The following is a 111,346-nucleotide window of genomic DNA, read 5'->3' on the forward strand; positions in this document are numbered from 1 at the left end:
AAGATGACCGTCGGATTGCGCCTCGACCGCGAAGAGGAGTTCAACGGCGCGGACCTCGCGATCCATCGCATCTCGTCCACGCCGGATCGCGAAATGGCGGGTTGAGGCGACGCCCGAGCCGGCGGTGCGGACTTTGCTGTAACGTAGCGAAGTTCTCAAGCAAAGCGAGCATTCACAATGTCTAACGACCACGCCTCCCGCCAGCCCGGCATCATCGAAGAACTGAAGGTCCCCACAGTCTTCGATCTGGACGCGGAACGCGAACGCCGCATCGCGTTCCTCGCGGATTATCTGGAAGCGCAGAAGCTCAAAACCTACGTGCTCGGCATCAGCGGCGGCGTGGATTCGTCGACTGCCGGGAGGCTCGCGCAACTCGCCGTCGAACGCCTGCGCGCGCGCAATGTCGACGCCCGTTTCATCGCGATGCGTCTGCCGTACGGCGAGCAGCGCGACGAAGCCGACGCCCAGCGGGCGCTGGCCTTCATACAGCCGGACGAAACGCTCACCGTCAACGTGAAGCCCGCCGCCGACGCGATGCGCGGATCGCTCGCCACGTCCGGCCTGTACTACCGCGACGAGGCGCACGAGGACTTCGTGGTCGGCAACATCAAGGCGCGCCAGCGGATGATCGCGCAATATGCGGTGGCGGCGGCGCACGCGGGCGTGGTGATCGGCACGGATCATGCGGCCGAATCGCTGATGGGCTTCTTCACCAAGTTCGGCGACGGCGGCGCGGACGTGCTGCCGCTCTACGGTCTCAACAAGCGCCGCGTGCGCGCGCTGGCCGAAGCGCTCGGCGCGAGCATCGAGATTTCGAAGAAGGTGCCGACCGCCGACCTCGAAACCCTCACGCCGATGAAGCCCGACGAGGACAGCTACGGCATCAGCTACGAGGACATCGACGATTTCCTCGAAGGCAAGCACGTCTCCGACGCGGTTTATACGACCGTCTACCGTTTTTACGACGCGACGCATCACAAGCGCGTGCTGCCCATCACGCCATATGACGACTGGCGCAGGCACGCGCGTAGCTGACGGTCAGCGAGGCGCCCCGCATTGACGCGCGTTTAGCGATAAAAGACAATGCGGGCCCGGTCACGCACGGGGCTCGACATGCTGCTCCGAGCGCGCGCCGGTTACGATATACCGGTCGAATTCCTCGGAGGCGCACTAGTTGGACTCCACAGAGACCGCGACTTTCGATCTGCCGCTGCCCGCGCGCAATTTCGCGTCGATGCGAAGGGTGCTGCTGCTCGTGCTGGGCGCGTCGATCCTGATTCCGCTCGCGTGCCTTTGCATCTATGGCTACTACGATCATCAGCGACGCTTCGCGGACGCGCAGGAGCTCACCGAGCGCCTGACGCGTGTCGCGGACGAGCACGCGCTCAAGGTGATCGACCTGAACGAGCAACTGGAGACGCGCATCGCCGATCAGCTCGGCGACAGCAACGACGCACTCGTCAAGAGCCGTGAGGAGGCGCTGCATCGCACGCTCGACGACATGAGCGGCACGCTCGCGCAGGTCGCCGCGATCTCCGTGTTCGGCGAGAACGGCGCACTGCTCGTGAACAGCCGCTGGTATCCTGCGCCGGCCGTGTCGATTGCGAAGCGCGACGATTTCGAGTCCGCGCGCGCGGTCGCGCCGGTCACGTATTTCTCGCTGCCGTTGCGCGGCAAGGTGGAACAGTCGGACGTGTTCACCACGACCATGGGCCGCATCGGCCGTAACGGGCAGTTTCTGGGCGTCGTGTCGATCGCGCTGAAGCGCAGTTATTTCACCGACTTCTACCGTGAACTCGCGGCGGGGGACCGCGCGGTCGTGATCGGTCTGTATCGCCGCGACGGCAGCATTCTCGCGCGCTTTCCGGCGAGCGACGACAGCACGCAGCCGGCGACCAACACGCCATTTACCGACGCGTTCCGCAACAACGAGCTGTACGGCAGCATGCGGATGCGCTCGAGCGTCGATCATGTCGAGCGCATGCTGGCCTTCCGGCGTGTGGGCGACTATCCGCTGTATGTTTCGACGGGCTACGCGGCTTCGGCCGTCGAGCAGCGCTGGCGTGGCAATCTCGCGTTGGTCGCGGGCATCGCGCTGCTGCCGTGCATCGCGGTGTGGCTCCTGATCGCGTTCTCGATCCGCCGTCTCAACGCCGAGCAGGCCGCCTGGGAGCGCTGGCAGGCGGAGGTCGCGACGCGCCTGTCGATAGAAGCGTCGAGCCGGCAATTGCGGCGCATGGGCGCGCTCGGCAATCTCGTCGCGAACGTCGCGCACGACTTCAACAATCTGCTGATGGTGGTCGCGTCGAACATGGAGCTGGCGCGGCGCAAGCACTTCAACGATGTCGAGAGCGAAGTGCTCGCGGTGGAGCGCGCCACCGCAGGCGCGGAATCGCTCGCGCGCCGCCTGATGAGCGTGGCGCGCAAGCAGCCGCTCAAGCATGAATCGATCGACCCGGCCGTGTGGCTGCGCAACGTGCTGGACCTCGTCAAGACGTCGGTGCATCCGTCGGTCACGGTGACGCTGGAATTGTCGCCCGATCTGTGGACCATCATGGCCGATCACGTCGAGCTGGAGCTCGCGCTCGTGAACATCGCGGTGAATGCGAGCGAGGCGATGCCGCATGGCGGGCGCATCGTGATCCGCTGCCAGAATGCGCGCGTGCGCGGCGCGGAAACGGATATCCCCGATGGCGAATACGTGCTCGTGTCCGTCACCGATAACGGCGAAGGCATGAGTGAGCAGACGCGCCGGCGGGCCTTCGAGCCGCTCTTCACGACCAAGCAGCGCGGCGCGGGCACGGGTCTCGGCCTGGTGCAGGTGCTCGCCGCGTGCGAGCAGGCGGGCGGCACGGCGCGCATCACGAGCGTGGCGGGCGCGGGCACGACGGTGCGGCTCTATCTGCCGCGTCATCATGGCACGGCGGCGCCGGCCGAGCCGGAGCCTTCGCCTGTGGCGAGCGTTTCGACGAGTTCGGCCGTCAGCGGCGAAGAGCATCCGTTGCGCGGCATGTCGGTGCTGCTGGTCGAGGATAACGAGGATGTCGCGGCGGGCGTGATGGCCGTGCTCGAAGTATTCGGTTGCACCGTGCATCACGAAGTCAGCGCGGATGCCGCCTTCGAGTTGCTGGGCGAGGGCTATGCCTTCGACTTGGTGTTGTCGGACGTGCAGATGCCGGGGAGCATGAACGGCATCGATCTGGCCGAGCAGATCATGCAGCGTCTGCCATCGCAGAAGCTCGTGCTGATGACCGGTTATGCCGACGAGCTCGAACGCGCGAAGCACCTCAACGTGCCGGTCCTCGCGAAGCCCTTCGACATGGACGATCTGCTCGATCTGATCGCGCCTCGCGTGCCGCATTGATGCCGCACTAATGACCGTCAGCGCTTGTTGTGCGCGGGCACCGCACGGGCGCCCACGAGCGGATTGAAAGCGGCGCGCTTCGGTTCATCGGCTGTTTTAGCGGGTTTTTTAGCGGCGGGCGTCGTCTTGCGGGATGCGTTGCCGCCCAGCTGACTCAGCAAGTCTTCGTCGTCCTGCGCTTCGTCCTCGTTCGCAGCAGCCGCAGCGGATCCCCCGCTCGCCAGATGCGAGACGACCGACAGAAAATCCTTTTTGGCGCTCTTCAGGCCGCGCCCCGGCATCATGACGAGCACGGCCACTTCCCGCACGTCATGGCCATCGACCGTTTGCAGCGTGCCATCTTCGTTCCAGTCGATGCCGCTGTCCGCATACGGCGCGATCACATGATGCAGCACGGCGGGCGACAGCACGCCCGCATCGTAGAGCGCGACGATCTGGCGCTCCGCGAGCGCGAACAGGCTCGGCGGGCCGCGCTTCGGCTTGCGCGCGGCCATTCACTTCGCGGCGGGCGCGACCCGCCACACGGTGTTGCCGACATCGTCGGCGACGAGCAGCGCGCCACGGCCGTCCACCGCGACGCCGACGGGCCGCCCGAGCGCATGGCCATCGGACGAGATGAAGCCGGTCAGAATGTCTTCGGGCGGCCCCGCCGGCTTGCCGTCGCTGAACGGCACGAAGATGACCTTGTAGCCGCTGCGCGGCTTGCGGTTCCACGAGCCATGCTGTCCGATGAACGCGCCATCGCGATAACGCGCGGGAAACGCCTGGCCGTCGTAGAACGCGAGGCCGAGCGAGGCGGTATGCGCGCCGATCGCATAGTCGGGGACGATCGCGCTCTGTACGAGATCCGCGCGCTGCGGCTTCACGCGTTCGTCCACATGCTGACCGAAGTAGCTGTACGGCCAGCCGTAGAACGCGCCATCTCTGACTGAAGTCAGATAATCCGGAACGAGATCCGTGCCGAGCTCGTCGCGCTCGTTCACGACGGTCCACAACGCGCCGCTTTGCGGCTGCCAGGCCATGCCATTCGGATTGCGCAGACCGGTGGCGAAAAGGCGCGCCTGCTTCGATTCGATATCCACTTCCATGATCGCGGCGCGGCCGTTCTCCGCATCGATGCCGTTCTCCGCCGCGTTGCTGTTCGAGCCGATGGTCACATACAGCTTCCTGCCGTCACGGCTCGCGATCAGGTTTTTGGTCCAGTGATGATTGATGTCGCCGGCGGGCAGGTCGATGAGCTTCTCGCCTGGCGTATCGATGCGTGTCGCGCCGGTTTCGTACTTGAAGCGCAGAATCGCATCGGTATTCGCGACATAGAGCTGGTCGCCGACGAGCGCCATGCCGAACGGCGAATGCAGCTTGTCGATGAACACGCTGCGCGTCTCGGCGATGCCGTCGCCATCGGCGTCGCGCAGCAGGATGATGCGGTCCGGGCTCGGCATCGCGGCGCCCGCGCGCTTCATCATCTTCTTCACGACGAAGCCCTTGAGTCCGGCATTTTCGTCGTGCTGCGCGGGCGCATTGCTTTCGGCGACGAGCACATCGCCATTGGGCAGCGTTGCGAGCCAGCGCGGGTGATCGAGGCCGGTAGCGAAGGCGGTCACCTCGAAACCCGGGGCGGCGTTGGGCTTTTGTCCCTGTTGCCAGGGCTTCGCCGGCGCGATGTTCACCGTCGGCATCAACGATCTGCGCTGCGGCGCGGGCAATGCCGGATCGGGGCCGAAGCCAGGCGCGTAATCACCGGAGATGGCAGCGCTGCTCGCGAGCATCAAGGCAACTGCAACGCCGCGCGCGATTGCTTTTGTCCGTGTTTTCAAGTATCGGCTCCTGAGTGGCGAAAGCGGGCGAAAGCGCGCTTCAGCCGCCGCCGATGCCTTGAATCACCTTGCCCGTGCCGCCGCACGTCTTGCATTCGGCGCCGTCCTGCTTGCCGGAGCCGTTGCAGTCCGGACATAGATCCTCGCCGCTGCCGGGCACGCCGGGTTCGGCTTCATCGCCGGGATTGAGCGGAGGTTGTTGAGCCATCGCGCGCTCCTTGTGAACAGGGTTGCATGGTTGACACGCGTAGCAAGAGATGTTCCTCGGGCGCGTGCAAGGCTTGCCGGTGCTTGCATTTTTTGCATGGAGGCGATGCGCGATACCGCGCCAATGCGGACGTCCGCGCGGGTACGCGTGATGCTCGAATCAATACGCGGCGCGAGCCGCGGCTTTTACCACTGCAAATGTCGTCGTGCGGCCTTTTATGCGCGACGGTCAGCCAGGAGGGATTCATGAGCGGAAACCAGAAGCAAATGGGCAACCAGCCGTCTATGCCTGACAAGTCCGATCAATCGAACCGGCAGCACGGTCAACAAGAAAGGTCACCGGGGCAACCGCAACAAGGTCAGCAGACCGGCCAGCGGCAGCAGAATCAGCCGCTGCCGCAGCATCAGGGCGGTCAGCGTCAGCCTTGATTTCTTGGAGAAGTGGCAGGAAGCAACGCGCGCGGCGCCGCTCAGGCGGGCCGCGCGCGGTCGCATGAGCCGCATGCGTTCAGGGCTTGCGTCCGAACGCTTCGCGCAAGCGCTTTTTTGCGCGCTCCAGCGTGCTTTTGCGTGACTTCGGCAGATTGCGACCCGCGCGATTGATATAGAAGTTCAGCATCGACATGGCCGACTGAAACGGCGAGCCTTTGCGGCGTTTGCTGTGCGTCGATGAACGTTTGAGCGAATCGGCAATCTCCTGCGCATTGCCGGTCTTGAAGATATCGCGCTCGATATCCATCGCGTCGCTGGTCTCCATCACGTGATGCGACCAGCGCTTCGTCGATCGCTCCGGTTTCTTGCGGCTGCTCGCGAGCGAATGCCGCTGCCGTGTGCTGTGGCGCTTGCTGCTGCTCGTCTTGCGTGTGGCGGTCTGCGTAGTCTTGCGGGTGGCTGTCATACCTCTTCCTCAACTAACCTTGCGATGACGCGTGACGAGCCGATGCGCCTCGCGCAAGGCCTCGACGATCGCCTGATAAGCGCGTTCGCGGGTCTCGACGTCGGGCGCGCAACGCGAACGAAGGGCGGTAGGTCGCGACCACCACCTGTCCCTCGTGTTCGATCGCATTTCCCATCGAGGCCTGCAAAGTCGCCTTCGAATCCTGCAGCACGGACCTGAGCGCGGTTGAACCGAGCGCGACGATCACCTTGGGCGCGATCTCGCCGGTCTCGCGCTCCAGCCAGTAGTGGCACGCGTTGACCTCGCGTTGCGCGGGCGTCTTGTGAACGCGCCGCTTGCCGCGCGGCTCCCACTTGAAATGCTTGACCGCGTTGGTTACATACACTTCCTTGCGCGCGACCCCCGCCTCTGCGAGCGCGCGGTCGAGCATCGCGCCGGCCGGGCCGACGAAAGGCAGGCCCTGCAAGTCCTCCTGATCGCCCGGCTGCTCGCCGACGATCATCAGCGGCGCATGACGCGGACCTTTGCCCGGCACCGCTTGCGTCGCCTGCTCCCAGAGCGCGCAGCGCCGGCATTCATCGAGCGACCCGGGCGTCTGCTGCGGCTCGACGCCTGCTTGCTTCGTCGCCATGTACGCGCCTCACTCGCTGGCGATGCGCCGCGCGTCGTCGAGCGTGAGCGGTTCGCGCATCGCTTCGGCGAGACGGCACACGGCGGCGTCGTGCTCGCAGGCGACCACCGCGCCCACGCGGCCATCCTCGATCAGATACGCGATGAAATGCTGTGCATCGAGATCGCCATCGATCTCGATGCTGTCGGGTTCGTCGACATGGCCGAGATAGTCGAAAGTCTTTTCGTAGTGATAGGTCCAGAAATAAGGCACGCCCACGTACTCGCGCGCGCTGCCCGCCATGTTGAACGCGGCCACTCGCCCATGCTGCTGCGCGACGCGCCAGTGCTCGATACGCACTTCGTCATTCGAGCGCGGCAGCGCGAAGCGCGCGATATCGCCTGCGGCATAGAGCGCGGGCGCGGCGCGCATGTTCCGGTCGACGGAAAGGCTTTTATCGTCCTGTAGCGTCACGCCGGAAATGAACGAGGTCGCCGGCGTAACGCCGGTTCCCGCGATCACCACGTCGGCTTCGAGCTTTTCGCCTGAATCGAGAATCACCTCGCTCACCGCGTTGCCGCCTCTGAACGCGCTGACGCGCGCATTCATATGAAAACTGACGCCGTTCCTTTCGTGCAGCCTCTTGAACATTTCACCGATGCGTTCGCCGAACTGCTTCGCGAACGGCACCTTGCCGGGCGCCACGACGGTCACGTCGATTTCGCGCTTTCGCAGGCAAGAAGCCACTTCGAGCCCGATGAAACTCGCGCCGACGATCACCGCGCGCTTGCGTCCTTCGAGCGATGCGAGAATGGCGCGCGCATCATCACGCGTGCGCAGCAGATGGACGTGCTTGAGATTCGCGCCTGGCACATTCAGCGGTTTCGGCGCGCCGCCGGTGCAAACGAGCGCGGCCTCATAGTCGATCTTCCGCGCATCGGCGAGTTCGGCGTGCCGGTTCGCGGCATCGAGGCGCACGACGTTCGATTCAGTACGTTCTATGTCGTACTTCTCGAAGAAATCCGCATCGAGCAAGGACGGAACGTCATCGGGCGGCATGTCGCCCGCGAGCGCGAATTTGCTGAGCGAGGTGCGATCGTAGGGCTCGCGTGCATCTTCGCCCGCAAGCACGATGCGGCCCGTGAAGCCCGCTTCGCGCAACGCCGAGCATGCCGCCGCCCCCGCCGCGCCCGCGCCAACGATAAGCATGGTGCGGTGCGTGTCGTATGGCTGATTGCGCGGCTCGCCACTGTCGACTGGCGGCAGCGACACATACACATCGCCGTCCTTGATCGTCGCTTCATAGCGCGTCAGCGCCTTCAGCGGAGGCGGTTCGACGAGACTGCCGTCGCGCAGCTCGAACGTGCCCTTGTGCCAGGGACACACGATGCGTCCGTTGCAGATCGCGCCTTCGTCGAGGGGACCGCCCGCGTGAGGACATTTGGCGGAGTAGGCGCGCACGGCATCGCCGTCGCGCACGAGCAGTATCGGTGTTTCCTTGGCGTCGCGCTCAGCGCCTTTGATGCACACGCGCTTGCCGCGCGCCGCGGAGAGATCCGCTAAGCGCGCGACTTTATGCTGGGTGGGGGACATCACACTCTCCGGAGGCTATTGCTCATTGCACGAAAGCCATACGGAAAGCGCGAAGCAATAAGCGGACCGCGTAAGCGCGCTGCTTTTATCAGAGCGCTTCAGTCACCGCGCGCAGGAACTGCCGCGTGCGCTCATGCTGCGGCGCGGTGAAGAACTGCTGCGGCGGCGCCTGCTCGATGATCTTGCCTTGCGAGAAGAAGCACACGCGATCGGCGAAGTCCTTCGCGAAGCCCATCTGGTGCGTGACCATCAGCATGGTCAGATTGTGCTCAGCGCCGAGGCGGCGAATCACGTTGAGCACTTCGCCGCAGAGTTCGGGATCGAGCGCGGAGGTCACTTCGTCGAACAGCATGATCTTCGGACGCATCGCGAGCGCGCGCGCGATTGCCACACGCTGCTGCTGCCCGCCTGACAACTGCGACGGATAGTGCTCGCACTTCTCCGCGAGGCCGACCATCGACAGCAACTCGCGCGCGCGCTCCGTCGCTTCCTTCTTCGACAGGCCGAGCACGCTCATCGGCGCTTCGATCGTGTTGGCGAGCGCGGTCATGTGCGGAAACAGATTGAAGCTCTGAAACACCATGCCGATCTTGCTGCGCACCTGCCGCACATGGCGTGGCGACGCAGGCACGAGCTTGCCGCCGCGCATTTCGTGCGTGAGCGGCTCGCCATCCACTTCGATGACGCCATCGGTCAGCGGGTCGAGCGTCATCAGCACGCGCAGAAGGGTGGACTTGCCCGAGCCGCTCGGCCCGATGATCGCCACTTTTTCGTTGGGCGCGACATCGAGATCGAGGCCGTCGAGCACGGTGAGCGCGCCATAGCGCTTGGTGACGTTGCGAAAGCGCACCATTGGCGCGTTCGCGCGCGCATCGGCGGCCGCGCCGAGCGCGGGGTCGAGATCCCGTTTCATCTGCTGCTCCTGAAGGTGTGTGCTGGTCACGGCAGCCTCACGCGTCGTTCGAGATGACGCACGCCCGATGCGAACGTCACGCTGATGATGAGAAAGAAGATCCCGGTCATCGTGATCGGCTCGAGATAGCGAAACGTTTCGGAGCCGATGTTCTTCGCCTGCTGCATCAGTTCGACGACGGTGATCGCGGAGAGCACCGGCGTGTCCTTGAACATCGCGACGAGGTAATTGCCGAGCGCGGGAATCACCGGTCGAATCGCCTGCGGCAGAATCACGCCGGTATAGGTGCGCCACGGATTGAGCGACAGCGCGCACGACGCTTCCCACTGCCCGCGCGCAACGCCGTTCAGACCGGCGCGATACACCTCCGACACATAGCACGCATAGTGCACCGCGATGCCCAGCGTGCCCGCGGTCAATGCCGACATCGTGAAGCCATAAAGCGGCGCGACATAGAACAGCACATAGACCTGAATCAGCAGCGGCGTGCTGCGGATGAACTCGACGAAGAACGCGGTGGTCTTCGCGAGCGGCGCGAAATCGCTGCGCCGCATGATTGCGAGCACAAGGCCGAGCACGAGCGCGATGGCGAAGCCGACGAGCGTGATGCCGATGGTATAGGTCGCCGCGCGCGCGAGCTCGGGCAGGATATGCAGCGCGTATTTGACATCGAAGAGCTGACCCAGCGTCGTCATGATGCTGCCCTCGGAATGGTGCGGGTGCGACGAATCGCGACATGGCTGTTCACGCGCCGCTCGAACATGCGCATCACCGCGACGATGACCTGTGCGAGCACGAAGTAGATGAGCAGCGTGAGCCCGAAGATTTCAGCGGTCTTGAAGGTCGCTTCGTCGAGCTGGCGCGCGCGGAACGTAAGATCCGACAGCGTGATCAGCGAGACGAGCGAAGTGCCCTTCAGCAACTCGATCATCAGGTTGGTCGCGGGCGGCAGCGCGTTGATCATCGCCTGTGGCAGCACGATGCGGCGCAGCCGCGCGGCAGCCGGCATGTTCAGCGCGAGCGCCGCTTCGTACTGACCACCCGGCACCGAGCGCAGCGCGCCGCGCAGAATCTCGGAACCGTACGCGCCGTAGTGCAGCCCCAATCCGACGAACGCCACCGTAAAGGGCGTCAGTTGCAGATTGAACGGCGGCAGCGGCAGCACGAAGAAGAGCCAGAAGAGCTGCACCAGCAACGAGGTGCCGCGAAACACCTCGACATACACGTTGCCGATCCAGCGCACGATCCGGTAGGGCGCTGCGCGCAACGCCGTCGCGACCCCCGCCATGACGATCGCGAGCAGAATGCTGACGACCGCGATCTGGATCGTGACGAGCGTGCCCTTCATCATCAGGGGCATAAGCTCATGGAGGTCACTCATGACGGTTCCTCGAAAATGAACGAACGCTGCGCGTCGCTATACGGAAGTGCTTAACCGGCGCAAAGCTCCGGCGCCTTCTTGGTGGTCAGATTGGACTTGTCGAAGCCGAACGGCGCAACGGTCTTCAGATGATCGTCGGTGCCGAGCCACTGATGCAGTTCCTTGTTCACGGCATCGCGCAGATCGGTGTCCTCCGGACGGAACGCGAGCGCGCCATAGCCGGTGTGTTTCGGGTCGTCGTTGAACTGCTTGATCGCCTCGACCTGCGGGCCGCCCTTTTCGGCGAGACCCTTCATCGTCAGCGCGGTGCCCACGGCCGCATCGGCGCGGCGCGCGCGCACGGCCTGCAGTTGCGCGGTGGTGTCCGGAACCTGAAGAATCTGGTCGTCCTTGATGCCCGCCGCGCGCGCATAGCCCAGTTCGGCCGTACCTGCCATCACAGCAAGTTTCGTGTCCGCTTGTTTCGCGACATCGGCATAGCTGTGCAGGTTCTTCGGGTTGCCCTTCATCGTGAGCAGCGTGTCGGGGATCTGATATTGCGGATCGGCGAACGCGACCTGCTTGCAACGCTCGGGCGTGATATACATGCCCGCTGCGATCACGTCGAAACGGCCTGCCTTGAGGCCCGGAATCAATGCGCCCCATTCGGTCAGCACGGCATCGACCTTCTTCACGCCGAGCTTGGCGAATACCTTCTTCGCGATCTCGGGCGATTCGCCGGTCACGGTGCCATCTGGCGTCGTGTACGCGAAAGGCGTTTCGTTCGCATAGCCGATGCGCACCTCGCCGGTGCGCTGAATGCGCTGCAAGGTGGTTTCCGCGCTCGCGCTCGTGGCACAGGCGGCAAGGCTCGCCGCCGCGACGCACGCCGCTGCCAGCATGCCAGACAGTCGCTTCGTGTTCATATCGTTCCCGTAGTGATGGTTCTTCAAGCGTGGTCGAGTGAGGGCAATCCCGTGGCCGCGACGTATGCGAGATACCGAGAAACCCTTACTCCACAGGGCTTTGAAACGCCTCGGCGTGCAGCCACGAACGCAGAATACAAAGCCATATATTTGTTCCGATTGCTCTAGGACAATTATTTTCGGGCGCTCTTTTGCGCCACTATTGCGCATGGAACTCAAGGCATGCGAGGAGTGGGCAAGTGAACGAACGATGGCGCGACGCCGTGCGCACGGTGCAGGGCGTGCAGTCCAAGTACAAGCGGCTCGTCAAGGCGATGGCCGCCGACATAGAGAGCGGCGCGCTCGCGTCGGGCGAACGTTTGCCGCCGCAGCGCGAAGTGGCGGCGGACCTCGCGATCAGCGTGCAGACCGTGACCAACGCGTACAAGGAACTGGAGAGGCAAGGGCTGATCCGCTGCGAAGTGGGGCGCGGCAGTTTCGTCTCGGCGCGTGTGACGGAGACGATGTCGAACTACATGCTCGATACCGCCGAGCGCTCGGTGGTCGATTTCTCCATCGCGCGCATCGTTCATACGCCCGAACATGATGCGATGTGGCGCAAGGTATGCGCGACGCTTTCGACCATCGACGATCAGCCGTGGATACGCGCGTTTCGCCCGATCGCGGGCTTCGACAGCCATCGGCAAGCGGGCGTCGAATGGCTCGCGTCGCTCAACATGCCCGCGAAGGTGGAGACGCTGCTGGTCACGAATGGCGTCGCGCACAGCATCTTTCTTGCGCTCGCGTGCATCGTCGGTCCGGGCGACACGGTGCTGTGCGAGAGCCTCACGGATCATGGTGTGATCGGTTCGGCGAACGTGCTTGGGTTTACGCTCAAAGGTCTGGAGATAGACGAGCACGGCATCCGTCCCGAGCACTTCGAAGAGGTGTGCGACAGCGAGCGCGTGAGCGCGCTGGTCTGCACGCCGACGCTCAACAATCCGACCGTCGCGCTCATGCCCGATTCGCGCCGCCGCGCGATTGCGCGCATCGCCGAGCGCTATGGCGTCTATGTGATCGAAGACGATGTCTATGGCGCGCTGCCCGCGAAGACACAGACGCCCATCGCGAGCCTGATTCCCGAACTCGCGTTCTACTGCACGAGCATGACGAAGTCGGTCTTGAGCGGTCTGCGCACGGGCTTCATGACCGTGCCGCGACGTCTTGCGTTGCGCGCGGAAAGCGTGTTGCGCGTGAGTTGCTGGATGGCGACATCGCCGATCGCGGAAGTCACTTCGCGCTGGATCATGGACGGCACCGCGCAACGACTCGTGCAGATTCAGCGCGAGCGGCTCGCGGCGCGTCAGAGCGTGGTGCGCGAAGTGCTCGGCAATTATGTGCTGGGCAGTCATCCGAACGCGCTTTCGGTGTGGCTGCGCGTGCCCGACGAATGGGAAGCGGAGCGCATCACGCGTGAGTTGCGCAATCGCAATATCGCGGTGACATCGCCTGATCCGTTTCTCGTGCGCGGCGCGGATCGCCCCAACGCAGTGCGGCTATGCGTAGGCGCGGAAGTAGGCGAGAGCACGTTCCGCTCGGCTATCGAAACGATGCGCGAGGTGTTCGGCCAGTACCCGCATGTGCACGATTTCAATTAGATTCGCGCGATTGAACTAGGACAATCAAAAACGATTTTTTAGGACATTAGACTGGGTTGCATCGATACACGAACACGCAACGCAAGCTCTCATGTCCGCACTTACGCTCGCCGATGTCTACCGCGCCCGCCAGCGCATCGAAGGCCGCGCGCTCGTCACGCCGCTGGTTCATTCGCTGTCGCTTTCGCGAGTCGCCGGCGTGCCGGTGCATCTGAAGCTCGAAACGCTGCAACCCACGGGCAGCTTCAAGTTGCGCGGCGCGACCAATGCGCTCGCGCAGATCGCGGAGCAAGGATGCACGCGTGTCGTCACGGCATCGACGGGCAATCATGGCCGCGCGGTCGCGCATGCGGCGCGTGCGCTCGGCATCGAAGCGGCGGTGTGCATGTCATCGCTGGTGCCGAAGAACAAGGTCGACGCGGTTGCCTCGCTCGGAGCGCGCGTGGTCATCAGCGGCAAGAGCCAGGACGACGCGCAGAGCGAAGCGCAACGCCTCGTGCGCGAGGAAGGTTATGCATTCGTGCCGCCGTTCGACGATCCACGCGTGATCGCGGGACAAGCGACCATCGGTCTCGAGATACTCGAAGCGCTGCCGGATACGGCGAGCATCGTCGTGCCTTTGTCGGGCGGCGGGCTGTTCAGCGGCGTCGCGTTCGCGGCGAAGAGCATCCGGCCCGAAGTGAAGTTGGTTGGCGTATCGATGGAGCGCGGTGCCGCGATGCACGCGAGTCTCGCGGCGGGCAAGCCCGTGTTCGTCGATGAGCTCGAAACGCTCGCGGATTCGCTCGGCGGCGGCATCGGCCTCGAAAACCAGCATACGTTCACCATGACGCGCGATCTGATCGACGATGTCGTGCTGCTCGACGAAGTGTCGATCGCGCGAGGCATCGTGCATGCGTATCGCGAGGAACGGCTCGTCGTGGAAGGCGCGGCTGCGGTCGGCATGGCGGCGGTGCTCGATGGCGCGATTCCCGCGCGAAGCGGACCTATCGTGATCGTCGTGAGCGGCAGCAACATCGATATCGAAACGCATCGTCGCCTGATCGGAGCGGCCTGACACCATGACCAACATCGATAAATCCACCGTGCTGCTCGGGCAGGCCCAACTGCGCCAGCTCGTGCCGCTCGACCTCGACGCGATCGAGCAGATCGAAGCCGCTTTCAACTCGCTCGCGACCGAAGCCGTCGCGATGCCGCCGATTCTGCGTCTCGACATTCCCGAGCACGCCGGCGAAGTCGACGTGAAAACCGCCTATCTGCCGCGCTTTTCCAGCTTCGCGATCAAGGTGAGCCCGGGCTTCTTCAACAATCCGTCGCTCGGACTGCCGAGCCTCAATGGCTTGATGCTGGTGCTCTCCGCGCACACGGGTCTGACCGAAGCCGTGTTGCTCGACAACGGTTATCTGACCGCCGTGCGCACCGCAGCGGCCGGCGCGGTGGCGGCGCGCTGGCTCGCGCGTGACGATGCGAAGCGCGTGGCGATCATCGGCGCGGGCGAACAGGCACGTCTGCAACTGAAGGCCTTGCGCATGGTGCGCCCTATCGAGCACGTGACCGTGTGGGCGCGCGATTCCGCCAGCGCAAAGCGCTTTGCGCGCGACTGCGAAGACTTGCCGTGCGAGGTCGCGGACAGCGTCAGTCAGGCGCTCAGACATGCGGATATCGCCATCACGACGACGCCGAGCCGCGAGCCTTTGATCCACGCGCGCGACCTGCATCCCGGATTGCATATCACCGCGATGGGGTCCGACGCCGAGCACAAGAATGAGATCGCAGCGGATGTGTTTTCCCGGGCGCGCTATGTATGTGACCGCTTGCAACAGGTGCGCGTGCTGGGTGAGCTGCATCATGCGATCGAAGCGGGCGTGATCGATGCTGACGCATCCTTTGCAGAACTGGGCCAGGTCATCGCGCAACAGGCGCCGGGGCGCACGAACGACGACGAAGTCACGCTGTGCGACCTGACCGGAACCGGCGCGCAGGACACGGCGATCGCGACGCTTGCCATTCAGCGTGCGCGCGCGAGCCACGCAGGAACCATTTTCCACAACGATGTGACCGCTTGATAGAGGGGACGATGTCCGAAATCACGCAACAACAGAAGGGCGAGGCGCCCGTGGTACGCCTGCCGTTCGAGCGCAGCGAGTACGATGCGCGCATCGCGAAGACGCGTCGCGCAATGGAAAGGGCGGGCATCGATCTCATGATCGTGACCGACCCGACCAACATGGCGTGGCTCACCGGCTACGACGGCTGGTCGTTCTACGTGCATCAGTGCGTGCTGCTCGCAATGGACGGCGAACCGGTCTGGTATGGGCGCGGGCAGGATGCGAACGGTGCGAAGCGCACGGTGTTCATGGAGCACGGCAATATCGTCGGGTATCCGGATCATTACGTGCAGTCGCAGGTGCGCCATCCGATGGATTACCTGTCCACCGAAGTGATCGTCGCGCATGGCTGGGATAAAAAGCGCATCGGCGTGGAGATGGATAACTACTACTTCAGCGCGAAGGCATATGGTTCGCTGACGCAGCATCTGCCGGACGCGAAGTTCGTCGACGCGACGGCGCTGGTCAACTGGCAGCGCGCGGTGAAGTCGGCGCGCGAGATCGAATACATGCGCGTGGCGGCGCGTATCGTCGAGAAGATGCATGCGCGCATTCTCGACAAGGTCGAGCCGGGCATGAAGAAGAGCGACCTCGTCGCGCAAATCTATGAAGCGGGCATTACCGGCGTCGAAGGTCATGGCGGCGACTATCCGGCGATCGTACCGCTGCTCCCGACCGGTTCCGATGCAGCAGCGCCACATCTCACGTGGGACGACTCGAAGTTCACGGCGAACGCGGGCACGTTCTTCGAGATCGCCGGATGTTTCAAGCGCTATCACTGCCCGCTGTCGCGCACGGTTTATCTGGGCAAGCCGCCGCAGCATTTCATCGAAGGCGAGAAGGCGGTTGTCGAAGGCATCGAAGCGGGTCTTGCAATGGCGAAGCCGGGCAACAAGACGGAGGACATTGCCAATGCCTTCTTCGCTGTGTTGCGCAAGTTCGGCATAGAGAAGGATAGCCGCTGTGGTTATCCGATCGGCGCGAGTTATCCGCCGGACTGGGGCGAGCGCACGATGAGTCTGCGCCCCGGGGACAAGACCGTCCTCGAACCCGGCATGACGTTCCACTTCATGCCGGGCCTGTGGCTCGACGACTGGGGCCTCGAAATCACGGAGAGCATCCTGATTACCGATACCGGCGTCGAGACCTTCTGCAACACGCCTCGCAAATTGTTCGTGAAGGAGTAGCACGATGCGCGCGTCACCGATCAGCCCGACTGTCGATTTCGATGCAGAGGGCGTTCAGCACGGCTTCCTGAAGCTGCCGTACTCGCGCAACGATTCCGCGTGGGGCGCCGTGATGATTCCGATCACCGTGATCAAGCGCGGCGTCGGCCCGACCGCGCTGCTCACGGGCGGCAATCATGGCGACGAATACGAAGGGCCGATCGCGCTGGCGAAGCTCGCATCGACGCTTGAAGCAGAGGACGTGAACGGCCGCGTCATCATCGTGCCATTCATGAACTATCCGGCGTTTCGCGCGGGCACACGCACATCGCCGATCGATGCGGGCAATCTGAACCGCAGCTTTCCTGGCAGGGCGGACGGTACGGTAACGGAAAAGATCGCGGATTATTTTCAGCGTCATCTGTTGCCGCTCGCGGATTACGTGCTCGATATTCACGCGGGTGGCCGCACGCTCGACTTCCTGCCATTCGCCGCCATCCATGTGCTGAACGATGCGACGCAACAGGCGCGTTGCGAAGCGGCGATGCGCGCCTTCGGCGCGCCGTATTCGATGCGCATGCTGGAGCTCGACAGCATCGGTCTATACGACAGCGCGGCGGAGGAAGCGGGCAAGGTATTCGTGTCGACCGAACTCGGCGGAGGAGGTTCATCGACGGCTAAGAGCGTTGCCGTCGCGGAGCGCGGCGTGCATGGCTTTCTCGCTTATGCGGGCATCATCGAGAAGCCGAAGGCGCAGGGCGAAGCGCGCACGACGACCCTGCTCGATATGCCCGATGGTTCGTGCTACACGACGAGCGAGCACTCGGGTTTGCTTGAGATGTGCCGCGATCTCGGCGACATGATAAAGAAAGGCGATGTGCTCGCGCGTGTCCACGATATCGGCCGCACAGGTGGTGCGCCGTTCGAATATCGGGCGAAGCGTGATGGACTGCTCGCGGCGCGGCATTTTCCGGGCCTCGTGCAGACGGGCGATACGGTTGCGGTGGTAGCGGATATCGTCGAACGCAACATTGCTGTGAGCGTGATGTGATCAAGCTCGACCGCTACGATCTGGCCATTCTGCGCATTCTTGCGCGGGACGGCCGCATTACAAAATCGCGTCTCGCGGAAGAGGTCAACCTGTCGATCTCGCCGGCTTGGGAGCGCGTGAAGAAACTCGAAGATTGCGGGCTCATCAAGGGCTATCGCGCGGATGTCGACTGGGCGGCTGCTTTCAAGGGCAGCCGTATCGTCGTTGAGGTGACGCTTTCGCGTCATACCGCGGCGGATATGCGGCGCTTTGAGGAGCGTGTCGCGGCGGCTTCCGAAATCGTGCAGTGTTATGCCACCGGCGGTGGCGTGGATTATGTGCTGCATGTCGTGTCGCGGGATATCGATCACTATCAGCGGTTCATTGATTCGTTGCTCGTCGAGGAATTGGCGATCGAGCGGTACTTCACTTATATCGTGACCAAGGTCGTCAAGAATGTTGAAGGGCCGCCGGAGTGGGTCGATGATTCGGATTAAATTGTTGTCGCCGGGGCGACGAAAATAATCGAACTCCACAGCGAGCCAAACAGAAAAAACACCAAGCACCGCAGTCAATAACAAAAAACTCCAGGACCTCGGTACCTTTAAAGTGAACGGTATCGGATCAACGTAAATCGCCCAGCCCCCAGGGCGAGTCCAATGCGTAAGGAGACATCCATGCTTCTCGGTCATCCCGTTCTGTTCAAATCGCTTTGCTATGTCGACGGCCGCTGGGTTCACAGCGACAGCGCCGCGTCCATCGCGGTAACGAATCCAGCAGATCAGAAAGTTATCGGCCATGTGCCGATGCTCGACAAAGCGCAAATTGCCGGCGCAATCGACGCCGCCGACCGCGCGTTCCAGTCCTGGCGCTGGATGCCGCAGCAAAAGCGCAGCGCACTGCTGCTGCGCTGGCACGAACTCATCATGCGTCACCTGTCCGACCTCGCGGGCATTCTGTCGCTCGAACAAGGCAAGCCGCTCGCCGAATCCAAAGGCGAGATCGCCTATGCCGCAAGCTTCGTCGAATGGTTCGCGAATGAAGCGAAGCGTCTGACAGGACGCACCATTCCTACGCATATCGATGGCGCACATCTCGGTACCGTGATGGAACCCGTGGGCGTCGCCGCGCTCATTACGCCGTGGAATTTTCCGGTCGCGATGATCACGCGCAAAGCCGCGGCCGCAGTCGCCGCCGGGTGCACGGTCGTCGTCAAGCCGGCGCACGAAACGCCATTCTCCGCGATTGCTCTCGCACAACTCGCCGAGGAAGCAGGCTTCCCGCAGGGCGTGTTCAATGTCGTCATTGGTGAACCGCAAATGGCGATGCAAACGCTCGTCAGCGATACGCGCGTACGCGCCGTCAGCTTCACGGGCTCGACGCGCGTCGGCCGCCTGGTCGCGCAAACGGCAGCGCAGGCGGGCATCAAGAAGCTCGCGCTCGAACTCGGCGGCAATGCACCCTTCATCGTCACGGAAGACGCGGATCTGGAACATGCCGTGCGCGTCGCAGTGGGCGCCAAGTTTCAAACGTCGGGACAGGACTGCTGCGCTGCAAACCGCATTCTGGTCGCGCGTCCGCTGTATGAACAATTCGTCGAACGTTATACGGAAGCGGTGAAGGCACTCAAAGTGGGCAACGCTTTCGAAGCGAATGTCGATATCGGTCCGCTCATGCATCAGGCCGCATTCGATTCGACCGTCGCACGCGTGGACGATGCGAAAGCGCAGGGTGCGCGCGTGACCGTAGGCGGAAGGCCGCACGCGCTCGGCGGCTGGTTTTATGAACCGACGGTCGTTGCCGATGCCAAACCCGGCATGCGTATCTACGACGAAGAGAACTTCGCGCCGATCTCCGCGATTTCCCCGTTCGATACGCTCGATGAAGCCGTCACGCGCGCCAACGACACGGAATACGGCCTCGCCGCCTACATCTGCGCGACGCGCATGGACACGATCTTCCAGCTCGTGCGACGCCTCGACTTCGCGATGGTGTCGGTCAACGGCGTGAAATTCACCGGCGCGCCGATTCCGTTCGGCGGCGTGAAAGCCTCGGGTCTCGGCCGCGAGGGCGGCGCGGAAGGCTTCGAGCCCTTCGTCGAAACCAAATACTTTTGCCTAGGCAATCTCGGCCTGCCGCTCACGAGCGCGGCCTGAAAGAATCATCCTCAAAGACACGCACTACCGGATATCAAGGAGAAGCACATGACCCAGCAGAATCAATCGCTCGAGCAACTGTTTGCCGAAGATCGCGCTCACTTCATGCACCCGTCCACGCACGCGCACGATCACGCAAGCGGCGCGCTGCCCGGCAAGATCGTCACGGGCGCGAAGGGCATTCGCATTCAGGATCATCAAGGCAAAAGCTATATCGACGCATTCGCGGGCCTCTATTGCGTGAACATCGGCTATGGCCGCACCGAAGTGGCCGAAGCGATCTATGAGCAGGCGAAGAAGCTCGCGTATTACCACACCTATGTCGGTCACTCGACCGACACGATCATCGAGCTGTCGTCGCGCATCATCGACTGGTCGCCGGAAGGCATGAAGAAGGTGTACTACGGCATGTCAGGTTCGGACGCCAACGAAACGCAGATCAAGATCGTCTGGTACTACAACAACGTGCTGGGCCGTCCGAACAAGAAGAAGATCATCTCGCGCGAACGCGGTTATCACGGCTCGGGCATCGTGACTGGCAGCCTCACGGGACTGCCGAGTTTCCATCAGAACTTCGACCTGCCGATCGAGCGCGTGATGCACACCGTTTGCCCGCACTGGTATCGCAAGGCGCCGGCCGGCATGAGCGAAACGCAGTTCACCGCCTATTGCGTGGAAGAGCTCGAAAAGCTGATCGCGAAGGAAGGCGCCGATACCATCGCCGCATTCATCGCCGAGCCGGTGATGGGCACGGGCGGCATCATCGCGCCGCCGCAAGGCTACTGGGAAGCCATCCAGGACGTGCTGAAGAAGCACGACATCCTGTTGATCTCAGATGAAGTCGTGTGCGGCTTTGGCCGTCTCGGCTCGAAGATGGGCGCGCAGCACTTCGGCATCAAGCCCGACCTCATCACGGTCGCGAAGGGCCTGACGAGCGCGTATGCGCCGCTCTCGGGCGTGATCGTCGGCGAGAAGGTGTGGGACGTCATCGATCGCGGCTCGCAAGAGCACGGCCCGATGGGCCATGGCTGGACCTATTCGGGACACCCGATCTGTGCGGCCGCGGCGCTCGCGAACCTCGACATTCTCGAGCGCGAGAACCTCACGCAGAATGCCGCCGATGTCGGTGCGTACTTGCAGCAGCAGTTGCACACCGCTTTCGATGCGCATCCGCTCGTCGGCGAAGTGCGCGGCGCGGGCATGCTCGCGGCGCTCGAATTCATGGCCGACAAGGACGAGCGCAAGCCGTTCGACGCGGCGCTCAAGGTCGGGCCGAAGGTGTCGGCGGCGGCGCTGGAGCGTGGCGTGATCGCGCGCGCGATGCCGCATGGCGATATCCTCGGTTTCGCACCGCCGCTCGTGACGACGCGCGCCGAAGCCGACGAGATTGTCGGCATCGTGAAACAGGCGGTCGATGCGGTGGCGAACGAAGTTATCGGCTCCGCACTTTCGACGCAAGCCGTCTGATTTTCTCGCGGCAGCAAGCAGCAGCCGAGGCCCGCGCAAATGCGCGGGCCTTTTTAATTTTTCATGTTGGCGACTCACTGGAATGCGAGTTGCTCTTCCATGTTCGATGCACGAACGAAAGGAGACTCAAGATGAGCGACAGCCAGCAGGAAACGGAAAGCACCGACAAGCCACTGGGCGATGCGGGCAGTGGCGCGAGCGGCGGCGGTTCGATAGGCAACACGCCGGGGCCTGGGTCCGCTACGGGCGGCGATCCCAGGCAGGGCGTGCGCAGGCCCAATGCCGCAGAGATAGAGCCCGAGAACAGGCGTCTGGACCAGCATCCGCATCAGACGGCGGAGGTGCCTTATGGCTCGGGAAATGAACCTGCGATTGCCGGCAAGGGCGGACTCGATGCCCAGAACGCGGATCTTCCCGATCCTGCGAAAAAACACACCGACCCACTGCGCCGAGACTGAGATAACTTCTGACGATAACTTCGTCGCTCTGGAAAACAAAACGGCCACTCATCGTGGCCGTTTCGCTCTTACCGTATTGCCGATCAGCGCGTCGCGATATACATGGTGATTTCAAAGCCGAAGCGCATATCGGTGAAACTGGGTGTTTCCCACTTCATAGAGCCTCCTTTGCGATGACTGGCCAGACGGATGTCGGACCGTTGCGCGGTCGATTGCTACCAGGCGCCGTGCAAAGCCGCGCACCCCATTCGACGCATTTCAATGCTACGCGACTTTAAGTGGATCACGATTGGAAATCGCTTGGTCGTCCATTTAATTTATTTATAGCGGACGTGGCCGATTTCCCGAATCGTCAGGCGTCGTACTCGCTTTGTCAGGCTCATTGGCCGGATCGCGTCGCAACCCTTCTCCGGGTCGAGGGATTACCCTGTCTGCATTTCTGTCGCCGACATTGTTCAGATTATTGCCTCCGGGCGCACGGGGTTGATCGCGCGTTTCGGGTGCTCGCGGAGATTCAGCCATTACATTTTCCTCCGTCTGGATTTGGTATCAACGGACGATCGAAAGCGATACGCCGAGCGAATGAATGCCGCATTGCGGAATGCAGTTATTCGGCCCGGGTCGCCTCGCGCAGAACCGCGTCCGCGCTGTCGAAATTGCGGTCGGTCATCTTGTTCAGCACGGCCATGACTTCGCCGTCCGCGCCATTGCTCTTCGCGAGCGCGATAAGCTTTTCCTTGCCCATCGGATAGTCGGCGCCCTTGAGCACTCGCTCGATCTCCTCGGGACGAGGTTCATCCGGATGCCGATGATTTTGCGCGTGCGCGGGATGCTGTGCCATTTCCGCCTCCTTGTTCGACGTGACGATAACGCTTGGGAGTCAGCAACGGCCGTACCCGTCTCGCGCGGCGGGATCGTTTGATGCTGCGCTATCGATGTAGCTCACCAAAAGAGAGAGGCACGGACAACATGGCAATCGCAGCAGACCGCATCTCCGAAACCGAAATCAAGATCGGAGACACCATCTATACCTTCGACGCCAAGGCTAGCGCCGATTCATTCCAACGATGTCTGGGGAACGGCTCCGTCGAAACGTGTGCGAAAAATCACGCGCCGGTTTCCACACGCGCCGCGCATGCAGACATAAGCGGCGCGCCGACGGGCGAACCCGGCAGCATCATTTCGCCATCGCTGGGCGGCCCCCCTTTTTGACGGCCTCAGAGCGCGGCGCTTGCAGTCGTCGCACGTGGCGCGAGTGATGTGCGCGTGAGGGCGTCGAGCGGCAGGGGTTTGTCGAAAAAATAGCCCTGAGCTTGCGCCGCGCCCATATCGCGTAGTACCGCGAGTGTTGCGGCATCCTCGACGCCTTCGGCGACCAGCGTCAGATCGAGCGATTCGGCCATGCGCACGATCGCACGCACGATGGCGCGACTGCGAGGGCTTTCTGTCAGTTCGAGAATGAACGACTTGTCGATCTTCAGTCCCGTGAACTGATACTGGTGCACGTAACTGAGCGACGAAAAGCCCGCGCCGAAGTCGTCGAGGACAACGGACATGCCGTTATCGGCAAGACGTTGCATCGTGCGTCGCGCGAGATCCGGCTCCGCGACGAGCGCGCCTTCCGTCAGTTCGAGACACACGCGGGTTGGCGACACGCGATAGCGCCGTAACAGCGCGAGCACGTCGTCGGCGAATTCGGGGCGCGTCATGCTGTAGCTCGAACAGTTCACGTGCACGGGCGGCCAGTGCGCAAACCGTGCGTTGGAGAGAATAGCGGCGACGCGCTCCAGCATGTACAGATCGAGTCTGCCGATGAGTCTCAATCCCTCTACCGAAGGCAGAAACTCAGCCGGACCGACAATGCGCCCATCGGGCTGACGCCAGCGAATCAGCGCTTCGAGCGCGACCACGTCGCCGCTCTTCACATCGACGATCGGCTGGAAATAGGGCAGCAGTTCATCGTCGCGCTTGATCGCGTTGCGCAACGCGCCTTCGCGTTCCACCTGGTCCGACACTTGACGTCGCAGTTCCTGATTGAACACGACATAGCTGTCACGTCCCGCGTTTTTCACGCGATACATTGCGGTGTCGGCGTCGCGCAGCAGATCAGCGGGCTCGGTGTGGAACTGGCTATCCGCACTCACGATGCCGATGCTGCACGACGAAAACACCACATGCTCTTCGATGTGAAACGGCAGGTCGAATGCGGAGAGAATGCGCTTTGCGATCGACACCGCATCGCGCACATGCGCGTTCGGCGAGAGCACGGCGAATTCGTCGCCGCCCAGACGGGCGAGCAGATCGGTCGAGCGCAGACACTCGCGCAGACGCGCGGCGGCCTGCACGAGCAGCATGTCGCCGAAATGATGACCGAGACTGTCGTTGACGACCTTGAAGCGATCGAGGTCGATGAACATGACCGACAGTTCGTCGCCGCGCGTCTGATAATCCCGCCACGCACAGCGCAGCTTGTGCATCAGATGGCTGCGGTTGGGCAGGCCTGTCAGCGTATCGTGCGAGTTCTCGTAGAGCAGTCGCGCGTTGACGTCGTCGAGTTCACGCGTGCGCGCCTGCACCCGCGCTTCGAGTTCGAGGTTCGCGGCATGGAGCGCTTCGGCGTCGCGGCGGCGCGAGAGCGCGGTATCGATATGCCGCGACACGAAGGTCAGCAATTCCTGATCGCGCAGCGAATAGCGCACGAGCGGCGAATAACTTTGCACGGCGAGCATGCCACGCACGACATCGCCATCGAACAGCGGAATGCCGAGCCACGAGCGGAGCTTTACTTCGCTGTGCTCGATCTCGAACGCACCTTCTTCGATAAGACGCAACGCCTCCGCGTGATCGATGAGGCGCGCACGCCGTTCCCGGATCACGTATTCCGTGAGGCCGCGCTGGCCGCGTCGCGGAGCGGGGCGATCCTGCACGATTTCATCGACGTAATACGGGAACGACACTTCGCGCGTTTCCGTTTCGATGAGCGCGATATAGAAATTGCGCGCATAGAGCAGCTCGCCGACGATGCCGTGCAGGCTGCGAAAAAACTCCATCGTGTCGCCCGGCCGGCTCGACAATTCTGCGATCTGGTATAGCGCAGCCTGCAAATGCTCGGAACGCTCGCGCTCCGCGATGCCGTGACGCAGCGCCGCGTTGAGCTTCGACAACTCGGACGTGCGGCGTGCGACCTGCTCTTCGAGATCGGCGCGGTGCAGGATGCGGTCGAGCGCCATCGCCACGTGCCGCGCGACGACGAGGAACAATGCGCGGTCCTCGGCGGTGTACATGCGCGACACGTCGTAGACCTGCATCGCGAGCATGCCGAATACTTCGTCGGCGGCGTTCTTGAGCGGCGCGCCCATCCAGAACTCGGGACGGTCGCCGATGCAGTAGAAGCGGCCCGCGCGCTCGGCCGCGCAGATGTCGGCGGCGGTGATGAAAAGCGGTTGCGCGCTCGTGAGCACCTGGCCCGTCATCGACAAACGCGCCGGATTCAGGATGTCGTAGTTTTCGGCCGCGACGACATCGGTATCGATCACGTCGACGTAGTACGGATACGTGATCTTGCCGGTCTTGCGGTCGTAGAGTGCGAGATAGAAGTTCTCGGCGTCGATCAGCGTGCCGAGCCGCTCGTGGACGCCGCGCAGAAAGTTCGCGCGCTCGGGCACCGAGCTCGCCAGATAAGAGATCTCATAGAGCACGCGCTGCGTGAGTTGCGCGCGTGCGAGCGTGTCGGCCTGCACACGCTCACCGAGCGTGCGCGCGAGTTCCGCCAGATGCGGATCGTGGCGATGCGCGACGGGCGCGAGCAGCCAGCCGAGCACACTCTCGCCGCGTCCGGTGGGCCAGCAATGCCAGCCATGCGCGAGGCACATCTGTGCAAGCCGTTCTTCGGCGATGCCGTGCGGCCATTCCTGTTCGTTGGGCAAGGGCGTGCCGCCGCGCCGCTCCAGGTGCAATTGCTCGCCCGCGCGATACCACGCCCATTGCTGCGGGCAACCCAGCTCGGCCGCCTCGCGCAACAAGGCCTCGATCGATGGCGCGAGACTCGCGAAGCGCTTCGCATCGGTTGTCGTTACGGTTGCAGGTTCGACCGCGGTTGCGCGAACAACCGGCGCGTCGGACGCGGGAAACACACTCATCGGCGCTCCAGGCCATATTGCCGCCACTGCCGGCGGCTCTCGTTCAGCGACTGCGTGCGCGCGCAAAAGCGCGCGTCTCAAGCAAACGTTCTAAACGGGCTAACGGCAGCGAGCTTACAGGCTTGAGTCCATCGGACAAAAAAGCACGCGCGGTAGATATCGAAGGGCTCACGCGCGGGCGTTCATGCCGCATGTGTCGCGCCGGAGGCGTCATGACCGGTAAATCGTTCGCGATACGCCTGCGGCGACACGCCGAGCGAGCGCAGAAAACCGCGCCGCATCGTTTCCTCGGAGCCGAAGCCGCAGCGCGCCGCGACCCGTTTCACTGGCAGGCCCGTATCGCCCAGCAGACGGCGCGCGGCCTCGAGCCTCATGCGCTCGATGGAGCGCGCCGGCGTGACGCCGGTCTGCGCGCGGTAATGACGTACGAAGCTGCGCTCGCTCATGCCGACGCGCGCCGCCAGCACGCCGATCGACAGATCCGCCGCGAGATTCTCCGCGATCCACGCATGCAGGTCGCCGAAGCGCTCACCGGAATTCTGCAGCGACAACGCCGCGCTGAACTGGGCCTGGCCACCCGGACGCTTCAGAAAGACCACGAGATGACGCGCGACATCGAGGGCGAGCGCGCGGCCCAGATCGTCCTCGACCAGCGCCAGCGAAAGGTCGATCCCCGCCGTGACGCCCGCGGAAGTCCACACGTCGCCGTCGCGGATGAAGATCGGATCGGCTTCGACGTGCACTGTCGGAAAGCGCGTCGCCAGTTCGGCGCAGCGCGTCCAGTGCGTGACGGCGCGGCGCGCATCGAGCAGGCCGGCCGCCGCGAGCAGGAACGCGCCCGTGCAAACCGACGCCGTGCGTCGCGCATGAGCGGCGTGCCCGCGCACCCAGTCGACCAGTTCGCGATTCAGAACCGCTTGATGCACGCCCCAGCCGCCGGCGACGATCAGCGTGTCGCAAGGCTCGGCCGCATCGGGCAGCATCTCGCCGACGAGCCCGAGCCCGGCTGACGCGCTCACGGCGCCGTCCCGCGAAATCACGCGCGGCCGATACGGGCGCGGCCCGCCCGCCGCCACGGCGAGTTCGTTCGCGGAGACGAACACCTGCAAAGGTCCGGCGACATCGAGCAACTGGACGTCGGGGAAGGCGAGCACGTCGATCAGACGCGGGGCATCGGTCTGCATGGCAACCTCGGGAGCGGATTGGCGGAAAACGTGGGTTGTGTGTCAATTTCGCCATAGAGTAGCGGGGTAGCATCGGTTCGTCCATTTCAATGAACCGGCAATCCATTCAACTCAAGGAGATGACGATGACGCTCAACATCGGCCTGCTGCTTTTCCCGCGCGTGCAGCAACTCGACATGACCGGCCCCTACGACGTATTCGCGCACATGGCCGATACCCGCGTGCAGCTCGTCGCGAAGACGCGCGACCCGGTGAAATCGAGCGCCGGCATGATCCTGACGCCAGACGCGAGCTTTGCCGATTGCCCATCGCTCGATGTGCTGTGCGTGCCCGGCGGCTCGGGTGTCGGCGATCTGATGGAGGACGACGAGACGCTCGCGTTCATCCGCGAACAGGCGGCGGGCGCGCGCTACGTGACTTCGGTGTGTACCGGCTCGCTCGTGCTCGGCGCGGCCGGCCTGCTGCGTGGCAAGCGCGCGACGACACACTGGGCCTTTCATTCGCTGCTGGCGGAACTCGGCGCGATCCCGGTGCAGGCGCGCGTAGTGCGCGACGGCAATCTGCTGACCGGCGGCGGCATCACGGCGGGCATCGATTTCGCGCTGACGCTCGCGGCGGAACTCGTGGGCGAACACGAGGCGCAGGCGATTCAACTGCAAATGGAATACGCGCCCGCACCGCCTTTCGATGCCGGCGATCCGACGCGGGCACCGGCCGACGTCGTCAGCGCCGTGCGCGAGCGTTCCGCGCCTTCGCTGGCAGCGCGCGGCGCGATCACGGCGCGGGTCGCGGAGCGCCTGAAACTGAATACGTAATGCAAAATGCGTAATGCCGGATGGATTACGCATATTTAATGCAATAAACCAGACGCGACGTGCTAGAAGCGCTTCTGCAGGAAGAAGCGCGGCTGGCCTGCGTGGAAGTCGGCGAGTTCGCCGAACGGCTCGTATCCGCAGCGCGCGTAAAGCGCGCGCGCCGCCGGATTGACCGTGTCTAGCCACGCGGCGCGGCAGCCGCGTTTCTTCGCTTCCTGCTCCGCTGCGTGCAGCGCGCGCGTGCCGAAGCCCAGGCCGCGCGCATCCTCGCGTATCCAGAGCCATTTGACGAAAAGCCAGTCCCAAGCCGTGTAGCCCGCAAGGCCGCCGATGAAATCGTCGCCCCGATAGACCGACACGGCGAGGTCGCGTTGATGGCTCGGGCCGAGTTGCGCGCGATTGAATGCGGCGAGGCCGCCCGCGACATCGCGCTCGAAAGTCGGGTCGACCCAGTCAGTGACGGAAAGCGAGACGTTCGCTTCCATGCCGTTTCGCTCAGCTCAGCTCAGGTCTGCGTCGCGGGCGCGACGGATGCGCCCTTGACGCCGTGGCGCGCGAGCGCATCCGCGACGAACCCCGAACGCTTCGCGTCTTCCACGAAGGCGCGCAGATAATGCGCGGCTTCGTCGCCACGGCTTTTCGGCAAGCCCATCGCTTGCTGGATGACCATGAAACGCCCGTCGAGCAGACGCAGGCCGGAAGTGCGCGCGGCATCGGCTTCGAGTTGCTGCTTCACGCCCGCGGCGACTTCCACGTCGTCGCGCAGAAAGGTTTCGACGACCGCCTGCGAAGACTCCGCGCGCAGAATCTGCGCATGTTTGATTTCACGCGTGAGGAACAGGTCGTACGCGCTGCCCTTGCCGACCACGATGCGATTGCCTTCGCGATCGACCTCTTCGTTACGCGTGAGCGGCGACGCGTCGCGCACCAGATAGCAGCCTTCGATCAGCACGTACGGCGCGGTGAACGCGATGCCCGCGCCACGCAGCGGATCGATCGCGAAGAAGCCGATGTCGGCGGCTTCGCTGGTCACCGTCTCGACCGACTTCGCCGCCGTGTCGAATGCGCTGAACGCGACCGGCACCCCGAGCCGCGACGCGAGCTCGCGCGCGAGATCGACGGACACGCCGCCTGGCTCGCCGCTCTGCGTTCGATGGGCGAGGATCGGATTGCCGAGATTGATCGACGCGCGCAGCGTGCCGGTCGGAGCGAAGGCGTTGAGCAAGGAAGCGGATATCGTCATGGCGTCGGTCCGTGGTTGGTTGATGCAGAATACGCGAACCATAAAGCGCTTGCCAAAGGAGTGCCATGCAAAGCGAACGCATCGATAGCCGTGCATTGATTCAGCGCCTGAAGCTCGAGCCGCATCCCGAAGGCGGCTTCTTTCGCGAGACGTATCGCGCGAATGGAAACGTCACGCGTGAAGGCGAGGGCGCGTTGCGCTCTGCCTCGACCGCCATCTACTTTCTGCTTTGCGATGGCGCGCATTCGGCGTGGCATCGCATTCGCTCGGATGAAGTCTGGCATTTCTACGCGGGCGATCCGCTCGACGTGCATGTGCTCGATGCGAAGGGCATGCTCGTCACGCATCGGCTCGGCAATGCGCTCGACCACGAGGACGCGGTGTTTCAGGCCGTCGTGAAAGCGGGCGACTGGTTCGCAGCCGTCTGCCGCGATGCGAACGGCGCGGCGCTCGTCGGCTGCACGGTCGCGCCGGGCTTCGAATTCAGCGAGTTCGAACTGGCCGCGCCGGGCGTGCTCGAAGCGCGCTATCCGCAGCATCGTGAACTGATCGCGCGGTTCGGACACAAGACGTGACGATGCCCTCCCGGGAGCGGTTATCATCGCGCGCAACATCCACTATCAACGCAAGGTCAGGCATGAGCGGAGTGCGCCGCGGAATTCAATCGATCGAAGTGGGCGGAGCGCTCTTGCGCGCGCTCGTGGATCACGGTGGCCCCATGTTGCTGGGCGATCTCGCGAAGAAGGCGGGGATGCCTTCGGCGAAGGCGCATCCGTACCTTGTGTCGTACGGCAATCTCGGCCTGATTCAGCAGGACCCCGCGACGGGCCGCTACGAACTCGGCCCGTTCGCGTTGCAGATGGGCCTGATCAGTCTGCAGCGCGTCGATCCGGTGCGCCTGGCGATTGCGGAGGTGGCTGGCATCACGCCGCCCATCGGGCATACGGTCGCGCTCGCGAGCGCGGGCAGCTATGGTCCGACGATCGTCCACATCCAGCAGGCGAGCGTGCCGATTCACGTGACCATGCGTACGGGCACGGCCATGTCGCTGCTGCAGACCGCGACGGGCCGCGCGTTCGCGGCGTATCTCCCGCCGATGACCGTCGATGCGCTCGTCGCGGTAGAGCGCGCGGGCGCGTTGCAGACCGGCGCCGAGCGGCGCGACTACACGCGCGCGCAGATCGACGCGATGCTCGCCGAAGTGCGCGAGCACCGCATCGCGCGCGCGGTGGATGAACCCGTCGCGGGCATCAGCGCGATGAGCGCGCCGGTCTTCGATCACTCGCGCAATATCGTGCTCGCGATCACGGCGATCGGGCCGAGCGGTTCGTTCGATGGCGCGTGGGACGGCGATATCTCAAAGGCGCTGCGCGCGTGCGCCGAACGTGTTTCGAAGCTGCTCGGCTTCGTCGCCGTCTGATTCGGCTTTGATCGGGCGCGGCGCTCATACCGGCCGCCAGTGCCCTGGCACCCACTGCCAGTGGTTGCCTTCCCATCGATAGTGCCCCTTCACCCAGCGATACCCCGGCGCGGGCGGCGGTGGCATGACCTCCGCCACCGGCGCGGGCTGCGGCGGATGCGCGGGTTCCACGACACAACCCGACAGCAGCGCGCCCGCCGTCATCGCGCTGACCAGCATCAGTGAAGCCTTCGCTTTCATACGTTTTCGTCCTCTAATGTTCTCAGGGGGCGGCATCACGCCGTCGTTTGCTTGAACGTTGAGGCAATCCGGAATCCGTCGCGCCAGCTTGTAAGCGGATGTAAGTGCCCCGTCGCGACCGGCGAGGCACGCATGCGCATTCGCCTCGCATTCGGGTAAACGCAAATTCAACAATATAAAACGACTTGTACAATGATGAACAACTAACCGAAAGCGAAGCGATTCGCGCCTGAGGCGAAAGCTTGAAGATGGAGACGATCGAATGTCCGTGAACTACGCCAGTCTGCGTTTCGAATACGAGCGCGCCCCCGATCACGATGCGCCCGCATCCGCGCCTTTTCCCGTCATCGTGGTCGGCGCGGGACCGGTCGGTCTTGCAACCGCGATCGACCTCGCGCAGCAGGGCGTGCGCACCGTTCTGCTCGACAACGACGACACCGTCTCCACCGGATCGCGCGCGATTTGTTTCGCCAAGCGCACGCTGGAAATCTTCGACCGCCTGGGCTGCGGCGATCGAATGATGGAGAAGGGCGTGAGCTGGAACGTCGGCAAGGTGTTTCTGGAGAACGACCTCGTCTACACGTTCAATCTGCTGCCGGAAACGGGCCATGCGCGTCCCGCGTTCATCAACTTGCAGCAGTACTACGTCGAGGGCTATCTTGCCGAGCGCGCGATGCAACTGGAGCATCTGCAATTGCGCTGGAAGAGCAACGTCGTCGGCGTGACGCAGCATGACGATCATGTCGAACTGCAGGTCGAAACGCCCGATGGCGTCTATGCGCTGAAGGCGCAATACGTCGTCGCGGCCGACGGCTCGCGCAGCGCCATGCGAAAAGCTCTCAATCTCGACAGTCACGGCCGCACCTTCAAGGATCGCTTCCTGATTGCCGATGTGAAGATGAAAGCGCCGTTCCCGACAGAGCGATGGTTCTGGTTCGATCCGCCGTTTCATCGCAACCAGTCGGTGCTGCTGCATCGACAGCCGGACGATGTGTGGCGCATCGACTTTCAGCTCGGCTGGGATGCCGACCCGGTCGCGGAGAAAGCGCCCGAACGCGTGATTCCGCGCGTCAAGGCCCTGCTCGGCGAGGACGCCGAATTCGAACTGGAATGGGTGAGCGTGTACACGTTCTCATGTCTGCGCATGGATAGCTTCAGGCATGGCCGCATCATCTTCGCGGGCGATAGTGCGCATGGCGTGTCGCCGTTCGGCGCGCGCGGCGCGAACAGCGGCGTGCAGGACGCGGACAATCTCGCGTGGAAGCTGAAGCTCGTCGTGAATGGCGACGCGCCGCATGCATTGCTCGACACGTATGCATCCGAGCGAGAATACGCGGCGGATGAAAACATCCTCAACTCGACGCGCGCGACCGATTTCATCACGCCGAAGAGCCCGGTATCGCGGCTCTTCCGCGACGCGACCTTGAAGCTCGCGAAGGACTGCGCGTTTGCGCGGCGCATCGCGAACAGCGGGCGTCTTTCGGTGCCCGCCGTGCTGCGCGACTCGCCGCTCAACACACCCGACCGTCCAGAAGACGCATTCAACGAAGCGATGATTCCCGGCGCGCCGTGCGTGGATGCACCCGTGCGCGTAGATGGCGACGACGCGTGGCTGCTGCATCAGACGCATGGCGGCGCATTCACCGGCATCTATTTCTGCGGGCTGGGACATGGTCCCGACGCCTGCGCGCAAAGCCTTGCGGCGCTCGCTAATGCGCCGCTGCCGGTGAGCGCGCTGGTGGTCGTGCCCAAAGGCATGACGGCCACGTTACCGGGCGTGACGGTAGTGGAGGATGTCGAAGGCATGGTCGCGCATCGTTTCGACGCGCGACCCGGCACCTTCTATCTGCTGCGGCCGGATCAACACGTATGCGCGCGCTGGCGCGCCTTCGACGCCAAAGCGGTCGATGCGGCCGTCAAGCGCGCAACCTGCAACGGATGAATCGTATGAAGCTCAATCTCGAACTGAACATTCCCGATCACGACGCGTTCTACGAGCGCCTCATCGACACGCACAACGGCTTGTCAGACGAACAGAGCCAGATGCTCAACGCGAAGCTGATCCTGCTGCTGGCGAATCATATCGGCGACAACGACGTGCTGAAGGAAGCGCTGACGATGGCGCGTCACGGCCTCGTCGCGAACTGATCCTCGAGCGCGATGCCCACGCGCTCGCAGATGAACGCGCCGATGCCCGCGATGTCATCGAGCGCGAGCAGCGGCAGCGCCGTATCGAGCGCGGCGGGTTCGTCGGTTGCGATTGCAATGATCGCCACATCGGTTTTATAGAGCGGATCGCGGCCCGCCGAGGGCCGCACCACTTCCAGCCGCGGTATCGGCTCGCGCGCGAATCCCTCGACGATCACGAGGTCCGCGTGCGAGAGGCGCGCGGCCAATTCGCCAAGCGGCGGCTCGTCCGCACCGTTCAATTCGCGCACGATCGCATAGCGATAAGGCGACGCGATCAGCACTTCTCCCGCGCCCGCGCGACGAAAGCGCGCACTGTCCTTGCCCGGCGGCTCCAGCTCGACCGAATGATGGCTATGTTTGATGACGTTGACGACGAGGCCGTGCGCCCCCAGCCACGGCAGCAGTGCTTCGATCAACGTGGTCTTGCCCTGTCCCGAGCGGCCCGAGATGCCGAAGAGCGGCGGATGACGCGAATTCATGCGAATGGTCGGCTGATTTGTAAGTTTTGGAGCGATGTCCACCGTGAGGCGGAGTCGGTCAAGAGAGTGTAACGGGTCGATGGCGAGCGGCCTGAAATCGCGCTATCGTCGGGCATTGCCTTTGCGGCAGATCACGCTCGCGCGCAGCGGGCTTCCGACCCGCTTTTGACCTCCGTCGCGCGCTGCTTCAGGCGTTCAAAGGACCCGACATGGCCGAAGACAATCCCAGCACTGCTATCGCACCGCAGCAGTTTTCCACCGACGTGATGCTCGAAAAATACGCCAAGGGCGACGAGACGCGCGTCGAAGATATCTATCGACGCGTGGCGCGCGGTGTGGCGCAAGCCGAACCGCAGGAGCTACGCGCGAAGATCGAAGCGGAGTTCGTCGATAACTTCAAACGCGGCGCGCTCGGCGCGGGACGCATCATGAGCGCGGCGGGCGCGGGCATCGACGCGACGCTCATCAACTGCTTCGTGCAACCCGTCGGCGATGCGATACAGGGCGCCGACAGCAACGGTCTGCCGGGCATCTACGTCGCGCTGCTTCAGGCCGCCGAGACGATGCGGCGCGGCGGCGGCGTCGGCTATAACTTTTCCGCGATTCGTCCGCATGGCGCGCGCGTGCATTCCACGGGATCGTCGGCATCGGGTCCGTGCAGTTATATGGACGTGTTCGATGCATCGTGCCGTACGGTGGAAAGCGCGGGCGCGCGGCGCGGAGCGCAGATGGGCATACTCGACTGCACGCATCCCGACCTGCTCGAGTTCATCGCGGCGAAGCACGAGAAAGGACGCTGGAACAACTTCAACGTCTCGGTCGCGGTCACCGACGAATTCATGCAGGCCGTCGCCGACGACGCAGTCTGGCAACTGGTGCACAAGGCAGAGCCATCGCCTTCGCAACGCACGGCCCAAGGCATTCATCAGCGCGAAGACGGTTTATGGGTCTATCGCGAGGTGAACGCGCGCGAAGTGTGGAACACGATCATGCGTTCGACCTACGATGTCGCCGAACCGGGCATCGTGTTCATGTCGCGCATGAACGGCGACAACAATCTGCGCGCGATCGAAGCGATCCGCGCGACCAATCCATGCGGCGAGCAGCCGCTGCCCGCATACGGTTGCTGCAATCTCGGCCCGCTCAATCTCACGCGTTTCGTGCGCGATCCGTTCGCGCAGATGCGCGGTGGCCAGCCGTCATTCGACTGGGACGGCCTCATGCACTCCACACGCACGCAAGTGCGTTTCCTCGACGACGTGCTCGACGTGACCCTCTGGCCGCTCGACGAACAGGCGCGTGAAGCAGAAGCGAAGCGCCGGATCGGCGTGGGCTTCACCGGACTCGGCGACGTACTCGTGATGCTCGGCCTGCGTTATGACGCGCAGGAAGGGCGCGATTTCGCGGCCCGCGTCGCACGCACGATGCGTGACGAGGCGTATCGCGCATCGGTGGAACTCGCGAAGGAACGCGGCAAGTTTCCGCGCTTCGATGCGAAGCGTTATCTGGAAGAGGGCACGTTCGCGTCGCGTCTGCCCGACGACATCAAGAACGCGATTCGCGAGCATGGTATTCGCAACAGCCATTTGCTTTCCATCGCGCCGACCGGCACCGTGAGCCTGGCGTTCGCGGACAACGCATCGAACGGCATCGAGCCCGCGTTCTCGTGGACCTATCAGCGCACCAAGCGCATGGCGGACGGCTCGCGTCAGACCTTCGCCGTCGAGGATCATGCGTACAGGCTTTATCGCGAGATGGGCGGCGATGTGAACGCGCTGCCCGACTACTTCGTGAGCGCGCTGGAAATGTCCGCGCACGATCATATGGAGATGATGGCAGTGGTGCAGCCCTTCGTCGATACATCGATCTCGAAGACCGTGAATGTGCCCGCCGATTATCCGTTCGACAAGTTTCAGGATCTTTACCTCGAAGCGTGGCGGCGCGGCCTGAAAGGGCTGGCCACTTATCGTCCGAACGAAACCCTCGGTGCGGTGCTTTCGGTCACGCCCGCTGAAACACCGAGCGATTCACCCGATCCCGAACTCGATCTCGATCCGTTGCGCATCGCAATCGATCATCGGCCGAAGGGGGAGTTGCCCGCGATCATCGAGAAGGTCGAGTATCTGACGCAGGCGGGCAAGAAGTCGCTTTATCTCGCGGTGTCGTTCATAGAGGTGACGGGACGCATCGGCGGCGAGGACGTGACGATCGAGCGGCCCATCGAGTTCTTCATTCCAACGGGGCAGCGCGACGAATCGCAGCAATGGATCACCGCGACGATGCGTTCCCTGTCACTCGCCGCGCGCGGTGGTTTCGCTGCGCGCACCCTGCAGGATATGCGCAAGGTGTCGTGGGATCGCGGACAGGTGCGGCTCGGCGATGTCGAGCGTCTCGATGGTCATCGCAGTCCGCGCTGGCACGACTCCGAAGTCGCGGCGTTAGCGTATGCGATCCAGCAGATTCTTCATCGCCGCGGTTTTCTCGATGCAGAAGGCGATCAGGTACCGTCGCGCATGCTTGCGCGCCAGCGCGCCGATCGCACGTCGCATCCGGTAGCTGTAGCAGACGAGCCCGATGAAGTATCCGAGGGTGTCGCGCCAGGCGAGTTCGATCCTCATGGCCTTCCCCAGATGCACGGCCGAAAATGCGAGACGTGTGGTGCTAACGCGGTCATCCGCAAGGACGGATGCGACTTCTGCACGTCATGCGGTGAGATCGGCGCGTGCGGTTAAAAGGTTGAACAAAAAAGGCGCGGGCCTTCGTCCGCGCCTTCATCTCATGCGCACTGCGCGCGTTCTTCCATTTCCTGTTTCGTTTCCTCTGCAACGGCTTGCGTACGCTTTGCCTGTTGCACGAACGGACGCCACACGGGCGTGGCCGAAGGGAAATCGTCCAGCAGCGAGAACTGCTCCAGCGAAGTGTTATCGAACATGATGACCTCTCGATTCAATTGCTGACACGCGCATTAACGCGTTACGTTTGTCTGCGTCGCCGAGCCATTGGCGTACTCGACGATCTCACGGTTGCGTGCTTCCGCCTGTGCGGCATCGCGCGTGCGCTGCTCGCTTTGCGCGGCAACTGCATCGCCCCACATGCTGCGCTCCGGATACGTATTGCGATTCAACGCGGGCAGCGAACCGTTCGAATACGCGGCGGCCAGTTCGGCGCGCACCTGAGCGCGCGTCTTCGGCGTATCGCCGGCATTGGTCTGCGTTTGCGTCTGCACCTGATACGTGCCCGCATGGCCGATGCCCTGACCGCTTTCCGCGAACGCGGTGGTCGTGACGACGGCCGAGATGGCGGCGAGTGAGAACCCCGTGATGAGCTGTTTCATGCTTGCGACTCCTTTCATTCGGATGCTTCGTGCGGGCAAATGCGGATTGCATTCGGTGGATCAGCACGCTGCGTTACGAATGAATGTATCCGCGCGGCATCACGCGGATAAATGCCGGATCGGCGAATAGATTTATCGATTTCGGCGAATAATCGCGCCGCGCCTTGACGGGCGGGCGTTTGCGGCGCGATGAAAGAATCGTCAGGCGAGCTGCTTGTGGAAGAAAGTCGTGGCGCAGAAGGCGCCGTCGGGCATGAGCGCATAGTTCGGCACGACGCCGACGCGCTGCCATCCGGCGCGTTCATAGAGACGTTCGGCATCGCCGCCGGTGACGGTATCGAGCACGAGCACGGACTTGCCTGCGGTGCGCGCGGCATCGTCGGCGGCCGTCATAAGACGATGCGCGATACCTTGCCTTCGCGCGCGACGCGCCACCAGCATCTTCGCGATATCCGCGCGATGCGGCTGATTCTCGGGCTGATCGATGACGACCTGCACCGTGCCCACGATGCGCGCTTCGCCATCGACGGCCACGAGCAGGATGCGTTCGTCGCGCGCGACGCCATGCGCCACGCGTGTCCAGAATTCGACTGCCGTGGCGCGCGAGATCGGCAGCATGAAGCTCACGGACGCGCCGCCTTCCACGCAATCGATGAGCACGTCCGCCAGCGCTTCGACGTGGTCGAATACTTCGTTCGCGCCAATGCGGCGCACGGTGATGTTGTCGTTCATTGTTGTTTGCCGTGACGCCTGATGTCAGATGATTCGCTATGCAACGACATCTTCGGTGCCCGCGACTTCCGGCGTGCCGTGACGAATCACGGTCGGCGACGCGGTGCTCGTCGGCAGGCAGCGCTCTTCCGCGTCCTTCTGACCCTGCAGGAGCGGACAACGCTCGAACAACTCGGCTGCCCAATCCACGAACACGCGCACCTTCGGCGACAGATGCCGGTTATGCGGATACACCGCGGAAATAGGCATCGGCAGCGGATTCCATTGCGGCAGCACCTCGATCAGCTCGCCCGCGCGCAAATGCGGCAAGGCCATGAAACGCGGCACCTGAATGATGCCCACACCCTTCAGGCCGCAGCTCAGATACGCTTCGGCATCGTTCACCGCGATCATGCCGCGCATCTTCACTTCAATGGTTTCATCGTCCACGACGAAGTCCATGTCCATCACGCGGCCGGTGCGGCTCGAAAAGTAGTTCACGGCCGTGTGGTTCTGCAAATCCTCGAGCGTCTTCGGCGTGCCGTTGCGTTCGAGATATTGCGGCGCCGCTACGGTCACGCCCTGAAACACGCCGATGCGCCGAGCGACGAGACTCGAATCCTGCAGCGTGCCGACGCGAATCACGCAATCGACGCCTTCCTGAATCAGATCGACCGGCTTGTCGCCGAAGCCCATCATCAGTTCGATATCCGGGTAGCGCGTGTGGAAATCGCATAGCTGCGGCATGACGATGAGCCGCCCGATCGCGCCCGGCATATCCACGCGCAGCTTGCCGTGCGGACCTTTTCCGCTGCCAGAGAACGAGCTTTCCGCTTCCTCGATGTCCGCGAGTATGCGCACGCAGCGCTCGTAATACGCAGCGCCGTCCGGCGTGAGATTGAGTCTGCGCGTGGTGCGCTGAAGCAGGCGCACGTTCAGGTGCGCTTCAAGGTTCTGAATGATTGTCGTGACGGATGCGCGCGGCAGATTGAGTGTGTCCGCTGCGCGCGAAAAACTGTTTGTGTCGACGACGCGGGTGAAGACCTGCATTGCTTGTAGCCGATCCATGTTCTCTCACCTTCTTTGCTTAGCGACGCAAGGAATTAAGCGCGCGCTAAAGAATGCCCGAAACAAAAATCGCGAGGGATAACCACGATTGTTCGGTGCGACCGAATTGTGTTGCCGGATTATAGGCATTTATTAAAAAAGGCGCGGCCTCCAGAATTCGCACCATCGCAACCCATGCGTGTCGGCCTTGCTGCATCGGCCCTGCACCGAAAATAACCATGGCAACACTGTTGGATCTGGAGTCGAGTCCGCGCCTGTGCATCGAGGATGCGCAGATCACCGGACACGTTCAACCAATCACCCTGCGCAGCTATCGTCCCGCCTCGGATGGCACGGTGCTGCCCATTGTTCTTTACTTCCACGGCGGCGGTTTTATTCGCGGCGGACTCGACGACGCCGACATCGCCGCCGCGACCATCGCCCGCGATACGCCCGCGTGGGTCATCTCCGTGGGCTATTCGCTCGCGCCCGCGTTTCCGTTTCCGGCCGCGCCGGAAGACGGTTATCGCGCGGCGCAATGGGCGGTCGCCCATGCTCGCGCACAGCGCGCGGACCCGCAGCGCATCGGCATCGCGGGACATGATGCGGGCGGCAATCTCGCGACATGCGTGGCCGCTATCGCACGGGATCGCGGCGATATTCGCATGTCCGCGCAAGCGCTGCTCGCGCCGCTGCTCGACCCGAGCATGACGCGCCTGGCCGACGAACGCAAAGTGCTGTGTCCCGATTTCGAAGCATGCGAATGCGCGCAGTGGTATCGCGCTTATCTGCCGAATGCATCGCAACGTTTGCATCCGTATGCCGCGCCGCTCGAATCGCGCCGTCTCGCGGGATTGCCGCCCGCGCTCATCGCGAGCGCCGAGCATGACCTGCTGCATATCGAAGCGGAGAAATACGCGGGCGAACTGATTGCCGCCGGTGTGCCGACCGAAGTCACCCGTCATTGCAAGACTTCGCATCAGGCACTTGCCGCGCATCCCGACGCACTCGCCGATGTCGTCGCTTTCTTCAGGAAGCGGCTGATTCGCGGAAAGTGACCGCAAGAAACGGCAGGCCAGTCACGCATCACACAACAACAATCTCAACGCAACCGGAGCCTCTCATCATGTCTTTCACTCGCAAACGCATCTACGCCGCGCTGGGCGCGGTGCTGATCGTCGCCGGCGCGGGCGGATACACCGCCTGGCACGGTCACGGCGATTCAGCCATCAACGAAGCCAAAGCCGCCGCGCACAGCCCGACCGCCACCGAAGTCGATGTGGCGAACGTCGTATCGAAGACCATCACCGACTGGCAAAGCTATTCGGGTCGTCTCGAAGCGGTCGATCACGTGGACATTCGCCCGCTCGTGCCGGGCACGATCGTAGCCGTGCATTTCAAGGACGGCCAGCTCGTGAAGAAGGGCGATCCGCTCTTCACGATCGATCCGCGTCCGTATGAAGCCGAAGTCGATCGCGCGCAGGCGCAACTCGCGGCGGCGCAGGCGCGCAATGGCTACACATCGACCGATGCGGCGCGTGCCGAACGCCTGCTCGCCGATAACGCGATCGCCAAGCGCGATTACGACGAAAAGCAGAACGCCGCGCGCGAGGCCGTCGCCAACCTGAAGGCCGCGCAGGCTGCGCTCGAAGCCGCGAAGATCAATCTCGCGTACACGCATATCACCGCGCCCGTGTCGGGCCGCGTATCGCGCGCCGAACTAACGGTGGGCAACATCGTCTCGACGGGCGGCAACGCGCCCCTGCTGACGACGCTCGTATCCGTCTCGCCGATCTACGCCTCGTTCGATGTCGATGAACAAACGTACTTGCGTTATCTCGGCCGCGATGCGGGCAGCACCGTGCCGGTGTCGCTCGGTCTTGCGAACGAGGACGGCTATTCGCGCGAAGGCGTGGTCGATTCGGTCGATAACCGCCTCGATACGACGTCCGGCACGATCCGCGTGCGCGCGCGCTTCAACAATCCGGACGGCACGCTGGTGCCGGGCCTCTATGCACGCGTGAAGGTGGGCGGCGGTACGCCGCACGCGGCCGTGCTCGTCGACGATGCCGCTATCGGCACAGATCAGGACAAGAAGTACGTCATGGTCGTCGACAAGGACAACCGCGTGCAGTACCGCGAAGTCACGCTCGGCGCCACGCACGAAGGCCTGCGCGTGATTTCGAAGGGACTGGAGCCGGGCGAACGCATCGTTGTGAACGGTTTGCAGCGCGTGCGTCCGAACGATGTGATCAAGGCCAACAACGTCGCGATGAACAACAGCGGCGATGCGCCGGTCGTGAAGACCGCATCCGCACAGTGATGCGCGTCATCCGCAACAGACAGAACCCGTCATGAACATTTCCAAATTCTTCATCGATCGCCCGATCTTCGCGGGCGTGCTATCGGTGGTCGTGTTGCTCGCCGGCATCATCGCGATGTTCAAGCTGCCGATCTCCGAGTATCCGGAAGTCGTGCCGCCTTCGGTCGTCGTGCATGCGCAGTATCCCGGCGCGAACCCGAAGGTGATCGCGGAGACCGTGGCCTCGCCGCTGGAGGAGCAGATCAACGGCGTCGAGGACATGCTCTACATGCAGTCGCAGGCGAACAGCGACGGCAACCTCACGACGACCGTGACGTTCAAGCTCGGCACCGATCCGGACAAGAACACGCAGCTCGTGCAGAACCGCGTGAACCAGGCGTTGCCGCGTCTGCCCCAGGACGTGCAGCGGCTGGGCGTGACGACCATCAAGTCATCGCCCACGCTCACCATGGTCGTTCACCTGAACTCGCCCAACGGCCGCTACGACATGACGTATCTGCGCAACTACGCGCTGATCAACGTGAAGGACCGGCTCGAACGTATCGCGGGCGTGGGTGAAGTGCAGCTGTGGGGCTCGGGCGATTACTCGATGCGCGTGTGGCTCGATCCGCAAAAGGTCGCGCAGCGCGGCTTGACGGCAACCGATGTCGTCAACGCGATCCGCGAACAGAACGTGCAGGTCGCGGCCGGCGTGATCGGCGGCTCGCCGACCTTGCCGAACGTGCCGCTGCAATTGAACGTGAATGCGCGCGGCCGGCTGCAGAACGAGTCGGAGTTTCGCGACATCGTGCTGAAGACGTCACCGGATGGCGCGGTCACGCATCTCGGAGACGTGGCGCGCGTGGAGCTGGCTGCATCGGAATATGGCTTGCGTTCCCTGCTCGACAACAAGAGCGCGGTGGCCATCGCCATCAATCAGCAGCCCGGCGCGAACTCGCTGCAGATCTCCGACGAAGTCCGCAAGACGATGAAGGAGCTGAAGGCCGACATGCCGGCGGGCCTCGAATATCAGATCGTCTATGACCCGACGCAGTTCGTGCGTTCGTCGATCGAAGCGGTGATTCACACGCTCGCGGAAGCCATCGCGCTGGTCGTGCTCGTCGTGATCGTGTTCCTGCAGACGTGGCGCGCATCGATCATTCCGTTGCTTGCGGTGCCGGTGTCGATCGTGGGCACGTTCTCGCTGCTGCTCGCGTTCGGCTTCTCGATCAACGCGTTGTCACTCTTCGGCATGGTGCTCGCGATCGGTATCGTCGTGGACGATGCGATCGTGGTGGTCGAGAACGTGGAACGCAACATCGAGTCGGGCTTGTCAGCGAGAGAAGCTACCTATCAGGCCATGCGCGAGGTGAGCGGGCCGATCATCGCGATCGCGCTGACGCTGGTTGCCGTGTTCGTGCCGCTCGCGTTCATGTCGGGTCTGACGGGCCAGTTCTACAAGCAGTTCGCGATGACCATCGCCATCTCGACGGTGATCTCCGCGTTCAACTCGCTGACCTTGTCGCCCGCGCTCGCAGCGCTTCTGCTGAAGGGGCATGACGAGCCGAAGGACTGGCTCACGCGTGGCATGGACCGCGTGTTCGGCGGCTTCTTCCGCGCGTTCAACAAGGTCTTTCATCGCGGTTCGGATGCGTATGGACGTGGTGTGAAGGGCGTGATCGGCCGCAAGGCGATCATGATGGTGCTCTACGCGGTCCTGCTCGCAGGCGCGGTGCTGATGGGCAAGGTCGTTCCCGGCGGCTTCGTGCCCGCGCAGGACAAGGAGTATCTGATCAGCTTCGCGCAGTTGCCGAACGGCGCGTCGCTCGACCGTACCGAAGGCGTGATCCGTCAGATGTCGGATATCGCGCTCAAGCAGCCGGGCGTGGAAAGCGCGGTGGAATTCCCTGGGCTGTCGGTGAACGGTTTCACCAACTCGTCGAGCGCGGGCATCGTGTTCGTCACGCTCAAGCCGTTCAAGGATCGCGTGGGCAACAAGGCGCTCTCCGCGAATGCGATTGCAGGCGCGCTGAATCAGAAGTACGCGGGCATCAAGGGCTCGTTCATCGCCGTGTTCCCGCCGCCTCCGGTGCTCGGTCTGGGTACGCTGGGCGGCTTCAAGATGCAATTGGAAGATCGCGGTGCGCTCGGTTATGCGGCGCTCTCGGATGCCGCGCAGCAGTTCATCAAGCGTGCTTCGCAAACGCCGGAACTCGGACCGACGTTCTCCAGCTATCAGATCAACGTGCCGCAATTGAACGTGGATCTGGATCGCGTGAAGGCGAAGCAGCTCGGCGTCTCCGTGACCGACGTGTTCGACACGATGCAGGTCTATCTCGGCTCGCTCTACGTGAACGACTTCAATCGCTTCGGACGCGTGTATCAGGTGCGCGTGCAGGCGGATGCGCCATTCCGCGCGAATCCGGAAGACATCGGCCTGCTGAAGACGCGCAACGCGAATGGCGACATGGTGCCCTTGTCGTCGCTCGTGAAGGTGACGCCGACGTATGGTCCGGAAATGGTCGTGCGCTACAACGGCTACACCGCGGCCGACATCAACGGTGGTCCGGCTCCCGGCTATTCGTCGGGCCAGGCGCAGGCGGCGGCGGAGCGCATCGCGGCGGAAGTGCTGCCGCGCGGGATCAAGTTCGAATGGACCGATCTCACGTATCAGCAGATCCTCGCGGGCAACGCGGCGCTGTGGGTGTTCCCGATCAGCGTGTTGCTGGTGTTCCTCGTGCTCGCCGCGCTGTATGAAAGCCTGACGCTGCCGCTCGCGGTGATCCTGATCGTGCCGATGAGCATTCTGTCCGCGCTGCTCGGCGTCTGGCTGACCGATGGCGACAACAACATCTTCACGCAGATCGGCCTGATGGTGCTGGTGGGCTTGTCGGCGAAGAACGCGATTCTGATCGTCGAGTTCGCGCGCGAGCTGGAGATGCAAGGGCGCTCGATCGTGCAGGCCGCGATCGAAGCGAGCCGGCTGCGCCTGCGTCCGATCCTGATGACGTCCATCGCGTTCATCATGGGTGTGGTGCCGCTCGTGCTGTCCACGGGCGCGGGCTCGGAGATGCGCCACGCGATGGGCGTCGCGGTGTTCTTCGGCATGCTCGGCGTGACGCTCTTCGGTCTGATGCTGACCCCGGTCTTCTACGTGATCCTGCGCAAGCTCTCGCGCACCGAGCACGTGACGGACAAGCATGGCTCGCATCCGCAGATGCGCGGTATCGGTGCTTCGGTCGAAGCGCAATGAGGTCCATGATGAACAAGTTGCAAATGAAACGATGGCTGGGCTTGCCCGGTCTGATGGCGGCGTTGCTGGTGGTCGCGGGCTGCTCGCTCGCGCCGACCTACGAGACGCCCGACGCCCACGCGCCGGAAGCCTTCAAGGAAACGCCGCAAAAGACGCTCGATGCATCGGAGGCGGGTACGTGGAAGACCGCGCAGCCATCTGAAGAGATGCTGCGCGGCGAATGGTGGACGATCTTCGACGACGCCACGCTCAACGATCTGGAAAAGCAGGCGCAGGATGCGAACCAGAACCTGCGAGCGGCGGCTGCGCGCGTGAAGGAAGCGCGGGGCATCAACCAGACGGCGCGCGCGGGACTGTTTCCGAAGCTCGATGCGGGCTTCGGTCCGACGCGCGAGAAGCTTTCGCCCGCGTCGCAGTTCCTGCCGCCCGATGGCAACGTGTCCCCGCAGACGCTGTGGCGCGCGCAGGCGAGCGTGTCGTATGAAGTGGATCTGTTCGGCCGCGTATCGGATTCGGTGAAGGCCGCGAACGCCGACACGCAGCAGAGCGAGGCGCTGTTCCGCTCGGTGCAACTGGCCTTGCAGGCCGATGTGGCGCAGAACTACTTCAATCTGCGCGAGCTCGACGCCGAAAGCGATGTCTTCACGCGCACCGTGCAATTGCGCGAGGAAGCGTTGAAGCTCGTGCAGAAGCGCTTCAACGAAGGCGATATCAGTGAGCTCGACGTGGCGCGCGCCAAGTCCGAACTCGCGACGGCGCGCTCGGATGCGATGACGGTGCAGCGTCTGCGCGCGGCATCGGAGCATAGCCTTGCGGTGTTGCTCGGCAAGTCGCCCGCGGAATTTTCGATGGCGGCGAACCCGCTCAAGCCGGTGACGATCCGCGTGCCGCCGGGTCTGCCTTCGGCATTGCTCGAGCGCCGTCCGGACGTCGCGGCGGCGGAGCGGGCGATGGCGGCGGCCAATGCGCGCATAGGCGTGGCGAAGGCGGCGTTCTTCCCGTCGCTCACGCTCACCGGGTCGGGCGGTTTCGAGTCAGCAACGCTCGGCGATCTCTTCAAGTGGTCGAGCCGCACCTTCCTCCTCGGGCCGTTCGCGGGCACGGCGCTGAACATCCCGATCTTCGATGGCGGGCGCCGCAAGGGCAACCTCGCGAATGCGCGCGCGGTGTACGAAGAGGACGTGGCGAACTATCGTCAGCAGGTGCTGGTTGCGTTCCGCGAGGTCGAGGACAATCTTTCCGATCTGCGCATCCTCGAAGATCAGACGGCCACGCAGGACGACGCCGTGAAGGCCTCGGTGCGCGCCGCGCAGCTCTCGCGCACGCAGTACACCGAAGGCGCGGTGAATTATCTCGATGTGATCGATGCCGAGCGCACGGTGCTGCAAACGCAGCGTTCGTCGGTGCAATTGCAGGGCGCGCAGGCGGTGTCCACCGTGAATCTGATCCGCGCTTTGGGCGGCGGCTGGGGCGATGCGAAGCCCACGCCCGTGCCCGAGCCGAGTCTCGCGCAGAAATGACGTGAACATGGCCCTGCTATCTGCAGGGCCATTTTTTATGCGTGTTCGCGAAGGAAGCGTAGGAAGAGACGAAGTCGATTGTTCGTTTTCGGGAACATATGTCTTCGCCAGCGGAGCGTTTATCCGCGCGGCTCCAATCCATACAATTCAACGCATGGGATAAGGAGCCGAAGATGAAAGACTTGATCGCAAGACAACTGTATCAGCCGGCGGTGGTGCTGCCACTGCTGCTGTTGATGCGCCTGATGGTCACGCTCGATTTCAATCTCACGCAGGTCGTGTTCGTGATGGTGCTCAAGGGATCGCAGCACGCGTATCACTTCGCGTTGCGTGTCACGAGCACGCGTCAGCGCAGCGACGAGGGCATGAAGCACTTGCCCTGCAACAACTGCTGCTGACGCATGCACACGAAGCATCCAGGCATCGAACCTCAATACACTTCGGGCACGTACATATCGTCAGACACGGGCTGGCGCAGATAGTCGGGATTGAACACGCGATCGGGCAGCTCGATCGACTGATGTTCCACGTCGTGATAGGGAACCTGGCTCAGCAGGTGATGGATGCAGTTCAGACGCGCGCGCTTTTTGTCGACCGCATGCACGACCCACCACGGCGCTTCGGGAATATGCGTGCGCGCCAGCATGACTTCCTTCGCCGCCGTATACGCTTCCCAGCGACGGCGGCTCTCCAGATCCATCGGGCTCAGCTTCCACTGTTTCAGCGGATCTTCGATGCGCGCCTGGAAGCGCACTTCCTGTTCGTCGTCGGTGATCGAGAACCAGTACTTGACGATCTGGATGCCGCTGCGCACCAGCATCTTCTCGAACTCGGGAACCGAGCGGAAGAATTCTTCATACTCTTCGTCGGTGCAGAAGTTCATCACGCGCTCCACGCCCGCGCGGTTGTACCAGCTACGGTCGAACAGCACGATCTCGCCCGCGGCGGGCAGATGCGACACATAGCGCTGGAAATACCACTGCGTGCGCTCGCGATTGTTCGGCGCGGGCAGCGCGGCCACGCGGCACACGCGCGGATTGAGCCGCTGCGTGATGCGCTTGATCGCGCCGCCCTTGCCGGCGGCGTCGCGCCCTTCGAAAATCACGACGAGCCGGTGACCCGTATGCACGACCCAGTCCTGCAGCTTCACGAGTTCGCCCTGCAGACGGAACAGTTCGCGGAAATAGGTCTTGCGCAACTGACGGTCTTCCTCGGAGAAGGTCGATTCGCCGTCCAGGAAGCGATCGTCGATTTCCATCTCGAACTCTTCGTCGTAGCTGTCGATGATGTCGGCGTGGAATCGGCTGCGCTTGTCCGTCGTGTTCATGAAGGGCTCCGTGGGCGTTCTTGGGCTGCGCCGTCGGGTTGAGGGGGCGGCGCGGGACGGCCGATTATGACCGTCTTCGGTTGCGGTCATATGACAGCAACCGTTTTCCGCAATTGTAGGGAGCGGCGCGGGCGCCCACAAATACGGGGACGCGGCTTTATGACGCCACGCCGCGCGCCGTTAGAATGTTCCGGCACTTCGATGGCATGCCGATGGCACCACAACCTTTACGAGTGAACCCATGACCGCAACTATCCACAGTTTCGACGAAGCCCAGACCGCGCGCCTCGTGCCTTATGACCGGCTCGTGGACACGCTCGCCGCAACCATGCTGGATTACGCGGCGGGCCGCATCGTGAGTCCGGAGCGCATGGTCGTGCCGATCGAAGGCGGCGTGATGCTCTCGATGCCCGCCAGCGCCGCCGATCTCGCGATGCACAAGCTCGTCAACGTGTGCGCCGGCAATGGCGCGCTCGGCCTGCCGACCATCCACGGTCAGGTGACCGCCTACGACGCCGTCACGGGCGTGCCGCAATTCATGCTCGACGGACCGACCGTCACGGGCCGGCGCACCGCGTCGGTGTCGATGCTCGCGATTCGCGCGCTGCACGGCGCCCCGCGCGAGGTGCTCGTGATCGGCACGGGCAAGCAGTCGGCGTATCACATCGAGGCGCTCGCGGCGGTGTATCCGCAGGCGCGTATCGTCGTGAAGGGATCGCGCCCCGAGCGTGCGCGCGAGTTCTGCGCCGCGCATGCGTCGATATCGAACAGGCTGTCCGCATTCGAAGCAGACGCGATCCCCGATTCGATCGATGTCGTGATCGCCGCGACGACGAGCAAGACGCCCGTGTACAGCGAGCCGGCGCGCGCGGGCCGCCTCGTGATCGGCGTGGGCGCCTTCACGGCGGATGCCGCCGAGATCGCCGCCACGACCGTTCACGCGAGCGAGCTTTATGTGGACGATCCGGCGGGCGCGCGTCACGAAGCGGGCGACTTCATTCTCGCGGGCGTCGACTGGAACGCGGTGCGAGCGCTTTCCGGCGCGCTCGCCGCATCGCCGCAGACCGAGAACGCGGCACGCGCGGTCATGTTCAAGTCGGTCGGTTGCGCGGCGTGGGATCTCGCCGCGTGCCGCGTGGCGCGTGCGGTTTTGTCGGAGGAAATGGCCGCCGAGCCGCGTGGTTAATGGCTATCGTCGTGTGGAACGGGACTTGCTGCATGCCTTTTCAATGACGAATGGCGCGAAGGGGCGCCACAGCAATCGAGCCAGCGAACTGACCCATGAAAAGTCGATACGACAGCAAGTGGCACCCGTGGATTCCGGCACACGACGACGGGCATGAAGGCGCAGGAGGCGTATCCGGTGCGCAACGCCAGACGCCCGCGCACGCGAGCGCAGCGCCGCCCGCAGCTTATTTCATCTCGGTTCTGGAGCTCGCGACCGGCGAGAAGCTCGGCAATGACGAGCGTCTGCGCGCGGTGGCGATGCTCGAATCGCAATTCGGCGCTGGCCGTCCGCGCACGCTGAAGGAGGCGGTGCGCATCTGCGCCGCGGCGATGGATTCGTCGACCTTGCAGCGGATGGCGCGCGGCGCGAAGGCCTGAAGAAACCTCGCAAGCGAAGCGCGTTTTTTCACACGTGTGTAAAACGCGCGTGGTCGCGCCAAAGCGCGACCGTTCGCATTTTTCAGTCGAGCGTCTTCACTTGACGGTCTGAATCACCTCGAATCCCTCGAACTCCGGGTGACCGAGATAGAGCCGGCGCGTCTCGCCGCCGGCATTGCGATGCGCGGCGCGAAACGCGTCCGAGCGCGTCCAGTCCTCGAACGCCGCCTGATTCGCCCAGATCGTGTGGCTCGAATAGAGCACGTGATCGTCCTTCGCAGGCCCTTTCAGCAGATGAAACTCGACGAAGCCCGGCACATCTTTCAGATGCGTATCGCGGCTGGTCCACAGGCGTTCGAAATCGGCTTCGGCGCCGGGCACGATCTTGAAGCGATTCATGGCGATATACATGTCGATGCGTTTCCTTTCGCGACAAGCGCGTTCGGTTCAGAGCGTGTGAAGTTCGAAAAATATCAGCCGCGCGACAGTTCGACCATCGACTTGAAGCCGCCGAAGAACATGCGTTGCGGGTCGAACGGCGGCGCGCCGGATTCCATCATCGATTTCAGGCGCGGGTCGTCCATCACTTTCGCGTTGACCGCGTCGCGCTGCTCGCGCGATTCATAGACGATCCACGAGAACGCCACGGTTTCGCCTTCCTTCATCTGCACGCTTTGCGGAAAGGACGTGAGCTTGCCCGGCTTCACGTCGTCGGCGATGGTTTCCACGAATTGCAGCGCACCGTGTTCGATCCAGATCTTGCCGGCGGCTTCCGCCATGGCCCGGTATGCGTCGATCTTGTCGATCGGCACGGGTACGACGAATCCATCCACGTAGTGCGCCATGTGAGTCTCCTGAGGAAGTGTCGAAGGTCGAAGCGGGCTTGCGCATGCACGATGCGCTGCCTGCTTTGAGCATGGCGCGAGCTACGAAGTTCGGTCCGCGGTTTGCGGCAAACCGACCGTCCATGCGCCGGTTTCGGGCTCGACGCTCAGCACGCTCGAGGAGAGCGGCGCGAAGTTCATCGCGTAGACGGAGGAGAGCGGCTTGCCGATTGCGAGCGCCACCAGCACTTTCACGACGATCGCATGCGTGACGACGATGCAGCGATCGCGCGGCACCACGTTCTGAATCCGCACGATTCGCGCGATGCCTTCTGGCACGCGCGCCGCGAGCATCGCGATGCTCTCGCCGCCATGCGGTCGCGCGTGCGGGTCCGTGAGCCACGCGGCCATGTTCTCCTGCTCGCGCTCGCCGACTTCGCGAATGGATTGCCCGCGCCATCGGCCGTAATCGATGTCGTCGAATTCCTGAATGATTTCATACGAGCGCGCGATCCATCCCGCCGTGTCACGCGCGACGCGTGCCGGACCGGAGATCACGCGCGCCGTTTGCGCGCGGACTTGCGCCCGCGCGTCGTACTCGGCGGGTTCGTCGCCGGTCGGGAAACGGCCCGTTTTCATCGCGCGCGTGGCGGCGTGGCACAGCAGGATGATGTCCAAGGGAGGCGTATGGGCGGTGGAATCGTTTCACTTTGCCGCCAATCGTCATAAAATGGCAAGCTTGCAGTGCGAGGAAGCCGGTGCAAACCCGGCACGGTCGCGCCACTGTATGCGGTTACCCAGTCTTTTGCTGCGCCGCGAGTCAGACCCCGCTGCATGCTCTTCATCAATCGGGACGCGCTTTTCCCTGGAGAACCACCATGAATGCTTCCAACGCGCCGGCTTTTTCCGCTCCGGTTTCCCCGTCGCTCGACTCTCCCGTGCCGCTTCCGGTGCGCGAAGTGTTGCCCTGGGCCGTCTTCATCGGCCTCATTCTGCTGATCGCCATTTACTTCGTTGGCGCGGAGCAGGGCGCGACGTCCATCTTTTCGGGCATGTACGTCCACGAATTCGTCCACGACGGCCGGCATCTGCTCGGCTTTCCGTGCCACTGAGGACGCGTCATGATTCGTACCTTGCTGATACGCGGCATGATCGCGGGACTCGTCGCGGGCCTGATCGGCTTCGGATTCGCGCGTGCGTTCGGCGAACCGTCGGTGGCGCGCGCGATTGCGTTCGAGGCTTCGCATGAACATGCCGAACCGGCGCATGAACACGAACATGAACATGCGGATGCAGCGGCGAACGCCGCCCATTCGCACGATCACGGCGATGAAGAACTCGTCTCCCGCGACACGCAAGCCGGCCTCGGCCTGCTGACCGGCGTAGCCGTGTTCGGTACGGCGCTGGGCGGCCTGTTCTCGCTGGTCTTCGCGTTCGCTTATGGGCGGCTCGGCGCGCTGCATGCGCGCGGCACGTCGGCGGTGCTGGCGTTGCTGGGCTTCGTGAGCGTGGCCGTCGTGCCGTTTCTCAAGTACCCGCCGAATCCGCCTGCCGTCGGCAATCCCGAGACGATCGGGCCGCGCACGGCGCTATTTTTCGGCATGGTGGCGATCTCCATCGTCGCGGCGGTGTTCGCCGTGCGCCTGCAACGCACGCTGCAGGCGCGGCATGGCGGCTGGAATGCGTCGCTGATCGCCGGGGCCGCGTATATCGTCGTGATCGCGATCGCGCAGGTCACGCTGCCGCGTGTCGATGAAGTGCCCGCGGACTTTTCGGCGTCGCTGCTGTGGAATTTCCGGCTCGCGGCGATCGGCATTCAGGCGCTGATCTGGACCACGCTCGGTCTCGTGTTCGGTGCGCTGGCCGCGCGTGAGCTCGAACGTCCTGTGGTCAGGAGAATGGCTGCGGCCTGAGTGTTTTTCCGCAGATGAATAAAGAGCCCGCGTTCCGAAAGGAGCGCGGGCTCTTTACTTTGCCGCTGAATTCGCCGCGCGACGCTCGAGCAAGGCATCGAACAGCGCGAGTTTCGCGGCATCGTCCAGAGTGCGGAACGTCTTGATCTCTTCGCGGCTTCTGTAGCAGCCGAGACACAACCCGGTTTCTGAATCGAGCTTGCACACGTCCGTGCACGGCGAGCCGATCGGGTCCTGCGCTTTCGCGCGTTCGATGCTGAAGTCGAGGTTGTCTTGCGTTGTCGTCATAGCGGTTCGCCGCGAAAGAGCGCGGCGGCGGCGGCCGGATTCGACGGCCAGTAAGCGTGCATGTAGGTGGCCGTCACCGGGCCGTGCCGATAAAGCGCTTCGCCTTGCGTGCCCGTGGTCGCGTGCGTGGCGTGGAGCACGGGCTGCATCGGCGTATCGAGCGTGGAGTAGTGGAATGTGTGACCCGTCATCGCGCCGTGCAGCGTGTCGATGCGCTGCATCGCGAGGCGCGACAGCTTGCGCTGCATGGCGGCGTCGCCCGGAAGCATGCCAAGCATCGCATGCCTTTCGCCTTCGATGTCGGTCAGCGTGTTCAACAGATAGAGCATCCCGCCGCATTCCGCGACGATGTGCCCGCCGCGCGCGACATGTTCCGCGATCGACGAACGCGTGCGCGCATTCGATCCGAGCGTTGCCGCATGCAGTTCCGGATAACCGCCGGGAAGATAGAGCGCATCGGCGTCTTCGGGCGCGGGTTCGTCGGCGAGCGGCGAGAACGTGCTGATGCGCGCGCCCATTGCGGTTAGCAGATCGAGGTTCGCCGGATAGACGAACGAGAACGCGGCATCGCGCGCGATTGCGACATGCAGTCCATCGAGCAGACGCGGCGGCGCAGCGAGCGTTGCATCGTCGAAATGAACGGGCGGCGGCAGTTCGGCGAGCGTGGTTTGCGCGATTGCATCGGCGGCGCGGTCGAGGCGGGCATCGAGTCCGGCGATTTCTTCAGGCTGCGTGAGACCGAGATGACGCTCGGGCAACGCGATATCGTCGGCATTCGAAAGATGACCGCAGTAGTGCAGTCCTTCCGGAATGGTCTCGGACAACATCTGCGCATGACGCGCCGACGCGACACGATTCGCGAGCACGCCATGAAACGGCACGTCCGCGCGATAACGCGCGAGCCCGAATGCGATCGCGCCGAAAGTCTGCGCCATGCCATGCGCGCCGATCACCGCGAGCACGGGCACCCTGAACGCGGCGGCGAGATCGGCGCTGCTGGGCGTGCCGTCGAACAGACCCATCACGCCTTCGATGAGGATCAGGTCCGCTTCGCGCGCGGCTTGCGCGAGCAAGGCGCGGCACGCGTCGGGGCCGACCATCGACAGATGCAGCGAATACACGGGCGCGCCGCATGCACGCTCGAGAATCATCGGGTCGAGAAAATCCGGGCCGGTCTTGAAGACGCGCACGCTCAGCCCGCGACGCGCATGATGACGCGCGAGCGCCGCCGTGACCGTGGTCTTGCCTTGATGCGACGCGCTCGCGCCGATGAAGAGTGCGGGGCAGTGCGGCATCGCGTTCAGAATTCGACGCCGCGTTGCGCCTTCACGCCCTGCTCGCGATACGGATGCTTGACAAGCCGCATCTCCGTGACGAGGTCCGCGAGTTCGATGAGCGCGTCGGGCGCGTGGCGTCCGGTGACGACGACATGCAGCATGGCGGGCCGCGCCTTCAGCACGTCGAGCACTTCGTCGAGCGGCAGGTATTCGTACTTGAGCACGGTGTTCAGCTCGTCGAGCACGACCATCTGATACTCGCCGCTTTCGATCATGCGCCGCGCCTCGTTCCAGCCTTTGCGCGCGGTGGCCATGTCGGCTTCGCGATTCTGCGTGTTCCAGGTATAGCCGTCGCCCATCGTGACGAAATCGCAATGGGCGATCGCGCCGAGAAAATCACGTTCGGACGTGTGCAGCGCGCCCTTGATGAACTGAACGACGCCGAGTCTCATGCCGTGGCCGAGCACGCGCACGGCCATGCCGAACGCGGCGGTGGTCTTGCCCTTGCCATTGCCGGTGTTCACGATCAGCAGGCCTTTCTCGTGATCCGCCGCGGCCTGCTTCTTTTCGTGGCCTTCCTTGCGCCGCTGGGTCATGCGCAGGTGCGAGTCGGTATCGGTTTTCACGTGAACTCCGAGAGGGATGGTGGGCGAAAGGCGGGATCGTATCCTACAACAGGACGCGCGTTAATTCTGCGCTAAATGACGGTGTGCATCATGCAATCACGTACTCACCGACCTCAGGAGCGGACAAATGGACGCGTTCTACCTCTATCTCGAACTCGTGGCGCTGGCTGTGCTCGTCTGGCTCTGTCGCGACAAGCTCAGACCGGTCGTCGCGAAGAACGAAGCGCCCAGGGCCGCGCTGGTTACCGTATCGCGCTCGCGAAAGTTCGGCGTGCCGGCGCAATCGCCACGGTTACGTCGCAATCGATCGTCTTGGGCACGATGAGTGGGTGCGCGTTGCCCGCAAGCAGCGCACACGGCTCGCATACGCCATCGACCTGTAAATGCTTCCTCGCGTGCCGCGAAAGCGTGGTGCGCGGCGCGTGCGCGATTTCATCCGCGCTGAAGAAATGCAACGGCAGCCGGTGACGCTCGCAGAACCCGAGCAATCCCGCTTCATTGCGTTTCGTATCGATGCTCGCGACGATCGCGATATCGCCGAATCCATGCGCACCGAGCGCGGCGCGCACCGCGCGTTCGATCGCATCCGCGCTCACGCCACGCCTGCAGCCGATGCCGACCGCGAGCCGGAGCGCCGCCGGCGCATTCATGCGAACGTTGCGCAACGTCGCGCGATGACGGTTTTCATGGCGATCCGAAATTCGATGCAAGATTCAGGGCGGGCCAACGATAGCACAACGAGAACCGGGCCTTTCTTGACGCTCACGCCCGCCGGGCCTAGACTTTCACGCAGTTTTGGTGCTCGCGCGCGGATTCTCTCGCGCGCAGTTAAACGGGAAGCAGGATGCGTTTTCCTTCGCGAGATCGAACGAACGTCAACCTGCGCTGCCCCCGCAACGGTAAACGATACCCCGCGCGCGCGAACATTCGTCGCACGAACGGGAAGCCGGCTTCAAGGCCACTGCGCATGCGCGCGGGAAGGCGAAGCGGCGTCGTCGTCAGCCCGGATACCGGCCAGACTTGAGAGGGTTCGCAGCCGCGGGGAAGCGGCGCGGACCATGATCCATCGAGCCGTGCGTTTCCATCCGGTGCAGCCGCGAAGCCTTCGCGCGCACATGCGCACGTCTCCACAGTTCGGAGCCACGATGCAAACCCGCAAAATCCCCGTCACGGTCGTGACCGGCTTTCTCGGCAGCGGCAAAACCACGCTGATGCGGCATATCCTCACCCACGCTCAAGGAAAGCGCATCGCCGTTATCGTCAACGAGTTCGGCGAACTCGGCATCGACGGAGAAATCCTGAAGGGTTGCGGCATCGGCTGCGACGACGAAGCGGCTTCGAAGGACCGCAATCTCTATGAACTGGCGAACGGCTGTCTGTGCTGCACGGTTCAGGAAGAGTTCTATCCGGTGATGGAGCAGCTCGTCGAACGGCGCGACAGTATCGATCACGTGCTGATCGAAACCTCGGGTCTCGCGCTGCCCAAGCCGCTCGTGCAGGCGTTCAACTGGCCGTCGATCAAGAATGCCTTTACCGTCGACGCCGTCGTCACCGTGGTCGACGGCCCCGCCGCCGCGAGCGGCCAGTTCGCGGCAAATCCCGTCGCGGTCGACGCGCAGCGCCGCGCCGATCCGAATCTCGATCACGAATCGCCGCTGCACGAGTTGTTCGAGGATCAGTTGTCGTCGGCGGATCTCGTGATCGTCAACAAGATGGATCTCATGGACGCGGCCGCGCTGCAAAGAGTCGAGGCGCTCGTGCGTCCCGAGATTCCGCGCGAAGTGAAGATCGTGCCCGCGCAAATGGGCCAGCTCGACGTGCATACGCTGCTCGGACTCGAAGCGGCATCGGAAGAGACGATCCACTTGCGGCACGATCATCACGGCTCGCCGGATGAGGAAGGGCATGCCGATCATCATCATGAAGAGTTCGATTCCGTCGTCGTGCATGGCGCGGTCGAGTCGCGCGAGCAGGCGCTGGCTGCATTGCACGCGCTCGTCGGGCAGCACACGATCTATCGGGTGAAGGGCTTCGCCGCGTTGCCGGGCGCCGCGATGCGCCTGGTCGTGCAAGGCGTGGGGCGCCGCTTCGACAGCTATTTCGACCGCCGCTGGGAAGCAGGCGAAGCGCAGACGGAGAGCCGCTTCGTGCTGATCGGCGAGGACCTCGAACGCGATGCGCTGCAACGCGCGTTCGCCGCCGCGCTCGCGAGCGCGCCGGTTCAGGCATAAACGCCATGCATCTGCTTCGCACGACACCGGGAGGCTTCGTCGACGATGCGCAGGGCGTCATGCGCATCGACCAGACCCGCGCGCCGATCGTCGTGCTCAGTTCCGCCGATACGACGCTCGCGCTTCTGGCAAGCGCGTTCGCGCGGCTGGAGCCGGGCTTTCCCGAAGTGCGGCTCGCGAATCAGTCGTTCCTGCGCCAGCCCGCGTCGGTCGATTTCTATGTCGATGACGTGCTGCGTCACGCGAAGGTCGTGATCGTCGATCATCTCGGCGGCGAATCGTATTGGCCATATGGCATCGAGCGTCTCGTCGCGCTGGCGAAAGAGCAGAAGCAGATGCTCGCCATGTTCTCGGGCGATCTCGCCGAAGACCCGAATCTCACGGCAAAGAGCACGGCCGATGCGGATTTCTGCCGCGAGCTGTCGCGCTATTTGCGTGAAGGCGGCGCGCGCAATGCCGAGGAGTTTTTGCGCACGATCGCTTATCGTGCGTTCGGCTTCGGTCGCGAGCCGCAAGCGCCGAGTCCGTTGCCCGTGGTCGCGATCTATCATCCCGAACGCGAGATCGCCGTTATCGAAGACTGGCAGGCGCGCTGGACCGAAGGCGCGCCGGTCGTCGCGATCCTGTTTTATCGCGCGCATCTGCAGTCCGGCAACACGGCCGTGTTCGATGCGCTGATCGAAGCACTCGAAAAAGAAGGCATGAATCCGCTGCCGATCGCGCTTTCGTCGCTGAAGGAAAGCGTGAGCCGTGAAGTGGTCGAGCGCTTGTGCGCGGAGCATCGCGCATCGCTCGTACTGAACACGACGGCATTCGCGGCGAGCGTGATCGGCGAAAACGATGCGTTCGAAATCGCGGGCGACGCGCCCGTGCTGCAGGTCATTTTGAGCGGCGGCAATCGCGATGACTGGCAGAAGGACAATCATGGTCTGAATTCGCGCGATGTCGCGATGCACGTCGCGCTTCCCGAAGTCGATGGCCGCATCATCACGCGCGCGGTGAGCTTCAAGGGGCTCGCGTATTACTGCAAGCACACGCAGGTGGATGTCGTGCGCTATCAGGCCGACGCCGAACGCGTGCGCTTCGTTGCCGAGCTCAGCCGCCGCTGGTGCCGGCTGCGTCAGACGCCGAATGCGCAGAAGCGCATCGCGCTCGTGCTCGCGAACTATCCGGCGAGCGAAGGGCGCATCGGCAATGGCGTGGGGCTGGACACGCCCGCGTCGGCGCTCGGCATTCTCTCGATGCTCGCGCGCGAAGGCTATCGCACGGGCGCGATTCCGCGCGATGGCGATGCGCTCATCGCCGCGTTGACCGAAGGCGTGACCAACGACCCGGTCGTGCGCGATCTGCGTCCGGCATTGCAAAGCCTGTCGCTCGAAGAATATCTGGATGCGTATCGCACGCTGCCCGCCGATGCGCGCGCCGTGCTGGAAAAGACCTGGGGGACGCCCGAGGACGATCCCACGGTGCGACGCGGCCGCTTCATGATCGCGGGCTATCGCTGTGGCGAAGTCTTCATCGGCATACAGCCTTCGCGTTCGCGTGAACGCAACGATTACGCGAGCTATCACGATGCCGAGCTCGTGCCGCCGCATGCGTATCTCGCGTTCTATTTCTGGCTGCGCCTGCGCTTTCAGGCGGATGCGCTCGTGCATGTCGGCAAGCACGGCAATCTCGAATGGCTGCCGGGCAAGAGCGTGGCGCTGTCGTCGTCGTGCTGGCCCGATGCGATCATGGGTCCGATGCCGCATCTCTATCCGTTCATCGTCAACGATCCGGGCGAAGGGAGTCAGGCGAAGCGGCGCGCGCAGGCTGTCATCATCGATCATCTGATGCCGCCGCTCACGCGGGCGGAAAACTACGGGCCGTTGCAGGACCTCGAACGCCAGGTCGACGAATACTACGAAGCGCTGATGGTCGATACGCGCCGCGCGAAGCTGTTGCGAAAGTCGATCCTCGCGACCATCGTCGAGAACCGGCTGCATGAGGAGCTCGGACTCGATGCGCCGCGTGACGTCGCGGGCGAAGACGCATTGCTCACGCGCGCCGATGCGTACCTCTGCGAACTGAAGGAGGCGCAGATACGCGACGGCCTGCACGTGTTCGGCGTCTCGCCGCAAGGCGTGCAACGCCGCGACACGCTGCTCGCGCTCGGACGCTTTCCGATCGGCGACGGTCAGGGTGCGAACGCCAGCCTCATCGCGGCGCTGGCGCGCGATCTGCATCTTCCCGGCACCTTCGACCCGCTCGATGCCGACTGGTCCGCGCCGTGGACCGGTCCTCGTCCGCAAACGCTTCTCGACGTGATCGATGCACCGTGGCGTCATCATGGCGACACGCGTGAGCGGCTCGAATCGTTAGCGATGCAACTATTGTCGGACGAAGCCGCGACAGCGCCCGGACCGCAAGCCGCGCTCGTGCTCGCACGCCTGCGCGGCGACGTGCTCGCGCGGCTCGACGCGTGCGGACCGCAGGAGCTTCTGCAATTGAAGCGCGGCCTGGAAGGACGTTTCGTGCCGCCGGGACCAAGCGGCTCGCCATCGCGCGGCAGGCCCGACGTCCTGCCTACCGGACGCAACCTCTATTCGGTCGATACCCGCGCGTTGCCGACGCAAGCCGCATGGTCGCTCGGCGTGAAGTCGGCGAATGCGCTGGTCGAGCGGCACGTTCAGGATCATGGCGATTTCCCGCGCGCCATCGGCTTGTCGGTGTGGGGCACGGCGACGATGCGCACCGGCGGCGACGATATCGCGCAGGCCTTCGCGTTGATCGGCGTGCGGCCGAAGTGGGCGGCGGGCAGTCATCGCGTGACGGATTTCGAGATCCTGCCGATATCGATTTTCAACCGGCCGCGCATCGATGTGACGCTACGCGTGTCGGGCTTCTTCCGCGACGCCTTCGCCAACCTCATGCATCTGTTCGACGCAGCGGTGCAGGCCGTCGCCGAACTCGATGACGAACCCGCCGACATCAACCCGATCCGTGCGCGCATTCTCCGCGAACGCGACGAGTTGATGGCGCGCGGCGTGGAAGCGAAGGAAGCGCGGCGTCGCGCGGGCTGGCGCGTGTTCAGCACGAAGCCCGGCGCGTATGGCGCGGGCCTGCAGGAGCTGATCGACGCGCGCCAGTGGCAGACCGATGCGGATCTGTCCGCCGCGTATCAGAGCACCGGCGGCTACGCGTATTCACAGACCGGCGACGGCGTGGAAGCGCGCGCGAGCTTCGGCACGCGCCTCTCGACGCTGGATGTCGTGCTGCAGAATCAGGACAACCGCGAGCACGATCTGCTCGACTCGAACGACTATCACCAGTTTCAGGGCGGCATGGTCGCGGCTGTGCGCTATCTGTCCGGCGTGCAGCCGCAGACGTATAACGCCGATCACAGCAATCCCGCCGCGCCGCGCGTGCGCACGTTGAATGAGGAGATCGCGCGGGTGGTGCGTGCGCGCGTCGTCAATCCGAAGTGGATCGACGGCGTGAAGCGCCATGGCTACAAGGGCGCGTCGGAGCTTGCGGCGACCGTCGATTATCTCTTCGGTTATGACGCGACGGCGCGCGTGGTGTCGGATCATCAGTACGCGCTCGTCACCGATGCCTACGTGAACGATACCGATACGCGCGAGTTCATCGCACAGCACAATCCGCACGCGCTGCAATCGATCTGCGAGCGTCTGCTCGAAGCGATGGAGCGCGGCCTGTGGCAGGAGCCCGCCGCTTATCGCGAGCAGGTCGAACGGCATCTGCTCGATGCCGAACAGCGCATTGAAGGCCGACAGTCTTGAACGAATCCACTTCCTCCATGGTGTTTCCTTTCACCGCGCTGGTCGCGCAAACGCCCTTGCAGCAGGCACTTTTGCTCGCAGCGGTGGATTTATCCATCGGCGGCGTGCTCGTCAGCGGGCCGCGCGGCACGGCGAAATCCACGGCGGCGCGCGCGCTCGCGGAACTGCTGCCCGAGGGGAAGCTCGTGACCTTGCCGCTCGGCGCAAGCGAGGAGCAACTGATCGGCACGCTCGACATTCAAAGCGCGTTGCGCGACGGCGGCGTGAAGTTTTCGCCGGGTCTGCTGGCGAAGGCGCATCTGGGCGTGCTGTATGTCGATGAAGTGAATCTGCTGCCGAACCCGCTCGTCGATCAGTTGCTCGATGTCGCGGCGAGCGGCGTGAACATCGTCGAGCGCGATGGCATTTCGCATCGGCATGACGCGCGCTTCGTGCTCATCGGCACGATGAATCCGGAAGAGGGCGAGCTGCGTCCGCAATTGCTGGATCGCTTCGGTCTCGCGGTGGAGATGCGCAATTGCTTCGATGCGGATGTGCGTCAGCGCATCGTGAAAGCGCGTCTTGCATTCGATCTCGATCCACGCGGATTTCGCGCGCGTCATCAGGATGAACAGGCGAAGTTGATCGAACGCATTCATGCGGCGCGCGCGGCTCTCGCATCGTTCGACTTCGACGATGCCGTGCATGCGCGCGTGAGCGAACTGTGCATCGCGGCCCACGTCGATGGCTTGCGCGCGGATATCGTGATGTTGCGTGCGGCGCGTGCGTTGGCCGCGCTGGAAGGATCCACGGTCGTCACGGTCGCGCACGTCGAACGTGTGGCGGACGCAGTGTTGCAGCATCGGAAACATGAAGGCGCTGCCTCTTCTCCATCGCGGAATGACGCCACGCGGGATGCGGCGAAAGGCGAATCGAACGCGGGCGAATCGGATTGGGGCTACATGCCGCCCGAGCCCGCCGGCACCGCGAAGGTCAAGCAAGTGAGACCGCTCGCCGCAAAAAAAGCCTGAGCCATCGAAGGCGCGACGCGGATGCCGGAGAGCATCGCCTTCGATGGAACGCAGCGCGATCAAAGGGGCGCTACGCATCTCGCGAAGGCGAAGAGAGCGTGCTCATCGACTGGATCGCGACGTTGCGCGCCAAGCGTGCCGCGCGTCTCGATGCACGGCATCTTCGCTATCGCCGCACGCACGGCGAAGGCGCGGTGCTGCATTGCTTCTTGCTCGATTGCTCCGGCTCGATGCTCGCGGGCGAGCGTCTGGCGCGCGCGAAGGGCATGCTCGTCGCGTTGTTCGACCGCGCGTATCGCGAACGGGCGGAAATCGCGCTCGTGTGCTTCGGTGGCGGGCGCGCCGAAGTGCGGCGTCAGCCGGGCGCGGCGCGCTGGTTCAATGAAGGATGGGTCGCGCCGATCGGCGGCGGCGGCGGCACGCCGCTGGCGTTGGGGCTATCGAGCGCGGCGACGGTGCTCGCGCGCGCGGCGCGGCGCAGACCATCGCAGCGTCGCTGGTTGTGGGTGCTGACCGATGGAAGGACGAACGAGCGGCCGCACGTGCCGGCTTCGGTGGATCAAATCGTCGTCGTGGATTTCGAGGATGGCGTGATTCGCGCGGGACGCGGCGAGGCGCTGGCAATCGACTGGAACGCGCAATACGTCACCGCCGACGCATTGGCTCACTCGTACCAGCGCGGCGTATAAACCCAATCCCCGACCACGCGCGTAGTCGATGACCCGACGATCACCATCGTGCGCATGTCGACGAGATCGCTTTTGAGCTCACCGAGCGTAACCACGCGCAACGCTTCAGCCGGTCGCCCGATGTCCCTTCCCAAAACGACAGGCGTCGTCGCATTCCGATACCGCTTGACGATCTCGATCGCGCGATCGAACTGCCACGGCCGCGCCTTCGACAGCGGGTTATAGAAAGCCATCACCAGATCCGCCTCGCCCGCGTGCGCGATGCGCGTCTCGATCACGCTCCAGGGCTTCAGGTTGTCCGACAGCGACAGCACGCAGAAGTCATGGCCCAGCGGCGCACCGGCGCGCGCAGCCGTCGCGAGCGATGCCGACACGCCCGGCACGACCGATAGCTTCACCTGATTCCATTCGGGATGCTCCAACGCCCCTTTGTCGAGCGCTTCGAGCACGGCGGCCGCCATCGCGAAGACGCCCGGATCGCCCGACGACACCACGACCACGCGACGTCCCGTACTCGCGAGTTCGAACGCGTGCGCCGCGCGCTGCAACTCCTCGCGGTTGTCGGTCATGTGCACGCGCTGGTCGTCGCGGAACGGGCCCGCCATGCGCACGTAGGTTTCGTAGCCGAGCACGTCCTGAGCCGCGGTCAGAGCGGATCGCGCGGCGGGCGTCATCAGTTCGGCGCTGCCGGGACCGAGGCCGATCACGCTCAGCCTGCCGCGCGCGCGGCCGATCGATTGCACGTCGACGGGCGCGTCGTCCACGCGCAAAACGACGCCGCGCGCATCGCCGGTATCGAACGGCGGGACATCGCAGAAGCGCAGCGGCACATCGAGCGCGCGCGCCGCGGCTTCGAGCGACGCGCTCGTCATGAAGTGCGCGGGCGCGACCAATGCGGCGAGCGCAAGCGGCGACACACCACGCTCGCGCAACGCGATGCGCACACATTCCGCGACGTCATCATCGCGCGGGACATCGCCGATCCACGCGAGCACGCCACGCGGATGAATCACGAGACTGTGTTCATCGCTTATCGCCTGGGGCGTCACGCGCACGGTGAGACGCGCGTCGGCGGCGCGGGGCAGGGCAGCCTCGTCGAGCCAGGGCGCGCGGCCTTCGATGCGCGTCGCCTGCCCCGCGAGCAGGTCGGAGACGAAGCGCTTGCCGCGCTCGATATCCGCCAGCACGTAGCCTTCCGGCGGCGCGAGCAGGCATTGTCCGAAACGCAATTCTCCGCTCGTCGTGATTGCGGGCGCGACGTCGAGCGCCGCGCCGATCTCGCGCGCCAGCACGTTCACGCCGCGCATGCCGCCTAGCAGCGGCACGACCGCGCTGCCATCCTGCGCGACGGCGAGCACGGGCGGCTCCGCGCTTTTATCGGCAAGACCTGGCGCGAGCGCGCGAATCACGATGCCCGCCGAGCACAGCGCGACGATCGGCGTGCCGCTCGCGTAAAGCGCGCGCAGATGCGCGCCGAAATCGGCGTAAGCAATATCGGCATTGACGCGGTTCGCGAGCCCGTGCACGCGCGCATCCACGAAACGCGCCTGAATGCGCCGCGCGACATCGAGCGCGGCGGGGCCGAGGACGACGATTGCCATCGACCTGAAAGCGCTCAGGCCCGCCATTTCTTCCCCGGCACGACGAGCAGCGAAAAATACGGCGAGGCCATCGGATCGACTTCGTCGAGCGGCACGATGCGCTGATTCGCCATCGTCGCGCGCTCGACGTAGAGCGCGCGTTCATCGAGCCCGAGCTCGCCGAGCACGCGCCGCACTTTCTCGAAGTTGCGCCCGAGCTTCATGATGACCGCGGCGTCGGCGGCTTCGAGCCGGCGCTTCAGATCGTCTTCGGGCAGCACGCCCGACAGCACCGACAGACTCTGATTGCGATACACGAGCGGCACGCCCAGCACCGCGACGCCGCCCAGCATCGAGCACACGCCCGGCACCACATGCGCCTCGAAGCGCGCGGCGAGCCGGTCGTGCAGATACATGTACGAGCCGTAGAAGAACGGATCGCCCTCGCAGATCACGGCGACATCGCGGCCGGCTTCGAGATGCGCGGAGATCTCGAGCGCGGCGCCGTCGTAGAACGCGCTGATGATCGTCTCGTAGCACAACGGCGGCTCGAGCGCCTCGGTCGTCACCGGATAGACGAGCGGCAGGCGCATCTGCGTCTCGTCGAGATGCGCTTCGATGATGCCGAACGCGTTGCCCTTCTTGCCCTTCGCGACGAAGTACGCGACCACCGGCGCGGCCTTCAGAAGCCGCAGCGCTTTCACGGTGATCAGTTCCGGGTCGCCCGGGCCGACGCCGAGACCATACAGACGTCCGCTCATCATTCGGCCTCCGAGGCGAGCGCGTTCACGGCGGCCGCAGCCATCGCGCTGCCGCCGCGCCGGCCCAGCAGCGCGACGAAAGGCACGCCGCGGCTGTCGGCGGCGAGCATCGCCTTCGATTCCGCCGCGCCGATGAAACCCACCGGAAAGCCCAGAATCAGCGCGGGTTTCGGCGCGCCCGCATCGAGCATGTCGAGCAGATGAAACAGCGCGGTCGGCGCATTGCCGATCGCGACGATCGCGCCTTCGAGATCCGGCAGCCACAGTTCGAGCGCGGCGGCCGAGCGCGTGTTGCCGAGCGCGCGGGCGCGTTCGGGCACGGATGCATCGCCGAGCGTGCAGATCACGCGGTTGTCCGCGGGCAGCCGCGCGCGCGTGATGCCTTCGGCGACCATGCGCGCGTCGCAGAGAATCGGCGCACCCGACGCGAGCGCGCGGCGGCCCGCATCGCCCGCGCCTTTCGAGAAGCGCAGATCGCCCGCGATGTCGACCATGCCGCACGCGTGGATCAGGCGCACGGCGAGCTTTTCCAGGTCGGGCGGAATGGCGTGGAGATCGGCTTCGGCGCGGATCGTCGCGAACGACTGGCGATAGATTTCCGCGCCGTCGCGGATGTAGTCAGGCATCGGCATGGCTCCGGGCGAGCCGTTCGGCCGCCTCTTCGATGGTCAGATTGCGCGCGACGATGTGCGCGTCGCGATGCAGGTCGTAGCGTCCCGGCGCGACCGCGTAGAGCGTCACCGGGACGGTATGCGCCGCCGCGCACGAACGCTCGCAGCCGCTCAGATGCACGTGTTCCTGATCGTGCGAAGACAGGAGCGGGGCGAGCCGGTGCGCATCGGCTTTGGTATCGGCATGGCTTTTCGCGCAACCGGTCGAGCCCGCGCATGCGATCAGGCGAGCGAGCGGCTCGCGCGGATCGGTCGCGAGGTTCAGCGCGCGCAGGCGCTGGACGACTGCGGGCGCGGCGTCCGGAGCGATGCCCGGTATCAGCACGCTTTGCCACGGCGTCATCAGCAGACGTCCTTCAGCGTGCGTGTCGGCGAGATCGGCGAGGGCTTCGAGCGATGTCGCGTCGAGACGGCCGAGCGGGGTCTGCGCGCCCGCGTACCATCTCGCGCGATGCGGGTCCTCGTGCGCGCCGAGACGCAGCGTGGCATCGGCGGGAGCGCGCCGCCAGGTCGCGAGGTTTTGGTCGAAATGAAGCGTGTCGAGAAACCGCGCGGCGCCGATGCGCGCCAGCAGATCGCGCATGCGATGTTCTTCGGGCGCGGCCAGCGCGAGGAAGCGGTGCAGCACACGTGTCACGAACGCGACGGCATCGCCGCGCGCAATCGCGCCGAGCGCGGGCGTCATCGTGCCCGCGAAGCCGAACGCGAAGCGCGCGCCGTCGTCGATCGCGGAGAGCCACAAGTCGTGCGGATGATCGAGCATCGCGAGGCGTTCGCCGCCATCGAGCTGCAAGGCGAATTTCGGCGACAGCGTATGCAGCCCGGCATCGGCCTGCATCGCGTCGAGGATTCGCGCGGCCAGCGCGCGCGTGTGATCGCTCGCGAGCGGGCTGAGCATTACGTTGCGGATGTCGTCGCCGCTCGCGGTGGACGGCCCGAGACCCGCATCGAACGCGATTTCGACGAGCGCGGCATGCGTGTCGTCGCGAATGCCGCGCAGTTGCAGGTTCGCGCGATTGGTCACTTCGATCACGCCCGAGCCGCATTCGCGCGCCGCGCGGGCCACGGCGCGCGCGGCTTCCGCACGCAACTCGCCGCCGAACAGACGCAGACGCGCGAGCCCGCCATCGCGCGCGGGCACGATGCGCAGAAGCCCCGGACACGCGGAGGCGCGTGGGGCAATCGCGGACGGCGAATGATCGGATGATGTCAAAAACGTGGCCCAAAGGGCTTCGCGCGTATTGAGCGAACCGGTACACCCCGCCCGGTCGGCGTCGCGCGAATGCGTTGAGTCGGCAGGTCTCTTGGCTGGCAGGTCGACATTCGCGCCGGCCTTCCCGGTAAAAACCAGTGGCAGTGGAGCGCGGACTCGCTGCGTACAATTGCGGGGGCAGCCACAGTTTCGCTGTGTTCCCTCTTAGGCCCTGGGTTTTTGATCGCCCCGGGCACCGACGGACCTGTATTATGCCCGCTTTTATCGACCTTCCGACCCCTTGCGTGCCGCCCGAGGCGCGTCTGGAGCCGCAACGAGGAGATGCCGCATGTCGACCTGGCTGACCGTCGTGGGAATCGGTGAGGACGGCTGGCATGGCCTGTCCCGCGCCGCCCGCCGCGCGCTCGCCGAAGCGCATTCGATCCACGGCGGCGAGCGACATCTCGCCTTCCTGCCGGCGCGCATCGATGCGCGCCGCGTGCCGTGGCCCAAACCCTTTTCGCTCGATGCCGTGCTTGCCGAACGCGGCGACTTCAGCACGCGCGTATGCGTGCTCGCGAGCGGCGATCCCATGTGCTTCGGCGTTGGCGCGACGCTCGCGCGCGAGGTCGCGCACGGCGAAATGCGGGTGATTCCCGCGCCGTCGTCGCTGTCGCTCGCGGCGGCCCGTCTGCGCTGGGCGCTGCAGGAGGCCACGTGCGTGTCGCTGGTCGGCCGGCCGGTCGCGTCGCTGCTCGCGAGCTTGCATCGCGGCGCGCGCCTGATCGTGCTGAGCGCCGATGGCGCGACGCCCGCCGCCGTCGCCGCGCTGCTCACCGCGCATGGCTTTGGCCCGAGCCGCATGACCGTGTTCGAGCATCTCGGCGGCGTGTCCGAGCGCCGTATCGACGAACGCGCCGACGACTGGCGCGAACCGCAGGTCGCGACGCTCAATCTCGTCGCGATCGAGTGCCGCACCCACGCGGGCCACGCCGGACCGCCGCTCACGCCCGGCCTGCCCGACGACGTCTATCGCCACGACGGCCAGCTCACCAAACGCGACGTGCGCGCCGTCACGCTCGCGCGGCTCGCGCCGCAGCCGGGCGAGCTGCTCTGGGACGTGGGCGCGGGCTGCGGCTCGATCGGCATCGAATGGATGCGCGCGCATGGCGCCTGCCGCGCGATCGCGATCGAGGCGAACGAAAGCCGCCAGCGCCTGATCGAGCACAATCGCGACGCGCTCGGCGTGCCCGCGCTGCAACTCGTGAAGGGCGAAGCGCCCGCCGCGCTCGACGGCCTGCCCGCGCCCGATGCGGTGTTCATCGGCGGGGGCGTGACCGCGCCCGGCGTGCTCGATACGTGCTGGGCGCGCTTGCGGCAGGGCGGCCGCCTCGTCGCCAATGCGGTGACGCTGCAAAGCGAAATGGCGCTCGTCGAATGGCGCGCGCGGCACGGCGGCGAACTGGCGCGCGTCGGCATTGCGCACGCGGAGCCGCTCGGCAGCTTCGATACGTGGCGCCCCGCGCTGCCGATCACGCTGCTGCACGCCAGCAAGCCGTGAAGCGTCGTCATGCGTGAGGAAACGCCGGAACAGGCCGCGCCGCTCCGAAGCGGCTACACGACGGGCAGTTGCGCGACCGCGACGAGCCTCGCCGCCGCGCGTCTGCTGCTGCTCGGCGAGACGGCCGAGCGTGCGGAAATCGTGTTGCCGAAGGGGCGTTGCGTGACCATGGCGCTGACGTTCTGCCGCCGTGTTCCCGACGAAACCGATACGGCCGAAGCTGGCGTCATCAAGGACGCCGGCGACGATCCCGACGTGACCCACGGCGCGCTGGTGTTCGCGCGCGTGCGGCTTTCGCCCGTGACGGGCGCGCGCTTTCACGCGGGGCCGGGCGTCGGCACAGTGACGCGCGCGGGACTCGCCCTCGCCATCGGCGAGCCGGCGATCAATCCCGTGCCGCGCCGCATGATGACCGACCATCTCGAAGCGCTGGCCGCGAGCGCGGGTTACAGCGGCGGCTTCGAGGTGAGCATCGGCGTGGAGAACGGCGAGGCGCTCGCCCTCAAGACGATGAATCCGCGCCTCGGCATCCTCGGCGGCTTGTCGATACTCGGCACGACCGGCATCGTCAGGCCGTTTTCATGCTCGGCGTATATCGCGTCGATACATCAGGGAATCGACGTGGCGCGGGCCAATGGGTATCGGCATATCGCCGCTTGCACGGGCAATCAGAGCGAGGACGCCATGCGCGCGCGCTACGGTCTGCCGGACATCGCGCTGATCGAAATGGGCGATTTCGCGGGCGCGGTGCTCAAGCATCTGCGCCGTGCGCCGGTCGAGAGGCTGAGTCTGTGCGGCGGCTTCGGCAAGTTCTCGAAACTCGCCGCGGGGCATATGGATCTGCACAGCCGCAATTCCAGCATCGACCTGCCGCTGCTCGCCGCGTGGGCCGCCGACGCCGGCGCGAGCGACGCGCTGCAGCAGTCGATCCGCGCGGCCAACACGAGTCAGGAAGCGCTCCGGCTGGCGCGCGCGGAAGGCATTGCACTCGGCGACATCGTGTGCCGGCGCGCGCGCGATGTCGCGGCAGACGTGCTGCCGCCGGGCATCGAAGTCGAGACCTTCGCGATCGATCGGCAAGGGAGCATTGTCGGGAGCGCATCATGAAGCGCGTGCTGCTGCTTGGCGGCACCGGCGATGCGCTCGCCATCGCGCGCGGTCTATCCGCCACGCATGTTTACAGTCTCGCGGGCCTCGCTCGCGTGCCGGACGATCTTGCCTGTGCGGTGCGCGTCGGCGGTTTTGGCGGCGTGGACGGGCTGGTCGCGTATCTGGGCGCGGAGCGCATCGGGCTGGTCGTCGACGCGACGCATCCGTATGCCGCGCAGATGAGCCGCCACGCGCGCGAAGCCTGTGCAATTGCGAACGTGCCGCTGTGGGCCGTGCGCCGTCCGGAATGGCAGGCGCAAACCGGCGATGACTGGCGCGAGGCTCGCGACTGGCGCGGCGTCGTCGAGCGGATCGCGGAGTTTCATCGGCCGCTTTTCACGCTCGGGCGCGAACCGCTCGCGCATCTCGACGAGATTCCGGCGTCGCAGCACTGGACGATCCGCTGTCTGGACGCGCATCCCGGCAACGCGCGCGCGACGATCGTCGATGCGCGCGGGCCGTTCACGCCGGAAGGCGAGCGCGCGCTGTTCGACGCCGCGCGCATCGATGTCGTCATCAGCAAGAACAGCGGTGGACGCGCGACGGAGGCGAAGCTGGCCGTCGCGCGCGAGCGCGGAATGCCCGTCGTGATGCTGGCGCGTCCCGAACTTCCCGACGCCGACCGCGCGTTCGACGACGCCTCCAGCGCCCGCGACGCGCTTACCCAACTGAATCACGAAACATGACCGTCTATTTCATCGGCGCCGGACCGGGCGATCCCGAACTCATCACCGTGAAGGGGCAGCGGCTCATTCGTAGCTGTCCCGTGATTCTCTACGCCGGCTCGCTGGTGCCGAAGCAGGTGCTCGAAGGGCATCGGGCGGAACAGGTCGTCGATACGGCCGAACTCGATCTCGACGCCATCGTCGCGCTGTTGCGCGAGGCGCACGGACGCGGGTACGACGTGGCGCGCGTGCACTCCGGCGATCCGTCGCTGTACGGCGCTATCGGCGAGCAGATCCGCAAGCTGGAGGCGCTGGGCATCGATTATGAGATCGTGCCGGGCGTGACGGCGACGGCGGCTTCCGCGGCCGCGCTCAAACGCGAACTGACGCTGCCCGGCATCTCGCAGACCGTGATCCTCACCCGCTACGCGACCAAGACGTCGATGCCCGAAGGCGAAAGCCTCGCCGATCTCGCACGCCATCGCGCGACGCTCGCGATCCATCTCGGCGTGCGCCATATCGAGCGCATCGTCGCCGATCTTGTGCCGCACTACGGCGCGGATTGCCCGGCGGCGGTCGTGTTTCGCGCAAGCTGGCCAGACGAGACGCGCGTGCAAGGGACGCTCGCGGATATCGCGTCGAAGGTGCGGGCGGCGAGCGTCGAGCGCACGGCGATGGTGCTGGTCGGCCGCGTGCTCGACGCACACGGTTTCGCCGATTCGACGCTCTACGCGAAGGACTGATCCCGCCATGCGCGATCTCGACGACGTGTTCGAAGCGCTGGCGAAATCGGCGTTCCGGCGGCGCTTCGCGCTCGGCGTGCGGGAGGGGAAATATCTGCGGGAGAAGGGCGTGGAGACGGTGCTTGCGCAGGCGCGCGAGCTGATCGGCAAGCGCCTCGCGCCCGAGGCGCCGGTCAACGACGGCAAGCAGACGCCGTTTCGCGGACATCCGGTTTTCATCGCCCAGCACGCGACGGCGACGTGCTGCCGCTCGTGCCTCGCCAAATGGCACGGCATCGCGGCGGGCCATGCGCTCGACGAGCCCGAGCGGCGGCAGGTGGTCGCCGCGATCGAGCGCTGGCTGCGCGCGCAACCGTTGCCTGCCGCGGCGTCGGGCGCGCCGGACAATCCGCAGCGCGAGTTGCCTTTTTAGCGCATTCAGCCCGCCTGACCGATGGCCGGATCGGCCGCGATCGTGCCCGCATCGGCCGATTCGAGACGCGCGCGCCGCACCGCCAGAAAAATCAGCGACGCGAAAACCAGCGGACCCGGCCCGATGCCGAAATGGATCGACATCAGATCGGCCATCTGCGGATACATCCACGCGACGACCAGGATGACGCGCTCGCCGCGCAGCCAGCCGTCGCGCAGCGCGCGCGCGGTGATGAGCGCGACCGGCACGCCGAGCCAGACGGCGTCGTAGTTGTAGATATACGGGCTGATCATGAAGGTCGCCGCGACGAGCGCGGTGGCGCGCACTTCGAGTTGCGTCGAGTTGCGCCAGACCCACGCGACGGCGCAGACCGCGAGCGCCGCCTGGCACGCCTGCGCGACATACGCGGGGCCGGCCGCGACGTGCGCCATGCGCAGCGTCGCGAACAGGCTCGCGGTCTGGTCCCACGGCAGCACGCCGGCCGCGATATAGCCGTTGGCGTCGCTCAGGCCGTGCAGAAAGACCGGCACGATGCCGATGCCGAACACCGCGACCGACACGCCGGTGAACAGCAACGCGGTGACGGCGGCGGCGAGGAAGGTCCGCCACATGCCGGCGCACGCGAGCGCGATGGGGAACAGGATCGCGAGATGCGGCTTGATCGACAACAGTCCGATGAACACGCCCGCGAGCACGGGGCGCGCTGGCATCGAAAGCAACGCCGCCAGCACGAGGCTCGCGGTGATGGCCGCGTTCTGGCCTTGCGCGGCGTTCAGCCACAAGCCGGGAAACGCGAGGATCCAGACGAGCATGTGGCGCGCCGGCAGCGCGCGGCGCATCAGCCAGACGAACAGCGCCGAGGACAGCGCCGCGAACAACCCGTACGCCACCCCGCCGGGCATCCACGCGAGCGGGCGCGCGATCAGCAGAAAGTTGGGCGGATAGAACCACGGGCCGGGCATGGGAATGTCCGGCGAAAACTGCGCGGCGATGTGCTTGATCGCCGGCCAGGAATAGGCTTCGAGCGGCGCGCCGGCATCGGTGATGCGCGCGGCGGCCCAGAATGTGAGGAAATCTCCGCCGCCCGGAAAGCCGAACTTTTTCCACGAATGCAGCGCGTTGAACACGACGCCGAAGCACTGCACGGCGAGCAGGAGCGTCGCGCTGTAAGCGCCGATGCGTGAGGCGCGCTGCCACGAGTGACGGGCGGCGCGGGCGAGGGTGGCGGGCTGGGTCGTCATCCGTGCGATATCGGCGGCGGATGACGGAACTTTAGGACCGTTTATTCGCTGCGCTTCACGGCCTGCGACGCGCCCGCGCGCCCCTTCGCCCGCCGCGCCAGCATGTTCAGCCCTTCGACCAGCGCGGAGAACGCCATTGCCGCGTAGATATAGCCCTTCGGCACGTGCGTGCCGAAGCCTTCGGCGACCAGCGTCATGCCGATCACGAGCAGGAAACCGAGCGCCAGCATGACGATCGTCGGATTGCGCTCGATGAAGCGCGACAGCGGCCCGGCCGCGAACAGCATCACGGCCACGGCGGCGATCACCGCGACGAACATGATCGGAATGTGCTCGGTCATGCCGACCGCCGTCACGATGCTGTCGATGGAAAACACGAGGTCGAGCAGCAGAATCTGACCGATGGCCGAGAGCGGCGTCAGGCTGGCGGCCGCCCCGGCGCCGGCGTGCGCGTCGGCGTCGTGCGAGACGTGATGATGGATTTCGGTCGTCGCTTTCCAGACGAGAAATACGCCGCCCGCGATCAGGATCAGGTCGCGCCACGAGAAGCCGTGGCCGAACGCCTCGAAGATCGGCGTCGTGAGCCGAACGATCAGCGCGACCGTGCCGAGCAGCCCGAGGCGCATCACCAGCGCGAGCCCGATGCCGATGCGCTGCGTGCGCTCCCGGTGCGCGACGGGCAGCTTGTTGGTCAGGATCGAAATGAAGATCAGATTGTCGATGCCGAGCACGACCTCCATCACGACGAGCGTTGCGAGGGCGGCCCAGGCGGCCGGATCGGCGAGAAGAGCGGTGAGATAGTCCATGGTCCGAGACAGGCTCCGGCGTAGAGGGCGTGATGTTAGCCCGATCTCTTGAATAAATGTAAGGAACCTGAAAACATCATGGGTGCCCAACGGATGCTTGTCGCGCGGCGCCGCGCATTCGTCAAGTTTGCCGGCGCTTTATGGCAGCCGGGCCACAAATACCGGATTTGAAACGATTATTTGCTCTTATTTCGGTGCTGTGCCGCCGTATTTACGGGTAAACTCCAATGCTTTCGTGCCGCCAGCCGGAAATTGATGCGCGGCCGCCGTCCAACCTCCTGCTCGCCGCAGGATTTCACCGTACGCCGCATGCAGGGAAAATCGCAACGTCTCGTCGAGCTGGACTTCTTTCGGGGACTGGTTCTGCTCATCATCGTCGTCGATCACATCGGCGGCAGCATGCTGTCGCGCTTCACACTGCATGCGTTCGCGCTGAACGACGCGGCCGAAGTCTTCGTGTTCCTCGGCGGCTTTGCCACGGCGACGGCTTACGTCTCGCTCGCGGAACGCCGCTCGGAAAGCGCGGCGCGCGTGCGCTTCTTCAAGCGCGCGTTCGAGCTGTATCGCGCGTTTCTCGTCACCGCCGCGCTGATGCTGGTGGCGTCCTTCCTGCTGCGGCCGTTCTTCGGGCACGCGCCGAATCTCGCGCTTCACGATCTCGACAGCGTGGTGTCGGAGCCGGTGTCGTCGCTCGCGCAGATTCTGACCTTCGAGCGCCAGCCTTATCTTGCCGCCGTGCTGCCGATGTACGCGCTGTTCGCGCTCGCCGTGCCGCTCACGCTGCCGCTCGCGCGCAGCAAGCCGTGGCTGTTGCTGGGCCTGAGCATCGCGCTGTGGGCCTTCGCGCCGCAGATCGGCGAATACATGCCTTCCGTCGATGACAACCTCTGGGACTTCAATCCCGCCGCGTGGCAACTGATGTTCACGCTCGGCGTGCTGGCGCGTTGCCAGCCGGTGTACCAGCGCGTGAGCGCGCACCGCTTCGGCTGGATCGTGAGCGTGGGCGCGGCCGCGCTGATCGCCGGCATGGCGTATTACAAGCTGCTGGTCCTGCCGCCGGTGCTCGACAGCGCGTTCAAGCGCGATCTCGCGGGGCCGCGCATCGTCAACTTCCTCGCGATCGCGTGGCTCGCGGCCAACCTCGCGCGCTACGGCATCGTGAAGCTGGTGGCGCAGCGCCTGCCCTGGGTCGGCGCGCTCGGGCGCGACGGCATGGTTTCTTTCGTCGCGGGCACGGTGATCTCGCTGACCGTCGATTCGATCCTGTTCACGCTGACCGACGGCCTCATCAACGTGCCGGCGGGACTGGCCGCCGATGCCATCGCGATCGGCGCGTTGCTCGCGGTGCCGCGAGTGCATCAGTCGGTCGCGGGCTGGCTCGGCACGCGTCGGCCGCTTCCGGCAGCGGCGCCAGCGACACCGGCTCCCGCGACGGTTCGGGCGAACGACAATCGGGCGCGCGGCATTCGTTGAGCGTTGATCGAAGCGGGCGGTTTCGCCCGCTTTTTTGTGTCTTTGAAAAGCGACTAACGGTCAATTCCGTCGGCAACCATCGGCAAAAATCACCGACAAGGCACGCAGCTTGCACGGGCAAGAACGACTACAACAACATCGGATCTGCTGCCATGCTGAAACTCGCCATTCTCTTCGCGATCATTTCTGTTGTCGCCGGTTTGTTCGGTTTCACGCGCGTGTCGTCGGGCGCGGCGGGCATCGCGAAAATCTGCTTCTTCATCTTCCTGATCCTGTTCGTGATTTTCCTGATCGTGGCGATCTCCGCGGGCTCGCTGGTGCTGTAGCGCTCGCCAGGCAGGGCGCAGCGGCGCGCATCCGCGTGCTTCCTCGAATCGACCCGAGCGCCGCGTCGGTGTTACATTGCCGCGAGGAGACATTCACGCGACGGCGGGGCGGCGCTTGGGCCGAACATCCGGCTGCCGGGAATTCGAAGGAGGAGGCGATGCAGCATGCCATCGGCGCGGCCTTGCAGCCCGCGCAACGCGAGGTCATTCAGCACTCGCACGAGCGCTCGGCCACGTTCGGCCTGTTCGAGACGATGCGGCCGGAGTACGCGGTGCTCTCCGGCACGGAGTTCGCCGTCAGGCTCGATGAAAGCCGCGCGCTGTTCGCGCACGCGCTGCCGGTGATGGAAACGCTGTACGCGCAGATCGCCAACACGCACAGCATGATCGCGCTGACGGACGCGAGCGGCCTCATCCTGCATTCGCTCGGCGACGACGACTTCCTCGCCCGCGCCGAAAAAGTCGCGCTGCGCGCGGGCGCCGTGTGGAGCGAGGAGCATCAGGGCACCAACGCAATCGGCACGACCATCGCCGAGCGCACCGCCGTCACCGTGCATGGCGATCAGCACTATCTGCGCGCCAATCACTTCCTGACCTGCTCCAGCGTGCCGATCCTCGATCCGCACGGCAATCTCTCCGGCGTGCTCGATGTCACCGGTGACCGCCGCGGCTACCACCAGCACACGATGGCGCTCGTGAAGATGTCCGGGCAGATGATCGAGAACCGCCTGATCGCGAGCGCGTTCGGCGACGGACTGCGCATCCGTTTTCATAGCCGGCCCGAGTTTATCGGCACGTTGATGGAGGGCATCGCGGTGTTCGATCTCGACGGGCGTCTGCTCTGCGCCAATCGCAGCGCGCAGTTTCAGCTCGGCCTCGAACTCGGACGTCTGCGTTTGCAGACGCTGGAGGCGCTGTTCGGCGAACGCACCGATGCGCTGATCGCGCGCTCGGGCGATGCGGCCTGCCGGCTCGAACTGCACAGCGGCGTGGTGGTGTTCGCGCAGGTCGATTTTCACGCGCGGGCAGCGTCGAACGTGGCGGTCGCATCGAATGCGCTCGCCGTGCGCGAGGAGGCGGGTTCCGGTCTGACGGAGCTTTGCACTGGCGATGCGCAGATGAACGACATCGTCGCGCGCGTGCGCAAGGTCATCGGCAAGAACATCCCGATTCTGATCGGCGGCGAAACCGGTGCGGGCAAGGAAATGCTCGCGCGCGCGATCCATCGCGATTCGCCGCGCCGCGCGGGGCCGTTCGTCGCGGTGAATTGCGCGTCGCTGCCGGAGACGCTGATCGAATCCGAGTTGTTCGGCTATGCGCAGGGCGCGTTCACCGGCGCGGCGAAACGCGGCGCGATCGGCAAGATCGTGCAGGCGAACGGCGGCACGCTGTTTCTCGATGAAATCGGCGACATGCCGCTCGCGATGCAAAGCCGTCTGCTGCGCGTGCTGCAGGAACGCGTGGTCGAGCCGCTCGGCGCGGCGCGCGCGGTGCCGGTCGACTTCACGCTGATCTGCGCGAGCAATCGCAAGCTGCGCGAGCGCGTCGCGCAAGGGGAGTTTCGCGAGGATCTTTATTACCGCGTCAACGGGCTGACGGTGACCTTGCCGCCGCTCGCGCAACGCACGGATTTGCGCGCGGTCGTCGACAAGATTTTGCGGGCCGAGCGTTTCGCGGGCCGCGTCGTCAGCATCGACGACGAGGTGCTCGCGCTTTTTGCGCGACATCCGTGGCCGGGCAATTTCCGTCAGTTGAGCAACGTGCTGCGCACCGCGTCCGCGATGCTCGACGATCACGACGCCCACATTCGCGTCGAGCATCTGCCGCACGATTTCGTCGATGAACTCTGCGATGCCGTTCAGCCGGAAGACACGCCGCCGCGCGCAGGCGCCGCGAGTCTAGCGGATATCGAGGCGAGCGCGGTCGCGGCCGCGCTGAAGGCGAACGACGGCAATGTCTCCGCGACGGCGCGCGCGCTCGGGATTTCGCGCACGACGCTGTATCGCAAGTTGCGGATCTAGTCTGCGTCCGGAGCGGGCAGCGATTCGCTGTGATCCTTCAGTCCGACGCCGGTGAGTTCTAGCCGGCGTGCCTCGTTCAGTATCCACATCAGCTTGAACGCGGCGGCGCCATAATCGAGCCCTTCGGGCCGCACGTTCGAGATACAGTTGCGTTCGGCGTCGCTGCGGCCCCCGCGCGGCGCGTACGTCACGTAGAGGCCCAGGCTGTCGGGCGAACTGAGTCCCGGCCGCTCGCCGATCATCACGACGACGAGCTTCGCCCGTAAAAGCTCACCGATGCGGTCGCCCAGCGCGACACGCGCCTGCGTCGCGATCACGACCGGACCGACGTTCCAGCCTTCGAGCTTCTCGCGCAGACTCCCGAGCAAGGGCGCGACGTGACGTTGCGCGGCGAAGGCCGACAGTCCATCGGCGGCGACGAACACGAGTTCGCAACCGGCTGCGTGCGTTGAGAGCCGTTCCGCGCTGTCATCGTCGAGCACGCGGCCGAGATCGGGCCGGCGCAGATAGACGTCGCGATCCGGCGCGGCGCTCTTCACTTCGAGCGTGTCGAAGCTCAGAGCGCGAATTTCGTCCCTGAGCGCCGCCGTATCGAGCGGCTGATGCACCGCGTCGCGCGCCTGCGCATGCGCGAGCTCGAACGCGAGCAGGGGCGCGGTCGGCAGGCTGCTGCCCGTACGCCCCAACGCAATGCGTGCGTTCGTGAAGCGCCTGAGCGTGTCCCAGGCGTCGGCGTTGGTCATGATTCGATCCATTCGAGCAAGGGTTGCGTGGGCGCCGCGAGCAACGCGCCGCGCTCGTCGGTGACGCGCATCTTCGCGAGCCACGCTTCGAATTCGGGCGCGCGTTTCAGGTTCAGCGCGCGGCGTACGTAGAGTGCGTCATGAAACGAGGTGCTCTGGTAATTGAGCATGACGTCGTCCGCGCCCGGCACGCCCATGATGAAATTGACGTTCGCCACGCCCAGCAGCGTGAGCAGCGTGTCCATGTCGTCGGAATCGGCTTCGGCGTGGTTCGTGTAGCAGATGTCGCAGCCCATTGGCACGCCGAGCAGCTTGCCGCAGAAGTGATCTTCCAGTCCCGCGCGGATGATCTGCCGTCCGTCGTAGAGATATTCCGGGCCGATGAAACCCACCACCGTGTTCGTCAGCAACGGGCTGAAGCGCCGCGCGACCGCATAGGCGCGCGCCTCGCAGGTCTGCTGGTCGACGCCGTGATGCGCGTTCGCCGACAGCGCGCTGCCTTGACCCGTCTCGAAGTACATGACGTTGTCGCCGACGGTGCCGCGCTTCAGGGACAACGCCGCGTCGCGCGCTTCCTCCAGCATCGCAAGCGACACGCCGAAGCTCGCGTTTGCGCGCTCCGTGCCCGCGACGGACTGAAACACGAGATCGACCGGCGCGCCTTGTTCGATCGCCGCGAGCGTGTTGGTGACGTGCGTGAGGACGCAGGATTGCATCGGCACGTCGTAGCGCTGGCGGAAGTCGTCCATCATCGCGAGCAGGCGGCCGATGGCGGCGGGCGAATCCGACGCCGGATTGATGCCGATGACCGCATCGCCGCAGCCGTAGAGCAGGCCGTCGAGCATCGAGGCGGCGATGCCCTTCGGATCGTCGGTCGGATGATTCGGCTGCAGCCGCACCGACAAATGCCCCGGCAGCCCGATCGTCGTGCGAAAGCGCGTGACCACCGGACGCTTGCGCGCCGCGAGGATCAGATCCTGGTTGCGCATGATCTTGGAGACGGCCGCGGCCATTTCCGGCGTGACGCCCATCGTGATGCGTTCGAGCGCGGCCGTGTCGGTGCTGTCGGCGAGCAGCCATTCGCGGAATTCGCCGACCGTTAGATCCGCGATCGGCGCGAAGGCCTCACGGGAATGCGTGTCGAAGACCAGGCGCGTGACTTCGTCGTGCTCGTAGGGAATCAGCGGTTCGTTCAGAAACGCGCTGAGCGACACCCGCGCGAGCGCCATTTTCGCGGCGACGCGCTCTTCTTCCGTCGCCGCCGCGACGCCCGCGAGTTCGTCGCCGGAGCGGCGCGGACTGGCGCGCGCGAGCAGCGTCTTCAGATCGTCGAAACGGTAGCCGCGTGCGCCGATCGTCTCGTGATAGCTCATCGCCTCTCCTTCGCGCCGGTCGATCGGCACACTTTAACGCTTCTGGCACTTTTGAAAGAAATTCGCGCCGTCCGGGCCGATTTCCGCCCGCATGCGATAATTTTTCATTCGCCCGTCCCCGGACCCGCCCGCAATCCGTGAAAAACCTGCTCGTTACCATCGACCGTCTGTGCGATTTCGACGAAATCGTCGACGTCCGCACACCGCTCGAATTCGCCGAGGACCACATTCCCGGCGCGATCAACGCGCCCGTGCTCAGCAACGAGGAGCGCGTGATCGTCGGCACGATGTACAAGCAGGTCTCGCCGTTCGAGGCGACGCGCGTCGGCGCGGCGATGGTCGCGCGCAACATCGCGCATCATCTCGACACGCTGTTCGCGGACAGGCCGCGCAACTGGCGTCCGCTCGTCTATTGCTGGCGTGGCGGCAAGCGCTCCGGCTCGATGACGACGTGGCTCAACATGATCGGCTGGCAGGCGCGCCAGCTCGACGGCGGCTACAAGGCGTACCGGCGCGACGCGCTCGAACGGCTGGGCGCGCTGCCGCAACGCTTCCGCTACGTCGTGCTGATCGGCCATACGGGCAGCGGCAAGACGCGCCTGCTGAACGCGCTGGATGCGGCCGGCGCGCAGACGCTCGATCTGGAAGGGCTCGCCGCGCATCGCGGATCGTTGCTCGGCGCGTTGCCGGGGCGTCCGCAGCCATCGCAGAAGGCATTCGATTCGGCGCTGGTCGCGACGCTTTCGGGCTTCGATCGGGCGAAACCGGTTTTTGCCGAAGCGGAAGGGCGGCGCATCGGCTCGATCACGCTGCCCGACGCGCTGCTCGACAGTCTGCATGCGGCCTCGTGCCTGGAAGTCGAGGCGCGGCGCGAGGACCGCATCGCGTTTCTGTTGCAGGACTACGCGCATCTGTTCGACGATCCCGCGTTCTTCAAGACGCAGTTGTCGAAGCTCGTCGGGCTGCATAGCCGCGAGCGCGTGGAGCACTGGCATCGTCTGATCGATGAAAACGCGCGCGCCGAACTGTTCGCCGAACTGATCGACCGTCATTACGATCCCGCTTATGGGCGCAGCAGCAAGGCGCTCTACACCGGATTGCCGCACGCGGCGCATGTGCTGTTCCGCCCGAACGACGCCGACAGCCTCGATCAGGCGAAGGCGCTGCTGGCCCAGCTCGCCGAGACCACCCCGGCGCTCGGCTGACCGATTTCAACTCACTCGAAAGAAAAAGATATGACCACGCTTCGACAACCTCGCGTCGCGCTCGGCTGGATGGTGTTTCTGCTGATCGCGGTCGTGGGACTGTTCTACGTGAAATGGTTTCCGTATTACAACCGCGCGTTCGTCGCGGCGAGCCAGCATTCCATCGGCAAATCCATTCTGATGGGCACCGCCGCGAGCGCGCCCGAACCGTCGTGGCAGGCCGCGCTCGATTACGCGATAACCTACGGCAAGGCCATCTGGCAGGCGATGGTGCTGGGTCTTCTGCTCGGTTCCGCCGTGCAGGCGCTGATTCCGCCGCGCTGGGTCGCGCGGGCGCTGGGCGAGCACAATTTCGGCAGCGTCGTGAACGGCGGGCTGATGTCGCTGCCCGGCATGATGTGCACGTGCTGCGCGGCGCCCGTCGTCGCGGGCCTGCGCGCGCGCGAGGCGGCGCCGGGCGCGGCGGTCGCGTTCTGGCTCGGCAATACCGTGCTCAATCCTGCCGCGCTCGTTTTCATGGGCTTCGTGCTCGGCTGGGAATGGACGGGCCTGCGCTTCGTGCTCGGCGTGTTGATGGTATTCGGTCTCGGCTACGCAGTGAACCGCATGGTGACGCCGGCGCAGGCCGCGGCGTCGCGCGCGGCTTTGTCGAAGCTCATCGAGGAAGACGAACCGGGCACCGCGTTTTCGCGCTGGATCAAGATCCTCGGCCGCATGACGTTGAGGCTCGTGCCCGAATACATCGTGCTCGTGCTGCTGCTCGGCGCGGCGCGCGCGTGGCTCTTTCCGCACATCGGGCCGGATATCGGCAACGGCATGCTGTGGATCGCCGCGTTTGCCGTCGCCGGCACGCTGTTCGTCATTCCGACTGCCGGCGAAGTGCCCATCATTCAGGCGATGCTGTCGCTCGGCATGGCGGTGGGCCCCGCCGGCGCGTTGCTGATGACCTTGCCGCCGGTCAGCGTGCCGTCGCTGGCGATGCTCGCGAAGTCGTTTCCGCCGCGCGTGCTCGCGTTCGTTGCCGTGGCGGTGATTCTGTTCGGGATCGCAAGCGGATTGATTGCGGCGGCGTTTTTCTGAACACGTCGTCCGCGCCGGTCGTTCATTCGACACGGCCACTTCTGTCGTGTTTATGGGAGGACCGTGCGCGCTCGGCGGCACGTCAATCGAGATTGTTTCGGTTTCCGATCAGCCTTCGTCACGAGATGGTGAGCGTTGTGACTGGTATGCAACGCCGTCCTCCTGGTATCGACATATTCCGAACCTGTCCCAAGCTCTCCGTCGTGTCTCGCCGAGTATCATCAATAGCCGCTGCGCTCTGTCTTTTAGCGGCAATTATGAAAACGAGAAACTGAGAGACGAAACTGTATGGATGCAAACGCGATTGCGGTTTTGGACATCTTCGAAAAGAAGATGAGGCTCGAGATTCCGATGTTCCAACGGCAATACGTCTGGAATCGAGAGCATCAATGGGAGCCGCTCTGGGAGGATATCTCCCGAAAATTCACTGAGTTCATCGAAGACAGGAAGGACGCTCCCGTCCACTTCCTGGGGGCGATGGTGCTCGATCAGAAACAGACTCAGACCGGACGCGTCGAGCGTCGGAGTGTCATTGACGGGCAACAGCGGCTCACGACGCTTCAGCTTTTCCTGGCCGCGTTTCGGGATTTTTGTCGGGAAGAGGGGCTAGCTGATTTTGCGGACGAGTGCGAGAAATTCACACTCAATACCGGCCGCATGGCTGAGCCGGAAATAGAGCAATTCAAGGTCTGGCCTACGCTTTCCGACAGAAACCAGTTCAGGGACGTTCTTACAGCCGGATCACGCGCGGCCTTGGAAGGACTTCATCCGCTGGTCCGCCGGCCGCGCGCGCGGAAGCCTGATCCGCGTCCCCGCATGGTCGAGGCATATCTGTTTTTTTACGAGCAGTTGGTTGAATTCTTCAAAGGTACGGACAGCGCCCCCGCGCTGGCGGCCGATATTTCTCTCGCCGATCGGCTGGAAGAGTGCTTCGAGGCACTGAAGACGGCGCTCAAGGTCGTAGCGATCGATCTCGAACGCGATGACGACGCCCAGGTGATCTTCGAGACGCTCAACGCAAGAGGGGAGCCGCTATTGCCGGCTGACCTGCTGCGAAATTACATCTTCTTGCGTGCGGCGAGGCAGGGCGAAGCTCAGGAAGAGCTCTACAAGCAATATTGGGCCGAGTTTGATGAAGATTTCTGGCGCGAAGAAGTAACGCAAGGGCGTCTTCGTCGGCCCAGAAGCGACCTTTTTATCCAGCATTTTCTCGCCAGCAAGCAGGCGCGCGATATTCCGATTAAACACCTGTTCGTTGAATACAAGTACTGGATCGACCGCGCGAAACCATTCAATACAGTTCGGGACGAACTTGTGTCGATCGCAAAGCGACGCGACGATTTTCGTCGGATCTCGGTTCCGGACAAATGCAATGTCCTGGGCCGTCTCGCTCGTTTCCTCAGCGTGTTCGACGTGAGCACCGCTTATCCGCCCTTGCTTGCATTGCTTGATGGCGGCGCCAACGACGCGGAGATGGCAAGGATTGCAGAGATTCTGGAAAGCTATCTCCTGCGTCGAGCGATTTGCGGTGCCGAGACAAAGGCATATAACCGCCTGTTCATGGCGTTGACGCGGGCAATCCGGCGTGACGGAGCGAAGGCGGATGTCGTAGCCGAACATCTTGCCGGGTTGCACAGCGCCACGGACGAATGGCCGAGCGATGAAGCATTCGCCCGCGCATGGATGAGCAGAAATGCGTATTCTCAACTGAACAACATGCGCATTACTTACGTGCTCGGGCGCATCAGCAAGACGTACTTGAGTTCGAAGATGGAGGCGCTCAAGTTCGACGGTCCCATCACGGTCGAACACATCATGCCGCAAGGATGGGTGGCACATTGGCCGTTGCAGGATGGATCGAAGGGGATTGAGGACGCATGGTTGCAGGGTGACGGCGAGCCTCGAGCACTTGCCAGCGAGCGACGAGATAGCCTGGTTCAGACCTTCGGCAATCTGACGCTTATCACAGGTAGCCTGAACAGTTCCATCAAGCATGGTCCCTGGCAGGAGAAGCGTCGCGAGATCCTCGCGCATTCCTTGCTGCCCATCAATACTCAGCTGCACCAATACGACGTGTGGGACGAGGATGCAATCGAGACGCGCGGACGTGAGCTTCTCGATCGAGCACTCAAGCTTTGGCCGCGCCGCTAGTTTCGAGGCAGACGGGCTGGCGCGGGCGGCATTGCCGCGCCCGCGTCGGCATCAATGAATCGCCGCTCCCGCCTTGATCAGCAGCTTGAACGGCAGCGCGAGCAGCATCGCGCCGCCGACGCCCGCCATCCACAGCGCGATGAACCAGAACACCTTGCGCGCGCGATCAATGGTAGTGATGTTCGCCATGGCGCACCTTTCCTCTGAATACCCAATAGCCTAGCGTGGTGTAAGCGACGATCACCGGCAGAATCACTGCCGCGCCGACGATCGTGAAGAGCTGGCTCGAACGCGGCGCGGCCGCGTCCCAGATCGACACGCCCGGAAAAATCTCGTGCGGTGAGATGCTCAACACGAGACCCGAGAAGCCCAGAAACACGAAGCCGAGCGCCATCGCGAACGGCCGCTTCTCATGGCGCGATGCAATCGAGCGGCGCATGGCCCACGCGCAACCGGCGACGAGAACCGGCACCGGCAACATCCGATAGAACCACGGCGAATCGAACCAGCGCGAGGCGATGCCCGCATCCTGCAACGGCGTCCAGACGCTGACGACGGCGATCGTCGCGAGCTGCAGAACCGTCAGCGGCCACACCACGCGATACATGCGCCGCTGCAGATCGCCTTCGGTCTTCGCGATCAGCCAGCACGCCCCGAGGAGCGCATAGGTGACGACCAGCGCGCCGCCCGTGAAGATCGAGAACGGCGTGAACCAGCCGAAGGCATCGCCGGAAAAGCGGCCATCGGCGACGGGAATGCCGTCGAGAAACGCGCCCAGCGCCACGCCCTGGAAGAACGTCGCGCCCGTCGATCCGCCAATGAACGCGAGGTCCCACATATGCTTCGTGCGCTGCGCCTTCGCGCGGATCTCGAACGACACGCCGCGGAAGATCAGGCACACGAGCATCAGCACGAGCGGCAGATAGAGCGCGGACAGCACGGTCGAATAGACCATCGGGAACGCGGCGAACAGGCCCGCGCCGCCGAGCACGAGCCAGGTTTCGTTGCCGTCCCACACGGGCGCGACGGTGTTCATCATCACGTCGCGATCGTGCTGATCGGGAAAGAACGGAAAGAGAATGCCGATGCCGAGATCGAAGCCGTCGAGCACGACGTAGAGGAACAGGCCCAGCGCGATGATCGCGGCCCAGGCGAGCGTGAGATCCATATTCTTATGCTCCTTCGATGGACTGATGCGGAAGACTCAGCGGGCGACGCGCGCTGCCGTCGTGCGATGTCGGTTCGTGCGTATGGGCGCCCGGCAATGCGGGACCATGACGCAGAAGCTTCAGCAGGTAGTAGATGCCAGTGCCGAACACGATCGTGTAGACGATCACGAAGGCCAAGAGCGAAACGCCGACCTGCTGCGCGGTGACGGGCGACACGGCGTCGGCCGTGCGCATGACGCCGTACACGACCCACGGCTGACGGCCCGCTTCGGTCGTCACCCAGCCCGCGAGCAGCGTGATGAAGCCGGTCGGGCCCATCGCGAGCGCGAAGCGGTGGAACCAGCGCGCATCGAACAGCCTGCGTTTGCGATGCAGCCACCATGCGGCGAAGGACATCAGGATCATCAGCACGCCGAGGCCGGCCATCACGCGGAAGCTCCAGAACACGAGCGTCGAGTTCGGGCGGTCTTCCTTCGGAAATTCCTTGAGGCCGCGAATCTCGCCGTCCCAGCTATGCGTGAGGATCAGGCTGCCGAGATGCGGAATCGACACGGCGTACTTCGTGGTTTCGGCTTCCATGTCGGGAATGCCGAAGAGATTGAGCGCGGTGCCGCCTTTCTCGGTGTCCCAGATGCCTTCGATCGCCGCGATCTTCGCCGGCTGATGTTCGCGCGTGTTGAGACCGTGCGCGTCGCCGACGAGCGCCTGGATCGGCGTCAGGGCGAGCAGCAGCCAGAGCGACATCGAGAACATCTTGCGGATGGCCGGATCGCGCCGGCCTTTCAGCAGATGCCACGCGCCGGTCGCGGCCACCACCAGCGCCGCGACGATGAACGCAGCGATCGCCATGTGCGCGAGCCGGTACGGAAACGACGGGTTGAAGATGATCGCGAACCAGTCGACCGGCACGACATGATCGCCTTCGATTCGAAAGCCCTGCGGCGTCTGCATCCAGCTATTCGACGCGAGAATCCAGAACGTCGAGATGAGCGTGCCGATGGCGACCATCAGCGTCGCGCCGAAGTGCGCCTTCGGACCGACCTTGTTCCAGCCGAACAGCATGATGCCGAGGAAGCCCGCCTCCAGGAAGAACGCGGTCATCACTTCGTACGTGAGAAGGGGACCAGTGACCGGACCGGCGAAGCTCGAAAAGCCGCCCCAATTGGTGCCGAATTCGTAGGCCATGACGACGCCCGACACGACGCCCATGCCGAACGCGACGGCGAAGACCTTCGACCAGAAAAGACAGAGTTCCTTGTAGACCGGCTTGCCGGTTTTGAGCCAGGCGCCTTCGAGCACCGCGATGAAGCTCGCGAGTCCGATGGAAAGCGCCGGAAAGATGATGTGAAACGAAACGGTGAACGCGAACTGGATTCGCGCCAGATCGAGTGCTTCGGGAGTCGAATGCATGATGACTTTGTGCCTTGAAATTCACGCGCGCCCCGGTTTGCGAGGCGTATGTGTCCTGTGCCGGATCAGACGTGTGACGGGCCGGAGCTTAGCGCCATTTCGAGAAAGTGTTGCGCTGCGTCAGTGATCCTGCGTTGCGCGTATATGCCGCAGTTTCAAGCGCTTAAGGTCGCTATCGGGTTGATTTTCCGGCTATTTCGAGATGGCTTTATAGTGCGGTGCGGCAAGTCGGCGCAGGCGTGTTCGCGACAATCGACCGCACTGTTTCGAGCTGCGCGAAAGATCATTCCACAAGGAAAATTTACGTGGCTCCGGCACGGGTTGTGCGATTCGCACGGGTACCATAATGGCTTTTGAACGCGCGCACCGCGCGAGCAGCAAGGAGAAGGATCATGCGCCTAGACGACCAGCAAGAAAGCCAGAATGTGGAAGACCGGCGCGGCGGTGGAGGCGGCTTTCGCGTCGGCGGCGGATCGATTGGTATCGGCACGATCATCGTGGCGCTGGCGGCTTCGTATTTCTTCGGCATCAATCCGATGACGATCATCAACGGCGCACAGGTTCTGCAAGGCAACGCACCGCCGCAGCAGCAGGCCGCACCCCGTAACCAGCCGCCCGCCAACGACCCTGGCGCCGTGTTCGTGCGGCGCGTGCTCGGCAACACGGAGCAGACCTGGCAACACATCTTCCGCGCGCAGTTCAATCAGGACTATCCAGCGCCCCGGCTCGTGATGTTCACGGGCGCCACGCAGACCGCTTGCGGCACGGGGCAGACGGCCATGGGCCCGTTCTACTGCCCGAGCGACCGCAAGGTTTATATCGATCTGTCGTTCTATCGTGAATTGCGCGACCGCTTCGGTGCGGGCGGCGATTTCGCGCAGGCTTATGTGATCGCGCACGAAGTCGGGCATCACGTGCAGAACGTGCTCGGCATCATGGACAAGGTGAATAGCGCGCGCTCGCGCATGTCGAAGGAGCAGGCGAACGCGCTGTCGGTGCGCGTCGAGTTGCAGGCGGACTGCTTCGCTGGCGTCTGGGCCGCCGTGGCGCAGCGCGAGAACGCGAAGCTGATCGAACCGGGCGATTTCGAGCAGGGCCTGAACGCCGCGGCCGCGATCGGCGACGATCGTCTGCAGCAGCAATCGCAAGGCCGAGTTGTGCCCGAAGCATTCACGCACGGCACGAGCGCGCAGCGCCAGCGCTGGCTGCGTCGCGGCCTGTCGTCGGGCGACGTCGCCCAATGCGATACCTTCTCGTCACGTTCGCTGTAAAGCGCGGCATTCGATAGCGCGTTCTGCAGCGTAGTGCTCCGACGGTCTATCCTGAAACCTTTGCAGCGCGCGTTTCGGAGCGTGGATTACAAACGCTGACAGTGCGTCTGTCCCAAATTCATTAGAATCGCTAGTTTTTCCGGAACGCGACTGCGCGTCGCAGTCGCAGCGAGCCACAGTCGGGGCGGGCGCGCCGGAGCACTCACGTATTCTTCATGAAGCGAATTCTGATCGTCAAAGTCACGTCGCTCGGCGATATCGTCGAGACGCTACCAGTCGTCTCGGACTTGCGGCGTGCATTTCCCGGCGTGCAAATCGACTGGGCCGCCGACGCCGCCTTCGCTGACATCATCCGCTGGAATCCGGGCGTCGATCGGGTGCTGAGCGCGCCGCTGCGCAAATTCAAGAAGGCGCGCAACTGGAACGACCTGAAGGGCATTGCGGCGTCGATCGGCGAACTGCGCGCGGAAAAGTACGACGTGATCCTCGATATCCATGGCGTGTACAAGAGCGCGATCATCGCCTTTATCGCGCGGGGGCGGCGGCGCTTCGGCTATCTGAATCAGGATCTCGGCGAGCGCGGCGCGGCCTTCGCGTATAACGCGCGCTTCGGCCCGCGCCCGCTCACCGATGCGTGGCGCGGCATGCGCGTGAGTGTCGCCGACGCGCTCGGCTACCGGTTCGACGACACGCCCGACTACAACATCTGCCTGCCGGCGCTTGCGCGCGACCTGGAAATTCCGCGCGGCGCACCGATCGCGATGCTGTTCCACGCCACGTCCGCGGACGTGAAGAAATGGCCGAAGGCGAATTGGGGTGAAGTGGGCCGCTGGCTCTCCGAGCGCGGCTACGCAATCGCGCTGCCCTGGGGCACGGAACGCGAGCGCGAAGAGGCACAGGCGATCGCGGCGCTGATGCCGGGCGCGATCGTGTTGCCGAAACTTTCCGTCGAGGAATGCGCGCACTGGATTCAGGCGTCGGAGATCGTGGTCGGAACGGACACGGGGCTCGTGCATCTTGCGCACGCGTTGCAGCGGCGCACGGTCATGTTGTTCGCCGCGACGTCGCGCGAGCATTTCGGCGTGAACGACCCCGGACGCACGGTGTCGATCGGCGACGAAGGTGCGCCGCCGGACGTGCCCGCCGTGCTGTCTGCAATCGAAAGCGTGATGGGCGGGCCTTCGCACGCTGCCGTTCGCTCGCCTCAGACCGGAGCGGCGATTCGCTAGACGAAGTTTGCGCGAATTAATGTTATGCGCATAAAACTTCTCGGTTCGCCGCGCAGCGCGGTAGTAAATCCACAGGGCGGAAGATATATCAGTGCGCTAACGTAAAACTTGCCGCACGACACTTGACGTAGGGCTCGCCAGGCACGACGATGGCGAAAAACACCTAAGAATCGTCCTATAAGATGACCGAAGAAACCGTCATAGACGCGAACCCGGCCCTGGTGCGCCTCCAAGAATCCGACATCCCGCTGAACGCCTCGCTCGAATGGCCGATCGTTGCGGCGGATGGCGCGTTGCTGTTCGACATCGGCGGGATCGTGCCGGGCGCGGCCGCGCGCGAGTTCATGTTCCGGCATTTCGAGCCGCATCGCTTGCTGGCGGAGCACAAGCCGAATGTGCCCGACGAAGAAGCCGTCAAGGACGGTCCGCTGACGCTCGACGACATTGGCCTCACGATCGGCGCGCGCGTGGGCTTGCGCGGCACGGGCGGGACGGGATCCGCCATGTACGCGAGCCGCGTGATCGGATTTTCGACGCCGCGCCGCAACGGCGAGCGCTCGCTTTTCGTGACGCAACCGCTGATGGCGGGTTTCGATCCGCTCGATCTGGGGCTGGGCGAACAGGTCGATCTGGTCGCGCTGACCGGGCGCGGCGTGTTCCGTTTCGCCTGCACGGTCGATGCAACCTGCCGCGAGCCGTTCAACTACGCCGTGCTTTCGGCGCCGGGCGCGATTCGCAGGTTGCGCACTCGGAAGTTCGCGCGCATGCCGACGCGTCTGGCCGCGCATTTCGCCGCCCAAGGCGAGTCCGGCGCGATGCAGCTCGGCCGCGTCAGCGACATCAGCCCTTACGGGATGTCGCTGACCGTTGCGCTGGCCGCCGCGCATATCGGCGATCGTTTGCAGCTCTCGTTCCAGTTCAAGACCGATGGCGTCGAGGTGAAGATCGACACCATCGCGATCGTGCGCCATGTCGGCACGCAGGATCCGGCGGATGGCAGCGCGGCTTACGGGCTCGAGTTCGAATCGCTCGAACCGTCGCAGCGTATCGCGCTGAAGTCGTTCATGGCCGAACACAGCTAGAACCATACGCGCCGCTACGCTGCGCGCGGCTCAGTTGCCCGGAAAACCGTCCGGGAAGAGCCGCTCGACGGCTGCCTCAAAGTGCTGGATCGGGGCGGCGCCGCGCAGCGCGATGGGCGGCGGCGGTTCCTGTCCCGGCGCCGGCTCGCGCGAGAGCACCGCGAACGGCACGCCGCTTACGCCCAGCTTCTTCGCGAACTCTTCGTCTTCGATCACGAGATCGGTGTACGTGCCGTCATCAAGTGCTTCTTCGAGCAGTTCCGGATCGACGCCGCAGGCGGCCGCGATGTCGAGCAGCGCATCGGTATCGCCGATATCGATGCCTTCCTCGAAGTACGCCTTGAAGATCGCGCGATGCACGAGGTCGAAGCGGCCGGACTCGCGCGCGAACAGCGCCGCTTCGAAGGCCTTGCGGCTGCGCGGCGCGACAGGCGGCATGCGCATCGTCACGCCGCGCTCTCCGGCGAGCGGACGCACGGAGCTTTCCCAGGATTCCGCGATCTTGTCGCTGTTGGGATCGAGCAGGGGAGCCGGCTCGGGACGCAGCTCGAACGCGTGCCAGCGAATCTCGACCGCGTCGCCGTATGCGTTGCGGAACTGATCGAGCACGGGCGTCTCGAGATAACAGAACGGACACACGAAGTCCGACCAGACGTCAATGTAAAGAACAGCCGTGGATGCCATGTGAGCCTCAAATGCGAACGGCGCCCGCGCGCCGTTGAACCTGACCGGGCGGCCGACGCGCTCAGGCGACGGCCGCAAAACCGGTATGTTAGCGCGTGCCGTCAACGGACGCGCGCCTCGGCGACAGGTCAGAAGCCTCCGTCGATCTCGATCTTGCTGCCATCGAAAAAGCGCGACAGGCGAAACGCGCGTGGATCGACGAGCGGAGCATCGTTCGCGACGAGGTCCGCCATCAACTGGCCCGCGCCCGGACCGATGCCGAAGCCATGGCCCGAGAATCCCGTCGCAATGAAGAGGCCCGGCCTGCGCTCGACGCCCGAGATCACGGGCACCGCATCGGGTGTTACATCGATATACCCCGCCCATGCCTGTTCGACGCGAAGATGCGCGAGCGCCGGGAAAATCTTTCGAAACTCGTCGATGGCAGCGTCGTTGAACGCCTCGACGGGCGCCGGGTCGAGCGTGCGCGCGGCTTCGAAGATCGTGGGCTGGTCGAGCGGCCAGCGCCGTGGCCGTCGCAGTTCTTCGAAAAATCGCGCGTTCAGGCCGAGCTTGATCGACCCGAGTTGACTCTTGAGCGCCGGCAGGAACTTCGCGAAGAGGCGAACGCTGTCCGGCGTGATGTCGTGATAGCTGTGGAACGCGTTGGCGATCGTGTAGCCGCCGTCGAGGCGCTTGCGGTAACCCATTTCCTGATTGCACGCGCTCACGTCGGGGCCTGCTACGGTTGCTTCGGGCGCGGAGGTGCGGATGACCGACGAGCGCACCATGAGCTGCGGCACGTCGATGTCCAGACTGCCCGCGAAGTAACGCGTCCAGGCTCCGCTTGCGATCACCACGCTCGCGCAGCCGATACGCCCGTGTTCCGTGACCACGCCGCTGACTGCGTCGCCGCTCGTTTCGATGCCGCGCACCGCGCACGGCGTGAGCACTTTCACGCCGCGTTCGCGCAGCGCGGCGGCCATGGCCGGCACGGCGCGTTGCGGCTCGGCGCGGCCATCGCCCGGCGTGTAGATGGCGCCCGCGAAGCGCCGCGATGCACCCGTCATCAACGCCGCGGTTTCCTCCGGCGAGACGATGCGCGAGTCGAGTGCGTCGCGCCCGACGAGTGCGATGGCGCGCGCGAGCCATGCCTCGTGATCGGCGAGGGACTTGGCGTCGTCGGCGGCGTAGAGGATGCCGCACTGGCGGAAGCCTGTGTCGATGCCGAGTTCAGCGTCGATGCGACGCCACAGCTTCAGGCTCTCGAGGCTCAACTCGAGCTCGCGCAAATCGCGATGCGTCGCGCGGCACCAGCCCCAGTTGCGACTCGACTGCTCGCCGGCGATGTAGCCTTTTTCGCATACGGCGACGGACAGGCCTTTTTCGGCGAGCGCACGCGCCGTACTGATGCCGATGACGCCGCCGCCCACGATGACCACGTCGACGTGATCGGGAAGCGCGCGGTCATCGGTTATGCGTTCGGTGGGTGGTCCCATGTTATGCGGTGCGTTCGAGAATGGCGCGATAGCGGCGTAACCCCGCTGGATCGATAAATCGAGGCGATGCGTCTTGCAGCGCGCTGATGCAACCTATGGTTGCGGTACTGCGTTCCTGTCGTGTTGCCGGGAAATGCTAAGTGAATCGTTTGTTTTTGACCATACGAATGAGATTGCCCGACAGCGGCAATGCCGCGATCGCCGCTCGCCAAGCCGTGTCGCACAAGAAATCCACGAAGGCATGGTCGGAACGATATAAGCCGATTCGCAAGCCCGCTGCGTCGCTTCGCGCGATCCGTTACGATGCGGAACGACGCACGTGCCCAGACCGCTCGGGCCAGACACAGGAACGGCACGCGTCGCACAGCTACCTTCATCGAACGTGCGCGTGATGCGAGAGCGGGCACGGCGCATGCGGAAGTCCAAAGCTCGCCGCGGGCATCGGCATCGCGCGGCGCGAGTCATCGCAGTTCCACTTCATTCTTCGGAGAACTCTCGTGCAAAAGACAGCATCGGCAAAATGGAGCGGCGGCATCAAGGACGGCAAGGGCTTCATCTCGACCCAGACCGGCGTGCTCAACGAAGCGCCCTATGGCTTCAAGTCGCGCTTCGAAGAAGGTCCGGGGACGAATCCCGAAGAGCTGATCGGCGCCGCGCACGCGGGCTGCTTCACGATGGCGCTCTCGCTGCAGCTCGAAATGGCGGGCATGAAGGCCGAGAGCCTCGAAACCAAGTCGACCGTCACGCTCGACAAGGACGGCGACGGCTTCACCATCACTGCCTGCCAGCTCGATCTGAAGGCGAAGATTCCCGGCGCGGACAAGGCCGCGTTCGACAAGGCCGCGCAGGCCGCGAAGGAAGGCTGTCCGGTATCGAAGCTGTTCGCCGGCAACACGAAGATCACGCTGAACGCGGAACTCGTATCGTAAGCAAGCTCGTGGCGCGACGAAACCAACGTGGACGGAGCATTCAGCCGTCCGCGTTTTTTTCGCGCGTCAGTTCTTCGATGACGAGCCGCGCCGGCGCGGGCAGCGCGGCGCCCCGGCGCGTCACGACGCCGTACGGCTCGGTGCGCGATCGCACCGCGATCGCGAGCCGCTTCGCGAGCCCGTGACCGGCGAGAAAGTTCGCCATGTCGAGCGGCATCATCGCGACGAGCGTCGGGTCGCGTTGCAGGAGCAGCACGGTCGTGATGGTCGATGCCGTTTCGATCGGATGCAGCGGCAGCGGCAGGCCCGCTTCGCGAAATTCGCGCTCGTACAGATTGCGGATCGGCATGATGGCCGGATAGACGATCCAGCGGCTCGACGCGAGTTCGGCGAGCTCGACGCGCGGGGCATCGACGAGCGCATGCGCCACGCCCGCGACGATCGCGAGGGGTTCGTCGCGCAACTCCACGTAATGGTAGTGATCCGGCTGCCGCGCGACGCTCGCGCGGCAGATCGCGACATCCAGCCTTCCCTGATCGAGCAGCGCCAGAAGCCGCGCGCTCGTGTCTTCGACCACTTCGACGGTCAACAGCGGTTGCCGTTCGCGCAGGCGCGCGAGCGCATCGACGAGCACGCCCGACACCGCGCCGGTGATCGCGCCGATCGCGAGCCGCCCGCCCGTGCCTTGCAGGATTCCCGCCATTTCCTCGCGCAGATGCGCGACGTCCATGTGAATCAGCCGCGCATAGCGAATCACGCAGCGCCCCAGCTCGTTCGGCTGGATGCCTTGCGCCGAGCGCGTGAAGAGCGTCGCGCCGAGCGTCGCTTCGATCTCGCGCAGCGCCTTGGTCGCGCCCGGCTGCGTGAGCGCCATTTCATCGGCGGCGCGATGCAGCGAGCCGTGATCGTCGAGCGCGATCAGCAGACGCAGTTGCTTGAGCCGCAGACGCGCGGCGATCGAATCGGCATTCGGCAGCATGACGTGAGTCGAGTAGGGGACTACGAGAAGATAACGGAAAGTTATCGCCTCGGCAGCAGCTTTCATTATTCAGGCAGCGCAGCGTTCTCTACATTGTGGGTTCTGTTCACCACGATCAAGGAAACACCCGCTCATGAAGCTTCTGCGATACGGCGCTCCCGGCCGCGAAAAGCCCGGCCTTCTCGATTCCAGCGGCGCGATCCGCGATCTGTCCGGGGTCATCGGCGATGTGGCGGGCGATGCGCTCCTGCCCGAATCGCTCGCGCGTCTCGCGAAACTCGATGTGCCGACGCTGCCGATCGTCCCGCCAGGCGAACGCATCGGGCCGTGCGTGGGACGCGTCGGCAAGTTCATCTGCATCGGCCTGAATTACGCGGATCACGCGGCGGAATCGAATCTGCCGGTGCCCGCCGAGCCGGTCGTGTTCAGCAAGTGGCTCTCGTCGATCGTCGGCCCGAACGACGACGTGCGCATTCCGCGCGGCTCGAAAAAGACCGATTGGGAAGTCGAACTTGGCGTCGTGATCGGCCGTGGCGGCGCATACATCGATGAAGCCGACGCACTCAGCCACGTCGCCGGCTATTGCGTGATCAACGACGTGTCGGAGCGCGAGTATCAGATCGAGCGCGGCGGCACGTGGGACAAGGGCAAGGGTTGCGACACCTTCGGTCCGATCGGCCCGTGGCTCGTCACCGCCGACGAAGTGCCCGATCCGCACAAGCTGCCGCTCTGGCTCGAAGTCGATGGCAAGCGCTATCAGAACGGCAACACCAGCACGATGATCTTCAAGGTCGGCGAAATCATCTCGTATCTTTCGCGCTTCATGAGCCTGCAGCCGGGCGACGTCATTTCGACGGGCACGCCGCCGGGCGTCGGCATGGGGCAGAAGCCTGAAGCGGTCTATCTGCGCGCGGGTCAGACCATGCGCCTCGGCATCGAAGGACTCGGCGAACAACAGCAACGGACGGTGGACGCATGAACCGCTACGACTTCACGCAACGCGCGGCCGTCGTCACGGGCGGCGCGCAGGGTATTGGCTACGCGGTCGCGCAGCGTCTGCTCGAAGGCGGCGCGCGCGTCGCGCTCTGGGATCGCGACGAAGCCGCGTTGTCCGTGGCGCGCGCCAGTCTGGGCGATGTCGAAACGGTCGTGGTCGATCTGACCGATCGCGACGCCGTCGCGCGCGCCGCATCGAGCACACTGGAACGCTTCGGTCAAATCGATGTGCTCGTGCACAGCGCGGGCATCGCGGGCGCGAACGCGCCGGTAGCCGATTACGCGCCGGAGGAATGGACGCGCGTGATCGACGTCGATCTGAACGCGGCGTTTCATGTCAATCAGGCCATCGTCCGGACGATGATCGCGAAAGGATATGGACGCATCGTCAATATCGCGTCGATCGCGGGCAAGGAAGGCAATCCGAATGCGTCTGCTTACAGCGCGGCGAAAGCGGGGCTGATCGCGCTGACCAAGAGTCTCGGCAAGGAAACGGCGGGGCTCGATATCGCCGTGAACGCCGTGACGCCGGCCGCCGCGCGCACCAAGATCTTCGAGCAGATGAAGCAGGAACACATCGACTACATGCTGTCGAAGATTCCGCGCGGGCGCTTCGTCGAAGTGAGCGAGATCGCGGCGATGGTCGCGTTCCTCGCGTCGTCGGAGAACTCGTTCACGACGGGCGCGGTGTTCGATCTTTCCGGAGGTCGCGCGACTTACTGACAGCCGTGGCAGACCCATAACAAAGCAATAACAAAGCAATAACAAAGAAAGGAGACAACGTGGATTCCATCGCCGCCCCGCGCGACGCAGCGCTCGACGACACCCAGATCTACCGAAAGGTGTTCTGGCGTTTCGTGCCGCTGTTCGTCGCGTGTTTCGTGTTCTCGTATCTCGACCGCATCAACATCAGCTTCGCGAAGCTGCAGATGCAAAGCGAACTCGGCTTCTCCGACGCGATGTACGGCTTCGGCGCGAGCGTGTTTTTCGTCGGCTATTTTCTGTTCGAGGTGCCGAGCAACATCGTCCTGCATCGCGTCGGGGCGAAGCGCTGGATCGCGCGCATCATGATTACGTGGGGCATTGCGTCGGCGTGCATGATGTTCGTTCGCACCGACACGTGGTTCTACGTGCTGCGCTTTCTGATCGGCGCGCTGGAAGCGGGCTTCGTGCCCGGTGCGCTGTATTTCTTCACGAAGTGGTTTCCGTCGTCGCGGCGCGGGCGCATCAACTCGTTTTTCATGGCGTCGATCGCGCTGTGCGGGATCATCGGCAGCCCGCTGTCCGGCGCGATCATGAAGTTCTGCGACGGCTTGCACGGCATGCCCGGCTGGCAGTGGCTCTTTCTGCTCGAAGGCATTCCCTCGGTGCTGCTCGGCTTCGTCGTACTCGCGTTCGTCGATGACGACGTCGATCACGCGAAATGGCTCGACGCCGATGAGAAGCGCGCGCTGAAAGCACAACTCGCGCGCGATCCAAAAGTCGGCGAAGTGCATTCGCTCAGGGCCGCGTTCAGCGAGCCCGTCACGCTCGTGATGGCGCTGATCTATCTGTTCCTCGCAATGGGCATCTACGGTCTCGTCTTCTGGATGCCGCAGCTCGTCAAGACCGCCGGCACGAGCGATCCGTTCATGATCGGCCTGATCTCGATGCTGCCGTACGCGGTCGCGGGTATCGGCATGATCCTGATCGGCAAGCATTCGGACAAAACCGGCGAGCGGCGTTATCACCTTGGCGCATGTGCGCTCGCGGGAACGATCGGTTACGTGCTGTGTGGCTTCTTTCCGGGCAACACCGTGATGCTCGTGGTCGGCCTGACGATCGCGGCGACCGGCATCATCACCTCGCTCGGCCTGTTCTGGATTTTGCCGACGCGCTTTCTCACCGGCATCGCGGCGGCGAGCGGCATTGCGCTGATCAACTCGGTCGGGCAGTTCGGCGGCATCATCAGCCCGTACATGGTAGGCAAGGTCAAGACCATGACCGGCAGCGCGACGCCGGGCCTCTACGCGATCGCGTTCGCGTGCCTGCTCGGCGCGATGCTGATCGTCTGGGGCTTGCCGCGCCGGCTGTACTTCAGGGAAAGCGGCAGCGAGTGAGGCGTTTCAGTGCCCCGGGCCGCCCTTCCGGGCGGCCTTGTGCGCGTACATCTTGCTGTCGCTCAAGGCGAGCAGATCGATTACCGACGCATGCCGCGCCGCTTCGAACTGCGTCTGCCCGACGCTGAAGCGAATCCGATAGCCGCGCGCCGATTCCGCATCGAATTCGGCGAGCGCATCCCGCAGGCGTTCGAGCGCGCGGCGCGTTTCGTCTTCGCGGGCGTCGGTCAGCAGCGCGACGAATTCGTCGCCGCCCAGACGGCCGATTACATCGCTTTCGCGCAGCGCGTCGCGCAACGCGGCCGCGAAGGTCTTGAGCGCACGGTCGCCCTCGGCGTGGCCGAAAGTGTCGTTGATGCGCTTGAAGTCATCCAGATCGAAGAACAGCAGCGTTGCGTCGCGGCTCATGCGCTTGCAGACATTGAGCGCGTGTTGCGCGAGCGCCTCGAAGCCGCGGCGATTGGCGATCAGCGTCAGCTCGTCGACGGTCGCGAGCTCGATCGCGGCGATCTCCTGCTCGGCGATATGCGCAAGGTCGCGCAACAGGCCGCGCTGCTCGGCGTCGAGTTCGCGCGGGCGCGTGTCGATGAGGCAGAGCGTGCCCAGCTTGGTGCCATTGGGCACCGTGAGCGGCTGGCCCGCGTAGAAGCGAATGCCGGGATCGCCCGTGACGAGCGGGTTGTCGTGAAAGCGCACGTCGGCGCGGGCGTCGGGGATCATGAAGACGTCTTCGTGCATGATCGCGTGACCGCAGAAGGAGATGTCGCGCGTGGTCTCCTGCACGCCCAGACCCGCGCACGATTTGAACCATTGCCGGTTCTCGTCGATGAGGCTCACCAGCGCGATCGGCACGTCGAACAGGCGGCGCGCGAGCCGCGTCAGCCGGTCGAAGCGTTCTTCGGCGGGCGTGTCGAGGATTCTCAGCGTGCGCAGCGTGGCCAGGCGGGCGGGTTCGTTCTCGGGTATGGGTGCGGCGAGCATGTGTTTACGTGTCCGGTTCGTGACCACCAGATCATATTTTCCGACAATTGCGCGCTGGAGTCAGCCGCTCATGGCGCACGCGCTATCATGCCGAAGGTCTGCGGCCCTTTGTCACTGCAAATTCCTCGCACGCCCGGCGCTCGAACGGGTCCGACGCATTCGGCGCGATTTGCAGAAGCTTGCGGCCACATCGCATGAGCCGACGATCCCATTCACCCGATCCGCCCGGAGCGCCGATGAAATTCAAGCTGGACTGGACCATCATTACCCCGATTGTCGCGCTCGTCGTGCTCGCCGCGAGCGCGCTGATCCAGAGCGGCGTGATCGTCGTGCTCGCGGCCATCGCGCTCGCGTTCGCCGTGTTCGCGGCGGTTCATCACGCGGAAGTGGTCGCCCATCGCGTCGGCGAGCCGTTCGGCACGCTGGTGCTCGCGATCGCCGTCACCGTGATCGAGGTCGCGCTGATCGTCTCCGTGATGCTCTCCGGCGGTCCGGAGAAAGCCGGCCTGCCACGCGACACCGTATTCGCCGCGATCATGATCTGCAGCGGGGCGATCGTCGGCTTATGTCTTCTGGTCGGCGGCATCCGCCATCATGTACAGAATTTTCAGCTGCAGGGCGCGAGCGCCGCGCTCGCGATCCTGTGCGCGCTTTCCGTGCTCACCATGGTCTTGCCGAACTTCACGAGCACGGTGGTCGGTCCCGCGCTTTCCAACTCGCAGCTGATCTTCGTCGGCGTGGTCTCGCTCGTGCTGTACGTGACCTTCGTGTTCGTGCAGACGATCCGCCATCGCGATTATTTCCTGCCGCCGACGCCGGAAGTCGCCGCCGGCGCCGCCGAGGAAGAGGACGCGCCGCACGCCGCGCCGCCGACCAGCCGCGAGGCGTGGGTGGCGCTCGCCTTTCTGCTGTTGTCGCTGGTATCGGTGGTCGGGCTGGCCAAGCTGCTGTCGCCGGCGGTCGAGGCGGGCGTCGCGGCGGCGGGCGCGCCCGAAGCCGTGGTCGGCATCGTGATCGCCGCGCTCGTGCTGCTGCCGGAAGGTCTCGCGGCGCTGCGCGCGGCGCGGCTGAATCGCCTGCAGACGAGCCTGAATCTCGCGCTCGGCTCGGCGCTCGCGAGTATCGGCTTGACGATTCCGACGGTCGCGGTGGTCTCCATCGTCATCCATCAGCCGATTTCGCTCGGCCTCGCGCCGAAGGAAATCACCATGCTGGCGCTTACGCTGCTGGTGTCCGTCATCACGCTCGGCACGGGCCGCTCGACGGTGCTGCAAGGCGTCGTGCATCTCGTGATCTTCGCGGCTTTCCTGTTCCTTTCGGTCGTGCCTTGACGAACGTCGCGCGCCGAACCGTGTGATTTTGTTACCATTCCCGGTTTTTCGCGCGGCCGTGCGCGACGTTTCAGCGTTTCATCGAAAGCGTTACATCGAAAGTCCCGAAGGAAAAGCATGTCATTCAAGAAGTCCGCATCGCTCGCGATGCTTGCGGCGCTCGCCGCCGTTTCGTTGTCCACGCAAGCCAAGGAGATCACGCAAATCCGCTTCGCCGTCGATCCTTCCTATCCGCCGTTCGAATCCAAGCAGGCCGACGGCAAGCTCGCCGGCTTCGATATCGACCTGGGCAACGCGCTCTGCACGCAGATGAAGGTCAAGTGCGTGTGGGTCGAGAACAATTTCGACGGCATGATTCCCGGCCTGAAGGCGCGCAAGTTCGACGCCGTGCTGTCCGACATGGGCATCACCGAAGAGCGCCTGAAGCAGATCGATTTCACCGATCCGCTCTATGACACGCACACGCAACTGGTCGCGCGCGCGGGCTCCGGCCTGCTGCCGACGCCGCAATCGCTCAAAGGCAAGCGCGTCGGCGTCGAGCAGGGCACGGTGCAGGAGCGTTACGCGAAAGTGAAGTGGGAGCCGCAGGGCGTCACGGTCGTCGCCTACGGCGATCAGGAGCAGGTCGAGTCGGACCTCGTCGCGGGCCGCATCGACGCGATGTTCACCGACGCCGCGCAGGCCGCCATCGGCTTTCTGAAGAAGCCGCAGGGCAAGCCGTTCGCGCTGGTCGGTCCGATCGTCGAGGACCGCGCGATTATCGGCCCGGGCACGGCGATCGGCTTGCGCAAGGGTGACGCCGATCTCAAAAACGGCCTGAACAGCGCGTTCGCCGAAATCAAGAAGAACGGCACGTTCAAGCGCATCATGGCGAAGTACTTCGAGACCGATATCTCGATCCAGTGATCGCCGTCTGACGCGTTTCCTCCGAAAAGGCATCGCTCGCGATGCCTTTTCTTTTCCACGAGAGATTTTCGAAGATGCAGGTTCAGCATCATCCGCTGCTCGGCGTGTCGCTCGGCACGGCGCGCGCGATTACGAGCTACCGGTTCGGTCCGGACCATGATCCTGCCGCGCCCAAGGTCTATATCCAGGCGTCGCTGCACGCCGACGAGCTGCCCGGCATGGTCGTCGCGTGGATGCTCAGGCGGCGTCTGGCCGAACTCGAAGCGGCGGGGCGGCTGGCCGCGCGCATCGTGCTCGTGCCGGCGGCGAATCCTGCCGGCCTGAATCAGCACTGGTTCGGCACGCAGATGGGCCGCTTCGACATGGCCTCGGGCCAGGACTTCAACCGGCGCTTTCCGGAGCTCGGGCCCGAACTGGCGATGCAACTGAAGGACCGGTTCAACGACGACGAAGCGCACAACGCCCGCCTGATCCGTGCAGCGCTGGCCGAAACGCTCGCGACGCGCCGACCCGCGACAGAACTCGAATCGCAGCGTCTCGAACTGATGAAGCTCGCGTGCGACGCCGATCTCGTCATGGATCTGCATTGCGACTGGGAAGCGGTCGTGCATCTCTACACGACGCCCGAGGCCTGGGACCGCATCGAGCCGCTCGCGCGCTATCTCGGCAGCGAGGCGCAGTTGCTCGCGGATGTCTCGGGCGGCGAGCCCTTCGACGAGGCGTGCGCGGCGGCGTGGCGTTATCTGCGTGGCGCATTCGGCGAGCGCGTGCCGATTCCGCTGGGCGTGACGCCCGTCACGCTGGAGTTGCGCGGCGTGCGCGACGTGTCGCACGAACTGGCTGCGCGCGACGCGCAGGCGCTCATCGACTATCTGACGCACGCGGGCATGATTTCCGGCGAAGCGCCGCCAGCGCCGCCGCTGCGTCATCCCGCGACGCCGCTCGCGGGCTGCGAATACGTGCACGCGCCGTTGTCGGGCGTGATCCTGCATCGGCGTGAAATCGGCGAAACGGTGCGTGCGGGCGATGTCATCGCCGAGGTGCTCGATCCGCTCGAGGACCGGCTCGTGCCGCTCGTCGCGCAGACCGAAGGCGTGCTGTACGCGCGCCACTGGACGCGGTTCGCGACGGCCGGCATGCTCGTCGCGCGAATCGCGGGCCGCGAAGCCGCGCGCACCGGCGATCTGCTCGTGCCCTGAGAGCGCGGCCGACGGTTACCATAGGTTCGGCAAGCCCCAAGTCCAGGAGAACGACAAAACATGCTGAAGAACATCGATCCGCTGCTCAACGCCGACATCCTCCACGCCCTCTGCGCGATGGGCCACGGCGACGAAGTCGTGATCTGCGACGCCAACTTTCCCGCCGATTCCGTCGCGCGTCAGACCGTCCTCGGCCGCGTGCTGCGCCTCGACGGCGTGAGTTCGCCGCGCGCCGTGCGGGCCGTGCTGTCGGTGCTGCCGCTCGATACGTTCGTGGATCATCCGGCTGAGCGCATGCAAGTCGTCGGCGATGCGGCCGCGCTTCCCGCCGTCCAGCGCGAGGCCCAGCATGAGGTCGATGCCGCCGAGGGGCGCGCCGTGCCGTTCGCATCGGTCGAGCGATTCGCGTTCTACGCCCGGGCAAAACAGGCGTATTGCGTGATCGCGACCGGTGAGACGCGCGGGTACGGTTGCTTCATCTTCAAAAAAGGGGTTCAGCTCGCGCCTGACGCGCCGCAAAATTGACCAATCGACCTAGGGAATACCCTGTTGCATTTTTGAGAAGTTGTTGCAATGCAGCGAGAAAGGCGTATAGTTAGGGTTATCCCCTAGCTACTTTCCCTGAGAGATGCACATGAAAACCACTGCTCAACAATCCCTGGTCGTTTCGTTCGGTTCCTGGCTGCGCGCGGCAAAGGCTGCGGTGCGTCGTGAGTGGAATCGTGCGCTGCAACTGCATCTGCAGAACTGCGAGATCCTCGTCGAATCGTATCGCCGCAAGTAAGCGAAACGCGAGAGCATCCCGGTCAGCAAGCATCACAGCAACGCCCCGGAAGCGAAAAGGCTTCCGGGGCGTTGTCGTTTTTGCCTTTGAAGAGCCTTGACATGCAACCAAATGGTTGCATAATGAGTCCATGGATGACGATTCGGTTTTCCGCGCGCTCGCGGATGGAAGCCGCAGGCAACTGCTCGACCGGCTGCACACAGTCAACGGCCAGACGCTCGCGGATCTGTGCGACGGGCTTGGCATGACGCGTCAGGCGGTATCGAAGCATCTGGCCGTGCTCGAGGCCGCGAATCTCGTGTCGACTCAGCGGCACGGCCGCGAGAAGCGTCATTTTCTCAATCCGGTGCCGATTCACGACATCGCGCAACGCTGGATCAGCAAGTTCGAGTATCCGCGTCTGGATGCGCTGGCCGATCTCAAACGCACGCTAGAAGGAGACGATCATGAGTAGCGACACTTTCGTGTATGTCACTTACATCCGCACGACGCCCGAGAAGTTGTGGGACGCGCTGACGAATCCGGAATTCGTCAGGCGTTACTGGTTCGGAATGCACCAGGAGTCCGACTGGAAGGTCGGGTCGGCGTGGAAGATGCTGTTTTCGGACGGACGGGTTGCGGATTCCGGCGAAGTGCTCGAAGCGGAGCCGGGCAAGCGCCTCGTGCTGAAATGGCGCAACGAATTCCGCGACGATCTGAAGGACGAAGGCTGGTCGCGCTGCACCTACGAGATCGAAACGCATGCCGAAGCGGTGAAGCTCACCGTCACGCACGTGAGCGAGGGCAGGAAGTTCATCGAGGCCGTGTCGGGCGGCTGGCCCAAGATTCTGTCGAATCTCAAGTCGCTGCTGGAGACGGGCGCCGTCGCGTTCACGACGAAATAGCACCGCCAAACGAAACGGCGCGCTGTCCTCATCGGACAGCGCGCCGTTTTCGTTTCAGACGATGTCAGACGATGCAAGCGGCGATCAGATCGCCCAGCCGCCGAGATAGAACACCGCGAGCACGAGCGCGATCGCCACGGTGCCGACATTCAGCTTGCGCCATTCGCCCGCCACGACGCGGCCGATCACGAGCGTCGTGAAGCCGAGCATGATGCCCGTCACGATGTTGGCCGACAGCACGATATACACCGCGCACACGAGACCCGACATGGTGTCGACGGTGTCCTCGAAGTGCAGCTTGCTGACGTTGCCGAGCATGAGCAGGCCGACATACATCAGCGCAGGGGCCGTCGCGTAGGAAGGCACCAGCGCGGCGAGCGGCGAGAGGAACATCACGACGAGGAAGAGCACGCCGACGACGCTGGCCGCCAGACCCGTCTTCGCGCCCGCCGCCACGCCCACCGACGACTCGATATACGCCGCCGCCGGCGCTCCGCCGAAGCACGCGGAGAAGATCGAGGAGAGCGAATCCGCGGTCAGCGCGCGGCCGCCGTTGACGATGCGCCCGTTCTGGTCGATCTGGCCCGCCTGGCCGGCGACGGCGCGGATCGTGCCGGTCGCGTCGAATACGGCGGTCATGACCAGCGCGAGCACGCTCGGCAGCACGGCCATCGAGAGCGCGCCCTTGATGTCCATGGCGCCGATCAGCGACGAATGACCCGGAGCCGACAGCGACGGCACCGCGAACACGCCATGAAAGCGCACGGAAGGATCGAAGATCAGGCCGATCGCCGACAGGCCGATCACCACGAGCAGGATGCCGCCCGGCACGCGACGGCGCTCCAGACCGAAGATCGCCGCGAGACCCAGCACCGACATCAGCACCGGAAACGCCGTGATATGCCCGAGCGAAACCGGCATGCCGGGCGCGGGATTCTTGATGATGAGGCCGACATCGTTCGAGGCGATCAGCAGCAGGAACAGGCCGATGCCGATGCCCGTGCCGTGCGCGACGCCCGTCGGCAGATTGCGCAGGATCCACGAGCGCACGCCGGTGACGGAGATCGCGGTGAACACGATACCCATCAGGAACACCGCGCCGAGCGCGATGGCGGGCGTGAGCCCCTTGCCGAGCACAAGGCCGAACGCGGTGAACGCGGTCAGCGAGATCGCGCAGCCGATCGCGATCGGCAGACGCGCCCATACGCCCATCAGGAGCGAGCCGAACGCGGTGGTGAGGCACACGGCGACGAACACCGCGCTGGTGTCGAAGCCGGCCTTGCCGAGCATGCCCGGCACGACGAAGACGGAATAGACCATCGCGAGGAAGGTCGTGATGCCCGCGACGATTTCGCGTTTTTCAGTGCTGCCGGTTTTCGAAATGCCGAAGTAACGATCGAGAAAGCCGCCGTTTCCGGACGGTGCGGCGTCTTCGCGTTCCGTGGGGGTGATGTCGATGTCGCCAAGTTGCTGGGCGGAGGATTCCAACATGAGCTGCTCCTTTATCAGCACGCTGAAACGGAATTCCGTGGGCCACGTTTCTAATTCGCCGGGCACTGCGGATCCGCCGTCAGGGTCGTCTCGTATGTAGTTCTGGATGAAGCCGGGTGACGCGCTCGTAAGGCTGCACTCGGTCAGGACAGAGACTAGGGGAACAGAACGCGGGGTCCAATCCCATGAAAAACATGCCGCTCATGCCGCGCGGCTTATATGCCGTGAATCCCACGCGGGGCGGGGGATTCGCCGATCCGTAAAACGGCCGGACTAGGGCAAACGCCTAGGCCGGCCGGGCCGCTATTTTACGCGTTGCGCGTGCCGCGGCGCATTACTTGATCACGCGGGACACACCACGTCCGCGCGGATCGGACATCGGCTCGGGCGTGTCGCCGTCGATGCGGATCGCCTGGATGTCGCCGTTGAAGCCCTGCATCGTGAACTTGTAGCCCTTGGCTTCGAGCTGCTTGATGACTTCCGGATCGAGCTGATGGTAAGGCTCCTGGAAGATCGTGTTCGGCGGCAGCAACTGATGATGGAAGCGCGTCGCGCCCACCGCTTCCGCCAGCGGCATGTTGAAGTCGTACACGTTGGACAGAACCTGGAAGATCGACGTGAAGATGCGCGATCCGCCCGGCGTGCCGATCACCATCGCGACCTTGTCGTCCTTCGTGAGGATGGTCGGCGTCATCGAGGAGAGCGGGCGCTTCTTCGGCGCGATGGCGTTCGCATCGCTGCCGACCACGCCGAACATGTTCGGCACGCCCGGCTTCGACGCGAAATCGTCCATTTCGTCGTTGAGCACGATGCCCGTGCCTTCCGCGACCACGCCCGAGCCGAAGTAGCCGTTGATCGTGTACGTGTTCGACACCGCGTTGCCCCACTTGTCGACCACCGAGAAGTGCGTCGTCTCTGCCTTTTCGGGCATCGACGTGCCGAGTCCCGGCTGCACGCTCTTCGTGTCAGAAGGCTCGTTCGGGTTCACTTCCTGCGCGCGCTTCAGGATGTAGTCGTCGTTGATGAGCTGCGCGACCGGCACCTTGTAGAAGTCCGGATCGCCGAGATACTGCGCGCGATCCGCGAACACGCGCTTCTCGATTTCCGCCACGAGGTGAATGTACTGCGCGGAATCGAGCGGCACGTCGGTGAACTTGTCCTTGAGGTCCGCCTTCATCTTCAGCAACTGCACGAGGCCGACGCCGCCCGAGCTCGGCGGCGGCGCCGTGATCACGCGATAGCCGTTCCAGCTCGCGGTGATCGGCTGACGCCACACGGCCTTGTAGCTCTTCAGATCCTGCCTCGTGATGAGGCCGTGGCCTTCCATCGACCTGGCGATCAGATCGGCCGTCTCGCCTTCGTAGAAGCCTTTCGCGCCTTTATCGGAGATGCGCTGCAGCGTCTTCGCGAGGTCGGGCTGCTTGAATACCTGACCGGCCTTCATGCTGCCGAAGTAGAGGTCGAAGTTGGTCTTGCCGGCGAAGTCCTTCGAGGCGTTGTCGCGCCGCGAGATGAGTTGATCGTCGACTTCGAAGCCATCCTGCGCGTATTTGATGGCCGGCGCGAGCACCTGCTTCCACTTCAGCTTGCCGAAGCGCTTCTGCGCTTCCCACATGCCCTCGACCGTGCCCGGCACACCCACCGCTCGATGCCCGTACAGGCTCATGTCCTTGATGACTTCGCCTTTATCGTCGAGATACATGTTGCGCGTGGCCGACATCGGCGCGCGCTCGCGATAGTCGAGGAAGTACGGACGATGATCGACGTACAGCGTCATGAAGCCGCCGCCGCCGATATTGCCCGCTTCCGGATACGTGACCGCAAGCGTGAAGGCGATCGCGACGGCCGCGTCGACCGCATTGCCGCCTTGCTTGAAGATCTGCTCGGCGGTGTCGGCGGCGTATTTGTCGGCGACGGCGACGGCCGACGAAGTCAGCACCTGCGATTGATCGGCCGTCTTGGCGTAGGCGGGCGCGGTTTCGACAAATCCCGCCGTGATGAGCGCGGACGTCATGATGGCGCCGAGTGCGAGCGACCGGATGCGCGGTTCTGTTTTCAAAATCATCTCCTGCGTTCTCCTTTGTTACGAGCGACGAAAAGCCAAGCGCTTGTATACCACGCGCGGTGCGGTCCGAGGATCAGGGCATCAACTGACCGCCGTTCACGTCGATGATCTGGCCCGTCACGTAGCGCGACATCGCTTCGGAGGCGAGATACAGGAACGCGCCGCTGCAATCGTCGGGTTCGCCGATGAAGCCCATCGGAATAGCCTTGCGGAAGGATTCGAGCTGCTCGGGCGTCGTGAAGCGCTCCTGGAACGGAGTCTGGATAACGCCCGGCGCAACTGCATTCACACGGATGCGGTCGGGCATGAGTTCCTTCGCCATGCCCTTGGTGATCGTGCTGACGAAGCCTTTCGACGCCGCATAGAGCAGCGCGCCCGGACCTCCGCCATTGCGCGCCGCCACCGATGTCACATTGATGATCGACCCGCCGCCGCCCGAGCGCAGCGAGGGCAGCGCCGCGCGCGTGAATGCGACCACCGAGCGCGCGTTGATGTGCATGATTTCGTCGAAGAGCTCGTCGCTGGCGGAGGCGATCGGCTCGCGCTTCACGAGGCTGCCCGCGTTGTTGATGAGCACGTCGATCTTGCCGAAGCTGTCGACCACCTGCGCGACGGCGGCGTCGATCGCTTTCGAATCGCGCACGTCCGCGCCGACCGTGATCGCCGTGACGCCGAGCGCGCGCACGTCCTTCGCGACTTCCTCGGCCTGCTCCTTCGAACTGTTGTAGTGCACGGCGACATTCGCGCTGTATTGCGCGAACGCGCGCGCCGCCGCCGCGCCGATGCCCGTGCTCGCGCCGGTGATGAGAATCGATTTGCCTTTCAGGTCGTGCATGTGTGCTCCGTGTGGAAAGTGGCGAAACATGACGGAAGACGGCCCGCCGCGCGCGGGCAGGCGTTGCGGAAAGCACTATGAAGCGCCCGCTGCAGACGAGAGTATGAAACGAAGCGCGAAAGCGCGTGCGGCGAAGTTGGACAGGAGCAGACGGGAATGTCCGGCTTCAATCCTCGAATGAGTAATTCTCGATCACGCGCTTCACCGAATTCCGGAACGACGCGACCAGATCCGAGCGGATGCCGCTGCTCGGATACGACAGCGCGTATTCGTATTCGATGTCCGTCTCGAACGGCCGCACGACCACGCCATGCGCGCGCCAGACCTTCGCCGCGAACGGCTCGACGATCGAGATGCCGAGGCCGCCCGCGACCATCGCATAGCGCGTGTGGGCAGTGTCGGTGAACACGGTGTAGCGCGGCCGGTCTTCGGTGGACGAGATCAGCGATTGCTCGGCCTCATAGGGCTGACGCGCATTCGGCAGCCAGCCGATCAGCTTCTCCCCGCGCAGGTCGTCGGGGCGCACGATCTTTTTCTTCGCGAGCTTGTGCGTGGCGGGCATCGCGCACGAGGCGGGCACCTTCAGGAGCGTCTCCACCTCGATGCCCGCGACCGCCGGAAAGGCGAGGCTCAGGGCGACATCGGCCTTGTGATTCTGCAGGTTCACGAGCACTTCGGGCACCTTGACCGAATCGACCTTGATCGGCACGCCGGGATGACGCTCGGTGAAATCGACCAGCACGGGCGGCAGAAGGGTCGTCGCGAGCACGGGCATGCACGCGACGATCAGGCCATCGGACGCTTCCTCGCGAATCATCTCCGCGACCTGCTTGAGGCGCTCCAGCCCGAGGAAGTTCTCCTCGACGGACTTGTAGAAACGCAGACCGGCGGTCGTCGGATTCAGGCGACCGCCGATGCGGGAAAACAGGCTGAAGCCGAGATCGGCTTCCAGATCGGCGATCAGGCGGCTGATCGCGGGCTGGGTCACGTGAAGCTTCTTTGCTGCGCCGACACTGGTGCCGGTCATGATGAGGCTGCGAAAAGCCTCGATCTGGCGGAAACGGATCATCTTGCGGACGGCTGTAAAGGCAGGTTTATGCGGCGACGCCGATCTTATAGGAAACAAGCACTAGCTGCCTTAGAAGCCTTTCTGACAGGAACCGCGCCCAATGCGCGAAGTGTGCGTTTATCCAACGAACTGCACGAGTATTCGAAAAATTTAGTGTCTATAAGCACATGTGAGTGGCATCTGTCTTATTGATGCGAAATACTCGCCGCCAGCCTTCAAGGGCGATGAAAGCGTCGACGTAAGCAAAAATCTGTTGACGCGAGCGTCGGCGTGCGAAACGACGCATCACATCGGCCCTTGATCGAAAGCTTTTCGTTAGTTTTGCGAAGTTCGGCGCCGCGATTGTTTATCTCGTTTCGGATAAACAGCTCCGGGCGTGGACAGCGCATGTCTTCGAAAGGCGACAAACGATTACACGAGACGAAGAAAGAGGACCCCCCAATGAAGCTTTTTGCCGTTCCCCACGCACTCATCCAGCGCACGACCTTTGCCACCGCAGCGGCGTTCGTGCTTGCGGCGGCTGCATCGCACGCGTCGGCGGCCACCGTGCCGTCGGGCGTCACGCTCGCCGCGAAGCAGGAGCTTGTGCGCAACAACGGATCGGAGACCGAGACTCTCGATCCGGCGCTGGTGGAATCGGTGGGAGCCTACAACCTCACGACGGACCTGTTCGAAAGCCTGACCGCCACCAATAACGATGGCGCGGTCGTGCCCGGCGTTGCCGAGAAATGGGAGCAGAAAGACGCGACGACCTGGATCTTCCACCTGCGCAGGAGCGCCCGCTGGTCCAATGGCGAGGCCGTCACGGCAAACGATTTCGTCTACGGCATCCAGCGCTTCGTCGATCCGAAGACGGCCTCGTCCTACGCGAACGTGTTCGGCGTGTTCCTGCTCAACGGCGCGGACGTCGCCGCCGGCAAGAAGCCGGTGAGCGCGCTCGGCGTGCGTGCGATCGACGCATCGACGGTCGAGGTGAAGACGGCGGGGCCGGTGCCGTTCATGCCCGAACTGATGTCGAATCCCAACTTCGCGCCTGTGCATCGCGCGAGCGTCGAGAAATTCGGCAAGGACTGGACCAAGCCGGGCAATCTCGTGAGCAACGGCGCGTTCCAGTTGAAGGACTGGCAGGTCAACAGCAAGATCGTGATGACGAAGAGCCCGGACTACTGGGACCGTGCGAACGTGCAGCTCACGCAGGTCACCTATCTGCCGATCGAGGATGAGAACACCGACGTCAAGATGTTCCAGTCCGGCGAAAACGACATGACGTATCAGATGCCCACCGGCACCTACGCCAAGTACAGCCAGCAGTTTCCGAAAGACGCGCGCAATTCGCTGATTCTCGGCACGCGCTACTACAGCTTCAACAATCGCGATCCGCTGCTGAAGGACGTGCGTGTGCGCAAGGCCTTGTCGATGGTCATCGACCGTGATCTGCTCGCACAGCGCGTGACCGCGGACGGGCAGGTGCCCCTCTACGGCGCGCTGCCCAAGGGCGTGGTCGGCGCCGACGTCACGACCTACGAATGGGCAGCCTGGCCGATGGCCAGGCGCGTCGAGGAAGCCAAAAAGCTGCTCGAACAGGCGGGCGTGAAGCCCGGCACCAAACTTCGTTTCGCGATGAACACGAGCGACTACAACAAGAAGATGGCGATTTTCATCGCATCGGAATGGAAGTCGAAGCTCGGCCTGACGATGGACATCGAATCGATGGAATTCAAGGTGCTGCTGAAGAAGCGCCATGCAGGCGACTATCAGATTGCCCGCAACGGCTGGGTGGCCGACTACAACGACGCCACGACTTTCCTGCAACTGGTCGGCTGCGGCTCGGATCAGAACGACAACTTCAACTGCAACCCGAAGGCGGACGCGCTCGTCAAGGAAGCGAGCCAGACCACGGATCAGACGAAGCGCGCGCAATTGCAGACCCAGGCAGCGAAGATGATCATGGACGACTATCCGATGCTGCCGCTCCTCCAATACGGCCTGCCGCGTCTGGTGAAGAGCTACGTGGGCGGCTACTCGCTGAAGAACCCGATGGATCGGTATCACAGCAAGGAGCTTTACATCGTCAAGCACTGACCTCACCGATCTCACTGCCATTAGCGAAGGGGAACGCTCATGTGGTCCTACACGTTGCGGCGCGTGCTGCTCACGCTGCCGACGCTTCTGATCGTCATCACGGTCTGCTATCTGCTGTTGCACGCGACGCCCGGCGGCCCGTTCGACGGCGAGCGCAAGGTTTCCGCCGAAGTGCTCGCCAACCTGAACGCGAAATATCACCTGGGCGAGCCGTTGTGGAAGCAGTATCTGCTCTATCTCGACGGCCTCCTGCACGGCGATCTCGGCGCGTCGTTCCGCTATGCCGACTGGAGCGTCAACGACCTCGTGCTGCGCGCGCTGCCGGTGTCGCTCGCGGTGGGCGGCGTGGCGATGCTGCTCGCCATCGTGGTCGGCGTGGCGCTCGGCGTGGTGGCGGCGCTGCGCCGCAACACCATCGCGGACTACGCGCTCATGCTCGTGAGCAACGCGGGCAACGTGTTCCCGTCGTTCGTGCTCGGACCGGTGCTGATCCTCGTCTTCGCGATCCTCCTGAAGTGGTTGCCCGCCGGCGGCTGGAACGACTTCGAGTTGCGCTACATGGCGCTGCCCGTGTTGCTGCTAGCGATGATCAACGTCGCGACCGTCGGCCGCGTGACGCGGGCGAGCCTGATCGAAGTGCTGAACACCAACTACATCCGCACCGCGCGCGCCAAGGGCCTGCCGATGCGAACCATTGTTCTTCGTCATGCGCTGAAGCCCACGCTGATCCCGGTCGTCTCGGTGATCGGCCCGCTCGCGATCTCGTCGATCACGGCGGCGGTCGTCACGGAGTCTGTGTTCTCGCTGCCGGGCATCGGCAAGCTGATCGTGAATGGCGCGGCCAATCGCGATTACACGCTGGTGCTCGGGCTCGTCGTGCTGGTCACCGTGGTGGCCGTGCTGCTCAACCTGCTGGTCGATCTCGCGTATGCGTGGCTCGACCCGAAGATTCGCTACTGAGAGGGCGCGCGATGAAATCTGCAACGCTTGCACCCATGCTGGAAAAGGCGGTCGCGGGCCGCAGCCCGTGGCAGGACGCGCGCGCGCGATTCCTGCGCAACAAGGCCGCGGTCGTGAGCCTCGCGCTGCTCGTGCTGATCACGCTCGCGTGCATCGTCGGGCCGTGGCTCCTGCCGAACGAATTCGACTCCACCGACTGGAACGCGACCAGCGTCGCGCCGACGCTCGCCGGCTGGCATCTCTTCGGCACCGACGACACCGGTCGCGACCTGCTCGTGCGCTGCCTGATCGGCGGCCGCGTCTCGCTGATGATCGGCGCGCTCGCCACGCTCACTTCGGTCACGCTCGGCATCGTGTGGGGCGCGATCGCGGGCTTCGTCGGCGGACGCACGGACAACGCGATGATGCGCATCGTCGACATGATGTACGCCATTCCCTATCTGCTCATCGCGATCCTGATGGTGACGCTGCTCGGTCGCGAGTTCTATCTCGTGGTCATCACCATCACCGTGTTTTCATGGATGGACATGGCGCGCGTCGTGCGCGGCCAGACGCTCTCGATCCGCTCGAAGGAATATGTCGAAGCGGCGCGCGCGATCGGCGTGCCCACGCGCCGCATCATCGCGCGGCATGTGGTGCCGAACCTGCTCGGCATCGTCGCGATCTACACGACCGTGACCGTGCCGGCCGTGATTCTGACGGAATCGGTGCTGTCGTTTCTCGGCCTGGGCGTGCAGGAACCGATGACGAGCTGGGGCGTGCTGATCCAGGACGGCGTCGGCGTGATGGAAGCGTCGCCGTGGATTCTGCTGTTCCCCGCCGGGCTGTTGTCGATCACGCTCTACTGCATCAACTTTGTCGGCGACGGGCTGCGCGACGCGCTCGATCCGAAGGACAGGTGAGCCATGCCGCTACTCGAAGTCAAGGACCTGCAGGTCGAATTCAGGACGCACGACGCCAGCGTGCGCGCCGTCAACGGCGTGAACTTCACGCTGGAGGAGGGCGAGACGCTCGGTATCGTCGGTGAATCGGGCTCGGGCAAGAGCCAGAGCATTCTCGCGATGATGGGGCTGCTCGCGTCGAACGGGCGCGCGCGCGGCCAGGCGATGTATCGCGGCGAG

110 protein-coding genes, 1 pseudogene and 3 riboswitches (2 of these 114 only partly in view) are annotated in these 111,346 nt (G+C 64.3%); of the genes and pseudogenes, 62 read left to right on the forward strand and 49 right to left on the reverse strand.

Annotated features, from left to right (window positions below; all coding sequences use genetic code 11):
• The 3 genes from AWB79_RS15595 to AWB79_RS15605 all read left to right on the forward strand — a co-directional run.
• On the forward strand, positions 1-105 hold the final stretch of the coding sequence (locus AWB79_RS15595; RefSeq protein WP_061168468.1) for an ammonium transporter. It extends 1,098 nt beyond the left edge of the window; the window shows 105 of its 1,203 coding nt (coding positions 1,099-1,203); its start codon lies off the left edge, out of view; it ends in the stop codon at positions 103-105.
• Between the two features lie 72 nt (positions 106-177).
• Positions 178-1,035 carry an NAD(+) synthase gene (gene nadE, locus AWB79_RS15600; RefSeq protein WP_061168322.1) on the forward strand — a complete coding sequence of 286 codons (858 nt, stop codon included), beginning with the start codon at positions 178-180 and terminating at the stop codon, positions 1,033-1,035.
• Between the two features lie 139 nt (positions 1,036-1,174).
• Positions 1,175-3,364 (forward strand): hybrid sensor histidine kinase/response regulator family protein, encoded by a 2,190-nt coding sequence (locus AWB79_RS15605; protein ID WP_061168323.1) that lies wholly within the window; start codon positions 1,175-1,177, stop codon positions 3,362-3,364.
• Positions 3,365-3,381: 17 nt separating this feature from the next.
• Here the strand turns inward: AWB79_RS15605 and AWB79_RS15610 are convergent, their stop codons facing one another.
• The 3 genes from AWB79_RS15610 to AWB79_RS40080 form a co-directional block, all read right to left on the reverse strand.
• A complete protein-coding gene (locus tag AWB79_RS15610) occupies positions 3,382-3,858 on the reverse strand; it encodes a hypothetical protein (RefSeq protein ID WP_061168324.1) in 477 nt (158 codons plus the stop codon).
• Positions 3,859-5,133 (reverse strand): PQQ-dependent sugar dehydrogenase, encoded by a 1,275-nt coding sequence (locus AWB79_RS15615; RefSeq protein WP_061168325.1) that lies wholly within the window; start codon positions 5,131-5,133, stop codon positions 3,859-3,861.
• Between the two features lie 88 nt (positions 5,134-5,221).
• Complete coding sequence (locus AWB79_RS40080) at positions 5,222-5,389, reverse strand: hypothetical protein (RefSeq protein WP_198399034.1); 168 nt, start codon at positions 5,387-5,389, stop codon at positions 5,222-5,224.
• A 245-nt stretch (positions 5,390-5,634) separates the two neighbouring features.
• Between AWB79_RS40080 and AWB79_RS15620 the strand changes: the two genes are divergently transcribed.
• The gene (locus AWB79_RS15620) at positions 5,635-5,817 is read left to right on the forward strand and encodes a hypothetical protein (protein ID WP_157695789.1); all 183 of its coding nucleotides are present in this window, start codon (positions 5,635-5,637) and stop codon (positions 5,815-5,817) included.
• A gap of 79 nt (positions 5,818-5,896) precedes the next feature.
• On the opposite strand, the gene AWB79_RS15625 is transcribed toward AWB79_RS15620, so the two are convergent.
• The 7 genes and pseudogenes from AWB79_RS15625 to ehuB form a co-directional block, all read right to left on the reverse strand.
• Positions 5,897-6,286 carry a DUF3175 domain-containing protein gene (locus AWB79_RS15625; RefSeq protein WP_061168327.1) on the reverse strand — a complete coding sequence of 130 codons (390 nt, stop codon included), beginning with the start codon at positions 6,284-6,286 and terminating at the stop codon, positions 5,897-5,899.
• 9 nt (positions 6,287-6,295) lie between these two features.
• Positions 6,296-6,917: pseudogene (locus AWB79_RS15630) on the reverse strand (UdgX family uracil-DNA binding protein).
• Positions 6,918-6,926: 9 nt separating this feature from the next.
• Positions 6,927-8,489, reverse strand: coding sequence for an FAD-dependent oxidoreductase (locus tag AWB79_RS15635; RefSeq protein ID WP_061168328.1), 1,563 nt, complete (start codon positions 8,487-8,489; stop codon positions 6,927-6,929).
• A gap of 88 nt (positions 8,490-8,577) precedes the next feature.
• The gene (ehuA, locus tag AWB79_RS15640; RefSeq protein ID WP_061168329.1) at positions 8,578-9,402 is read right to left on the reverse strand and encodes an ectoine/hydroxyectoine ABC transporter ATP-binding protein EhuA; all 825 of its coding nucleotides are present in this window, start codon (positions 9,400-9,402) and stop codon (positions 8,578-8,580) included.
• Positions 9,403-9,428: 26 nt separating this feature from the next.
• Positions 9,429-10,097 carry an ectoine/hydroxyectoine ABC transporter permease subunit EhuD gene (gene ehuD, locus AWB79_RS15645; RefSeq protein WP_061168330.1) on the reverse strand — a complete coding sequence of 223 codons (669 nt, stop codon included), beginning with the start codon at positions 10,095-10,097 and terminating at the stop codon, positions 9,429-9,431.
• On the reverse strand, positions 10,094-10,783 hold the full coding sequence (gene ehuC / locus AWB79_RS15650) for an ectoine/hydroxyectoine ABC transporter permease subunit EhuC (protein ID WP_198399035.1): 690 nt from the start codon (positions 10,781-10,783) through the stop codon (positions 10,094-10,096). The genes ehuD and ehuC overlap by 4 nt, the downstream gene beginning before the upstream one ends.
• Positions 10,784-10,833: 50 nt before the next feature.
• On the reverse strand, positions 10,834-11,688 hold the full coding sequence (gene ehuB / locus AWB79_RS15655; RefSeq protein WP_061168331.1) for an ectoine/hydroxyectoine ABC transporter substrate-binding protein EhuB: 855 nt from the start codon (positions 11,686-11,688) through the stop codon (positions 10,834-10,836).
• A 239-nt stretch (positions 11,689-11,927) separates the two neighbouring features.
• On the opposite strand from ehuB, the gene ehuR reads away from it, so the two are divergent.
• The 9 genes from ehuR (at position 11,928) to AWB79_RS15700 (ending at position 21,710) form a co-directional block, all read left to right on the forward strand.
• Positions 11,928-13,325: a MocR-like ectoine utilization transcription factor EhuR gene (gene ehuR / locus AWB79_RS15660; protein WP_061168332.1), complete on the forward strand. Its 1,398-nt coding sequence runs from the start codon at positions 11,928-11,930 to the stop codon at positions 13,323-13,325.
• Between the two features lie 91 nt (positions 13,326-13,416).
• Entirely contained in the window at positions 13,417-14,382 is a 966-nt protein-coding gene (gene eutB, locus AWB79_RS15665; protein WP_061168333.1) for a hydroxyectoine utilization dehydratase EutB, read from the forward strand.
• A 4-nt stretch (positions 14,383-14,386) separates the two neighbouring features.
• Positions 14,387-15,391: a cyclodeaminase gene (locus tag AWB79_RS15670; RefSeq protein ID WP_061168334.1), complete on the forward strand. Its 1,005-nt coding sequence runs from the start codon at positions 14,387-14,389 to the stop codon at positions 15,389-15,391.
• 11 nt (positions 15,392-15,402) lie between these two features.
• Positions 15,403-16,620, forward strand: coding sequence for an ectoine hydrolase DoeA (gene doeA, locus AWB79_RS15675; protein WP_061168335.1), 1,218 nt, complete (start codon positions 15,403-15,405; stop codon positions 16,618-16,620).
• A 4-nt stretch (positions 16,621-16,624) separates the two neighbouring features.
• The gene (doeB, locus tag AWB79_RS15680; RefSeq protein WP_061168336.1) at positions 16,625-17,650 is read left to right on the forward strand and encodes a N(2)-acetyl-L-2,4-diaminobutanoate deacetylase DoeB; all 1,026 of its coding nucleotides are present in this window, start codon (positions 16,625-16,627) and stop codon (positions 17,648-17,650) included.
• On the forward strand, positions 17,650-18,126 hold the full coding sequence (locus AWB79_RS15685) for an Lrp/AsnC family transcriptional regulator (protein ID WP_061168470.1): 477 nt from the start codon (positions 17,650-17,652) through the stop codon (positions 18,124-18,126). Before doeB ends, AWB79_RS15685 begins: the two co-directional genes overlap by 1 nt.
• Before the next feature lie 180 nt (positions 18,127-18,306).
• Entirely contained in the window at positions 18,307-19,785 is a 1,479-nt protein-coding gene (locus tag AWB79_RS15690; RefSeq protein ID WP_061168471.1) for an NAD-dependent succinate-semialdehyde dehydrogenase, read from the forward strand.
• Positions 19,786-19,833: 48 nt separating this feature from the next.
• On the forward strand, positions 19,834-21,252 hold the full coding sequence (locus tag AWB79_RS15695) for an aspartate aminotransferase family protein (RefSeq protein ID WP_061168337.1): 1,419 nt from the start codon (positions 19,834-19,836) through the stop codon (positions 21,250-21,252).
• A 131-nt stretch (positions 21,253-21,383) separates the two neighbouring features.
• Complete coding sequence (locus AWB79_RS15700) at positions 21,384-21,710, forward strand: hypothetical protein (protein ID WP_061168338.1); 327 nt, start codon at positions 21,384-21,386, stop codon at positions 21,708-21,710.
• Positions 21,711-21,793: 83 nt separating this feature from the next.
• Here AWB79_RS15700 and pqqA read toward each other — a convergent pair whose 3' ends face one another.
• Positions 21,794-21,868 (reverse strand): pyrroloquinoline quinone precursor peptide PqqA, encoded by a 75-nt coding sequence (pqqA, locus tag AWB79_RS40810; RefSeq protein WP_008353049.1) that lies wholly within the window; start codon positions 21,866-21,868, stop codon positions 21,794-21,796.
• A 449-nt stretch (positions 21,869-22,317) separates the two neighbouring features.
• On the reverse strand, positions 22,318-22,551 hold the full coding sequence (locus AWB79_RS15705; RefSeq protein ID WP_061168339.1) for a DUF2795 domain-containing protein: 234 nt from the start codon (positions 22,549-22,551) through the stop codon (positions 22,318-22,320).
• Between the two features lie 32 nt (positions 22,552-22,583).
• Here AWB79_RS15705 and AWB79_RS15710 point away from each other — a divergent pair, with 32 nt between their 5' ends.
• Complete coding sequence (locus AWB79_RS15710; protein ID WP_232470914.1) at positions 22,584-22,922, forward strand: hypothetical protein; 339 nt, start codon at positions 22,584-22,586, stop codon at positions 22,920-22,922.
• 5 nt (positions 22,923-22,927) lie between these two features.
• On the opposite strand, the gene AWB79_RS15715 is transcribed toward AWB79_RS15710, so the two are convergent.
• Positions 22,928-25,849, reverse strand: a complete 2,922-nt coding sequence (locus AWB79_RS15715) for a sensor domain-containing phosphodiesterase (RefSeq protein ID WP_061168341.1) — start codon at positions 25,847-25,849, stop codon at positions 22,928-22,930.
• A 182-nt stretch (positions 25,850-26,031) separates the two neighbouring features.
• Complete coding sequence (locus AWB79_RS15720; protein ID WP_074169383.1) at positions 26,032-27,033, reverse strand: GlxA family transcriptional regulator; 1,002 nt, start codon at positions 27,031-27,033, stop codon at positions 26,032-26,034.
• 125 nt (positions 27,034-27,158) lie between these two features.
• On the opposite strand from AWB79_RS15720, the gene AWB79_RS15725 reads away from it, so the two are divergent.
• Positions 27,159-27,848, forward strand: coding sequence for a DJ-1/PfpI family protein (locus AWB79_RS15725; protein ID WP_061168473.1), 690 nt, complete (start codon positions 27,159-27,161; stop codon positions 27,846-27,848).
• A gap of 62 nt (positions 27,849-27,910) precedes the next feature.
• Here the strand turns inward: AWB79_RS15725 and AWB79_RS15730 are convergent, their stop codons facing one another.
• Entirely contained in the window at positions 27,911-28,333 is a 423-nt protein-coding gene (locus AWB79_RS15730) for a GNAT family N-acetyltransferase (protein ID WP_061168342.1), read from the reverse strand.
• A 20-nt stretch (positions 28,334-28,353) separates the two neighbouring features.
• Positions 28,354-29,091: an ABC transporter substrate-binding protein gene (locus AWB79_RS15735; RefSeq protein WP_061168343.1), complete on the reverse strand. Its 738-nt coding sequence runs from the start codon at positions 29,089-29,091 to the stop codon at positions 28,354-28,356.
• A gap of 65 nt (positions 29,092-29,156) precedes the next feature.
• Between AWB79_RS15735 and AWB79_RS15740 the strand changes: the two genes are divergently transcribed.
• Both AWB79_RS15740 and AWB79_RS15745 read left to right on the forward strand, forming a co-directional pair.
• Positions 29,157-29,666: a cupin domain-containing protein gene (locus AWB79_RS15740; RefSeq protein WP_061168344.1), complete on the forward strand. Its 510-nt coding sequence runs from the start codon at positions 29,157-29,159 to the stop codon at positions 29,664-29,666.
• 62 nt (positions 29,667-29,728) lie between these two features.
• Positions 29,729-30,511, forward strand: coding sequence for an IclR family transcriptional regulator (locus AWB79_RS15745; RefSeq protein ID WP_061168345.1), 783 nt, complete (start codon positions 29,729-29,731; stop codon positions 30,509-30,511).
• A gap of 24 nt (positions 30,512-30,535) precedes the next feature.
• Here AWB79_RS15745 and AWB79_RS15750 read toward each other — a convergent pair whose 3' ends face one another.
• Positions 30,536-30,751: a YXWGXW repeat-containing protein gene (locus AWB79_RS15750; RefSeq protein WP_061168346.1), complete on the reverse strand. Its 216-nt coding sequence runs from the start codon at positions 30,749-30,751 to the stop codon at positions 30,536-30,538.
• 262 nt (positions 30,752-31,013) lie between these two features.
• On the opposite strand from AWB79_RS15750, the gene AWB79_RS15755 reads away from it, so the two are divergent.
• Together AWB79_RS15755 and AWB79_RS15760 are read left to right on the forward strand one after the other, a co-directional pair.
• On the forward strand, positions 31,014-32,693 hold the full coding sequence (locus tag AWB79_RS15755; RefSeq protein ID WP_061168347.1) for an FAD-dependent oxidoreductase: 1,680 nt from the start codon (positions 31,014-31,016) through the stop codon (positions 32,691-32,693).
• A 5-nt stretch (positions 32,694-32,698) separates the two neighbouring features.
• Entirely contained in the window at positions 32,699-32,899 is a 201-nt protein-coding gene (locus AWB79_RS15760; RefSeq protein WP_061168348.1) for a DUF2783 domain-containing protein, read from the forward strand.
• Here AWB79_RS15760 and mobB read toward each other — a convergent pair.
• On the reverse strand, positions 32,878-33,420 hold the full coding sequence (gene mobB / locus AWB79_RS15765; protein ID WP_061168349.1) for a molybdopterin-guanine dinucleotide biosynthesis protein B: 543 nt from the start codon (positions 33,418-33,420) through the stop codon (positions 32,878-32,880). The two genes, AWB79_RS15760 and mobB, sit on opposite strands and share 22 nt — an antisense overlap.
• A gap of 209 nt (positions 33,421-33,629) precedes the next feature.
• Here mobB and AWB79_RS15770 point away from each other — a divergent pair, with 209 nt between their 5' ends.
• A complete protein-coding gene (locus AWB79_RS15770) occupies positions 33,630-36,152 on the forward strand; it encodes an adenosylcobalamin-dependent ribonucleoside-diphosphate reductase (protein ID WP_061168350.1) in 2,523 nt (840 codons plus the stop codon).
• Positions 36,153-36,196: 44 nt separating this feature from the next.
• Here AWB79_RS15770 and AWB79_RS40085 read toward each other — a convergent pair whose 3' ends face one another.
• The 4 genes from AWB79_RS40085 to AWB79_RS15785 all read right to left on the reverse strand — a co-directional run bounded on the left by AWB79_RS40085 (position 36,197) and on the right by AWB79_RS15785 (position 38,533).
• Positions 36,197-36,352: a hypothetical protein gene (locus AWB79_RS40085; RefSeq protein ID WP_198399036.1), complete on the reverse strand. Its 156-nt coding sequence runs from the start codon at positions 36,350-36,352 to the stop codon at positions 36,197-36,199.
• Positions 36,353-36,385: 33 nt separating this feature from the next.
• Positions 36,386-36,754: a DUF4148 domain-containing protein gene (locus AWB79_RS15775; protein WP_061168474.1), complete on the reverse strand. Its 369-nt coding sequence runs from the start codon at positions 36,752-36,754 to the stop codon at positions 36,386-36,388.
• Between the two features lie 201 nt (positions 36,755-36,955).
• The gene (locus AWB79_RS15780) at positions 36,956-37,486 is read right to left on the reverse strand and encodes a GNAT family N-acetyltransferase (RefSeq protein WP_061168351.1); all 531 of its coding nucleotides are present in this window, start codon (positions 37,484-37,486) and stop codon (positions 36,956-36,958) included.
• A 36-nt stretch (positions 37,487-37,522) separates the two neighbouring features.
• The gene (locus AWB79_RS15785) at positions 37,523-38,533 is read right to left on the reverse strand and encodes a LysR family transcriptional regulator (protein WP_061168352.1); all 1,011 of its coding nucleotides are present in this window, start codon (positions 38,531-38,533) and stop codon (positions 37,523-37,525) included.
• A gap of 218 nt (positions 38,534-38,751) precedes the next feature.
• On the opposite strand from AWB79_RS15785, the gene AWB79_RS15790 reads away from it, so the two are divergent.
• From AWB79_RS15790 to AWB79_RS15810, 5 genes are all read left to right on the forward strand, one after another.
• Positions 38,752-39,570, forward strand: coding sequence for an alpha/beta hydrolase (locus AWB79_RS15790; RefSeq protein WP_061168353.1), 819 nt, complete (start codon positions 38,752-38,754; stop codon positions 39,568-39,570).
• A gap of 68 nt (positions 39,571-39,638) precedes the next feature.
• Complete coding sequence (locus AWB79_RS15795; protein WP_061168354.1) at positions 39,639-40,835, forward strand: efflux RND transporter periplasmic adaptor subunit; 1,197 nt, start codon at positions 39,639-39,641, stop codon at positions 40,833-40,835.
• A gap of 31 nt (positions 40,836-40,866) precedes the next feature.
• Entirely contained in the window at positions 40,867-44,067 is a 3,201-nt protein-coding gene (locus tag AWB79_RS15800; protein WP_061168355.1) for an efflux RND transporter permease subunit, read from the forward strand.
• 8 nt (positions 44,068-44,075) lie between these two features.
• Positions 44,076-45,587, forward strand: a complete 1,512-nt coding sequence (locus AWB79_RS15805) for an efflux transporter outer membrane subunit (RefSeq protein ID WP_061168475.1) — start codon at positions 44,076-44,078, stop codon at positions 45,585-45,587.
• A 173-nt stretch (positions 45,588-45,760) separates the two neighbouring features.
• Positions 45,761-45,985 (forward strand): hypothetical protein, encoded by a 225-nt coding sequence (locus AWB79_RS15810; RefSeq protein WP_061168356.1) that lies wholly within the window; start codon positions 45,761-45,763, stop codon positions 45,983-45,985.
• A gap of 32 nt (positions 45,986-46,017) precedes the next feature.
• Here the strand turns inward: AWB79_RS15810 and ppk2 are convergent, their stop codons facing one another.
• Positions 46,018-46,914: a polyphosphate kinase 2 gene (ppk2, locus tag AWB79_RS15815; RefSeq protein WP_061168357.1), complete on the reverse strand. Its 897-nt coding sequence runs from the start codon at positions 46,912-46,914 to the stop codon at positions 46,018-46,020.
• 241 nt (positions 46,915-47,155) lie between these two features.
• On the opposite strand from ppk2, the gene lhpI reads away from it, so the two are divergent.
• The gene (gene lhpI, locus AWB79_RS15820; RefSeq protein WP_061168358.1) at positions 47,156-48,100 is read left to right on the forward strand and encodes a bifunctional Delta(1)-pyrroline-2-carboxylate/Delta(1)-piperideine-2-carboxylate reductase; all 945 of its coding nucleotides are present in this window, start codon (positions 47,156-47,158) and stop codon (positions 48,098-48,100) included.
• Between the two features lie 95 nt (positions 48,101-48,195).
• A complete protein-coding gene (locus tag AWB79_RS15825) occupies positions 48,196-48,519 on the forward strand; it encodes a hypothetical protein (RefSeq protein ID WP_061168359.1) in 324 nt (107 codons plus the stop codon).
• Between the two features lie 96 nt (positions 48,520-48,615).
• Here AWB79_RS15825 and hmuQ read toward each other — a convergent pair whose 3' ends face one another.
• The 3 genes from hmuQ to AWB79_RS15840 all read right to left on the reverse strand — a co-directional run bounded on the left by hmuQ (position 48,616) and on the right by AWB79_RS15840 (position 50,021).
• The gene (hmuQ, locus tag AWB79_RS15830; protein ID WP_061168360.1) at positions 48,616-48,930 is read right to left on the reverse strand and encodes a heme-degrading protein HmuQ; all 315 of its coding nucleotides are present in this window, start codon (positions 48,928-48,930) and stop codon (positions 48,616-48,618) included.
• A 62-nt stretch (positions 48,931-48,992) separates the two neighbouring features.
• On the reverse strand, positions 48,993-49,364 hold the full coding sequence (locus AWB79_RS15835) for a DUF1428 domain-containing protein (RefSeq protein WP_061168361.1): 372 nt from the start codon (positions 49,362-49,364) through the stop codon (positions 48,993-48,995).
• Positions 49,365-49,445: 81 nt separating this feature from the next.
• Positions 49,446-50,021 carry a histidine phosphatase family protein gene (locus tag AWB79_RS15840; protein ID WP_063963503.1) on the reverse strand — a complete coding sequence of 192 codons (576 nt, stop codon included), beginning with the start codon at positions 50,019-50,021 and terminating at the stop codon, positions 49,446-49,448.
• Between the two features lie 47 nt (positions 50,022-50,068).
• A riboswitch (cobalamin riboswitch) is annotated at positions 50,069-50,192 on the forward strand.
• A 29-nt stretch (positions 50,193-50,221) separates the two neighbouring features.
• Between AWB79_RS15840 and AWB79_RS15845 the strand changes: the two genes are divergently transcribed.
• On the forward strand, positions 50,222-50,455 hold the full coding sequence (locus AWB79_RS15845) for a CbtB domain-containing protein (protein ID WP_061168362.1): 234 nt from the start codon (positions 50,222-50,224) through the stop codon (positions 50,453-50,455).
• A gap of 9 nt (positions 50,456-50,464) precedes the next feature.
• Complete coding sequence (locus AWB79_RS15850; protein ID WP_061168363.1) at positions 50,465-51,256, forward strand: CbtA family protein; 792 nt, start codon at positions 50,465-50,467, stop codon at positions 51,254-51,256.
• Between the two features lie 54 nt (positions 51,257-51,310).
• On the opposite strand, the gene AWB79_RS15855 is transcribed toward AWB79_RS15850, so the two are convergent.
• The 4 genes from AWB79_RS15855 to AWB79_RS15870 all read right to left on the reverse strand — a co-directional run bounded on the left by AWB79_RS15855 (position 51,311) and on the right by AWB79_RS15870 (position 54,097).
• Positions 51,311-51,544: a DUF1289 domain-containing protein gene (locus AWB79_RS15855; protein ID WP_061168364.1), complete on the reverse strand. Its 234-nt coding sequence runs from the start codon at positions 51,542-51,544 to the stop codon at positions 51,311-51,313.
• Positions 51,541-52,839 carry a cobyrinic acid a,c-diamide synthase CobB gene (locus AWB79_RS15860; RefSeq protein ID WP_061168365.1) on the reverse strand — a complete coding sequence of 433 codons (1,299 nt, stop codon included), beginning with the start codon at positions 52,837-52,839 and terminating at the stop codon, positions 51,541-51,543. The genes AWB79_RS15855 and AWB79_RS15860 overlap by 4 nt, the downstream gene beginning before the upstream one ends.
• A gap of 5 nt (positions 52,840-52,844) precedes the next feature.
• Positions 52,845-53,447 carry a cob(I)yrinic acid a,c-diamide adenosyltransferase gene (gene cobO, locus AWB79_RS15865; RefSeq protein WP_061168366.1) on the reverse strand — a complete coding sequence of 201 codons (603 nt, stop codon included), beginning with the start codon at positions 53,445-53,447 and terminating at the stop codon, positions 52,845-52,847.
• Between the two features lie 242 nt (positions 53,448-53,689).
• Positions 53,690-54,097, reverse strand: a complete 408-nt coding sequence (locus AWB79_RS15870) for a cobalamin biosynthesis protein (protein ID WP_061168476.1) — start codon at positions 54,095-54,097, stop codon at positions 53,690-53,692.
• Between the two features lie 129 nt (positions 54,098-54,226).
• Positions 54,227-54,480: riboswitch (cobalamin riboswitch) on the forward strand.
• A 112-nt stretch (positions 54,481-54,592) separates the two neighbouring features.
• On the opposite strand from AWB79_RS15870, the gene cobW reads away from it, so the two are divergent.
• The 4 genes from cobW (at position 54,593) to AWB79_RS15890 (ending at position 61,159) form a co-directional block, all read left to right on the forward strand.
• Complete coding sequence (gene cobW, locus AWB79_RS15875) at positions 54,593-55,678, forward strand: cobalamin biosynthesis protein CobW (protein ID WP_061168477.1); 1,086 nt, start codon at positions 54,593-54,595, stop codon at positions 55,676-55,678.
• A 5-nt stretch (positions 55,679-55,683) separates the two neighbouring features.
• Positions 55,684-59,460 carry a cobaltochelatase subunit CobN gene (gene cobN / locus AWB79_RS15880; protein ID WP_061168367.1) on the forward strand — a complete coding sequence of 1,259 codons (3,777 nt, stop codon included), beginning with the start codon at positions 55,684-55,686 and terminating at the stop codon, positions 59,458-59,460.
• A gap of 17 nt (positions 59,461-59,477) precedes the next feature.
• On the forward strand, positions 59,478-60,470 hold the full coding sequence (locus AWB79_RS15885; protein WP_061168368.1) for a magnesium chelatase ATPase subunit I: 993 nt from the start codon (positions 59,478-59,480) through the stop codon (positions 60,468-60,470).
• Between the two features lie 104 nt (positions 60,471-60,574).
• The gene (locus tag AWB79_RS15890; RefSeq protein WP_232470917.1) at positions 60,575-61,159 is read left to right on the forward strand and encodes a vWA domain-containing protein; all 585 of its coding nucleotides are present in this window, start codon (positions 60,575-60,577) and stop codon (positions 61,157-61,159) included.
• Here AWB79_RS15890 and cobJ read toward each other — a convergent pair.
• The 4 genes from cobJ to cobG are packed head-to-tail and all read right to left on the reverse strand — an operon-like array spanning position 61,135 to position 65,384.
• Positions 61,135-62,760 (reverse strand): precorrin-3B C(17)-methyltransferase, encoded by a 1,626-nt coding sequence (cobJ, locus tag AWB79_RS15895; protein ID WP_096031551.1) that lies wholly within the window; start codon positions 62,758-62,760, stop codon positions 61,135-61,137. The two genes, AWB79_RS15890 and cobJ, sit on opposite strands and share 25 nt — an antisense overlap.
• Positions 62,761-62,774: 14 nt before the next feature.
• Entirely contained in the window at positions 62,775-63,503 is a 729-nt protein-coding gene (locus AWB79_RS15900) for a precorrin-2 C(20)-methyltransferase (protein WP_061168370.1), read from the reverse strand.
• Positions 63,500-64,126, reverse strand: a complete 627-nt coding sequence (locus AWB79_RS15905) for a precorrin-8X methylmutase (protein ID WP_061168478.1) — start codon at positions 64,124-64,126, stop codon at positions 63,500-63,502. The genes AWB79_RS15900 and AWB79_RS15905 overlap by 4 nt, the downstream gene beginning before the upstream one ends.
• Complete coding sequence (gene cobG, locus AWB79_RS15910; protein WP_082862381.1) at positions 64,119-65,384, reverse strand: precorrin-3B synthase; 1,266 nt, start codon at positions 65,382-65,384, stop codon at positions 64,119-64,121. Before cobG ends, AWB79_RS15905 begins: the two co-directional genes overlap by 8 nt.
• Positions 65,385-65,448: 64 nt before the next feature.
• Positions 65,449-65,639, reverse strand: a riboswitch (cobalamin riboswitch).
• 73 nt (positions 65,640-65,712) lie between these two features.
• Between cobG and AWB79_RS15915 the strand changes: the two genes are divergently transcribed.
• The 5 genes from AWB79_RS15915 to AWB79_RS15935 are packed head-to-tail and all read left to right on the forward strand — an operon-like array spanning position 65,713 to position 69,893.
• Complete coding sequence (locus AWB79_RS15915; RefSeq protein ID WP_061168371.1) at positions 65,713-66,924, forward strand: bifunctional cobalt-precorrin-7 (C(5))-methyltransferase/cobalt-precorrin-6B (C(15))-methyltransferase; 1,212 nt, start codon at positions 65,713-65,715, stop codon at positions 66,922-66,924.
• A gap of 9 nt (positions 66,925-66,933) precedes the next feature.
• A complete protein-coding gene (locus tag AWB79_RS15920) occupies positions 66,934-68,031 on the forward strand; it encodes a cobalt-precorrin-5B (C(1))-methyltransferase (protein WP_061168372.1) in 1,098 nt (365 codons plus the stop codon).
• Entirely contained in the window at positions 68,025-68,759 is a 735-nt protein-coding gene (locus AWB79_RS15925) for a cobalt-precorrin-6A reductase (protein WP_198399043.1), read from the forward strand. The genes AWB79_RS15920 and AWB79_RS15925 overlap by 7 nt, the downstream gene beginning before the upstream one ends.
• Positions 68,756-69,481: a precorrin-4 C(11)-methyltransferase gene (gene cobM / locus AWB79_RS15930; RefSeq protein ID WP_061168374.1), complete on the forward strand. Its 726-nt coding sequence runs from the start codon at positions 68,756-68,758 to the stop codon at positions 69,479-69,481. Before AWB79_RS15925 ends, cobM begins: the two co-directional genes overlap by 4 nt.
• Positions 69,482-69,488: 7 nt before the next feature.
• Positions 69,489-69,893, forward strand: a complete 405-nt coding sequence (locus tag AWB79_RS15935) for a DUF4186 domain-containing protein (RefSeq protein ID WP_061168375.1) — start codon at positions 69,489-69,491, stop codon at positions 69,891-69,893.
• 5 nt (positions 69,894-69,898) lie between these two features.
• On the opposite strand, the gene AWB79_RS15940 is transcribed toward AWB79_RS15935, so the two are convergent.
• Both AWB79_RS15940 and AWB79_RS15945 read right to left on the reverse strand, forming a co-directional pair.
• A complete protein-coding gene (locus AWB79_RS15940; RefSeq protein WP_061168376.1) occupies positions 69,899-71,134 on the reverse strand; it encodes a glycosyltransferase family 87 protein in 1,236 nt (411 codons plus the stop codon).
• A gap of 41 nt (positions 71,135-71,175) precedes the next feature.
• Entirely contained in the window at positions 71,176-71,940 is a 765-nt protein-coding gene (locus tag AWB79_RS15945) for a TerC family protein (RefSeq protein WP_061168377.1), read from the reverse strand.
• Positions 71,941-72,249: 309 nt separating this feature from the next.
• Here AWB79_RS15945 and AWB79_RS15950 point away from each other — a divergent pair, with 309 nt between their 5' ends.
• From AWB79_RS15950 to AWB79_RS15955, 3 genes are all read left to right on the forward strand, one after another.
• A complete protein-coding gene (locus AWB79_RS15950; protein WP_061168378.1) occupies positions 72,250-73,413 on the forward strand; it encodes an OpgC domain-containing protein in 1,164 nt (387 codons plus the stop codon).
• A gap of 152 nt (positions 73,414-73,565) precedes the next feature.
• A complete protein-coding gene (locus tag AWB79_RS37995; protein WP_064506628.1) occupies positions 73,566-73,739 on the forward strand; it encodes a DUF1328 domain-containing protein in 174 nt (57 codons plus the stop codon).
• 158 nt (positions 73,740-73,897) lie between these two features.
• Positions 73,898-75,760, forward strand: a complete 1,863-nt coding sequence (locus AWB79_RS15955; protein WP_061168379.1) for a sigma-54-dependent Fis family transcriptional regulator — start codon at positions 73,898-73,900, stop codon at positions 75,758-75,760.
• Here AWB79_RS15955 and eutC read toward each other — a convergent pair.
• Positions 75,757-76,503, reverse strand: coding sequence for an ethanolamine ammonia-lyase subunit EutC (gene eutC / locus AWB79_RS15960; protein ID WP_061168380.1), 747 nt, complete (start codon positions 76,501-76,503; stop codon positions 75,757-75,759). The two genes, AWB79_RS15955 and eutC, sit on opposite strands and share 4 nt — an antisense overlap.
• A complete protein-coding gene (locus AWB79_RS15965; protein WP_061168481.1) occupies positions 76,500-77,876 on the reverse strand; it encodes an ethanolamine ammonia-lyase subunit EutB in 1,377 nt (458 codons plus the stop codon). The genes eutC and AWB79_RS15965 overlap by 4 nt, the downstream gene beginning before the upstream one ends.
• A 137-nt stretch (positions 77,877-78,013) precedes the next feature.
• Here AWB79_RS15965 and mnmH point away from each other — a divergent pair, with 137 nt between their 5' ends.
• The 3 genes from mnmH (at position 78,014) to AWB79_RS15980 (ending at position 82,312) form a co-directional block, all read left to right on the forward strand.
• A complete protein-coding gene (gene mnmH, locus AWB79_RS15970) occupies positions 78,014-79,081 on the forward strand; it encodes a tRNA 2-selenouridine(34) synthase MnmH (RefSeq protein ID WP_061168381.1) in 1,068 nt (355 codons plus the stop codon).
• Between the two features lie 30 nt (positions 79,082-79,111).
• Complete coding sequence (locus AWB79_RS15975; RefSeq protein WP_061168382.1) at positions 79,112-80,161, forward strand: permease; 1,050 nt, start codon at positions 79,112-79,114, stop codon at positions 80,159-80,161.
• A 288-nt stretch (positions 80,162-80,449) separates the two neighbouring features.
• On the forward strand, positions 80,450-82,312 hold the full coding sequence (locus tag AWB79_RS15980; protein ID WP_061168383.1) for a DUF262 domain-containing protein: 1,863 nt from the start codon (positions 80,450-80,452) through the stop codon (positions 82,310-82,312).
• Positions 82,313-82,363: 51 nt separating this feature from the next.
• Here the strand turns inward: AWB79_RS15980 and AWB79_RS40090 are convergent, their stop codons facing one another.
• From AWB79_RS40090 to AWB79_RS15990, 3 genes are read right to left on the reverse strand one after another with little or no spacing between them, the layout of a single operon-like run.
• A complete protein-coding gene (locus AWB79_RS40090) occupies positions 82,364-82,501 on the reverse strand; it encodes a hypothetical protein (protein ID WP_198399037.1) in 138 nt (45 codons plus the stop codon).
• Complete coding sequence (gene cydB / locus AWB79_RS15985) at positions 82,479-83,480, reverse strand: cytochrome d ubiquinol oxidase subunit II (protein WP_061168384.1); 1,002 nt, start codon at positions 83,478-83,480, stop codon at positions 82,479-82,481. Before cydB ends, AWB79_RS40090 begins: the two co-directional genes overlap by 23 nt.
• Positions 83,481-83,484: 4 nt before the next feature.
• Positions 83,485-84,891, reverse strand: coding sequence for a cytochrome ubiquinol oxidase subunit I (locus AWB79_RS15990; RefSeq protein WP_061168385.1), 1,407 nt, complete (start codon positions 84,889-84,891; stop codon positions 83,485-83,487).
• Positions 84,892-85,283: 392 nt separating this feature from the next.
• Between AWB79_RS15990 and ypfJ the strand changes: the two genes are divergently transcribed.
• From ypfJ to AWB79_RS16005, 3 genes are all read left to right on the forward strand, one after another.
• Positions 85,284-86,162, forward strand: coding sequence for a KPN_02809 family neutral zinc metallopeptidase (ypfJ, locus tag AWB79_RS15995; protein WP_061168386.1), 879 nt, complete (start codon positions 85,284-85,286; stop codon positions 86,160-86,162).
• 215 nt (positions 86,163-86,377) lie between these two features.
• Complete coding sequence (gene waaC, locus AWB79_RS16000) at positions 86,378-87,391, forward strand: lipopolysaccharide heptosyltransferase I (RefSeq protein ID WP_061168387.1); 1,014 nt, start codon at positions 86,378-86,380, stop codon at positions 87,389-87,391.
• A 182-nt stretch (positions 87,392-87,573) separates the two neighbouring features.
• Positions 87,574-88,473: a flagellar brake protein gene (locus AWB79_RS16005; protein WP_061168388.1), complete on the forward strand. Its 900-nt coding sequence runs from the start codon at positions 87,574-87,576 to the stop codon at positions 88,471-88,473.
• 30 nt (positions 88,474-88,503) lie between these two features.
• Here AWB79_RS16005 and AWB79_RS16010 read toward each other — a convergent pair whose 3' ends face one another.
• Entirely contained in the window at positions 88,504-89,157 is a 654-nt protein-coding gene (locus tag AWB79_RS16010; RefSeq protein WP_061168389.1) for a DsbA family oxidoreductase, read from the reverse strand.
• Positions 89,158-89,285: 128 nt separating this feature from the next.
• Complete coding sequence (locus tag AWB79_RS16015; protein ID WP_061168390.1) at positions 89,286-90,635, reverse strand: NAD(P)/FAD-dependent oxidoreductase; 1,350 nt, start codon at positions 90,633-90,635, stop codon at positions 89,286-89,288.
• A gap of 497 nt (positions 90,636-91,132) precedes the next feature.
• On the opposite strand from AWB79_RS16015, the gene AWB79_RS16025 reads away from it, so the two are divergent.
• Positions 91,133-91,564, forward strand: a complete 432-nt coding sequence (locus AWB79_RS16025; protein ID WP_061168392.1) for an OsmC family protein — start codon at positions 91,133-91,135, stop codon at positions 91,562-91,564.
• A 40-nt stretch (positions 91,565-91,604) separates the two neighbouring features.
• Here AWB79_RS16025 and AWB79_RS16030 read toward each other — a convergent pair whose 3' ends face one another.
• Positions 91,605-92,543: a LysR substrate-binding domain-containing protein gene (locus AWB79_RS16030; RefSeq protein ID WP_061168393.1), complete on the reverse strand. Its 939-nt coding sequence runs from the start codon at positions 92,541-92,543 to the stop codon at positions 91,605-91,607.
• 133 nt (positions 92,544-92,676) lie between these two features.
• On the opposite strand from AWB79_RS16030, the gene AWB79_RS16035 reads away from it, so the two are divergent.
• Genes AWB79_RS16035 through AWB79_RS16045 form a run of 3 tightly spaced genes read left to right on the forward strand, consistent with a single transcriptional unit; the run spans position 92,677 to position 95,638 of the window.
• On the forward strand, positions 92,677-93,522 hold the full coding sequence (locus tag AWB79_RS16035) for an ureidoglycolate lyase (RefSeq protein WP_061168394.1): 846 nt from the start codon (positions 92,677-92,679) through the stop codon (positions 93,520-93,522).
• A complete protein-coding gene (locus tag AWB79_RS16040) occupies positions 93,519-94,262 on the forward strand; it encodes an SDR family oxidoreductase (protein ID WP_061168395.1) in 744 nt (247 codons plus the stop codon). The genes AWB79_RS16035 and AWB79_RS16040 overlap by 4 nt, the downstream gene beginning before the upstream one ends.
• A gap of 59 nt (positions 94,263-94,321) precedes the next feature.
• A complete protein-coding gene (locus tag AWB79_RS16045) occupies positions 94,322-95,638 on the forward strand; it encodes an MFS transporter (RefSeq protein ID WP_061168396.1) in 1,317 nt (438 codons plus the stop codon).
• A gap of 6 nt (positions 95,639-95,644) precedes the next feature.
• Here the strand turns inward: AWB79_RS16045 and AWB79_RS16050 are convergent, their stop codons facing one another.
• Positions 95,645-96,619, reverse strand: coding sequence for a GGDEF domain-containing protein (locus tag AWB79_RS16050; protein WP_061168397.1), 975 nt, complete (start codon positions 96,617-96,619; stop codon positions 95,645-95,647).
• 236 nt (positions 96,620-96,855) lie between these two features.
• On the opposite strand from AWB79_RS16050, the gene AWB79_RS16055 reads away from it, so the two are divergent.
• The 7 genes from AWB79_RS16055 (at position 96,856) to AWB79_RS16080 (ending at position 101,723) form a co-directional block, all read left to right on the forward strand.
• The gene (locus AWB79_RS16055) at positions 96,856-97,950 is read left to right on the forward strand and encodes a calcium:cation antiporter (RefSeq protein WP_061168398.1); all 1,095 of its coding nucleotides are present in this window, start codon (positions 96,856-96,858) and stop codon (positions 97,948-97,950) included.
• A gap of 117 nt (positions 97,951-98,067) precedes the next feature.
• Positions 98,068-98,856 carry an ABC transporter substrate-binding protein gene (locus AWB79_RS16060; RefSeq protein ID WP_061168399.1) on the forward strand — a complete coding sequence of 263 codons (789 nt, stop codon included), beginning with the start codon at positions 98,068-98,070 and terminating at the stop codon, positions 98,854-98,856.
• 74 nt (positions 98,857-98,930) lie between these two features.
• Positions 98,931-100,055: a succinylglutamate desuccinylase/aspartoacylase family protein gene (locus AWB79_RS16065; RefSeq protein WP_061168400.1), complete on the forward strand. Its 1,125-nt coding sequence runs from the start codon at positions 98,931-98,933 to the stop codon at positions 100,053-100,055.
• Positions 100,056-100,115: 60 nt separating this feature from the next.
• The gene (locus tag AWB79_RS16070; protein WP_061168401.1) at positions 100,116-100,580 is read left to right on the forward strand and encodes an RbsD/FucU family protein; all 465 of its coding nucleotides are present in this window, start codon (positions 100,116-100,118) and stop codon (positions 100,578-100,580) included.
• A 109-nt stretch (positions 100,581-100,689) separates the two neighbouring features.
• Positions 100,690-100,839: a hypothetical protein gene (locus tag AWB79_RS39525; protein ID WP_157695790.1), complete on the forward strand. Its 150-nt coding sequence runs from the start codon at positions 100,690-100,692 to the stop codon at positions 100,837-100,839.
• 130 nt (positions 100,840-100,969) lie between these two features.
• Positions 100,970-101,293, forward strand: a complete 324-nt coding sequence (locus tag AWB79_RS16075) for an ArsR/SmtB family transcription factor (RefSeq protein WP_061168402.1) — start codon at positions 100,970-100,972, stop codon at positions 101,291-101,293.
• Positions 101,286-101,723: an SRPBCC family protein gene (locus tag AWB79_RS16080; RefSeq protein ID WP_061168403.1), complete on the forward strand. Its 438-nt coding sequence runs from the start codon at positions 101,286-101,288 to the stop codon at positions 101,721-101,723. The genes AWB79_RS16075 and AWB79_RS16080 overlap by 8 nt, the downstream gene beginning before the upstream one ends.
• Positions 101,724-101,807: 84 nt before the next feature.
• Here the strand turns inward: AWB79_RS16080 and AWB79_RS16085 are convergent, their stop codons facing one another.
• The 4 genes from AWB79_RS16085 to AWB79_RS16100 form a co-directional block, all read right to left on the reverse strand.
• Positions 101,808-103,214 carry an NCS2 family permease gene (locus tag AWB79_RS16085; RefSeq protein WP_096031547.1) on the reverse strand — a complete coding sequence of 469 codons (1,407 nt, stop codon included), beginning with the start codon at positions 103,212-103,214 and terminating at the stop codon, positions 101,808-101,810.
• Between the two features lie 334 nt (positions 103,215-103,548).
• Positions 103,549-105,228 carry a gamma-glutamyltransferase gene (gene ggt / locus AWB79_RS16090; RefSeq protein WP_374728546.1) on the reverse strand — a complete coding sequence of 560 codons (1,680 nt, stop codon included), beginning with the start codon at positions 105,226-105,228 and terminating at the stop codon, positions 103,549-103,551.
• 124 nt (positions 105,229-105,352) lie between these two features.
• Positions 105,353-106,114 (reverse strand): SDR family NAD(P)-dependent oxidoreductase, encoded by a 762-nt coding sequence (locus tag AWB79_RS16095; protein ID WP_061168405.1) that lies wholly within the window; start codon positions 106,112-106,114, stop codon positions 105,353-105,355.
• Positions 106,115-106,280: 166 nt separating this feature from the next.
• Positions 106,281-107,141 carry a LysR substrate-binding domain-containing protein gene (locus AWB79_RS16100; RefSeq protein WP_232470915.1) on the reverse strand — a complete coding sequence of 287 codons (861 nt, stop codon included), beginning with the start codon at positions 107,139-107,141 and terminating at the stop codon, positions 106,281-106,283.
• A gap of 483 nt (positions 107,142-107,624) precedes the next feature.
• Here AWB79_RS16100 and AWB79_RS16105 point away from each other — a divergent pair, with 483 nt between their 5' ends.
• The 4 genes in view from AWB79_RS16105 to AWB79_RS16120 are tightly spaced (at most 39 nt apart) and all read left to right on the forward strand, a layout consistent with a single transcriptional unit that may run on beyond the window.
• Entirely contained in the window at positions 107,625-109,265 is a 1,641-nt protein-coding gene (locus AWB79_RS16105) for a peptide ABC transporter substrate-binding protein (protein WP_061168407.1), read from the forward strand.
• Between the two features lie 39 nt (positions 109,266-109,304).
• Positions 109,305-110,225, forward strand: coding sequence for an oligopeptide ABC transporter permease OppB (gene oppB, locus AWB79_RS16110; RefSeq protein ID WP_061168408.1), 921 nt, complete (start codon positions 109,305-109,307; stop codon positions 110,223-110,225).
• Positions 110,226-110,236: 11 nt separating this feature from the next.
• On the forward strand, positions 110,237-111,127 hold the full coding sequence (locus AWB79_RS16115; protein ID WP_061168409.1) for an ABC transporter permease subunit: 891 nt from the start codon (positions 110,237-110,239) through the stop codon (positions 111,125-111,127).
• A 3-nt stretch (positions 111,128-111,130) separates the two neighbouring features.
• On the forward strand, positions 111,131-111,346 hold the 5' end (the start) of the coding sequence (locus AWB79_RS16120; RefSeq protein WP_061168410.1) for an ABC transporter ATP-binding protein. Its footprint extends 783 nt past the window's final position; only the first 216 of its 999 coding nucleotides appear in the window; the start codon lies at positions 111,131-111,133; the stop codon falls past the right edge of the window.

The sequence above is a fragment of the Caballeronia hypogeia genome, assembly GCF_001544875.2.
In the GTDB taxonomy this organism is placed as follows: domain Bacteria; phylum Pseudomonadota; class Gammaproteobacteria; order Burkholderiales; family Burkholderiaceae; genus Caballeronia; species Caballeronia hypogeia.

What these genes read in the sequence shown, in the direction of transcription:
- AWB79_RS15715 (WP_061168341.1), bottom strand. Translation starts at nt 25,849, where the DNA reads ATGAGTGTGTTTCCCGCGTCCGACGCGCCGGTTGTTCGCGCAACCGCG.
- AWB79_RS16050 (WP_061168397.1), bottom strand. Translation starts at nt 96,619, where the DNA reads ATGCTCGCCGCACCCATACCCGAGAACGAACCCGCCCGCCTGGCCACG.
- AWB79_RS15705 (WP_061168339.1), bottom strand. Translation starts at nt 22,551, where the DNA reads ATGGCACAGCATCCCGCGCACGCGCAAAATCATCGGCATCCGGATGAA.
- cobN (WP_061168367.1), top strand. Translation starts at nt 55,684, where the DNA reads ATGCATCTGCTTCGCACGACACCGGGAGGCTTCGTCGACGATGCGCAG.
- ehuA (WP_061168329.1), bottom strand. Translation starts at nt 9,402, where the DNA reads ATGAAACGGGATCTCGACCCCGCGCTCGGCGCGGCCGCCGATGCGCGC.
- AWB79_RS15790 (WP_061168353.1), top strand. Translation starts at nt 38,752, where the DNA reads ATGGCAACACTGTTGGATCTGGAGTCGAGTCCGCGCCTGTGCATCGAG.
- ehuC (WP_198399035.1), bottom strand. Translation starts at nt 10,783, where the DNA reads ATGAGTGACCTCCATGAGCTTATGCCCCTGATGATGAAGGGCACGCTC.
- ggt (WP_374728546.1), bottom strand. Translation starts at nt 105,228, where the DNA reads ATGACGTCCGCGCTCATCACGGCGGGATTTGTCGAAACCGCGCCCGCC.
- AWB79_RS15810 (WP_061168356.1), top strand. Translation starts at nt 45,761, where the DNA reads ATGAAAGACTTGATCGCAAGACAACTGTATCAGCCGGCGGTGGTGCTG.
- AWB79_RS15735 (WP_061168343.1), bottom strand. Translation starts at nt 29,091, where the DNA reads ATGACGATATCCGCTTCCTTGCTCAACGCCTTCGCTCCGACCGGCACG.
- AWB79_RS15690 (WP_061168471.1), top strand. Translation starts at nt 18,307, where the DNA reads ATGCTTCTCGGTCATCCCGTTCTGTTCAAATCGCTTTGCTATGTCGAC.
- cobJ (WP_096031551.1), bottom strand. Translation starts at nt 62,760, where the DNA reads ATGGCAATCGTCGTCCTCGGCCCCGCCGCGCTCGATGTCGCGCGGCGC.
- AWB79_RS15850 (WP_061168363.1), top strand. Translation starts at nt 50,465, where the DNA reads ATGATTCGTACCTTGCTGATACGCGGCATGATCGCGGGACTCGTCGCG.
- AWB79_RS15990 (WP_061168385.1), bottom strand. Translation starts at nt 84,891, where the DNA reads ATGCATTCGACTCCCGAAGCACTCGATCTGGCGCGAATCCAGTTCGCG.
- AWB79_RS16065 (WP_061168400.1), top strand. Translation starts at nt 98,931, where the DNA reads ATGCAGGTTCAGCATCATCCGCTGCTCGGCGTGTCGCTCGGCACGGCG.
- AWB79_RS15905 (WP_061168478.1), bottom strand. Translation starts at nt 64,126, where the DNA reads ATGCCTGACTACATCCGCGACGGCGCGGAAATCTATCGCCAGTCGTTC.
- AWB79_RS16115 (WP_061168409.1), top strand. Translation starts at nt 110,237, where the DNA reads ATGAAATCTGCAACGCTTGCACCCATGCTGGAAAAGGCGGTCGCGGGC.
- AWB79_RS16085 (WP_096031547.1), bottom strand. Translation starts at nt 103,214, where the DNA reads ATGTTGGAATCCTCCGCCCAGCAACTTGGCGACATCGACATCACCCCC.
- AWB79_RS15800 (WP_061168355.1), top strand. Translation starts at nt 40,867, where the DNA reads ATGAACATTTCCAAATTCTTCATCGATCGCCCGATCTTCGCGGGCGTG.
- AWB79_RS16055 (WP_061168398.1), top strand. Translation starts at nt 96,856, where the DNA reads ATGAAATTCAAGCTGGACTGGACCATCATTACCCCGATTGTCGCGCTC.
- cydB (WP_061168384.1), bottom strand. Translation starts at nt 83,480, where the DNA reads ATGGATCTCACGCTCGCCTGGGCCGCGATCATCGCGCTGGGCCTGTTC.
- AWB79_RS15670 (WP_061168334.1), top strand. Translation starts at nt 14,387, where the DNA reads ATGACCAACATCGATAAATCCACCGTGCTGCTCGGGCAGGCCCAACTG.
- AWB79_RS15955 (WP_061168379.1), top strand. Translation starts at nt 73,898, where the DNA reads ATGCAGCATGCCATCGGCGCGGCCTTGCAGCCCGCGCAACGCGAGGTC.
- AWB79_RS15740 (WP_061168344.1), top strand. Translation starts at nt 29,157, where the DNA reads ATGCAAAGCGAACGCATCGATAGCCGTGCATTGATTCAGCGCCTGAAG.
- AWB79_RS15700 (WP_061168338.1), top strand. Translation starts at nt 21,384, where the DNA reads ATGAGCGACAGCCAGCAGGAAACGGAAAGCACCGACAAGCCACTGGGC.
- AWB79_RS16005 (WP_061168388.1), top strand. Translation starts at nt 87,574, where the DNA reads ATGACCGAAGAAACCGTCATAGACGCGAACCCGGCCCTGGTGCGCCTC.
- AWB79_RS40090 (WP_198399037.1), bottom strand. Translation starts at nt 82,501, where the DNA reads ATGGCGAACATCACTACCATTGATCGCGCGCGCAAGGTGTTCTGGTTC.
- AWB79_RS15635 (WP_061168328.1), bottom strand. Translation starts at nt 8,489, where the DNA reads ATGTCCCCCACCCAGCATAAAGTCGCGCGCTTAGCGGATCTCTCCGCG.
- hmuQ (WP_061168360.1), bottom strand. Translation starts at nt 48,930, where the DNA reads ATGTATATCGCCATGAATCGCTTCAAGATCGTGCCCGGCGCCGAAGCC.
- AWB79_RS15615 (WP_061168325.1), bottom strand. Translation starts at nt 5,133, where the DNA reads ATGCTCGCGAGCAGCGCTGCCATCTCCGGTGATTACGCGCCTGGCTTC.
- AWB79_RS15855 (WP_061168364.1), bottom strand. Translation starts at nt 51,544, where the DNA reads ATGACGACAACGCAAGACAACCTCGACTTCAGCATCGAACGCGCGAAA.
- AWB79_RS15625 (WP_061168327.1), bottom strand. Translation starts at nt 6,286, where the DNA reads ATGACAGCCACCCGCAAGACTACGCAGACCGCCACACGCAAGACGAGC.
- AWB79_RS37995 (WP_064506628.1), top strand. Translation starts at nt 73,566, where the DNA reads ATGCTGAAACTCGCCATTCTCTTCGCGATCATTTCTGTTGTCGCCGGT.
- mobB (WP_061168349.1), bottom strand. Translation starts at nt 33,420, where the DNA reads ATGAATTCGCGTCATCCGCCGCTCTTCGGCATCTCGGGCCGCTCGGGA.
- eutB (WP_061168333.1), top strand. Translation starts at nt 13,417, where the DNA reads ATGTCCGCACTTACGCTCGCCGATGTCTACCGCGCCCGCCAGCGCATC.
- nadE (WP_061168322.1), top strand. Translation starts at nt 178, where the DNA reads ATGTCTAACGACCACGCCTCCCGCCAGCCCGGCATCATCGAAGAACTG.
- AWB79_RS15975 (WP_061168382.1), top strand. Translation starts at nt 79,112, where the DNA reads ATGACCACGCTTCGACAACCTCGCGTCGCGCTCGGCTGGATGGTGTTT.
- doeB (WP_061168336.1), top strand. Translation starts at nt 16,625, where the DNA reads ATGCGCGCGTCACCGATCAGCCCGACTGTCGATTTCGATGCAGAGGGC.
- AWB79_RS15610 (WP_061168324.1), bottom strand. Translation starts at nt 3,858, where the DNA reads ATGGCCGCGCGCAAGCCGAAGCGCGGCCCGCCGAGCCTGTTCGCGCTC.
- AWB79_RS39525 (WP_157695790.1), top strand. Translation starts at nt 100,690, where the DNA reads ATGAAAACCACTGCTCAACAATCCCTGGTCGTTTCGTTCGGTTCCTGG.
- AWB79_RS15620 (WP_157695789.1), top strand. Translation starts at nt 5,635, where the DNA reads ATGAGCGGAAACCAGAAGCAAATGGGCAACCAGCCGTCTATGCCTGAC.
- AWB79_RS15950 (WP_061168378.1), top strand. Translation starts at nt 72,250, where the DNA reads ATGCAGGGAAAATCGCAACGTCTCGTCGAGCTGGACTTCTTTCGGGGA.
- cobW (WP_061168477.1), top strand. Translation starts at nt 54,593, where the DNA reads ATGCAAACCCGCAAAATCCCCGTCACGGTCGTGACCGGCTTTCTCGGC.
- AWB79_RS15980 (WP_061168383.1), top strand. Translation starts at nt 80,450, where the DNA reads ATGGATGCAAACGCGATTGCGGTTTTGGACATCTTCGAAAAGAAGATG.
- ppk2 (WP_061168357.1), bottom strand. Translation starts at nt 46,914, where the DNA reads ATGAACACGACGGACAAGCGCAGCCGATTCCACGCCGACATCATCGAC.
- AWB79_RS16030 (WP_061168393.1), bottom strand. Translation starts at nt 92,543, where the DNA reads ATGCTGCCGAATGCCGATTCGATCGCCGCGCGTCTGCGGCTCAAGCAA.
- AWB79_RS15825 (WP_061168359.1), top strand. Translation starts at nt 48,196, where the DNA reads ATGAAAAGTCGATACGACAGCAAGTGGCACCCGTGGATTCCGGCACAC.
- AWB79_RS16060 (WP_061168399.1), top strand. Translation starts at nt 98,068, where the DNA reads ATGTCATTCAAGAAGTCCGCATCGCTCGCGATGCTTGCGGCGCTCGCC.
- AWB79_RS15760 (WP_061168348.1), top strand. Translation starts at nt 32,699, where the DNA reads ATGAAGCTCAATCTCGAACTGAACATTCCCGATCACGACGCGTTCTAC.
- AWB79_RS15920 (WP_061168372.1), top strand. Translation starts at nt 66,934, where the DNA reads ATGCGTGAGGAAACGCCGGAACAGGCCGCGCCGCTCCGAAGCGGCTAC.
- ehuD (WP_061168330.1), bottom strand. Translation starts at nt 10,097, where the DNA reads ATGACGACGCTGGGTCAGCTCTTCGATGTCAAATACGCGCTGCATATC.
- AWB79_RS16075 (WP_061168402.1), top strand. Translation starts at nt 100,970, where the DNA reads ATGGATGACGATTCGGTTTTCCGCGCGCTCGCGGATGGAAGCCGCAGG.
- AWB79_RS16080 (WP_061168403.1), top strand. Translation starts at nt 101,286, where the DNA reads ATGAGTAGCGACACTTTCGTGTATGTCACTTACATCCGCACGACGCCC.
- AWB79_RS16100 (WP_232470915.1), bottom strand. Translation starts at nt 107,141, where the DNA reads ATGACCGGCACCAGTGTCGGCGCAGCAAAGAAGCTTCACGTGACCCAG.
- lhpI (WP_061168358.1), top strand. Translation starts at nt 47,156, where the DNA reads ATGACCGCAACTATCCACAGTTTCGACGAAGCCCAGACCGCGCGCCTC.
- AWB79_RS16095 (WP_061168405.1), bottom strand. Translation starts at nt 106,114, where the DNA reads ATGCACGACCTGAAAGGCAAATCGATTCTCATCACCGGCGCGAGCACG.
- AWB79_RS15940 (WP_061168376.1), bottom strand. Translation starts at nt 71,134, where the DNA reads ATGACGACCCAGCCCGCCACCCTCGCCCGCGCCGCCCGTCACTCGTGG.
- AWB79_RS16035 (WP_061168394.1), top strand. Translation starts at nt 92,677, where the DNA reads ATGAAGCTTCTGCGATACGGCGCTCCCGGCCGCGAAAAGCCCGGCCTT.
- AWB79_RS16070 (WP_061168401.1), top strand. Translation starts at nt 100,116, where the DNA reads ATGCTGAAGAACATCGATCCGCTGCTCAACGCCGACATCCTCCACGCC.
- ehuB (WP_061168331.1), bottom strand. Translation starts at nt 11,688, where the DNA reads ATGAACACGAAGCGACTGTCTGGCATGCTGGCAGCGGCGTGCGTCGCG.
- AWB79_RS15945 (WP_061168377.1), bottom strand. Translation starts at nt 71,940, where the DNA reads ATGGACTATCTCACCGCTCTTCTCGCCGATCCGGCCGCCTGGGCCGCC.
- AWB79_RS15750 (WP_061168346.1), bottom strand. Translation starts at nt 30,751, where the DNA reads ATGAAAGCGAAGGCTTCACTGATGCTGGTCAGCGCGATGACGGCGGGC.
- ypfJ (WP_061168386.1), top strand. Translation starts at nt 85,284, where the DNA reads ATGCGCCTAGACGACCAGCAAGAAAGCCAGAATGTGGAAGACCGGCGC.
- cobM (WP_061168374.1), top strand. Translation starts at nt 68,756, where the DNA reads ATGACCGTCTATTTCATCGGCGCCGGACCGGGCGATCCCGAACTCATC.
- AWB79_RS15915 (WP_061168371.1), top strand. Translation starts at nt 65,713, where the DNA reads ATGTCGACCTGGCTGACCGTCGTGGGAATCGGTGAGGACGGCTGGCAT.
- AWB79_RS15695 (WP_061168337.1), top strand. Translation starts at nt 19,834, where the DNA reads ATGACCCAGCAGAATCAATCGCTCGAGCAACTGTTTGCCGAAGATCGC.
- waaC (WP_061168387.1), top strand. Translation starts at nt 86,378, where the DNA reads ATGAAGCGAATTCTGATCGTCAAAGTCACGTCGCTCGGCGATATCGTC.
- AWB79_RS15870 (WP_061168476.1), bottom strand. Translation starts at nt 54,097, where the DNA reads ATGAATGCGCCGGCGGCGCTCCGGCTCGCGGTCGGCATCGGCTGCAGG.
- eutC (WP_061168380.1), bottom strand. Translation starts at nt 76,503, where the DNA reads ATGACCAACGCCGACGCCTGGGACACGCTCAGGCGCTTCACGAACGCA.
- oppB (WP_061168408.1), top strand. Translation starts at nt 109,305, where the DNA reads ATGTGGTCCTACACGTTGCGGCGCGTGCTGCTCACGCTGCCGACGCTT.
- AWB79_RS15780 (WP_061168351.1), bottom strand. Translation starts at nt 37,486, where the DNA reads ATGAACGACAACATCACCGTGCGCCGCATTGGCGCGAACGAAGTATTC.
- AWB79_RS15965 (WP_061168481.1), bottom strand. Translation starts at nt 77,876, where the DNA reads ATGAGCTATCACGAGACGATCGGCGCACGCGGCTACCGTTTCGACGAT.
- AWB79_RS15795 (WP_061168354.1), top strand. Translation starts at nt 39,639, where the DNA reads ATGTCTTTCACTCGCAAACGCATCTACGCCGCGCTGGGCGCGGTGCTG.
- AWB79_RS15725 (WP_061168473.1), top strand. Translation starts at nt 27,159, where the DNA reads ATGACGCTCAACATCGGCCTGCTGCTTTTCCCGCGCGTGCAGCAACTC.
- AWB79_RS16015 (WP_061168390.1), bottom strand. Translation starts at nt 90,635, where the DNA reads ATGGGACCACCCACCGAACGCATAACCGATGACCGCGCGCTTCCCGAT.
- AWB79_RS15900 (WP_061168370.1), bottom strand. Translation starts at nt 63,503, where the DNA reads ATGATGAGCGGACGTCTGTATGGTCTCGGCGTCGGCCCGGGCGACCCG.
- AWB79_RS16105 (WP_061168407.1), top strand. Translation starts at nt 107,625, where the DNA reads ATGAAGCTTTTTGCCGTTCCCCACGCACTCATCCAGCGCACGACCTTT.
- doeA (WP_061168335.1), top strand. Translation starts at nt 15,403, where the DNA reads ATGTCCGAAATCACGCAACAACAGAAGGGCGAGGCGCCCGTGGTACGC.
- AWB79_RS15730 (WP_061168342.1), bottom strand. Translation starts at nt 28,333, where the DNA reads ATGGAAGCGAACGTCTCGCTTTCCGTCACTGACTGGGTCGACCCGACT.
- AWB79_RS15775 (WP_061168474.1), bottom strand. Translation starts at nt 36,754, where the DNA reads ATGAAACAGCTCATCACGGGGTTCTCACTCGCCGCCATCTCGGCCGTC.
- AWB79_RS15935 (WP_061168375.1), top strand. Translation starts at nt 69,489, where the DNA reads ATGCGCGATCTCGACGACGTGTTCGAAGCGCTGGCGAAATCGGCGTTC.
- AWB79_RS16010 (WP_061168389.1), bottom strand. Translation starts at nt 89,157, where the DNA reads ATGGCATCCACGGCTGTTCTTTACATTGACGTCTGGTCGGACTTCGTG.
- AWB79_RS15835 (WP_061168361.1), bottom strand. Translation starts at nt 49,364, where the DNA reads ATGGCGCACTACGTGGATGGATTCGTCGTACCCGTGCCGATCGACAAG.
- AWB79_RS15720 (WP_074169383.1), bottom strand. Translation starts at nt 27,033, where the DNA reads ATGCAGACCGATGCCCCGCGTCTGATCGACGTGCTCGCCTTCCCCGAC.
- AWB79_RS15745 (WP_061168345.1), top strand. Translation starts at nt 29,729, where the DNA reads ATGAGCGGAGTGCGCCGCGGAATTCAATCGATCGAAGTGGGCGGAGCG.
- AWB79_RS15885 (WP_061168368.1), top strand. Translation starts at nt 59,478, where the DNA reads ATGGTGTTTCCTTTCACCGCGCTGGTCGCGCAAACGCCCTTGCAGCAG.
- AWB79_RS16040 (WP_061168395.1), top strand. Translation starts at nt 93,519, where the DNA reads ATGAACCGCTACGACTTCACGCAACGCGCGGCCGTCGTCACGGGCGGC.
- AWB79_RS15770 (WP_061168350.1), top strand. Translation starts at nt 33,630, where the DNA reads ATGGCCGAAGACAATCCCAGCACTGCTATCGCACCGCAGCAGTTTTCC.
- AWB79_RS40080 (WP_198399034.1), bottom strand. Translation starts at nt 5,389, where the DNA reads ATGGCTCAACAACCTCCGCTCAATCCCGGCGATGAAGCCGAACCCGGC.
- AWB79_RS40085 (WP_198399036.1), bottom strand. Translation starts at nt 36,352, where the DNA reads ATGTTCGATAACACTTCGCTGGAGCAGTTCTCGCTGCTGGACGATTTC.
- AWB79_RS15755 (WP_061168347.1), top strand. Translation starts at nt 31,014, where the DNA reads ATGTCCGTGAACTACGCCAGTCTGCGTTTCGAATACGAGCGCGCCCCC.
- AWB79_RS15845 (WP_061168362.1), top strand. Translation starts at nt 50,222, where the DNA reads ATGAATGCTTCCAACGCGCCGGCTTTTTCCGCTCCGGTTTCCCCGTCG.
- AWB79_RS15805 (WP_061168475.1), top strand. Translation starts at nt 44,076, where the DNA reads ATGAACAAGTTGCAAATGAAACGATGGCTGGGCTTGCCCGGTCTGATG.
- AWB79_RS15785 (WP_061168352.1), bottom strand. Translation starts at nt 38,533, where the DNA reads ATGGATCGGCTACAAGCAATGCAGGTCTTCACCCGCGTCGTCGACACA.
- AWB79_RS15860 (WP_061168365.1), bottom strand. Translation starts at nt 52,839, where the DNA reads ATGCCGCACTGCCCCGCACTCTTCATCGGCGCGAGCGCGTCGCATCAA.